We start from the raw sequence: 114,620 nt of genomic DNA on the forward strand, positions 1-114,620 counted from the left end.
CGCTTTCGATTTCAATCAGGGTTGCTCCGGCTTCATCTACGGGCTGGGTATCGCCAAAGGGCTGATCGAATCCGGGCAGTGCCGCAACGTACTATTGGTGACGGCTGAAACCTACAGTCGCTACATCAATCCGCAGGACAAGAGCGTGCGTACGCTGTTTGGTGATGCGGCAGCCGTGACGCTGCTCAGCGCAGCGGATGGCGGCCCGTTCCTCGATCGTTTCCGTTACGGCAGCGACGGCGCGGGCGCTGAGAATCTGATCGTGCCGATTGGCGGGGCGCGCCGACCGGCCGCGCACTCTGCGCAACCTGCCGAATACCGCGACGACAGTGGCAATGTACGAACCGATGCCAACCTGTACATGAACGGTCCGGCGATCTTCGAGTTTTCCATGACGCGCGTCCCGCAGCTGTTCGCGTCATTGTTCGACGAGGAACTCAGCCAGGCCGATATCGACCTGTTTGTGTTTCACCAAGCCAACCAGTTCATGCTCGACGCATTGCGTCGGCGCCTGAAACTGCCGGTGGAGAAATTCGTCAGCGAGTTCCAGCATTGCGGCAACACGGTATCGTGCACCATTCCTATCGCGCTGAAAGAGTCGATGGACAAAGGCGCGATCAGCGAAGGCACCACAATCGCCGCCGTAGGCTTCGGGGTCGGTTACTCCTGGGGCGCCTGTCTGATACGTTGGTAATGCCAGGCAAGGTTACGAAACACAGCGTCATGAAAAAGGGCTCCCGCAGGAGCCCTTTTTTATTGCTTAGCCAATCTGCCACGCGTCACGCCAGACTTGCAGGTGCTCGGTGTCGAGCATCCAGCGCTGCGCCACTTTCAGCCTGGATTCGTCGCCCTTGCGCGCGCAGGCCTCCAGGTCGGTGATGTGCGCTTCGATAGCGTCGATCCAGCTTGCCTTGTCATCGCTGACGCGGGTAACGGGCAGGTCGCAGTCATTCAGGAATTCACTGCAGATCACGGGGAAGCCGCACGCTGCGTGATGCAACAGTGCAGTCGGGCTCTTGCTGCGGTTGATCAGATGCGGCACGGCCGGAACCAGCGCCAGGTCCAGATCCAGACCCGCGAGCAGGCCGGGGAACAGCGAATCTTCGACCGGCGCATGCAGTTCATGGATGTACGGGCGCAGCCAGCGCGGGCAGGGGCCCATGATGACCCATTCGACCTTGTCGGCAAGCGCCTTGATGACGTTGGCGATCAGGAGCAGGTCAGCTATGTCCCCTGCGTTGCCCACCCAGCCAACCCGCGGCCTGGAGCCGACACCGCGACGGCTTTGCAGGCTGAGCCAGGTTTCCGGAGCGAGGCGTGTCTCGATGACGCGCACATCCGGATGAGCGTCGTGCAGCAGTTCGGCCAGTGCTTCGGTGGGAACGGTGACCCGGTCCACCCGCTGCAGACCCGAGCGCAACGACGCCTGGATCGCTTCGAAAGGCGCGGCGGTCTTATCGACGTCTGCGAATGCCGGGTATTGGTGAAGGTCGTAAACCACGAACGCCGTGGTGTGGTCTTTGATAGAGGCAATGGCTCTGACTTCGCTTTCGCTCAGCGGCTTCTGAAACACTGCGGTATCCGGGCTCAGCCGCGCGAACTCGGGCAGAAACAGCGGCTGGTGGCAGACCACGCTGTCGGCGATCGAGTGATCCGCCAAGGCTTGCGCCGCTTTGGCCAGACGATTACCGTCCGGCGAGCGATCGGCTGGCTGGACCAGCAGGACCGGCAAAGGTCGATGGCCAAGCGGACGCCAGCTCAACTCGGTGACCGGTTGCGTGACAAAAGCTCGGGCGGTCTGCAACGATAGATTCTTGTTGTAGGCCGGATCCCAGGCCATGAAATGCAGCCATTTGTACGAAAGGGCTCGACTCGCGAACTCATCGTTGACTGGCGCGCCCGCAGGATGGGCGCTGTTACGCGCCACGGTCACATGCGGCGTCCAGACCACAAGATGACCGCTTTCACGCGCTTTGAGGCACAGATCGACGTCAGCCAAATGGCTGTGGAACAGCTGTTCGTCGAGCCCCTGCAAGTCGGCAAACACAGATTGGCGCACCATCAGGCAGGCGCCACTGACAGCACTGAAATTCTGATCCGTCACCATGCGCTGCATATAGCCGCCCGGCGTACCCGCATCTTCGGACGAAATAGCCGTCGCCGTGCCGTCGAGGCCAAGGATCAGCCCGCCGTGCTGGTTTCCGGTTGCCCGGGAAACCAGCTTGCAGCCGACGACTCCGACTTCCGGACGCAGCGCATGGTTGAGCAGACCGTCCAGCCAGTCGCTGTGCAGGATCGCGCTATCGTTGGCCAGCATCAACAGATACTCGCCGCGCGCCTGCGTCGCCGACCGGTTGTACAGCGCGGACGAGCTGAGCGTCTGATCGTGACGCACTACGCGAATCTTGTCCGACTGCATCGATTCGACGTCCGCCAGCCACTGCAGCATCTCGGGCGTCTGGCTGTTGTTGTCGCAAATAAGGATTTCGTACTGCGGGTAGCCGGTGTTTTCCAGGATGCTTTCGACGCACGGCAACACCGTGTCGAGCTGATCCTGCACAGCCAGCAGAATCGACACCAGCGGCTGCGCGGCGTGGCCGTAGACGACACGGTACTGACCCGGTGCGGTCGACTGCAGCTCGCTATCCGGGTAGCCACGGACCTGAAGGTGGCGGCGTATGGTACTTGCCTCGTCGAAATTGTCGCGCGCCGTGGGCAGAGCCGCGACGGCCAACGGCTCTGACGAGTGCGCAAATTCGGTGAAGTGGTCGTCTTCGACCATTCGCAGGATCAGGTCCAGTTCAAGAGCGTCGGCATGGCGAGGATCGAAACCGCCAGTCTCCAGCACCGCCTGACGATTGAACAGCCAGTGGCGGCTGGACGCGGCAGGGCAGGACAGCAAGTAGTCGATGTTGAACTCGGGGCGCCAAGAGAGCGTCGCGCCATCCTGGGCATGCAGCTCGACCTCGTCGCCGAACACCGCGCAGGCATTCGGTGCTTCGATCAGTTTCATGACCGCGCTGATCAGCCCGCTCCGGGTGAACGTCGTGCCGGCATCGACCAGCAGCCACCAGGAGTGCTCGTTGTCCCGCATCAGCCCGTTGATTACCTCTGCGCGGTCGTGTGCAGTCGCCGCCAGCCAAGGCAACTGGGATTGGAGGGGGCTCAGCGCTTCGGCGTCGTAGTCGGCGAGGATGAACACCTTGAGTTTGTGCAGCAGCGTTTCTACTGATGCCAGGCTCTGCAGCGTGGTCAGCACCGCTTCCGGATTGTTGTCAAAGTCGCTTAGAACGATGGCCAGCGCAGGGCCGCCGTCGTTGCTTTCCAAGTGCTGACGCAGCAGTTCATGTTGAGCCGGGGACAGCGTGCGTTTGCCCAGCCACGTCGCCACTTCGGTGTTGCGCACGGTCGCTGCGGTTCGACGATCAAAGTAGGCGCGCAGATCAAAAACCTGGACATTGTTGCGTCTGGTCAGCGGAGCAATCCGGACCGTGCCGTTCAGCTCTGCTGGCCGCAGCCACTGGAACTCGCGGGTAAACCGGAAATAGTTCGCGTGGCCTTCGCGGGCCACTGACGGATTGGCGCGCAGAGCTTCGCTGCTCTGTTGATCAGACACGCGAAAGTACGACAGGGGCCTGGCGAGCATGGCCAGGTCGCCTTGACGCAGCAGCTTGAGGTACATCGCCATGTCGCCCAGTCCGCAGATCACCACGCCTCCGAGCGACATGATTTCGTCGCCGAACGCCAGCAGGTCAGCGCGGCGGCACATGACCGAGGTTGGCTCGCCGATGAAGTTGATCGGGTGCTGGGCAACGAAAGAAGCCACCTCGGGGCCATTGAGCACCACATTGCCGGAAAACGGATAGCGGGTTGCCAGGTTGTCCTGCAGCCATTGGCCTTCATCGTTGACCAGCTTGCGAGCGGCCGAGACCAGTTTCAGGTCGGGGCTGTCGTGCAGCACGTCGAACAGCAAGCGTACGCAGTCGGGCACAATCAGGTCGTCGTCGTACAGAAACTTGATGTACTCACCTTTGGCCTCGCGGACCCCGCGAGCGATGTTCAGCGCTTCGCCAAGCGCCTGGGGATTGCGCAGGTAACGGATCGGCCAGCGACTGCCAACGGCCAGCTTGTCGACGATGTGCTTGATCGACTCATCCTTGCAGTCGTCGCATACGACGATTTCAACGGCGTCGTGATTCTGGCGCAAGGCACTGGCCAGCGCTGCTTCGAAGAAGGCGGGTTTGTAGGCGGGGATGACAATACTGACCAAGCGTGAAGAGCTCATCAGAGTACCTTGTAAAAAAGCGAAGAAAATGGCCTGCCTTTGCGGCATGCCACTGCAAACGGGAGAGCGGCGTCGCTCATCACTTGCGGCCTATGTACAGAACCGACTGTTCGGTGATGCCATGCCGCTTGAACGTGCCGGCACCGAACGCACCGGTGCCTAGTGCGTCGACGTCAAAGCCGCCTGCTTCAAGGCGTTTGACGAAATCATGCTTGGCGTACATGCGCACATGATCGCCCTGGCCGAAGCGGGCCCAGCGCTCATCCTCGCTCTTTTCGTCCGGGTCCTCGTCAGTCTCGTCGATGGTCAGCAGAACAGGCACCATCAGGATCGCGCTACCGCCTTTGGCCAGGACGCGATACAGCTCCGCGATGGCCCGTGAGTCGTCGGTTACATGCTCAAGTACATGGGAACACACGATGAAATCGAAAGACTCGTCGGCGTAGATATTCATGTCCATGATGTCCACCACATCGTCCGCCAGCGGTGAAAACAGGTCGGCGGAGCGGTAGACAGCGTTGGGCAATTCGCGCAGGAACCGCGACAGCACAACCGCCGGAGCGATATCCAGAATGCGCAGCGGCTTGTCTTCCGGCCAGTTCATCAGCCGGGTCGCATAGAGCGCATAGAGCCGGTCGCGGTCCGAAGCCACGCACTCCGGGCAACTGTACTGACCGACGTTCAGGGTCTCGAAGTCGTCGACCGAATAGAACACATTCAGGCGATGGGCTATTTCCAGATGACCGCGGGCCAGTGGATAAAAGTTGGAAAAGCGGGAAGAGCAGACCGGGCAAGTTCGCATTCTATTTCTCGTTACTGGCGGCGACGATGACATCCATGACCCTGTCGAAGTCCTCGTCAGTGAGGCTGTCGAAAATGGGCAGGCAGAGAATCTGGCTGGACAGCTCGGAGGCCACGGCAAGGCGACCGGGCTTTGCCGAGTCCAGGCCCCGGTACATCGGAAAGGTGGAAATCAGCGGATAGAAGTAGCGGCGGACCAGAATGTCGCGCTCGCGAAACCGCGCATACAGCGCGTCGCGGCTCAGCGGAAAATCCGCTTTGATCAGCACCGGGAAGTACGAATAGTTGTGGCGGTCGGTGGCCTCCCAGATGATATCGATACCGGCCACCGACGCCAGCGCGTCGCGGTAGCGTGCGTCGATGCGCCTGCGCTTCTCCAGTGCCTGATCGATGTGCTGCAGCTGCAACAGGCCGAATGCCGCGTTGATCTCGCTCATCTTGCCGTTGATGCCAGGCGCGACCACCGTCACCTCATCGGCGAAGCCGAAGTTCTTCAGGTAGTCGATACGCTGCTTGGTCTTGGCGTCAGGGCTGACGATCGCGCCGCCCTCGAAGGTATTGAACACTTTGGTAGCGTGAAAGCTGAGTACCGACAGGTCGCCGTGGCGTAGCAGGCTCTGACCGCGGTGCTGCACGCCGAATGCGTGGGCTGCGTCATAGATCACCTTGAGGCCGTAGCGGTCCGCGATCTGCTGGATACGGTCGACATCACAGGGAATGCCGTAGCAATGCACCGGCATGATGGCCGTGGTCGCAGGCGTTATCGCCTCTTCTATGCGCTCCGGATCGAGGTTGTAGGTGTGAGGATCGATGTCGACGAAAACCGGCGTCAGGCCGTTCCACAGCAGTGAGTGAGCAGTTGCCACGAACGAGTAGGGCGTGGTGATGACTTCGCCTTTGACTCGCAGCGCCTGGATGGCGGTCATCAGGGCCAGCGTACCGTTGGAAAACAGCGAGAGGTGCTCGACGCCCAGATACCTCGCCAGTTGCGCTTCGAGCTGCTGATGGAACGGCCCGCCGTTGGTAAGCTGACTGCTTTCCCAGATCTGCTCAAGGTACGGGACGAAGTCCGCAAGCGGCGGCAGCAGAGGGCGCGTGACTGGGATCGTTTTGCTCATGGTTTCTCTCTGCTGCCTGTGGGGTCCGTACCGCAAGGTCATCCGTGCGACGCTTGAGCTCCAGCGGTGCCCTCGACATAAAAATGGCAGGCATGGAGTCCTGGAAGGGCAAAGCAAAAAGTCGGCCAACATCCATTTGGGTGGTTTTGCGCCCCGACCGGTCACGGATCGGCAAACTGTGAGGGATCACGCTTGAAATTCCGAACGCCCGGTGCGTATTTTGTACGCACTGCCGCGCTGCGGCCTGCCTGCTTACGAAGGATCGAACCATGACCAGCCTTGACCCTCATTTTCTTGCCCAGCGCTTGTCGGGCGTCGATCAGGTGGAGTGCGTGACGCCCGACCTCAACGGCGTGCCGCGCGGCAAGGTGATGACCGCAGAAGGGTTTCTCGAAGGTCGGCGTTTGCAGCTGGCGCGTGGGGTTCTGTTGCAATGCATCATGGGCGGATACCCGCCTTCACACTATTACGGCAGTGACGACGGCGACATCGCGATGGTCGTCGACCCCGAGCAGATTCATCGTCTGCCCTGGAGCGAACCGCCACGGGCCTTGGCAATCTGTGACGCTCAGGAACTGGACGGCGCGTTCTGCGGCCTGTCCACCCGCGCCCGGCTCAAGGCGGTGATCAAGCGCTATGCCGAGCGCGGTCTGGCGCCGGTGGTAGCGACCGAGCTTGAGTTCTTCGTGTTCGCGCCCAATCCCGATCCCTGTGTGCCTTTTTCGCCTCCGGTAGGTATCGACGGGCGAGCGGAGCAGGGATATTCGGCGTTCAGTATCAGTTCCAATAACGGCCTGCGACCGTTTTTCAACGAGGTGTACGCCGGCATGACCGCTCTGGGTCTGCCGCGCGATACCTTCATGCATGAGATGGGCGTCAGCCAGTTCGAGATCAATCTGTTGCATGGCGACGCGCTGCTGCTGGCCGACCAGACCCTGTTGTTCAAGCATCTGCTCAAGGAAGTTGCGCTCAAGCACGGCCTGAATGTGGTGTGCATGGCCAAGCCGCTGGCGCATACGCCGGGCAGTTCGATGCACATCCATCAAAGCGTGGTGGATACGGAGTCAGGCCAGAACGTATTCAGCGACGAGGCCGGCGAACCAACCGAGACCTTCCGTCATTTCATCGGCGGTCAGCAGGCCTGCATGGCGGATTTCACCGCGCTGTTCGCGCCCAACGTCAATTCCTACCAGCGCCTTTATCACCCGTTTGCCTCGCCCAACAACGCCTGCTGGTCGCTGGATAACCGCGCCGCCGGGCTGCGCATTCCGGCGAGCGCGCCAAATGCCCGGCGCGTCGAAAACCGGCTGCCCGGTGCCGATGCCAACCCGTATCTCGCCATTGCCGCCAGCCTGGCTGCGGGGCTTTACGGTATCGAGCGCGGTCTGGAACCCGGCGCTCCGATGCAGGGTGAGCTGGAAATCCCGGCCGATCTTGCCTTGCCTTCCACATTGCATGCCGCGCTGGATCGTCTGAAGCACAGCGAGGTGGCCAAGGAACTGTTCGGGCATGAGTTCATCGAAGGTTACATCGCGTCCAAGACCCTGGAACTGACCAGTTTCTTCGATGAAATCACTCCATGGGAGCGGCGCGTGTTGGCCACGCAGGTCTAGGCTCCGGTCCGCAATCCCATGAACCGCCGTTTTGGCCCTGCCCGGTTGGGCACGCCATATTTTTGGAAAGTCGATGCGCCAAATCTGGAAATCCTTTCGAGCGTTGTATTTCGCTTCGCTGATGATGCTGATCGGCTCTGGCTTATTGAGCACTTACCTGGCGCTGCGCCTGGCTGCCGACCAGGTCGACAGCTTGTGGGTGGGTGCCTTGATGGCCGCCAACTATTGCGGTCTGGTGCTGGGCGGGAAGATCGGCCACCGACTGATTGGCCGGGTCGGCCACATCAGGGCTTACGCCACCTGTGCCGGTATCGTCGGCGCGGCAGTGCTCGGCCATGGCCTGGTCAGCTGGCTGCCGGCGTGGCTGATTCTGCGGACCATCGTCGGGCTGGGCATGATGTGTCAGTACATGGTCATCGAAAGCTGGCTGAACGAGCAGGCGGCTGCCAACCAGCGCGGCATGGTGTTCAGCGGCTACATGATTGCGTCGTACCTTGGGCTGGTGCTCGGGCAGCTGGTGCTGGTGGTTCATCCGGGGCTTGGCCCGGAATTACTGATGCTGGTGGCGCTGTGTTTCGCGCTGTGTCTGGTGCCGGTCGCGCTGACGCGCAGCATCCACCCCGCGCCGTTGCATCCCGCACCGCTGGAACCAAGATTCTTCATGCAGCGCGTGCCGCAGTCGCTGACAGCGGTACTGGGCGCGGGGGTAATCATGGGCGCGTTCTACGGCCTGGCGCCAGTATACGCCGCCGATCAGGGGCTGACGACCAAGCAGGTCGGTTTGTTCATGGGCTGCTGCATTCTGGCGGGGTTTGTCGTGCAATGGCCGCTGGGCCTGCTCTCGGACCGCTACGACCGGGCCATCCTGATGCGGATTTTCGCTGCCGCGCTGGTCGTCGCGTCGCTGCCTCTGGCAGTGCTGCCCGACGTGCCGGTGATCATGCTGTTCGCAGTCGGCTTTCTGGCGTCGTTGATGCAGTTCTGTCTTTATCCGCTGGCGGTCGCTTTCGCCAATGACCATGTGGAGGCAGAGCGGCGTGTGTCGCTGACGGCCATGCTACTGATGACCTACGGCATCGGCGCCAGCATCGGTCCGCTGGTGGCGGGCGTTGTCATGAAGGCATTGGGCGGTCACCTGCTGTATGCATTCATCTGTGGCACCGGCGTCATTCTTGTCCTGTTGATCCGCCCGAAAGCTGTCACCCACGAGCACCAGGTCGAGAACGCGCCGCTGCACCACATTGCCATGCCTGACAGCATGTCCAGCTCACCTCTGGTGGTGGCGCTCGACCCGCGCGTCGATGAGCAGGTGGTACAGGACCAGATGCAGACGACCGTCGAGACGCACAGTGAAGAGGTCGATGAAATGGCGGTGGATGCGCCATTGGCCGAGCATGAGGAAGAGACAAGGCCAGCTTGAGAGCACGGCGTCGTACCTGTAGGAGCGCCTTGCCCGCGACTGCGTCTGCCGTGCTGCGGCCCTGTGGCAGCCAGCTTGCTGGCGATTGCTCTTGATCAGGCGGTGCAGAAGTATCGCTCGACCGACGCTATCGCCAGCAACCTGGCTCCCACAAGAACCGCAGCGTTGCACGAACTGTAGGAGCTGGCTTGCCTGCGATCTGCCGGGAACCGGCAGCAAGATGGTTCATGCGGTATAAACAGGGTCGCCAGGATTACTGCCGCTACGCGCCAGATCGTCGGATTGCCGCCCAGAGCAAGCAGATCGCCGCCCGGTCACTCCCACGCCCTGCGGGCAGAATCAAAAGCGGATTCGCGGGCACCAGGAGTTTCTGCCCAAGGGCGGTTTAGGGCTACCCCCCAAACATAGAATCTCCCACGGTCACGGACTGAACGCGACCGTCGTGTCTGCCCGCACAAGCCCGCTAATCAGAAATCGTCGTCTTTATCGAAACGGCGCGCTTCGCGTTGCAGCTGGTAGACGAAACGTTCGACCTGACGCTGTACCAGCCCGCTCATGTTGTGGAAGCGAATGCCGGCGAAGGTGGTGTTGAATCTTTCTTCGAAGTGCAGATGGCGGAGTTCGACCGGGGCGGTCATGGCGCCGAAAGGCAATTGAGCCACGAAACGTTCGTAGACCTGGCCCAGTTGCAGACGGTCCGAGACATCGCCTTCGAAACGCAGTTTGCAGCCGGTGGCGGAGATGTCCAGAAGCTTGCCGGACAGGGTGAACTTGACTCGGTCACCGCCGATCTCGACGTCAACCAGTTGCGCCAGTTTGAGGGCGGCGCGGAAGGCATTGCGGCGTTGATGGTAAACGACTTCGCGGGGGAGGGTGCCGCGATAGAGGCGCTGGCCGTCGATGTCGACGATGTCCATCGGCTCACTGCTTTCCCAGGCGATTCGTACACCGTCGTGAAAGCCTTCGACTCGAAAAGCTTCGCCGTTGGCCAGGAAACGTTCTCCGTCGCGGGGAATCATTTCGTCGAGAGCAAGCACGTTGCTGTCACGCTCGACTTCAACCAGGTAGCTCTGGAAGCGTTGGGAGCGCTCATGAAAGGTGATGATCAACGGATCGTGGCTTTCCATGAGCAACCGCAAGTTGGCGGCAATTTCCAAAGGTGTGTTCAGGACCTTTGGGGGCTGCGGAGCATCGTCCGCGCTTGAGCCATTCACTTTTTTCCATCTCCAGGCAAAATACTACGGCAACGCAACAACAGGCATTCTGCCACTACGCGAGAAACCTTGATACAGGAACTTACGCCTGACTGAGCGGACGAGGCTTCGCTCGGCCTGCGGTTGAGCCGCGGGCGTCATAGAGCGTCGGCGTATCGCCGCCGTTCAGGATTCGCAACTGGTGAGCAGTATTCACCTGTTGCAACTGGATCAGACTGCCATTCTGTTCGTTGATGGCCTGGCATTGCTCGATCAGCTCGCTCAGCTCATCGCTTGCCGCCAGCAGTTGTTCGCCTATATCCGACTGACTTGCCAGCAACTGAAGACCTTCGCGGTTCGCGGGCAGGCCGATACTGGCCAAGACCTGGCTGCGCTTGCGGCCTTGCTGTTCGAGCAGAATCACCAATGCGTGTTTCTGCGCCAGCACATGCTCCATCTCAAGCATGTCACGGCCATGCAGGACCACCGATTCGGCCTGCAGCAATTCGAGCAGGCGCCGGGCTGGAACCATGTCGTCGGTCATCATTTGAAGCAAAGTAGTGTCGTGCATCGCATGCTCTGGTTTTTCAAGCGTCCAGAAAGTCCAGCGCGAGCACAGGGCTAGCGTTGGGATTCAAAGTTAAGCATTTTGCTCGCAACACGCTTGCTGTCGACAACGTAGGTGCCGTCGGCAATCGCTTGTTTCAGCTCGGCTACGCGAGCGCTGTTGACGACTGGCAGATCGCCCAACTTTTCAGTGATGGTTTGCAACTTTTGAGCCTCACTGCTCAGGTGAACGGTCTCTCCGGTGCTTTTTACGTCTGCCGGGGTTTTGATGGTTGCTGGTGCATCAGTCTTGCCGGTTTCCTTGGTCGCACTGGTGCGCGACGTGCTACCGACGGACTGCGAATTGCTCAGGCGATTGAAGTCTAGGACCATGATGAAAAACCTCTAGGTGTTTGGACGCTTGCCTTGTTTTCGGCCACTCCCGAAATAACTTTAGGCACGAAATGATAAAGCGTCGCAAAGACGCCCGATCACCGTCGGACATACACCGCAGTCTAGAAAAATCGCACCTCGTGCGCCAGCACCATCGTCTTCACATAGAGACTTCCACCTGTCCAGGGCCGGTGATATTGGCTTTTATCACGCGGTTGGAGTTGAGGTTCTTCACCCGTATCTGTTCATTGAAAGCGCCGTCCGCCATGGCCTCGCCAGGCATGCGCACCGCCAGACTGCCGGTGCGCGCGATGATCACCACCTGATCGCCCTTGCGGACCATGGCCGGTTGTTCGAGCGCCACCGGCGTCAGGACCTGGTCGATGACCATTGGTCGGATAACCTTTTGGCCAACGGCTTGGTCGAGGGACGCCAAAAACCCCAGACCCAGCGTGCCAACATCACGTTCGCGCATCGCCACATCTTCAGCCATCACAATGGCGTCACGCTTGAGCGGACGTATTGCAGTGACCACATTTCGGTATAGCAAAACCTGTGCCGGAACGAACACGGACCACGGGGAAGAGCCTTCGCAGCGTACTTTGACCGAAACCCGACCGACCGGCCGGGGAGAATGCAGCTCAGCTGTCAAATCCTTGTCGCAGAATGCCATGCGTGTACGAGGGTCCAACTGCTTGACCTGAATTTCATAACGGCCTTCGATCTGGTTGCTGGCCAAATACTCTTCTACTGTGAACTCAAGAAACCCTTGAGTGACGCCGATAAGCTGTTCAGGCAGTGTGAAGTTCTCCGCACGGCTGAAACTGGTCGTGGTCGAAACACACAGCAACGCGATGGCGCACAGGGTTCTGCGGAGTGCTGATGCGATGTGTCGAAAAAATGTCGTAGTAGCGTTCATGACGTATACAGAGCAAGGCTCGTGCCGCTTACCAGATCTGGTGTGTGGAAAACGGTCGATTTAGGTAATGGGGGTCGGCATGGCAGGTGTAATGGATTCGGTGAACCAGCGAACTCAGCTGGTTGGACAGAATCGCCTGGAGCTGCTGTTGTTCCGTCTCGACGGCAAGCAGCTCTACGGGATCAACGTTTTCAAGGTTAAAGAAGTACTGCAGTGTCCCAAGCTGACCATCATGCCCAAGTCGAGCCCGATCGTGCGCGGCGTTGCGAATATTCGCGGCGGCACCATCCCGATCATGGACCTGGCGATGGCCACAGGCTCCAGAGGCATGATCTCGCTGGTGAACTCGTTCGTGATCATCACTGAGTACAACACCAAGGTTCAGGGTTTTCTGGTGCATTCGGTGGAACGCATCGTCAACATGAACTGGGAAGAGATTCATCCGCCACCCAAGGGAACCGGACGCGACCATTATCTGACCGCGGTGACGCGGGTCGATAACCAGCTGGTGGAAATCATCGACGTCGAGAAGATCCTCGCCGAGGTGGCGCCTATATCAGAAGAGGTGTCGCAAGGCGTGATCGACGAAGAGGTTCAGCACAAGGCCGTATCGTTGCGTGTACTGACAGTCGATGACTCGTCGGTGGCGCGCAAGCAGGTTAGCCGTTGTCTGGAAACCGTCGGTGTGGAAGTGGTGGCGTTGAACGACGGCCGACAGGCGCTGGAGTACCTGCGCAAGATGGCCGATGAGGGCAAGAAGCCCGAAGAAGAGTTTCTGATGATGATTTCCGACATTGAAATGCCGGAAATGGATGGCTATACCCTAACAGCTGCAATCCGGAATGATCCGCGCATGCAGAAATTGCACATCACCTTGCACACTTCGCTTTCCGGGGTGTTCAACCAGGCGATGGTAAAGAAAGTCGGTGCTGATGACTTCCTCGCAAAATTTCGACCCGATGACCTCGCGGCCAGGGTTGTAGCGCGGATCAAGGCGGCAGATATCAGCTAGGGGCTCCGCTCCTGGTGGTTCACATGATTTGAGAGGCGGCACCTTGTCTACGGGTAATTTGGATTTTGAGCAGTTCCGGGTCTTTCTGGAAAAAGCCTGTGGCATTTTGCTAGGGGAAAACAAGCAATACCTGGTTTCCAGCCGTCTCAACAAGCTGATGGAACAACAGAGCATCAAATCGCTTGGTGAGCTGGTCCAGCGTATTCAGACCCAGCCGCGCAGTGGTCTGCGTGAGCAGGTTGTCGACGCCATGACGACCAACGAAACCCTGTGGTTTCGCGATACCTATCCGTTCGAAGTCATGAAGAACAAGGTATTGCCTGAGTCGATCAAGGCCAGTCCGGGCCAGCGCCTGCGCATCTGGTCGGCCGCGTGCTCGTCGGGGCAGGAACCGTACTCATTGTCGATGACCATCGACGAATTCGAACGCAGCAATCCGGGCCAGTTGAAGGGCGGCGCACAGATTGTTGCCACCGACCTGTCCGGCGCGATGCTCAACAACTGCAAGACCGGTGAATACGACAGCCTGGCGATTGGCCGCGGTTTGTCACCTGACCGCCTGCAACGTTATTTCGATGTGAAAAGCCCGGGTCGCTGGGCAGTCAAGGCGCCGATCAAGAGCCGGGTCGAGTTCCGTTCGTTCAACCTGCTCGACAGCTACGCCAGCCTGGGCAAGTTCGACATCGTGTTCTGCCGCAACGTGCTGATCTACTTCTCCGCCGAAGTAAAGAAGGACATTCTGTTGCGCATCCACGGCACGCTCAAGCCGGGCGGCTACCTGTTCCTCGGCGCGTCGGAAGCCCTCAACGGTTTGCCGGATCACTACCAGATGGTCCAGTGCAGCCCAGGCATCATCTATAAGGCCAAATAACGGCCCGCACGGATGACAAAAAAAGAGACCTTCGGGTCTCTTTTTTTGCCTGCAAGCCCACAGTTCTGTCGGGCACACCGCTGTTAGTGGGAGGGAGCTTGCTCGCGACGGCAGCATCCTGGAGTTTGATCTCCTGCGGATGCATTGACCTCGTCGCCAGCAAGCTGCCTCCCACATAAACGCATGAGACGGTTGGGGCTCCCGCAGGGAGCGCAAGGCGCCAGCCATGCGCAGGCGGCAATGGCAAAAAAACGGCACCTGCCTTGCCGCTTTACGTCGATCCGGCGGAAATGTCTTGCCGCTTTTCTGGCATTGCCACTGTCGACCGGCCTGAAAGCCCCGTAAACACTGCGTATCACAAACTGGCACGCCGATTGCTATGTGAGTGATACGAAAGTCAGGTCAACCGGTAAAGGTTCCCGAAAATGAGCATCAGCTTCGATAAAGCGTTAGGCATACATGAAAAGGCCCTCGGGTTTCGGGCGCAGCGTGCAGAGGTGTTGGCCAACAACATTTCCAACGCCGACACCCCCAACTACAAGGCCCGCGATCTGGACTTCTCTTCGGTGCTGGCCGCCGAAAACGACAAGGCCCAGAACGGTCGTTTCGCTTTGAACATGACCAACACCCGTCATATCGAAGCTGAAGGCATGGGCAATCAGGATGGCAGCCTGCTGTATCGCACGCCGTCCCAGCCGTCCCTGGATCAGAACACGGTCGACTCGCAAGTCGAGCAGGCCAACTACACCGAGAACGCGATGGGCTTCCAGGCCAGTTTCACGCTGCTCAACAGCAAGTTCAAAGGGCTGGTTTCAGCTCTTCGCGGAGAATAATTCATGTCACTCGCCAATGTATTCAACATTGCCGGTAGCGCCATGAGTGCCCAGACCACGCGTCTGAACACCACGGCCAGTAACATCGCCAACGCCGAGACCGTGTCGTCGAGCATGGACGAGACGTACCGCGCCCGTCACCCGGTGTTCGCCACCGTGTTCGAAGGCCAGCAGTCCAATGGCGGTTCGCTGTTTCAGGAGCAGGGTCAGGCCGGCCAGGGTGTCCAGGTTACCGGGATCATCGAAGACAGCTCCAACCTCGAAGCGCGCTATGAGCCCAGTCATCCTTCGGCTGACAAGGACGGGTATGTCTACTACCCCAACGTCAACGTCGTGGAAGAAATGGCCGACATGATTTCCGCCAGTCGTTCGTTCCAGACCAACGTCGAAATCATGAACACCGCAAAGACCATGATGCAGAAGGTCCTGACCCTCGGTCAGTGATAAAGGACGAATCCAATGGCCGTTGAAAACGATGTATCGACGAGTTTCCTGAACAAGCTGCAGAACCCGACGCCGACGTCGACCGACTCGACCGGCACCCTGGGCAAAGATGCTTTTCTGCAGTTGCTCGTCACGCAGATGAAAAACCAGAACCCGCTGGACCCGCAGGACAACACGCAGTTCGTTGCCCAGCTGGCTCAGTTCAGCAGCTTGGAGAGCATGCAGAACCTGACATCGACTGTCGACTCGATTGCATCGAGCTACAAGTCGTCTCAGGCGCTGCAGGCTTCTTCGCTGGTCGGCCGCTCGGTGATTATCGATGCTGGCGCCACCTCGGTGGACACTGCCAAGGGCATGAACGGCACTGTCGTGGTTCCGGCGGCTTCGAGCATGACCACCGTCAAGGTGTATGACGCTCAAGCCAATCTGGTCAAGACCATCGACCTGGGTGCCAGCACTGGCGGCAAAGTCAATTTCGCCTGGGATGGCAAGGCCGACGACGGCACCGTGGCACCGGCAGGCAACTACAGCTTCCAGGCCAGCGGCACCATCGAAGGCAAGAACACCGGTCTTACCACGTATCTGCCGGCGACCGTCAGCAGCGTGACCCTGGGCGTCAATGGCGCCGAAACAACCTTGAACCTGGCCAGCGGCACTACCGTTGCGTTGTCCAAAGTACAAACCATCGGAATTTAGAGCCGGCTAAACGGCGAAGGAGTGTTACATGTCTTTCAATATCGGCCTTAGCGGGCTCTATGCAGCAAACAAAAGCCTCGACGTTACCGGCAACAACATTGCCAACGTAGCGACCACCGGCTTCAAATCGTCGCGTACAGAATTCGCTGACCAATATGCTCAATCGATCCGCGGCACCTCGGGCCAGACCCAGGTCGGCAGCGGCGTTTCGACCGCAGCGGTTGCCCAGCAGTTTTCCCAGGGCAACCTGACCACCGGTACCGCGAACAGCCTGGACCTTGCCATCAACGGCAACGGTTTCTTCATGCTCAGCAACAACGGCGAGAAGCTCTACACCCGTGCCGGTGCATTCCACACCGACAAGGAAGGCTACGTCGTCAACAGCGCCGGCATGAAGCTGCAAGGCTACAACGTCGACGCCAACGGCGACGTCGTGAATGGTGCGCTCAGTGATCTGCGCGTCGACTCCTCGAACCTGGAGCCCAAGTCGACCAACGCTATCACTAACGTCGCCAACCTGAACTCGACCACCGCGCTGCCGACGGTGGCCACGTTCGATCCGACCGACACCAAAAGCTACAACGTCAAGTACAGCACGCCTACCTATGATTCTCAGGGCAACGCGCACACGCTTGACCAGTACTTCGTGAAGACCGGCACCAATACCTGGTCCATGTATTCCCTGATGGACGGCCGCAGCATCAACGACCCGACTTCGACCGCGCCGGACAAGAACGATCTGACGTTCAACTCGTCGGGCGGCCTGGTGGTGACCGGTACCGGCGTACCGAGCAGCAGCGCCAACATCGCTTTCAACACTGACGGCACGTTCAGCGTCAGCAACTGGAAGCCAGGCGTTCAGGTCGGTAGCGGCACCACCACCAGCTGGGAAGAGAACGGCGCCAGCGGCGACACTATCAAACTGAACATGGCGGGCATTACTCAAACCGCTTCGGCTTCCGGCTTGATCACCCAGGATCAGAACGGTTATGCCACCGGCCAGCTGAGCGCCATGAGCGTGGACTCGACCGGCAACCTGTTTGCCACTTACACAAACGGCAAGTCGCAGGTGATCGGCCAGGTATCGCTCACCAACTTTGCCAACGTACAAGGTCTGGCTCAGGCTGGCGGCACCAACTGGCGTGAAACCTTCGCGTCGGGCGTTCCGGTCAGCGGCACACCTCAGTCCGGTACGCTGGGCAATATCACTGGCCAGGCGCTGGAAGATTCCAACGTGGACCTGACCATGGAACTTGTTAACCTGATCAAGGCGCAGAGCAACTACCAGGCAAACGCCAAGACCATTTCCACCCAGAGCACTATCATGCAGACCACCATTCAGATGACCTGATAATGGTTTGAATGAAGTTTGAAAAAAAGCCCGCATCGCTGCGGGCTTTTTTGTGCCTGCAGGAATGCGCATGCCTGCGAACAGCCTTGGCGGCGTGCCTTACGCAGCGCGTTGTATGGTCGCGGGCAAGCGCGCTCCTGCGAGCTTTTATGAGCCATTCTAAGTTCTGTAAATATATAGAACTGTCCCACTATATAACTAGAAAATTCCTACTTTGATAGATGCGAGAATCAAGTTCGTTATTGCAGGTCTTTCATTGCGATCGAGCAATGAATAGTGGCTGTGTATAACAACAATAATTATCGCATCCATGAAGTTGCCGGTAATCCGGCACGGGAGTTTTCATGTCATTCAACATTGCATTGGGTGGGCTGCGTGCCGCTCACAAGCGACTTGAAGTGGCGGGCAACAATATCGCCAACGTCGGGACGGTCGGGTTCAAGTCATCGCGGGCGGAGTTCGCCGCTCTGTACTCATCGTCGCGTCTGGGGAGCGGCAGGGACGCGGTAGGCGATGGCGTGCGCCTGGCCAACGTCAGCCAGAACTTCAATGCCGGGGAAGTATTCTCCAGCAACGGGCATCCACTGGACCTGCGCATTCAGGGCAACGGGTTTTTCGTGGTGAGTGATCGGGGCTCGGTGAGCTATACCCGAGCCGGCGCCTTCGTCAAGGACGCCCACGACTTCATCGTCGACAGCCATGGCAACCGGCTGCAAGGTTACGGCGCCAACGCGCAGGGTGAGATCATCGCCGGCTTGCGTACCGACCTGAAGATCGACACGTCCAACATGGCACCCAAGGCAACCAGCGAGCTCAAGCAGGTCCTTAATCTGGGCTCGACGACACCATCGCTTGCGACCTTGCCGCCGTTCAATGCTGCCGATCCCTCGACCTACACCAAAGTCATTACCCGTACGATCAAGGATGCGGGAGTGCCGGCCGTGCCTGCGGTAATCGATGCTGGCGGGACGGTCATCACTCCGGCCAGGCCCGCTGTTCCGCCTGCCGACCATGAGCTTAAACAGTATTTCGTCAAAACCGACGACGACCAGTGGAATGCCTATGTCACGGTCGACGGCGTCAGCCCGACCGATCCGGCTTCCGCCACGCCGCTGCAATGGTCCATGGCCAGACGTTCTGACGGAACCATGATGTATACCGGTGGCACCCAGCACATCAAGAAAATCTCTGACACCGAATTCAGCCTGACCTACTGGGTACCGGCGCAGCAAAAGGGGGGTGTATGGGGAGCCAGTCCTGCGGCGAGCGGCGGGGCGGTGTCGTTGCCGCTCAGCGAGGGCGGCGTCGATGGCATCGATGAGCGCGACCCGGTGCTGGACAGACCGGTGCCGCTGTTCCGGCCTTCGGAAACCGGGTCTTACAACAAGACGTTTTCCAGCAAGATTTTCGACTCCCAGGGCAACGAACACGAGCTCAAGCAGTATGTCGTCAAGGACGGGGTCAACAGCTGGCGGATGCATTTTCTGATCAATGACCGCAACCCGATGGATGCGCAGCGCACTGAACCGTACACCGCGAGTTTTCTGTTCAACGCCGATGGATCGGTCAGCTCCATGACTGGCGGGTCCGGACTGGAGTTGGATAACCAGACGCTGGTCCTCAAGGGCTGGACGCCGTCGCGACTGGTCGACGCCGGCAAGAGCACCGGCAGGTGGACCAACAATGGTGCGATTGCCAACCCTGAGGGTATCCGGATCGACATGAGCCAGCTTTCCCAGCACAACGCCGAAACCGCGCGCACTTCGTTGCAGGTGGACGGTTATTCGCCAGGATTGCTGTCAGGGATGAGTATCGATGGCAGCGGCACGATCCGGGCGAGTTTCAGCAACGGCCTGTACCGCAACATCGGTCAGGTGATGCTTGCCACTTTCGCCAACGAACAGGGCTTGCAGCCACAAAGCGAAACCCGCTGGACCGAGACCATCGATTCGGGGGCGGCCATCTATGATTCGCCTGGCGTCGGGAGTCTGGGGTCGATCATCGAACGCTCGCTGGAAGGCTCGAACGTCAAGCTGACGGAGGAACTGATTGAACTCATCCAGGCGCAGACCGCGTACCAGGCCAACTCCAAAGTGATCTCCACCGAAGGCACGCTGATGCAGACGATTATTCAGGCAACTTGAATACGTCGTTTGTGCCGGCCTCTTCGCCAGCAAGCTGGCTCCCACGCTTGCGGGACGCAGCCTGCTGGCGAAGGTAGCCCACTGAACGCTTGCCTGTGGGAGCCGGCTTGCTGGCGAGGAGGTATTTGGTGTGGCGTAAATCTGTCCAGTCAAATCGAGCAGTCGGACTTCACGAAGCTGCCATTCATTCTGGTCCAGCCCGGTCCCGGGCTGGTCTGGGCACAGACGATACGGTCGTCGCCTTGCCATTTGTAATAACGGGCAGGCGCGGCATGAGCGGTGACAATCAGAAAGCTGGCCAGCAAGGCCAGGGTGCAGCGGCGAAAACGCATGGTCAGATTCCAGTGTCCGGGAGCAAAGCCAGGCTGACACTCGCATGGCTTGCCAGCTACAAGCAATAGCCTTGCCAGCCACCAGATGCAGTTTTTTTGGCGTTGCGTCCGCCTGAGCAGGCAAGATGTGGCAGTCCGCCGCCGCGGCGTCTATCCATCACAGCTCAGGGCGCTGGCGAAGCCCCTGAAAACGCGGCTCCGCAGGCTGTTTGTATCGACTCTCACAAGTTGGTTCAATAATTGCTTAACCCCTTCCGAACAGCTACAGGCGGCAAGCGTCTGTCGGAGGAGGATTACTGTGGACAAGTTGCTTTACGTCGCAATGAGCGGTGCGTCTGAAAACGCCATGGCGCAAAAGGCTCACGCCAACAACCTGGCGAACGTTTCTACCAACGGCTTCATGCGCGACCTGCAGCAGGCCCGCTCCATGCCCGTGTTTGGCGAGGTCATGCCGTCGCGTGCCTATGCCATGACCGAGCGTCCGGGTACCGATTTTTCCGGCGGCGCAATGGTCGAGACCGGCCGTGAACTGGACATCGCCATCAAGGGCGAGGGCTGGATCGCGGTCCAGACCGCCGACGGTGGCGAGGCTTATACCCGCAGTTCCGGCATGAATATCGACGCGCTTGGCGTGTTGCGCGACGGCAGCGGTTTGCCGGTTATGGGCAACGGCGGTCCTATTGCCGTGCCGCCTCAGCAGCAGATCGAGATTGGCGCAGACGGCACCATCAGCATTCGCTCCTCCGGCGAGAGTCCGCAGGTAATGGCCCAGGTCGACCGCATCAAGCTGGTCAACCCTGATCTGAACACCATGGAAAAAGGCCCTGACGGCCTGATCCACACCAAGAGCGGGCAGCCGGCCCCTGCCGACGCCAACGTGCAGGTCGAGTCCGGTTTCCTGCAAGCGAGCAACGTCAATGCCGTCGAGGAAATGACCTCGGTGCTGAACCTGGCTCGTCAGTTCGAACTGCACGTCAAGATGATGAAGACCGCCGAAGAAGACGATCAGGCCATGGCTCGCGTCTTGCAGATTGGCTAACCATTGATAGCTTGCGCCGACAAACCGGCGCTTGAGGAGAAAAACGAATGCTTCCTGCACTGTACGTTGCCAAAACCGGTCTTGCCGCTCAAGACACCAACCTGACCACGATCTCCAACAACCTGGCGAACGTGTCGACCACGGGTTTCAAGAGCGACCGCGCCGAGTTTCAGGACCTGCTGTACCAGATCAAGCGTCAGCCGGGTGCCCAGTCCACCCAGGACAGCGAGTTGCCGTCGGGCCTGCAACTGGGTACCGGTGTGCGCATCGTCGGCACTCAGAAGAACTTCACTGCCGGTAGCCTGCAGACCACCAACAACCCGCTGGACATGGCCGTCAACGGTCGTGGTTTCTTCCAGATCACCCAGCCTGACGGCACCGTGGCCTACAGCCGCGACGGTACCTTCCACCTGGATGCCAACGGTCAGATCGTGACTGCCAACGGCTACGCGCTGGAGCCGGCCATTGTCGTTCCGCAAAACGCCCAGACTTTCACTGTGGGTCAGGACGGTACTGTATCGGTCACCTTGCCAGGTGCTGCGGCCACTCCGCAGATCATCGGCAACATCCAGACCGCCGACTTCATCAACCCGGCCGGCCTGCAGGCCATCGGTGGCAACCTGTATCTGGAAACCGGTTCAAGCGGCGCGCCGCAGATCGGCACTCCCGGCCTGAACGGCCTGGGTCCGACCCTGCAGAACACCCTGGAAAACTCCAACGTCAGCACCGTGGAAGAACTGGTCAACATGATCACTACCCAGCGCGCGTACGAGATGAACTCCAAAGTGATCTCGACTGCCGACCAGATGCTGCAGAACCTGACGCAAAACCTGTAAGGCCCTGATGTCTCTGCTCAATCCGAAGGGGCGCCTTGAACAGCGCCTGCTACACCGCGAGGTTTTAAGTGTCATGAAACGCCCAAGCATTCTGCGTTTTTCGGTATCGATCGTTTCCCTGTGCGGCATTGCCCTGCTCACCGGTTGCGTGGCGCCTTCCGCCAAGCCCAACGACCCTTACTACGCTCCGGTGTTGCCGCGCACGCCCATGTCGGCTGCTGCCAACAATGGCGCGATCTACCAGGCGGGTTTCGAGCAGAACCTCTACGGCGACCGCAAGGCGTTCCGTGTCGGCGACATCATTACGATCACCCTGTCCGAGCGGATGGCGGCCAGCAAGGCTTCGAGTTCCGATCTCAGCAAGGACAGCACCAACAGGATCGGCCTGACCTCGCTGTTCGGTTCGGGGCTGACCACCAATAACCCGATCGGCGGCGGGGACCTGAGTCTGAACGCTGGTTACTCCGGTAACCGCGAAAGCTCTGGCGACGCTCAGGCTGCGCAAAGCAACAGCCTGACCGGTTCGGTCACCGTGACCGTGGCCGACGTATTGCCCAACGGCATTCTGGCCGTGCGCGGCGAAAAATGGATGACGCTCAATACAGGCGACGAACTGGTACGCATTGCTGGCCTGATTCGTGCAGATGACATTGCAACTGACAATACTGTGTCGTCCACACGTATCGCCGACGCCCGCATCACCTATTCAGGGACCGGAGCGTTCGCCGATACCAGCCAGCCTGGCTGGTTCGACCGGTTCTTCCTCAGCCCGTTGTTCCCTTTCTGATCGCGGGATAGACATGACCAAGTTCAAGCAACTGATAGCCGCCACCTTGTTGTTGACTGCAGCGTTCGGCGCCCACGCCGAGCGTCTGAAGGATATCGCCAGCATTTCCGGCGTGCGGGCCAACCAATTGATCGGTTACGGCCTGGTGGTGGGGCTCAACGGCACGGGTGACCAGACCACCCAGACGCCGTTTACCCTGCAGACCTTCAACAACATGCTGTCCCAGTTCGGTATCAAGGTGCCGGCAGGGTCTGGCACTGTGCAGCTCAAGAACGTGGCGGCGGTTGCCGTGTATGCCGATCTGCCGGCGTTCGCCAAGCCTGGTCAGACGGTCGACATCACCGTTTCCTCGATCGGTAACTCCAAAAGCCTGCGCGGCGGTGCGCTGCTGATGACCCCGCTCAAAGGTGTCGACGGCAACGTTTACGCCATCGCTCAGGGGAACCTGGTCGTCGGCGGTTTTGACGCTGAAGGCCGTGACGGCTCGAAAATCACCGTCAACGTTCCGTCGTCCGGCCGGATTCCTGGCGGTGCTTCGGTCGAGCGCGCGGTGCCGAGTGGTTTCAACCAGGGCAACACGCTGACGCTGAACCTGAACCGTTCCGATTTCACTACCGCCAAACGTGTCGTCGACAAGATCAACGACATGCTTGGCCCAGGCGTTGCGCAAGCGCTGGACGGCGGTTCGGTGCGCGTGACCGCGCCTCTGGATCCGGGTCAGCGCGTCGACTATCTGTCGATTCTGGAAAACCTGGAAATCGATCCGGGCCAGACGGCGGCGAAGGTCATTATCAACTCGCGTACCGGCACTATCGTCATCGGCCAGAACGTCAAGGTATCGCCAGCGGCGGTTACCCACGGCAGCCTGACCGTGACTATCACCGAAGACCCGATTGTCAGCCAGCCAGGTCCGCTGTCCAACGGCCAGACCGCTGTCGTGCCGCGTTCGCGTGTCAACGCCGAGCAGGAAATGAAACCGATGTTCAAGTTCGGTCCCGGTACCACGCTTGACGAAATCGTGCGTGCGGTCAATCAGGTGGGCGCTGCGCCCGGTGACCTGATGGCGATTCTTGAAGCATTGAAACAGGCCGGCGCGCTGCAAGCCGACCTGATCGTGATCTGAGGAGTCGAGCATGGATATGCCCAAGGGCGGAATTTCCACAGCGGCGGATTCGGGTGCATACACCGATATCAACCGATTGTCTTCGCTGAAGCACGGCGACAAGGACAGCAAGGAAAACCTCAAGAAGGTTGCCCAGGAGTTCGAGTCGCTGTTTGTCAGCCAGATGCTGAAGGCTATGCGTTCGGCCAACGAAGTGCTGGCCAAGGACAACCCGATGAACACCGCGGCAACGCGGCAGTATCAGGACATGTATGACCAGCAGTTGGCGGTGACGCTCTCGACCCGCGCGAACGGCATCGGCCTGCAGGACGTGCTGATGCGCCAATTGTCGAAGGACAAGGGCATCAGCCACGCGCCTGCGGCCGAAACACCGGCTGCCCCGGCGGATGACGCAGCGGCCAAAACCGGTCTGGCGGGCAGCGTTTACCAGCGTCCGTTGTGGGCGACTCGTTCCGCGGCTGCCGATCAGGCGGCTGGCAGTGCGGCCGTCGACGGTCGCAACGACATGGCGGCGCTCAATGCGCGTCGTCTGTCGTTGCCAAGCAAGCTGACTGATCGTCTGCTGGCCGGCATCGTGCCGTCAGCTGCTACCCATGCTGCCAAGGCACCGGCCGTTGCGGCCAACGCACCGGGTGCAACGGTTGCCGCTACCGGCGGCAACGGCGACTGGACCATGGACCCGAACCTGGCGCCGGCGCCGGAGCGCGTGCGCTCCATGGCCCAGCCGCCGCTGGCACCGGCCAAGAAAGCCTTCGGCAACGCCGACCAGTTCGTGGCGACCATGTTGCCGCTGGCCAAGGAAGCGGCTGCGCGCATCGGCGTCGACCCGGTCATGCTGGTGGCTCAGGCCGCGCTGGAAACCGGCTGGGGCAAATCCATCATGCGTTCGCAAGACGGCAGCAGCAGCCACAACCTGTTCGGTATCAAGGCGATGGGCAGCTGGAAGGGCGCAGAAGCGCGCGCGATCACCAGCGAGTTCCGCGACGGCAAGATGGTCAAGGAGACGGCGGACTTCCGTTCCTACGATTCGTACGCCGACAGCTTCCACGACCTGGTCAGCCTGTTGCAGAACAACAATCGTTATAAAGAAGTGATCAATTCGGCCGATAAACCGGAACAGTTTGTAAAAGAGTTGCAGAAGGCCGGCTACGCCACTGACCCGGACTACGCCAGCAAAATCTCGCAGATCGCGAAGCAGATGAAGAGTTACGAGACCTACGCCGCCGCGGCGGGCTCTTCCACGACTTTATAAGGTTTTAATCATGTCGCTGATTTCAATTGGGCTTTCGGGCATTACCGCCAGTAATGCCGCGATCAACACCATCGGTAACAACACGGCCAACGTGGACACCGCTGGGTACTCGCGTCAGCAGGTAATGACCACGGCTTCGGCGCAGATCAACATCGGTCTGGGTGTCGGCTACATCGGCACCGGGACCACGCTGTCCGACGTGCGTCGTATCTACAACAGCTACCTCGACGCCCAATTGCAATCCGGCACCGCGCTGAAGGCCGATGCCGTCGCCTATTCCGGGCAGGCCAGCAAGACCGATACGCTGCTGTCCGACAGCACCTCCGGTGTTGCCGCGCAACTGACAAAGTTCTTCAACAACCTGCAGGGCATTGCGACCAACCCGACCCAGTCGGCTGAGCGCTCGGCGTTCCTGACCCAGGCTTCGGCTCTGGCAGCACGTTTCAACTCGGTGTCGGCGCAGCTGTCTTCGCAGAACGAGAACGTCAACGCCCAACTCACCACCTACACAGGTCAGGCGAACGAGCTGACGAGCACCATCGCCAGCCTCAACAAGCAGATCACCCAGGCGTCGGCCGGCAACACCAGCCCCAACAGCCTGCTCGACTCGCGCAATGAAGCCGTGCGCAAGCTCAACGAGCTGGTCGGTGTGAAAGTGGTCGAGAACAACGGCAACTACGACATCTACACCGGCACCGGCCAGTCGCTGGTCAGCGGCGCGACATCGTACAAGATGTCCGCGACGCCGAGCGCGGCTGACCCGCTGCAATACAGCGTGCAGATCGCTTACGGCCAGACTCAGACCGATGTGACCTCGGTCGTCACCGGCGGCTCGATCGGCGGCCTGCTGCGTTACCGCTCCGAAGTGCTGGTGCCTGCCACCAATGAACTGGGCCGCATGGCCATGGTCATGAACGACCAGATCAACACCCAGTTGAGCCAGGGTATCGACAGCAAGGGCAACTTCGGCACCGCGCTGTTCAACAACATCAACAGCGCCGAGCAGATCAGCCAGCGCAGTATTGGCAGCCTGACCAACAGCCTGGGCTCGGGCAACCTGAACGTGACCATCAAGGACACCACCAGGCTCGAAGCCAGCGATTACGAAGTCACCTTCAGTGACTCGGACAACTTCACCGTGCGCCGCCTGCCCAATGGCGAAAGCGTCGGCGTCGGCAAGCTGAGCGACAACCCGCCCAAGACCTTCGAAGGCTTCTCCATGAGCCTCAATGGCGCGGCAGTGACGGCCGGCGACAGTTTCAAAGTGACTCCGACGCGCAACGGCGCTTCGGGCATGTCCGTGGCTCTGACCGATCCCAAGGATATCGCCGCCGCCGCGCCGCTGACCGCCACGGCCGGTGCGAGCAACTCCGGTACCGGTGGCTTCACCCAGCCGGTGCTGACCACTAAGACCGATATCTACAACCCGACCAAGACGCTGGACCTGCGCAATGCGCTCAAGGATTCTACGCCGATGCGTCTGGTGATGGGCGCGGCCACCAACGGCGTGCAGAGCTATCAGCTGCTCGACTCGAAAGGCGCGGCGGTACTGGACAAGAATGGCAACGCCATCACCGGCAGCATCATTCAGGGCCAGAGCAACAACCTGAAACTCAGCGTGGGCTACACCGACACTTCCACCACGCCTAGCAGCACGGCCTCGTTCGATTTCGAGATGAGCATTTCCGGCACGCCGCAGGTTAATGACACGTTCTCGGTAGGCCTGACCGGCGCGGGTTCCTCGGACAACCGCAATGCCACGGCCGCCGTTGCCTTGCAGACCGCCAAGACCGTTGGCGTGACCAACGGCGGCGTGGGCACCAGCCTGTCCGGCACCTATGCCGACCTGACTTCGGCGGTCGGCACCCGTGCCGCCCAGGGCAAGAGCGATGTGACCGCCACGGAAGCCGTGGTGGCCCAGGCCAAGGCGGCTCGCGATTCGGTTTCCGGCGTGTCGCTGGACGAAGAAGCCGCCAACCTGATCAAGTATCAGCAGTACTACACCGCGTCGTCGCAGATCATCAAGGCGGCGCAGACCATTTTCAGCACGCTGATCAACAGCCTTTAAGGAGTCGTGAGCCATGCGTATTTCAACTTCCCAGTTCTACGAAGCCTCGACCGCCAACTATCAGCGTAACTACGCGAATGTCGTGAAGACCAGCCAGGAAGTTGCGAGCGAAACCAAGCTCAACACCGCCGCGGATGATCCTGTTGGTGCTGCGCGCGTCTTGCAACTGGCTCAGCAGAACTCGATGCTGACCCAGTACAAGTCGAACATCAGCACCATCAACACCAACGTCAACAACACTGAGACGGCGCTCAAGAGCATTCAGGATTCGATCCTGGCCGCCCGTGATCTGGTCCTCAAGGCCGGCAACGGTTCCTACACCGACAAGGACCGTATTTCCACGGCCGGTGAACTGCGGGAATTGCAGAAAAACATTCTGGGCCTGATGAACAGTCAGGATTCCAACGGCCAGTACATGTTCTCGGGCTCCAAGTCGTCGACCGCGCCTTATTCGATGAATGCCGATGGTACTTACAGCTATAACGGCGACCAGAATGCGCCGACCCTGGCGGTGGGTGACGGCCTGAAGCTGGCGGCCGGAACCACCGGGTTCGAGGCATTCGAACAGGCGCTCAATACGACGCGCACGTCTTCGACCCTGATATCTCCCGCAACCGACGACGGCAAGGTGACGCTGTCCGGTGGGCTGGTGCAATCGACCAACACCTACAATTCCAGTTATCAGAGCGGCGAGCCGTACTCGTTGACGTTCATCAGCGCCACCGAATTCCGCATCACCGACGGCGCTACGCCGCCCAACGATGTGACTGTCGATGCGTCCAACGCCGGCAAGATGGATTACACCACCTTTGCCGACCAGACCTTCACCTTCCGTGGCGTGGAGCTGAAGCTGAACCTGAACCTGGGCGACGCCGACAAGGCAACCCCCGCTGCGGCGAACACCGCGTTGACCGGCCGCAGCTACCAGCTGGCCTCGACGCCGGACAGCATCACTGTGGCGCGCAGCCCCGGCAACCCGTCCGCCACCACCGTCAGCGGCGCTGCGGTAGGCACTTCGGCAGCTGACAAGACCGCCTACAACAACGTATTCCCGACCACCGGCGCCGTGCTCAAGTATTCGAGCACCAACGGTTACGAGCTGTATGCCTCGCCGTACACCGCCGGTAACTCGCCGGTCGCTGCAGGTGTGGTGACCGGTTCAGTGGTCAAGGCTGCGGGCGTCGAGTTCACCATCGCCGGTGGCCCGCCTGCCGATGGCGACACGTTCCTGGTTCAGGGCGGCACGCACCAGACAGAGAACATCCTCAACACACTGACCAACATTATCAACGTGCTCAACACACCGACCGATGGCGATCTGGTCAAGACCCAGCAACTCAACGCGGCGCTGACGTCAGCGCTTGGCAACGTGTCGAGCAGTCTGGAGCAGGTGTCCACGGCTATTTCCGCCGGCGGTGCGCGCCAGGTGGCCGCTGGCGCGCAGGACACCACCAACGATCTGCTGATGGGCAATAACACCAACGAGTCCGACAGCTACGTCAAGGCCGACGTGATTGAGGCATCCACCCGCCTGCAACTGCAAAAAACCATGCTCGAAGCCTCGCAAATGGTGTTTACCCAGCTGTCCCGGTTGAACCTTTTCAGCCAGCTGTAGGCCTGACGCACAACGCAGGTTGTCTTTTTCTTAGCGGTGAGGGGAGCCATCCGACCGGCTGGTTTCCCGCCGGTCGTGAGTTCGTACTGTGAAATCAGCCCCCCTCGTCAGCATCGTCATCCCCGCGCTCAACCCCGGCTTCTTCCGCGTCGCGCTGCAAAGCGCGCTTGATCAGTCCTACGAAAATCTTGAAATCATCGTTTGCGACGACAGTCGCACCGCCGAAATCAAGACTATCTTCGACGAGACGGTGCCTGCCGACAGCGAAATCGCGCGCTACGTCGCTAACCCGCATCGCCTGGGTTTTCAGAACAATCTGCTGCAATGCCTGGAACTGGCACAGGGCGAGTACATCAAGTTTCTGTGCGATGACGACCGTCTGTACAGTTACTGCGTCGCGCGCCAGGCGCAGGTGCTGGATCAGCATGAAGATGCACGGCTGGTGGTAAGCCGTCGCTATCTGGTCGATGTGGATGACTATGTGCTGCCGGCCCGGATGGAGAACGTCGGGCTGGTGCCGTACGACGCCTTGTTCAAAGGCGAGGACATGCTGGCGATCTTCGAGAAGACGCCGCGCAATTACCTGGGTGGTTTCAGTGGCGCGCTGATGCGTCGCAGCGACGTACAGGACTATCTGCCGTCTCTGGCCCAGCCGGGGCAGGGGTTTGTCGCTTTGCTGGACTTCGCTCTGTTCATCTGCCTGATGCGTCGCGGCAATCTGGTCGCGCTCAACAGCGTCGACAGCACGGAGCGGATGCACCCTGGCCGTTTCAGCAGCCAGCCGGACATGTACCAGAAGGCGACCACCGAATGGGGCTGGCTCAACGAGATGCTCAAGGCGCGCAGCGGCGAGCAGGCTCCCGCTCAAGGCTGGGTGCGCTTTCTGCCGTTACGCAAGGTCGAGGGCCTGTCCCACGACTGGGACGAAGTCGGTCTGTACGGCGTCATGGCCAACCGGCAGGGCGTCATGCGCAGCAGGGTCGGCAGCGAAAGCGAGAGCTTTGCCGAGCTCTATGGGCAATGGTTGTCCTGCCGTCGCTTTGCCGCCTCCGAGCACAAGCTGATTGAAAAGCGCATTGCCAGTTGGGCATGGCAGCCACGGATCGTGCCGCTGATCATTGACCCTCAGGGCAATACCGAAGCCCTGCAGATCACCCTCGACAGTCTTGCCGAACAGAACTACGCCGCGCATTCGGTGGTGGTGATGACCACTGCCGCCAGAGTCGAGGACCCACAGGTCCTGCGCCTGCCGTTGCAAGACAATTGGGCCGCGCAGCTCAACGAAGCATTGCCGCTGCTCGAAGGTGCCGACTGGGTCTACCTGTTGCGCGCCGGCGATCGATTGACCCAGGCGGCGCTGCTGGTGCTGGCCGAGCATGTCGCGCAGGTGCGTGGCCTGCGCTGCGTGTACAGCGACGAGGGCGCGTTCGACGTAGAGAAATCCTACGAGCCGATCTTCAAGCCCGACTTCAATCTGGACTTGCTGCGTGCTTACCCCTACGTCGGGCGCGCGCTGGCGTTCGATCGCCAGCAGGTCATCGAGCTGGGCGGTTTCGACCCGCAATTCAAAGAGCTGGCGCCTCATGACGTGATCTGGCGTCTGTTGGAAACCGCCGGACCGCAGACCATCGAGCACATTGCCGAGGTTCAGGTCGAATCGCAGCTGTCGTTCGCCCAGTGGTTGTCGCTGCCGGACGTGGTCGAGCAGAACGCGCCGGTGGTGGCCGCTCACCTGCAACGCATCGGCCGGCCGCACATTATCCATCGGGACCAGCTGCCGCTGATCAATCGCGTCGAATACCTTCACGACAGTCAGCCGCTGGTGTCGATCATCATCAGCACCAAGGATCAACTGGCCGCGCTTGAGCGTTGCGTCGATAGCCTGCTGAGCAAGTCCAGCTATGTGAATTACGAAGTGCTGCTGGTCGACCGGGCCAGCGAGAGCCCCGAAGCCCGCGACTGGTTTGCCGCCATGGCGCAGCTCAACAGCGACAAGCTGCGCGTGCTCAGTGCACCTCAGCCGACCAACGAAGCCGCCACCCAGAACTTCGCCGCCGCACAGGCTCGTGGTGAGTATCTGGTGATGCTCAGCCCGCATGCGTTGATTCTGCAGGCCGACTGGCTGGAAGAATTGCTCAACCACGCCCAGCGTCCTGAAGTGGGCATCGTCGGGCCGCGCATTCTCAACGCCCAAGGCAGCGTGCTGTATGCAGGCATGGTGCTGGGCATGGAAGGCATCGCCGGCAAACCGTTCCTCAACACCAGCGCAGGCGCGGGCGGCTATATGCAGCGCATGCAGTTGACGCAGAACTGGAGCGTGGTCAGCGGCAACTGCCTGATGGTGCGCCGCGAGGTGTTCGAGTCTGTCGGTGAAATGGACGGCGCGACCTTCACTCAGGGTCTCCAGGATCTGGATCTGTGCATGCGCGCCGGTCGCGATGGCTGGCTGGTAGTGTGTACGCCGTATGCGTCGGTGGCCCTCGCCGAGCCGTCCGCAGCGCCGCGCTCCGCCGCTTCGCGCGAAGATCTGGACAACGAGCAGCTGGCGTTCTACCGCCGCTGGCTGCCGCAGATCGCACGCGATCCGGCGTACAACCCCAACCTGAGCCTCGGTGAAGCGAAAGCATTTCACCTTGACCCCGGCCTGCAGGCTGGATGGAACCCGTTCTGCACCCGGCACCTGCCGTCAATCCTCGGTATGGCGGTCAACTCCTCGGCGGTCGGTCACTATCGGCTCAGTCAGCCTTTGATCGAGCTGTCAGCCGCAGGGCGGATCATCGGGCGGATGACCTACGAGTCGCCATCGATTGTTGAAATCGAGCGCCAGTCGCCGGACGTGATCGTCTTCCAGGGCCGCTACACCGAGGCCAAGGTGCCGGATATCGTTCAGGTCAAGAACCTGTCGAGCGCCATGCGTATTTTCGAACTCGACGACTACATCGCCGACGTACCGGAGCGTAACGAACACCGCCGCAATATGCCGGATAACATCGCCGCCATGCTGCGCAAGGGCATCGGGCTGTGTGATCGGGTCGTGGTTTCGACGCACCCGCTGGCGCAGGCCTTGTCGAGCATGCACAGCGACATTCGCGTGGTGCCGAACATGCTCGCCCCGCACTTGTGGAGCAACCTCAAGAGCAAGCGCCGCAGTTCGTCCAAGCCGCGCATCGGCTGGGGCGGCGGCACCAGTCACCGCGGCGACCTGGAGCTGATTGTCGATGTGGTTCGCGAGCTGGCGGATGAAGTCGAGTGGGTGTTCTTCGGCATGTGCCCGGACCTGCTCAGGCCCTACATTCACGAATTCCACACGGCCGTGAGCCTGCAAACCTATCCGGCCAAGCTGGCGAGCCTGAACCTGGATCTGGCGTTGGCGCCGCTGGAATTCCATATTTTCAACGACTGCAAAAGCAACCTGCGACTGCTGGAATACGGTGCCTGTGGTTACCCGGTGATCTGCTCGGATACCGAGGCCTATCGCGGCCACTTGCCGGCGACCCGGATATACAGCAACAGCCCGCAGGAATGGCTGCAGGCGATTCGCATGCACCTGTCCGACCCCAATGCCAGCTATCGTATGGGGGATGAACTGCGTGAGGCGGTGCTGCGTGACTTCATGCTGCGCGGAGAAAACCTGCAGTACTGGGCCAATGGCTGGCTGCCGGATTGATCGAGTTGTAATTGAACGCGCTCCAGCGGATGCACCGCTGGAGCGGTCATGAATTTGCACCTGCTCCAACGCTGCTGCATCCATGCCGTAGGTTGAGCGTGCCAAGGTTTGCCAAGGAAAGACTATGCAAAACGCAATCGGGAACGTCGCTACGCCCATGAATCAGCGCCTGACCTTGGTGTTGCTGGCCCAGGATCAGCCGGACTTCCTGCGCCGCGCGTTGAAGTACTACAGCGACTTTCCATTCACCATCAGCGTTCTGGATACTTCGCCGCAAGCGGACAATGAAATCGCCAGCACCGCTGGCATCCATTACCTGCACCGCGCCGACCTGGTGGACGCCAGCCTCAGCGCGCGGATTGCCTTGGGTGTTGAGCAGGTCGAAACGCCGTTCGTGACGTATGCCGATGTCAGCAGTTTTCTGCTCAAGCCCGCGCTGCACGAGGCGCTGGGTTTTCTCGAAGACCATGACGAATACGGCGCTTGCCAGGGCTACAGCCTGAGCTATCAGGCGCACGTCGATCATGTCGACTACCTGCGTCGTGATCGCAAGGTCGCAGAAGATCATTCGGATGATCATTCGCTGCAACGTCTTGTCGGGTTCCTGGGCCAGAGCATTTCGCTGCTCAACGCCGTGACGCGTACCGCGTTGGCGCGACAGTGGTTCGCGTCCCTGCCGCAAGACACCGAGCTGCACTGGCAAGAGATCGGCCAGATGAGCTTTCTGGCAGTCTCAGCGAAACTGCGCATCCTGCAGCTTCCTTATGCGCTGCATCTGCTGGCCAGCGAAAACGAGCACGTACGTTATTGCTCGGCACTGCACGCGGCTCTGAGCCACAAGGACCCGAAAGCCACCGCGGGCCGTGAAGGCTTCGCCCAAAACTTGCTGACTGCGCTTGCCAACGTGCCGGGCGTTTCCGTCGATGAGGGCAGGGCGCAGATTCTTGCTGGCTTGCAGGCCATGGCTGAAAGTCTTGAAACCCAGCCGTTTCAAGGCAAGGAGACGCTGGTCAAGTCGCAGTGGAATGTCGCGTTCGAGCAATCGGAGCCGCGATTCGAGCCGCGACAGTTCGTGGAATTGCCTTTCTACAATCAGCCGCTGTTCGATGAGCTGGCAAAGATCGAGTTTCTGGTTCACGCGATGCCAGCCGGTCGTGTTCAGCTTCAGGAGCTGGAAGGCGCTTTGCTCAAGCAGGCCGAGCTGACCCGCGTGCAGTTGAATCCTGATGCCGACACGTACAAGAACCGGTTGTGGCAGGCGTATGGCATTTACGCGTTCAATCTGGGTGTCGTGCAGAGCCTGGCCGAAGAATTGAGCAAGTCCGCTGAAGACGAAGAAGAAACCCAGCGACTGGCAGGGTGGGCACAGCGCCTTCAGGCGGTTTCGTCCCAGGACAACGGCAAGCTGCTTGACGGTATGCCGTCCGGCCGGCTGCTCAACTGGCTCGACAGCCGTAACCCGAACGCGTTCGAGCTGAAAAAATACAGCGCCAGGCTGGCCAAACAGCCAGGTGGCTCGCAGATTGGCATCCTGTTGCTGGACCTGGAAGCTGATATTTTCAAGCTGCAGATCACCTTCGACAGCCTCATGAACAGCCACTACAAGGCGTTCAAGGTGGTGGTTTTCACCACCGGCGAGCTCCCGGCGGTCACTACGCTGCAGAACACCCTGCATTTCGTGAAGGTCACTGAAAACAATTACGTCGACCGGATCAATCAGGTGGTCAAGCAGTCTCCGAGCGACTGGCTGATGCTGGCGCACGCCGGCGAGCAGTTCACCAAGAGCGGCCTGTTGCTGGCCAGCCTCGAACTGGCCGATGCGCCGCAGTGCCGCGCAGTGGCCATCGACGAGATCCATCGTCAGGCCGATGGCACGCTGACGCCGTTGTTCCGCCCGGGTTTCAACCTTGACCTGCTGCAAAGTGTGCCTGCGCTGATGGCCCGGCACTGGTTGATCCGTCGCGAGCTGCTGGTGGAAGCGGGCGGCTACGCCAAGGAGTTCGACAAGGCGCTTGAATTTGACCTGTTGCTGCGTCTGATCGAGCAGGGCGGCATGAACGGTCTCGCTCACCTCAGCGAGCCGGTCGTGATCTGCGAAGCGCCACAGCTTGAGGTCAATGAAGCCGAACAAAAAGCATTGACGCGTCATCTTGGCCAGCGCGGCTATCAAGCGGAGGTCAATTCCGCGCTGCCTGGAACCTACAAGATCGACTACCGTCACACCAGCCGGCCGATGGTCTCGATTATCCTGCATAGCCAGGACAACCTCGCCGATCTGCAGCGCTGTCTGCAAAGCGTATTGCAGCGCACACGTTACGGGCGTTATGAAATTCTCATCGGCGACAACTGCAGCAGCTCTGCGGAACTGCTGCAATGGCTGGACCAGCAACAGCAGGCTTCGAGTCGCATTCGGGTGTTCAAGGCCGACTCGCGGATCAGTCCGGCTGCGTTGCGCAACTTGGTGAGTCGCGAAGCCAAGGGTGAGTACCTGATTCTGCTGGACGCCGAAAGCCAGATCGTCAACGTCGGCTGGATCGAATCAATGCTCAACCAGGCGCAGCGCCCTGAGGTGGGTGTGGTTGGCGTCAAGCTGATCGACCGTGAAGGCAGCGTGACTCAGGCCGGCCTGGTTCTGGGCTTCAACGGTAGTGTCGGGTCGGCGTTCGTCGGTGAGTCGAAGCGCTCGCGAGGCTATATGCATCGCCTGGTCGTCGAGCAGAATTGTTCAGCCGTGTCGGCGGCATGCCTGATGATCGGCAAAGAGTTGTTCGATGCAGTGGGCGGGCTGGACGAAGTTGCGTTCGGCGAGAGTCTGGCGGATGTGGATCTTTGCCTGAAGGCGGCTCAGAACGGTTACCTGACGGTCTGGACTCCGCATGTTCAAGTGGTGCACAGCGGGCTGGTACAGGCCGATGACGAAACGCGCCGCGCGCTGATCGACAAGTGGTCGGGCCGATTCGAGCAGGATGAGGCTTACAGCAAAAACTTCTCCCTCAGCGGCGCAGGTTTCACCCTCGTCGAGTTCTGAGCCTCACGCATCCGGCGGTCCGTCCCCTTGCAGGGGGCGGTTCGCGGGATTTGCCGCCGCATTGGCAGGTCACCCTCGACCAGCCTCATCCCGTCCCGAGAGCCAAACAAAACGCGCCCCGAGAGTGACCTGCGGGTCATAACGTGCATCTTCACTGTATCGTGCTGCGGGGATCGACGTTCGCCCGGCTTGCCTATTCAGGCCCAAGCCCTAGAAAATGTCCGCAAAACACCTCCATTCGGTAGCGCCCTGATCATTTTGGGACGAACATTGACCTGTTTACTAATCGGGAAGCCATGATGATTGGCATAAAAAGCATAGCGAGTTACGTGCCCACCGCAGGCGTGGATAACTACGCTCAGGGCGCCAAATTCGGCAAGGATGAAGAATTCATTCTCGGGAAGATTGGCTCCACCTTCCTGCCGCGCAAGGAAGACACCCAGGAAACCTCGGATCTGTGTGTTGAAGCCGCGAACGTGCTGTTTGCCAACAATCCCCAGCTCAAGCGTGAAGACATCGACGTGCTGATCGTCGTCACCCAGAACGGCGACGAGGAAGGCCTGCCGCACACCGCAGCCATCGTCCAGGACAAGCTGGGTCTGTCGACCAATGTGGCGGCCTTCGATATTTCTCTGGGTTGCTCGGGCTACGTCTATGGGATCTACGCGATCAAGGGCTTCATGGAAGCGGCGGGTCTGAAGAACGGCCTGCTGATCACGGCTGATCCGTACTCCAAGATCGTCGACCCTGAAGACCGCAACACCACCATGCTGTTCGGCGACGCCGCTACCGCTACCTGGATGGGCGAAGACGCTCCATGGCTGCTGGGCAAGGCGAAATTCGGCACCGACGGGTCCGGCGCGCCACATCTGAAGGTGAGCAACGGCGTGTTCTTCATGAACGGCCGACAGGTATTCAACTTCGCCCTGGTGAAGGTCCCGGCGCATTTGCACGAACTGCTCGGGGAGTCCGGTCTGCAGCCGGATGACATCGATGCGTTCTGCATCCACCAGGGCAGCGCCGCAATCGTCGACGCCGTCGCCCGACGCTTCGAAGACAAGCCGGAGAAGTTTCTCAAGGACATGGTCGAGACCGGCAACACGGTATCGTCCAGCATTCCGCTGCTGATCGAGAAGCACGTGCTTGGTTCTTCGTTCAAGCGTGTTGCGTTGAGCGGCTTCGGCGTCGGCCTGTCCTGGGGTTCGGCGATTATCTATCGGGCGTGAAGCAGCCCTGCGGGAGCTTGGGCGTAGGCGATACGCCGCTCTCCGGTGGGAGGGAGCCTGCTCGCGACAAGGCCGGTAAAGTCGCAGCAAATCTACGGGCCTGAACGCAGCCGTCGCCAGCAAGCTGCCTCCTGCAAATCTGCCTCGATGCCTGTAAGAGCGCGAAGGCCGGAACAGTCACAGCCTGTAGGGCCGCGAGCCGCACTGTCGCAGGCAAGCTCGCTCCTGCCCCGATTCCCGTTCCTGCTCTGATCTTTCCGGTTTTTCCCTCTATAAAGCACACGTTTTATTGACGCCATTCCTCGGTCGTTTTCGCGCCAAGCCCTTGATTTACAAGGGGTGGCAGTCTGCTAGCAAATTATTTAAAAAAAACGCTCAAGCAACCTGCCACCGCGACGATAACTATTACGAAGGTTCTCTAGGCACACCCGGCGATTGCAGGGGCCGGGAAGCCACGTAGTACCCAAACCAACGAGGAATTCATCATGGCTTTAACAGTAAACACCAACGTTGCATCCTTGAACGTTCAGAAGAACCTGAGCAAGGCGTCTGACGCTCTGTCGACTTCGATGACCCGCCTGTCTTCCGGCCTGAAAATCAACAGCGCCAAAGACGACGCCGCTGGCCTGCAGATCGCTACCCGCATCACTTCGCAGATCCGTGGTCAGACCATGGCTATCAAGAACGCCAACGACGGTATCTCGATCGCTCAGACCGCTGAAGGCGCTCTGCAAGAGTCGACCAACATTCTGCAGCGTATGCGTGAACTGGCTGTTCAGTCCCGTAACGATAGCAACAGCGAAAGCGATCGTACCGCTCTGAACAAAGAATTCACTCAGATGAGTGAAGAGCTGACCCGTATCGCCAACAGCACCAACCTGAACGGCAAGAACCTGATCGACGGTACTGCCAGCACCATGACTTTCCAGGTCGGTTCCAACACTGGCGAGTCCAACCAGATCACTCTGACCCTGAGCGCCAGCTTCGACGCTGACACCCTGGGCGTTGGTTCGGCAATCACCATCGGTGGTTCCGACAGCGCTGCTGCCGAGACTGCTTTCTCTGCTGCAATGGACGCGATCGACTCGGCTCTGTCGACCATCAACTCGACTCGTGCTGACCTCGGTGCTGCACAAAACCGTCTGACCAGCACCATCTCCAACCTGCAGAACATCAACGAAAACGCCAGTGCTGCACTGGGTCGCGTACAAGATACCGACTTCGCTGCTGAAACTGCACAGCTGACCAAGCAGCAGACCCTGCAACAGGCTTCCACCTCTGTTCTGGCTCAGGCTAACCAGCTGCCATCCGCTGTACTGAAGCTGCTTCAGTAATATCGGAATGAGTTTGGCGGGGGAGTGCTTAACGGTGCTCTCTCGCTTTTTTACTTTCAGAGGTGATGGTCATGGATATGAGTGTAAAGCTGAACGTTTCTTATCCGGCCGTTCCACCGGCCAGCGCTGCTCCGGCGGCGGAAAAGCCTGTTGATAAACCCTCCGAACAGCCCGTGGCTGCGTCGGCCGAAAGTAAAGGCTCGAAGCTCAAGGACGAAGCGGCTCAGGAAGAAGCGAAGGTGAAAGCTGCCGCTGAAGACATCCAGAAGTTCTTCCATTCGGTCCAGCGCAATCTGGAGTTCTCGATCGAGGAAGGGTCGGGTAGAGTCATCGTCAAGGTCATTGAAAGTGATTCCGGTGAAGTGGTCAGACAGATTCCAAACGCGGAAATCCTGAAACTGGCTGAAAGCCTCAGCGATGCGAACAGTGTGTTGTTCCGCGCCAAGGCCTGAACTGGCACACATCTTGTTGTAGGTTCAGCGATCCCTTGAAAGGGTCAAAAGACCGACAGCATTCTTGAAGGGAGATGCATCATGGCTAGTCCTATTACACCATCGACCGGTCTGGGTTCGGGCCTACAAATCGGCGCGATTGTCGACGCGCTCGTCTCTGCTGAAAAGACCCCCAAGCAAAACCAGATCACCAAATCGACTTCTGCCAACACGGCTTCGCTGTCGGCTGTCAGTCAGCTCAAGAGCGCGCTGGCGACTTTCAAGTCCACGCTTGACACGCTCAACAGCACCACGACGCCCGCGTTCCTGGGTTTCGCGGCCACTTCTTCCAATGACACTCTGGTCAAGGCCACTGCCACCAACTCGGCGGTGAATGGCACCTATTCCATTGTGGTCGACAAGCTGGCAACCGCCTCCAAGGTCGCCACGGCTGCAATCAGCCCCGCAAACGCAAGTGCTATTCCGAGTGGTGACTTGACCATCAGTCAAAATGGCACTAATTACAAAGTCGCGATCAGCGACGGCTCCACCCTTCAGCAAGTTCGCGACAAGATCAACAGCGATCTTCAAGGTAAAGGCGTCACTGCCAACATCATCACTGACCAGAGCGGTTCGCGGCTGGTGTTCAGTTCCACCACCACCGGCGCGGGCAGTGATATTTCGGTCAAGGGTAGCGGCGCCGTCGGCTCGATGCTGGATGTCGACGGCACGGCAGCGCTGAATTCAAGTGATCCGACATCCTCTGGCGCCATCTCCGGGCTGGCGGCTGACGCGGTCGTCAAGATCGACGGTCTGACTGTTACCAGCAAGACCAACAAGATCGATGGCGCGATTTCCGGCCTGACGCTGGATCTGATCGGGGCGAAGGAAGGTACGCCGACCACGGTCACCGTCGCGACCAACAGCGAAGGCTTGAAAACGTCTTTGCAATCGTTCGTCGACGCGTTCAACACGCTGGTGAGCCTGACCAAATCCCTGACCTCGGCAAGCTTGCAGGCGGACGGCACCTACAAGAACGCCGCGTTGACCGGCGACTCGATGCCGCGCGCAATCCTGTCGGCCATTCGCAACGAGATCGCCACCGCGACCTCCAGCAGCGGTCTGGGCAGCCTGGCGCAGCTGGGTATCAAAACCATCCAGAGTGACGGCAAGCTGGAATTCAATAGCTCCACGTTCACCACTGCACTCAATGACAAGAAACTGGGCAGCCAGATTCAGACATTGTTTACCGGTGAAACCGGGCTGCTGGCGCGGGTCGGTAAAGCCATCGAACCCTACACCAAGAGCGATGGAGTTCTCGCGCAGCGCACCACCAGCCTGAACAAGACCAGTACCCGCCTGGCGGCGGATCAGCAGGCGCTGGATCGTCGTATCGAAACGCTGACCACGACTCTGACCAAGAAGTACAACGCCATGGACCTGGTGGTTGCCCAGCTCAAGGCGACCGCTTCCAGTGTGACGTCGATCTTCGAAGCCATGAACGCTCAGAAAAATGCTTCGTAATTGAAGCAAGTGCCAAGAACCCGACTTTACGTCGGGTTTTTGCTTTTGGACTAAAGTATTTTGACTCCACGTCGATAGCGTGGGTATACGAATCCTGGAGTGACGACGAGGTCCCCTATGAATCCGATGTTAGCGTTGCGGCAGTATCAGAAGATTGGCTCACAGGCTCAGACCTCCGAAGCCAGCCCACACCGTCTGGTCCAGATGCTGATGGAAGGCGGTCTCGACCGCATCGCTCAGGCCAAAGGCGCTCTGGCGCGCGGTGATGTCGCCAACAAAGGCATCTTCATCAGCAAGGCCATTGCCATCGTCGGCGGCCTGCGCGAAGGTCTGGACCTCGATAACGCCACCGATGCGCTGCGCAATCAGGACAACCTTTATCACTACATGATGAAGCGCCTGGCCGAAGCCAATATCAAGAACGATCCGAAAATGCTCGACGAAGTTGCCGGTCTCTTGATTACGGTCAAGGAAGGCTGGGACGCGATCGGCGCCGTGCAATAGTTGCTGTACTGAGGAGGTCAAATCATGAGTGCTGCGCTCAAGCGTATCGAAGAAACCCGTCAAGCCCTGGTTGGAGCACTGGCCGAGCGTGACTGGGAAACCATCGGCAAACTTGACCTGGCTTGTCGTGAATGCGTGGACGCTGTAGTCAGCGAAGCGCCGGACGACGAGCCCGGCCTGCGCAGCAATCTTGAACAGCTGCTAGGGGTTTATCGACAACTGATTGACGTAGCGACCGGCGAACGCCAGGCTATCGTCGACGAGATGACTCAGTTGCAGAACGCAAAAAGCGCTTCCAAGGTTTATCATCTATTTGGCTAGCTTTTATTTGTCGTTTTAATTATCTTCTAATTGTCCGACAAAATGTTCGTCATTAATTTGACGATATGCGTTTTTTTGACTTAACTAGTGATGTTTACTATTTTCTGGCGTCTGAACCTTGATGGGATCGATGCCAAGCTGCCCCCACTTACGGGCATTGAGTTGACTAGGGAAGTTGCTATTGCATGTGGCGTGAAATCAAGATTCTGCTAATCGATGACGATAGCCAGCGCCGCCGGGATCTGGCGGTTATCCTGAATTTTCTAGGCGAAGAGAATCTGTCCTGCTCAAGCCAGGACTGGCAGCAGGTCGTCGGTTCTCTGGCGTCCACTCGCGACGTATTGTGCGTGCTGGTTGGCACCGTCAATGCGCCGGGTAGTCTGCAAGGGCTCCTTAAGACAGTGGCTGCATGGGATGAGTTCCTTCCTGTTTTGCTGATGGGTGAAAATTCTTCCATCGAGCTGCCTGAAGACATGCGCCGTCGGGTTCTGTCCTCGCTGGAAATGCCGCCCAGCTATAGCAAGCTGCTCGATTCCCTGCACCGTGCCCAGGTCTATCGCGAGATGTACGACCAGGCGCGTGAGCGTGGGCGGCACCGCGAACCGAATCTGTTCCGCAGTCTGGTTGGCACCAGTCGTGCCATTCAGCACGTGCGCCAGATGATGCAGCAGGTCGCCGATACCGATGCCAGTGTCTTGATCCTGGGCGAATCCGGTACCGGCAAGGAAGTCGTGGCACGCAATCTTCATTACCACTCCAAGCGACGCGACGCGCCGTTCGTGCCGGTCAACTGCGGTGCGATTCCGGCCGAGCTGCTGGAAAGCGAGCTGTTTGGTCACGAGAAGGGCGCCTTTACCGGCGCGATCACCAGTCGCGCCGGCCGTTTCGAACTGGCCAATGGCGGTACGCTGTTCCTGGACGAAATCGGCGACATGCCGTTGCCGATGCAGGTCAAACTGTTGCGGGTCCTTCAAGAGCGCAGTTTCGAGCGCGTGGGCAGTAACAAGACCCAGAGCATCGACGTGCGCATCATCGCGGCCACGCACAAGAATCTGGAAACCATGATCGAGGTCGGCAGCTTCCGCGAAGACCTTTATTACCGCTTGAACGTATTCCCGATTGAAATGGCACCACTGCGCGAGCGCGTGGAAGACATCCCGCTGTTGATGAACGAGCTGATTTCACGCATGGAGCATGAAAAGCGTGGCTCGATCCGTTTCAACTCGGCAGCGATCATGTCGCTGTGCCGGCACGGCTGGCCGGGCAACGTGCGGGAGCTGGCCAACCTGGTGGAGCGCATGGCGATCATGCACCCCTACGGTGTGATCGGCGTAGCCGAGCTGCCGAAGAAATTCCGTTACGTGGACGACGAAGACGAGCAGATGGTCGACAGCCTGCGCAGCGATCTGGAAGAGCGGGTCGCCATCAATGGCAATACACCGAACTTCGCGACCGGCGCAGTGTTGCCGCCCGAAGGCCTGGACCTTAAAGACTACCTCGGTGGTCTTGAGCAAGGCCTGATTCAGCAGGCACTGGACGACGCCAACGGCATCGTGGCTCGTGCAGCCGAGCGCTTGCGGATTCGTCGCACCACGCTGGTGGAGAAGATGCGCAAGTACGGTATGAGCCGTCGCGACGGTGATGATCAGGCAGATGATTGACGCTTTGTCTGACGGCTAAAAACTAAACCTCTGAATTTTCAGAGGTTTTTTTTCGGCACGAGGATTGCAAAGTCTCTCTCAACATACCGTTTAATGACGGTTCGCCTAGCGAGAGATGATCAATGTTCAATGCCGCCCAGAAGTCCTCAGACATGTTCAGCCCAGCGCAGTCGTCCCCTGAATTGCAAAGCCGCCATGGGCTTGAGCAGGCGTTCTCGCTGTTCAATCAGATGTCGACGCAGTTGACCGACTCCTACGGACTGCTGGAAGCGCGCGTCGTCGAACTCAAGGGCGAACTGGCGCAGGCCGGTGTTGAGCGCATGCAGGAACTGGCGGAAAAAGAGCGCCTGGCCAATCGTCTGCAAAACCTTCTGGATCTGCTGCCCGGCGGCGTTATCGTCATCGACGGCATGGGCGTGGTGCGCGAGGCGAACCCGGCCGCTATCGACCTGCTCGGGCAGCCGCTGTTGGGCATGCTCTGGCGTCACGTCATCAGTCGCTGCTTCGCTCCGCGCGAAGACGACGGGCATGAAGTCTCGCTCAAGGATGGTCGTCGTCTTTCCATTGCGACCCGTTCCCTGGACGCCGAGCCCGGCCAACTGGTGCTGCTTAATGACCTGACGGAAACACGTCGCCTTCAGGAGCAACTGGCGCGCCACGAGCGCCTGTCGTCGCTGGGGCGGATGGTTGCGTCTCTGGCCCACCAGATCCGTACTCCTCTGTCGGCGGCCATGATCTACGCCAGCCATTTGACCGAGCAGGCGCTGCCGGTGGAAACCCAGCAGCGTTTCGCCGCGCGGCTCAAAGAGCGTCTGCATGAGCTGGAGCATCAGGTTCGCGACATGCTGGTATTCGCCCGTGGCGAACTGCCGCTGACCGACCGGATCAGCGCCGGCGAGCTGTTCCAGGCATTCCAGCAGTCCGCGCAAACTCATCTTCAGGACGTGACTGTGCGTTGGCAGTGCGACAGCATCGACGGCCAGTTGCTGTGCAACCGTGACACGCTGGTTGGCGCGTTGCTCAACCTGGTTGAAAACGCCGTGCAGGCCAGCGCCGGTCGCACGCGCCTGAAAATCCACGCCTATGCCCGCGGCAATACCCTGCGTCTGTGCGTCAGCGACAATGGCAGCGGCATGGACGCGGCGGCTTTGGCGCGTATCGGCGAGCCTTTCTTCACCACCAAGACCACCGGCACCGGCCTGGGCCTGGCGGTCGTTACAGCGGTTACCCGTGCTCATCAAGGTCGGGTGCAGTATCGCTCCCGAATCGGGCGCGGCACTTGCGCAACGGTCTGCCTGCCGCTGATTCCTGCTTCCACTTCAGTGAGTGACAAGTGATGTCGATCAAGGTGCTGTTGGTCGAAGACGACCGGTCCTTGCGCGAAGCGCTGGGCGAAACGCTGGAGCTGGCCGGCTACGCCTACCATCCGGTCGGTTCCGCCGAAGAGGCGCTGGTTGTGGCAGAGCGTGAACCTTTCAGCCTGGTGATCAGTGACGTCAACATGCCCGGCATGGATGGTCATCAGCTGCTGGCAGTGCTGCGCAGCCGTTTCCCGCAACTGCCGGTGCTGCTGATGACGGCGCACGGCGCTGTCGAGCGGGCGGTGGACGCCATGCGTCAGGGCGCCGCCGATTATCTGGTCAAGCCGTTCGAGCCGGCTGCTCTGTTGACGCTGGTCGCTCGCCACGCGCTGGGCAAGCTCGGACCTGCCGAGAGCGACGGGCCGATTGCCGTCGAACCCGCCAGCATCCAGTTGCTGAACCTGGCCAGCCGCGTTGCACAAAGTGATTCAACGGTGCTCATATCTGGCGAGTCAGGCACCGGCAAGGAAGTTTTGGCGCGTTACATTCATCAAAAGTCGCCGCGTGCCGATAAGCCGTTCATAGCCATCAATTGCGCGGCAATCCCGGACAACATGCTGGAAGCCACGCTGTTTGGTCACGAGAAAGGTTCGTTCACCGGCGCCATCGCCGCCCAGCCCGGCAAGTTCGAGCAGGCCGATGGCGGAACGATCCTGCTCGACGAAATTTCGGAAATGCCCATGGGCCTGCAAGCCAAATTGCTGCGCGTGCTTCAGGAGCGCGAAGTGGAGCGGGTAGGGGCGCGCAAACCGATCAGTCTGGATATTCGAGTGTTGGCAACTACCAACCGTGATCTGGCCGGCGAAGTGGCGGCGGGTCGTTTCCGTGAGGATCTGTATTACCGGCTTTCGGTTTTTCCGCTGGCCTGGCAAGCGTTGCGTCAAAGGACTGCCGATATTCTGCCGCTGGCGGAGCGTTTGCTGGCCAAGCACGTCAATAAAATGAAGCACGCGCCTGTTCGGCTGTCGGCCCAGGCGCAGGCTTGTCTGGTCGGTTACTCCTGGCCGGGCAATGTACGTGAACTGGACAACGCCGTGCAGCGTGCATTGATCCTGCAGCAGGGCGGCGTGATCCAGGCCGAGGACTTCTGTCTGGCGGGCCCGATATCGGCAGCGCCGGTCGCGCCGCCGGCGACTTCTGTTGCCGCGCCCGCGCCTGCGCCGGTCAGCGCCGAGCCCGAGATGCCGGGCATGGCAGTCGAGTCTGCTGGCGCGCTGGGTGACGACCTGCGTCGTCGCGAGTTTCAAATGATCATCGACACCCTGCGCTCCGAGCGCGGGCGTCGCAAGGAGGCCGCGGAACGGCTGGGTATCAGCCCGCGGACCTTGCGCTACAAGCTTGCCCAGATGCGCGACGCCGGGATGGACGTCGAGGGCTATTTATTCGCGACCTGATTGCCCGTTGACCGACGGGTGATCAGGTCTCGGCTGTTCGGTTGTATGAGAAGTGAGGCAAAGCGCCGCAGGTCTGCGCATTGCCGCACCCCTGATTGCTGGCCCCAGAGCGCTGTTTTCCGGCAGGGATGCAAAATGAAGTCATGAGCGGCAAAAGCTTGCCGCATAGCTGGCACCCTTGTTGCTATGTCTTCTGTATCCGCTGAACCAGTGTCAAAAATTTGCGGGCCTTACGAGAGAAAATGTCCATGAGCCAAGGTGTTGAATTTAATCGCTTGATGTTGGATATGCGGGCCATGCAGATGGAAGCCATGGCCGCGCCCAAGCCCGTTTCCGGTGCTCAGGAAGTTGGTGCCAGCAGCTTTGCCGATCTGTTGGGCCAGGCCGTCAACAAGGTGGCCGATACCCAGCAGGCGTCGAGCCAGTTGGCCAGTGCGTTCGAGATGGGCAAGAGCGGTGTGGATCTGACAGACGTCATGATTTCGTCGCAGAAAGCCAGCGTCTCGTTTCAAGCCTTGACCCAGGTACGTAACAAACTGGTCCAGGCTTATCAAGACATCATGCAGATGCCGGTTTAAAGGACGTACTGAGTCATGGCCGAAGCTACAGCCGATCCGGTTCCCGCACGCACGGGCACTCCCGAGAAAAAACCATTGTTTGGTTTGGCATTTCTGGAAAATCTTTCCGAAATGACCATGCTGCGTCAGATCGGCCTGTTGGTGGGTCTGGCGGCGAGCGTGGCCATCGGCTTTGCCGTGGTGCTGTGGTCGCAACAGCCTGATTACCGTCCGCTGTATGGCAGCCTGGCCGGTATGGACAGCAAGCAGATCATGGACACCCTGACTGCCGCGAACATCAACTACACCGTGGAGCCGAACTCCGGCGCGCTGCTGGTGAAGGCCGATGACGTGCAGCGCGCGCGCATTCAGCTGGCCCAGGCCGGTGTGGTGCAGAACGACGCCAATATCGGTTTCGAGATTCTGGACAAGGACCAGGGCCTGGGTACCAGCCAGTTCATGGAAGCCACGCGTTATCGCCGTGGCCTCGAAGGTGAGCTGGCGCGTACCATTTCCTCCTTGAACAACGTCAAGGCGGCACGTGTGCACCTGGCGATCCCGAAGAGTTCGGTGTTCGTCCGTGACGATCGCAAACCAAGCGCCTCGGTTCTGGTCGAGCTGTATGCAGGCCGTTCGCTTGAGCCGAGCCAGGTTGTGGCAATTACCAATCTGGTAGCGACCAGCGTTCCCGAGCTGAGCAAGTCGCAGATCACTGTCGTCGACCAGAAAGGCAACCTGCTGTCGGATCAGGCGGAAAACTCCGAACTGACCATGGCTGGCAAGCAATTCGATTACAGCCGTCGCATGGAAGGCATGCTGACCCAGCGTGTGCAGAATATTCTGCAGCCGATCCTGGGCAATGACCGCTACAAGGCCGAAGTGTCTGCGGTCGTGGATTTCAGCGCCGTCGAGTCGACCGCGGAAAGCTTCAACCCCGACCAGCCTGCCTTGCGCAGTGAGCAGTCGGTCAACGAACAGCGTTCCAGCAGCCTGGGCCCGCAAGGCGTTCCGGGTGCGTTGAGCAATCAGCCGCCCGGTCCTGCGACCGCGCCGCAAACCACCGGTGGTGCCGCGGGCGCTGCTGCAGCCGCCATCGCGCCAGGCCAGCCGCTGCTCGATGCCAACGGTCAACAGATCATGGACCCGGCGACCGGCCAGCCTGCGCTGGCTCCGTACCCGGCCGACAAGCGCGTGCAGTCGACCAAGAACTTCGAGCTGGACCGTTCCATCAGCCACACCAAGCAGCAGCAGGGCCGTCTGACACGCCTGTCGGTAGCGGTGGTGGTCGACGACATGGTCAAGGTCGATCCTGCCAGCGGTGAAACAAGCCGTGCGCCGTGGAGCGCCGCTGATCTGGCCCGCTTCACCCGCCTGGTTCAGGATGCCGTCGGTTATGACGCCAGCCGTGGTGACAGCGTAAGCGTGATCAACGTGCCGTTCTCCAGCGAGCGCGCCGAATCGCTGCCGGAAATTCCGTTCTATTCGCAACCCTGGTTCTGGGACATTGTCAAACAGGCCGTGGGCGTGATCTTCATCCTGATTCTGGTCTTTGGTGTCCTGCGTCCGGTGTTGAACAACATCACCAGCGGCAAGAGCAAGGAACTGGCCGGTTTCGGCGATGGCGATCTGGGCGGTATGGGTGGCATGGGCGGTATGGACGGCGAACTGTCCAACGACCGCGTCAGCCTGGGCGGCCCGCAAAGTATCCTGCTGCCTAGCCCGACCGAGGGTTATGACGCACAGTTGAACGCAATCAAGAGTCTGGTGGCTGAAGACCCGGGTCGTGTGGCTCAGGTTGTAAAAGAGTGGATTAACACTGATGAATGATCGAGCCGTCGTAGCCAAACTGACCAAGGTCGAAAAGGCAGCCGTGCTGTTGCTGTCGCTGGGTGAGACCGATGCGGCCCAGGTGCTTCGGCACATGGGCCCCAAGGAAGTCCAGAAAGTGGGCGTGGCCATGGCTCAGATGCGCAATGTGCATCGTGAGCAGGTTGAAGAGGTCATGAGCGAGTTCGTCGAGATCGTCGGCGACCAGACCAGCCTTGGCGTCGGTTCCGATGGTTACATCCGCAAGATGCTGACCCAGGCGCTGGGCGAGGACAAGGCCAACGGCCTGATCGACCGCATTCTGCTGGGCGGCAACACCAGCGGCCTGGACAGCCTCAAGTGGATGGAGCCGCGCGCCGTGGCGGATGTGATCCGTTTCGAGCACCCGCAGATCCAGGCCATTGTCGTGGCGTATCTCGATGCCGACCAGGCCGGTGAAGTGCTGGGCCATTTTGACCACAAGGTGCGTCTGGACATCATCCTGCGCGTCTCGTCGCTCAATACCGTTCAGCCGGCAGCGCTCAAGGAACTGAACCAGATTCTGGAGAAACAGTTCTCCGGCAACGCCAACACGTCGCGGACCACGCTGGGTGGTATCAAACGTGCGGCGGATATCATGAACTTCCTCGACAGCTCCATCGAAGGCGCGCTCATGGACTCGATCCGCGAGGTCGACGAAGATCTGTCGACGCAGATCGAAGATCTCATGTTCGTCTTCAACAACCTGTCCGATGTGGACGACCGCGGTATCCAGGCGCTGTTGCGCGAAGTGTCTTCGGACGTGCTGGTACTCGCGCTCAAGGGTTCGGACGAGGCGATCAAGGAAAAAATCTTCAAGAACATGTCCAAGCGTGCCGCCGAACTGCTGCGCGACGACCTGGAAGCCAAGGGTCCGGTGCGTGTCAGCGATGTGGAAACCGCACAGAAAGAAATCCTCACCATTGCGCGTCGTATGGCCGAGGCCGGCGAGATCGTGCTCGGTGGCAAAGGTGGCGAGGAAATGATCTAAGGATTGCCCTGACTGATGTCCAGCACCAGCAAAGAACCACCCAGCGACCTGATCCGCGCCGAAGATGTCAGTGGTTTTGACATCTGGTCGCTGCCCAGTTTCGATCCGCAGCGCGAGCCTGAGCCGGAGCCCGAACCTGAGCCGGAGGCCGAGCCTGTCGAGATGGAAGAAGTTCCATTGGAAGAGGTGCAGCCTCTGACCCTGGAAGAGCTGGAAAGCATTCGCCAGGAAGCCTGGAACGAGGGGTTCGCGACCGGAGAGAAAGAAGGTTTTCACAGCACTCAGCTCAAGGTTCGTCAGGAGGCCGAAGTGGTCCTGGCGGCCAAGGTCGCAGGGCTCGAACAGCTGATGCAGAACCTGCTGGAACCGATTGCGAAGCAGGACACCCAGATCGAGAAAATGGTGGTTCATCTGGTCGAGCATATCGCCCGCCAGGTGATCCAGCGTGAACTGCAGACTGACTCCAGGCAGATTGGCAATGTCCTGCGCGACGCGCTCAAGCTGTTGCCGATGGGTGCCAATAATCTGCGCATTTTCATCAACCCTCAGGACTTCGCTCTGGTCAAAGCCATGCGCGAACGTTACGAGGAAGCCTGGAAGATTGTCGAAGACGACGACCTGCTGCCCGGCGGTTGCCGAATTGAAAACGAACACAGCCGCATCGATGCCAGCATCGAGACGCGTCTGTCGCTGGCGATCGCGAAAATGTACGACCAGTTGCATGACCAGGTCGCGCATCCGGCCGCGCCTGATCTGAATATCGAGATCAAAACCGACGCGCCCGCGCCTGCGGCACCGCAAGCCGCCGTCATCGTGCCCGACGTTGAACTCTCTGCTGCGGACGATCCCGATGCGCCTTGATCGCACCAGCCTGGGCAAGCGCCTGAGCGCCTACTCCGAGTCCATCAGCCTGCCGGCCCAGCCGGTGGTCGAAGGCCGTCTGCTGCGTATGGTCGGCCTGACGCTGGAGGCGGAAGGCTTGCGTGCCGCAATGGGCAGCCGTTGCGTGGTGATCAACGACGACAGCCATCATCCGGTGGAAGTCGAAGCTGAAGTCATGGGCTTTGCCGGTGGCCGGGTGTTTCTGATGCCGGTAGGCAGCGTGGCCGGTATCGCGCCGGGCGCGCGGGTCGTGCCGCTGGCCGATACCGGACGCCTGCCGATGGGCATGAGCATGCTGGGCCGGGTGCTGGACGGCGCTGGTCGGCCTCTGGATGGTCGCCCGCCGATCAAGGCCGAAGACTGGGTGCCGATGGACGGCCCGGCGATCAATCCACTCAAGCGTGATCCGATCAGCCAGCCGCTGGACGTCGGAATCCGCTGCATCAACGGTTTGTTGACGGTCGGTCGCGGTCAGCGTCTCGGGCTGTTCGCCGGTACTGGCGTCGGCAAGAGTGTGCTGTTGGGCATGATGACCCGCTTCACCGAGGCGGACATCATCGTGGTCGGCCTGATCGGCGAACGGGGCCGCGAGGTGAAGGAATTCATCGAGCACATTCTCGGTGAGGAAGGCTTGAAGCGCGCGGTCGTCGTTGCGTCTCCAGCGGACGATGCGCCACTGATGCGTCTGCGCGCCGCCATGTACTGCACACGCATCGCCGAATACTTTCGCGATCAGGGCAAGAACGTCCTGTTGCTGATGGACTCGCTCACGCGTTTCGCCCAGGCCCAGCGGGAAATCGCTCTGGCCATTGGCGAGCCACCGGCAACCAAGGGTTATCCGCCTTCGGTATTCGCCCGGCTGCCCAAGCTGGTCGAACGCGCAGGCAACGCCGAAGCAGGCGGAGGATCGATCACCGCGTTCTACACCGTATTGTCCGAGGGCGACGACCAGCAGGACCCGATTGCTGACTCGGCGCGGGGTGTGCTCGACGGACACATCGTGCTGTCGCGCCGCCTGGCCGAAGAGGGGCATTACCCGGCCATCGACATCGAAGCTTCGATCAGTCGAGTCATGCCCGCGGTGGTCAGTCCTGATCATATGGCCCGTGCCCAGCACTTCAAACAGTTGTGGTCGCGTTATCAGCAGACTCGCGATCTGATCAGCGTGGGCGCCTACGTCGCCGGCGGCGATCGCGAAACCGACATGGCCATCGCGCTGCAACCGGCGCTGGTGCGTTATCAACGCCAGGGGCTGCGTGACAACGAGAGCATGCAGTCCAGCGGCGAGGCGCTGGCGGCCGTTTTCGGTCCGGCGCCGGGCGGCTGATAACCCATGGCTCAGAGTCGAGCGGCGCGTCTGGCGCCGGTGGTCGAGATGGCCGAAGCCGCCGAGCGCAGCGCGGCGCAGCGTCTTGGTTATTTTCAGGGCCAGGTCAATCTGGCGCTGAACAAACTTCAGGAGCTGGACCAGTTCCGGCACGATTACCAGCAGCAGTGGCTGGCCAAGGGCAGCGGCGGCGTTTCGGGGCAATGGATGATGGGCTATCAACGCTTCCTCAGCCAGCTCGACACCGCCGTCGCTCAGCAGAACAAGAGCCTGGAATGGCACCAGTCCAACCTGGAAAAGGCCCGCACTGCCTGGCAACAGTGTTATGCCCGTGTCGAAGGGCTGCGCAAACTGGTTCAGCGTTACATCGATGAAGCCCGTCGTCTGGAAGACAAGCGTGAACAGAAGCTACTGGACGAACTGTCCCAGCGCCTGCCACGTCACCAGCCGGATTGATCGCAATCACGTCGCCGCAGTCTGGTCTACGCTCAGGGTGTCTCGGTGATGAAACTCTTCAGGAATTCGTATGACAGTCACGTCCGAGCTTTCTCCAGATGGTCAGCAGCTGACAATTTTCATCGAAGGGCGCTTCGATTTCGGAGCCCACCAGGATTTTCGGACGGCCTACCAGGACCAGCCCGGGACGTTGAACTACGTTGTCGATTTGCGCGGCACGCAATATCTGGACAGCTCCGCATTGGGCATGCTGTTGCTGCTGCGTGACCATGCCGGCGGAGATTCAGCGCGGGTGCGGCTTATCAACTGCACGCCCGATGTGGTCAAGATTCTTACCATTTCCAATTTCTCGAAGCTGTTCCAGCTGAGCTGAGCCTTTGCAGACCGTCTCGAAAGGCCTGTGCATTCTGATCGCCGAGGACAGCCCCAGCGACCGTATGCTGCTGTCGAGCATCATCGGGCGTCAGGGCCATCGGGTCCTGAGTGCCGCCACCGGTATTGAAGCGGTGGCCATGTTCGAAACCGAGCGTCCGCAGCTGGTGCTGATGGACGCGATGATGCCGATCATGGACGGTTTTGAGGCCGCGCGGCGGATCAAGAAAATGTCCGGCGAGTCGCTGGTACCGATCATCTTCCTGACCTCGCTGACCGAGGGCGAGGCCCTGGCATACTGCCTTGAGGCCGGCGGCGACGACTTTATCTCCAAGCCCTATAACCCGGTGGTGCTGGCGGCCAAGATCAACGCGATGAACCGCCTGCGGTTGTTGCAGGAAACCGTCCTGCAGCAGCGCGACCAGATCGCCCGTCACCACGAATACCTGCTGCACGAGCAGCGCGTCGCCAAGGCGGTGTTCGACCAGGTCGCGCATTCCGGCTGTCTGAATGCGTCAAATATCCGTTACCTGCAATCACCTTACGCGCTGTTCAATGGCGACCTGATGCTGGCGGCGTACACGCCAGCTGGCCAGATGCACGTATTGCTAGGTGACTTCACCGGCCACGGCTTGCCGGCGGCGGTGGGCGCCATGCCCTTGGCGGAAGTGTTCTACGGCATGACGGCCAAAGGTTACGGGCTGCCGGAAATCCTTCGCGAGATGAATGCCAAGCTCAAACGCATTCTGCCGGTCGACATGTTCTGCTGCGCGACGCTGCTGTGTGTCAACACTCGGCAGCAGCAGGTCGAGGTGTGGAGTGGCGGTTTGCCGGAAGGCTATCTGCTGCGCGGGCGGACAGGTGAGTTCACGCCGCTGGCCTCTCACCATCTGCCTTTGGGGGTGCTCAGCGTCGAAACGTTCGACACGCGCACCGAGGTGCATCCGCTGGCACCCGGCGACCGGATCTTTCTGCTGTCCGATGGCGTGCTGGATACCGCCAACAGCGCCGATGACTTGTTCGGCGTACAGCGTCTGCGCGAAGTGCTGGCGCTCAACCGCGAGCCGGAGCTGCTGATCCAGGAAATTCTTCAGGCGCTCAACGACTTCGGCGGCAAGGCCCGCGACGACGTGAGCATGCTGGAAATCACTGCCGACGAGGCGGCGATTCCCGTGCCGCCGCCACTGATCTATTCGGACAGCGGCGCCTCCAGCCCGCTGGACTGGTCGGCCAGTTTCGAACTGCGCGCCTCGACGCTGCGGCGCTTCAACCCGCTGCCGTATATCGTCCAGCTTTTGCTGGAGGTCCACGGTCTGCGGGCGCGCAGCGGCGCCCTGCACAGCGTGCTCGCCGAGTTGTACAGCAACGCGCTGGAGCATGGTGTGCTTGGTCTGGATTCATCGCTCAAACATGATGCCACCGGATTTGCCAGCTACTATCAGCAGCGTGCGGATGGCCTCGCCGAGCTGCAAAGCGGCTTTGTCCGGGTTCACGTCAGCGTCGAGCCGACAGAGCAGGGCGGTCGGCTCATCATCCGGGTAGAGGACAGCGGCCAGGGCTTTGACGCACAGAAAGTGTTGATGACCCCGCCGAGCGTCGACAGTCTGTATGGACGCGGCGTCAGGCTGGTCTGCGAACTGGGTGAACAGGCGCGCTGGAGCGCCGACGGCAGGGTCGCCTGCGTGGAGTTTTCATGGGACGGGGTGTCATAATCGTCCGGCAAATCTTGGTCAAGGAGCGAACAAGTGTCGAAACATCTGGATAGCAGCGTATTGAGTGCCTTGCAGGACGTCATGGAAGATGAGTATCCGACGCTGCTGGACGTTTTCATCAAGGATTCGGAACAGCGTGTGGCGCAGTTGCGTCAGGTATTCGACGCCCCCGAGCCCGATCTCCAGGCCTTGAGCCTCAACGCCCACAGTTTCAAAGGCAGCAGCAGCAACATGGGCGCCCTGCAACTTTCCGACTTGTGTCGCCGGCTCGAAGAGCAGGCTCGCAGGGAGCAGCGCGATGGTCTGGAAGAGCTGGTCGAGCAGATCACCAGAGAATACCTGACAGTGCGCAGATTGTTTGCCGCTGAAAGGCAGCTGTTCATCGAGCAGTCCTACCGATAAAGCGTCCACTGGCTACAGTTGGCCCGTATCTTGCTGGTAACCGGGTAATCAGCTGCTTTTTGCGGAGTCCGAAATGCCCCTTGCCACCAACATTTTTCTTCAGGCCAACACCACTGTGACGTCAAAGTCCGGTGCGGCCAACTCTGCGCTGAAGTCAGCCGACACCGGCAAGGACGGGGCTTCCAGTTTCTCCAACGTGCTGGACAAGCAGGCCCGCGACAAGGTCGCCAATAACAACGACGCGCCGGTCAAGCAGACGCGCGACAAGGCTGCGCCCGAAAAGGACAAGCCGGTCGCCGGCAAAGACAAGGCGGATAACGACCAATCGACTGCCGGTTCGCAGTCGGATGTTGCCGAAAGCGGCAAGGCCTTGCCTGCCGACGGTACAGGGTCCGCGACCGACCAGCAGAACAATGAGCAGCAGCCCGCGGCTGACGAAAGCCTCGTGGCGACGGTGGTGGATGCGTCCACGCTGGATGGCCTCGACCCTGCGCTGCAGGCCGCTGCCACTCAGGCGCCGACCACGCCGGTTGTGACCGGTGCGCCTGCTGACGACACGTCGGCCGCTGCTGTTGCCGCGCTGGCGATGACATCGGCTGCGCCGGTGGCTGCCGAGGAGTCGTTCGACCCTGATGCAGATCCGCTCAAGGATCTGCCGGCCGTGCAGCTGGCGCTGGAAAGCGCCAACGCCAAGACGCATTTCACCCCTCACAACAATCAGGCTGCCAATAATGTGCCTGCCGAACCTGAAGCAGACGCCGGTCAGAACCTCGCCAATAACCTGGCGGCGCTGACCGATCAGCAGGCGGCGGATGAAAGCAGCACCGAGAGCAGCGACAAATCCTTTTCCGGTCTGATTGGCGATGGTCTGAAGGATGTGAAGAGCGCGGCGGGTGATACCCGGGTCGACAACTTTGCCGAACGTCTGGCTTCGCTGAGTCAGGCGGCCCAACCGGCACGCCCCGCGACTGCATCGGCTCCGGTGCTGAGCCAGCCCCTGGCCATGCACCAGAGCGGCTGGAGTGAAGGCATCGTCGAACGCGTGATGTATTTGTCGAGCCAGAATCTGAAGTCAGCCGAGATCAAGCTTGAACCCGCCGAACTCGGCCGTCTGGACATCCGCGTCAATATGGCGCCGGATCAACAGACTCAAGTGACATTCATGAGTGCGCACATGGGCGTACGCGAAGCGCTGGAAAGCCAGATGTCGCGCCTGCGTGAATCGTTCACTCAGCAGGGGCTTGGCCAGGTCGACGTCAACGTTGCCGATCAGTCGCAGCAGCAGGCACAGCAGCAGGCTCAGGAACAGGCCAATCGCGCCCAGCGCGGCGGACGTGGTTCGGGCGTGTCGGGCAGTGACAGCGGCGACGACAGCGCCATCGCCGACGCCGCCGCGCCCGTCAGCCAACCGGCTGCGCGCGTGATCGGTACCAGCGAGATCGATTACTACGCCTGATAGACGATGCATGGCCCCTTCGCGGACAACCCACTGGTCTGTGGGAGCGGACTTGTCCGCGAAGGCGTCCGCGAAACCGACGCATATGCTGTGGCTGCATGAAGCGCTTCGCGGACAAGTCCGCTACTACAATGGTCGAATCGATTCACCATTAGTCACTCCCATTCGCCACCCTCGCTCAACTCTGGCATAACACTTGCTCAACACCTGTCATGTATTGAAGATCCCCCTCAATAGCGACGGATTATTGGCATGGCGAAGAGCGACGAACTGAAAGACCCCGCACCCAAAGGAAAACTCAAGGTAATCATCATAGCGGTCGTGGCCTTGCTGCTGGCGGTCGGTCTTTCCGTGGGTGCCACCTGGTTCATCATGCACAAGCCCGAAAGCGCGCCGGACCCCGCAGCGGCTGCCGCGGCGGCGAACGTCAAGCCTGTGGCAGTGTTCGAACCTCTGACTCCGGCGTTCGTGGTCAACTTCAACGCCAATGGTCGTCAGCGCTACATGCAGGTCAGCATCACCATGCTGTCGCGTAACGCAGCCGACATGGAAGCGTTGAAAGCGCATATGCCGGTGATCCGCAATAATCTGGTGATGCTGTTTGCCGGGATTCCTTTCGAATCCCTGGCGTCGCCGGTCGGGCAGGAAATGCTGCGCCAGAAAGCTACCGCCAGCATCCAGGAAGTCGCCCAGAAAGAACTCGGCAAGACTGTGATCGAGCAGTTGCTGTTCACTAACTTCGTATTGCAGTAGGACCCCGACATGGCCGTGCAAGACCTGCTGTCCCAGGACGAAATCGACGCGCTGTTGCATGGCGTTGACGATGGTATGGTCCAGACCGAGAGCGCCGCTGAACCCGGCAGCGTCAAGAGTTACGACCTGACCAGCCAGGACCGGATCGTCCGCGGTCGCATGCCGACCCTGGAAATGATCAACGAGCGTTTCGCCCGCTATACCCGCATCAGCATGTTCAACCTGCTGCGCCGTTCTGCGGACGTGGCGGTGGGCGGCGTGCAGGTCATGAAGTTTGGTGAGTACGTGCACTCGCTGTACGTGCCCACCAGCCTCAACCTTGCCAAGATCAAGCCGCTGCGCGGTACGGCGCTGTTCATCCTCGACGCCAAACTGGTGTTCAAGCTGGTGGACAACTTCTTCGGCGGTGACGGCCGTCACGCCAAGATCGAAGGCCGTGAGTTCACGCCGACTGAGCTGCGCGTGGTGCGAATGGTGCTGGATCAGGCCTTCATCGACCTGAAGGAAGCCTGGCAGGCGATCATGGAAGTGAACTTCGAGTACATCAACTCCGAAGTAAACCCGGCCATGGCCAACATCGTCGGTCCGAGCGAGGCGGTGGTGATTTCCACTTTCCATATCGAACTCGACGGCGGTGGCGGCGATCTGCACGTGACCATGCCGTATTCGATGATCGAACCGATTCGCGAAATGCTTGACGCCGGTTTCCAGTCGGACCTGGACGACCAGGACGAACGCTGGATCAACGCGCTCAAGGAAGACGTACTCGATGTGGCGGTGCCGCTGACCACGACTGTCGCCCAGCGTCAGTTGCCGTTGCGCGACATCCTGCACATGCGTCCGGGCGATGTGATCCCTGTCGAGCTTCCCGAATCGCTGATCATGCGGGCCAACGGCGTGCCTTCGTTCAAGGTCAAGCTGGGCTCGCACAAGGGCAATCTTGCCCTGCAAGTTATCGAACCCATAGAGCGGCGCTGACTCCAAAGAGTCTGCACCGGTAATAGTTGCGTAATTGAATCATTGTTCGCAGAGGACAACCGATGGCTGATGAAAACGAAATGACGTCTGCAGAAGATCAGGCGTTGGCTGATGAGTGGGCTGCGGCCCTGGGTGAGGCGGGCGAAGGCGGTCAGGCTGACATCGACGCGCTGCTCGCGGCGGACGCCGGCAGTTCCAATCGCATGGCGATGGAAGAGTTCGGCAGTGTGCCCAAGACACCTGGCGCGGTGAAGCTCGACGGCCCGAATCTGGACGTGATCCTTGATATCCCGGTGTCCATTTCCATGGAAGTGGGCAGCACCGACATCAACATCCGCAACCTGCTGCAACTCAACCAGGGCTCGGTGATCGAGCTCGACCGTCTGGCCGGCGAACCTCTGGATGTGCTGGTCAACGGCACCCTGATTGCCCATGGCGAAGTGGTCGTGGTCAACGAAAAATTCGGGATTCGCCTGACGGACGTCATCAGCCCGAGCGAACGTATCAAGAAGTTGCGCTAAGTGATGCGGTTCCTGGCTGTTCTGTCGTTCTCGGTGGCGCTGGCGCTTGCGCCTGATCTGGCCTGGGCTGCCGAACCGGTAGCGCAAGTGGCGGCGCCTCCGGTGGCCAACACCGGTACTGGCATGGGTGGGCAACTGTTCCAGCTGCTGCTTGGGCTGCTGCTGGTGGTCGGCCTGATTTTCGTGCTTGCCTGGGTCATGCGTCGTGTTCAGCGCGTGGGGCCCAACAGCGGGCAGGTCATCGAGCTGATCAGTTCGCGTGCGCTCGGGCCGCGTGACCGGCTGATGCTGGTTCAGGTAGGTAACGAGCAGATTCTGCTCGGCATCACGCCGGGCCGGATCACGCCGCTGCATGTCCTCAAGGAGCCGGTACAAGTGCCGGCTCGCGAGCAGGTGACACCGGAATTCGCTCAACATCTCCTCAAGCTGATGGGCAAGGATAAGGACAAGAAGTAATGGGTGCCTTGCGTTTCCTGACAGGCTTGCTGCTGTTCGCGGCCGCGCCATACGTGTTTGCGGCTGACCCGTTGTCGATCCCGGCGATCACGTTGTCCAACGGGGCCGACGGCCAGCAGGAGTATTCGGTCAGCCTGCAGATCCTGCTGATCATGACGGCGCTTAGCTTCATCCCCGCGTTCGTCATGCTCATGACCAGCTTCACCCGGATCATCATCGTGTTCTCGATCCTGCGTCAGGCCCTGGGCCTGCAGCAGACTCCGTCGAACCAGATCCTGACCGGCATGGCGCTGTTTCTGACCATGTTCATCATGGCGCCGGTCTTCGACCGGGTTAATCAGGATGCCTTGCAGCCTTATCTGGCCGAGCAGCTCAGCGCTCAGGATGCGGTGGCGCGGGCGCAGGTCCCGCTCAAGGACTTCATGCTGGCACAGACCCGTACCAGCGACCTTGAGCTGTTCATGCGTCTGTCCAAGCGCACCGACATTGCGACTCCGGATGCCGCGCCGCTGACGATTCTGGTTCCGGCCTTCGTCATCTCAGAGCTCAAGACTGCGTTCCAGATCGGCTTCATGATCTTCATTCCGTTCCTGATCATCGATCTGGTGGTCGCGAGCGTGCTGATGGCCATGGGTATGATGATGCTGTCGCCGCTGATCATTTCCCTGCCGTTCAAGATCATGCTGTTCGTGCTGGTGGATGGCTGGGCGCTGATCGTCGGCACCCTCGCTGGCAGTTTTGGTGGTGTATGAGTCGTACTGACGAGAGGGCTGCGCAATGACGCCGGAAGTAGCGGTCGACCTGTTTCGGGAAGCGCTGTGGCTGACTACGGTGCTGGTCGCCATTCTTGTGGTGCCCAGCCTGATCTGCGGCCTGCTGGTGGCCATGTTTCAGGCGGCGACACAGATCAACGAACAGACCCTGAGTTTCCTGCCGCGTCTGATCGTCATGTTATTGACCTTGATCGTGGTCGGTCCCTGGCTGCTGAAAATCTTCATGGAATACATCCTGTCGCTGTACGGCAGTATTCCGACGCTGATCGGCTGATCACCCATGCAGCCGATGCTTGCTCTGACCGACACGCAGATCAGTACCTGGGTCGCGAGCTTCATGCTGCCCCTGTTCCGGATCGTCGCGGTACTGATGACCATGCCGATTTTCGGTACGACGCTGGTGCCCAGACGAATCCGCCTGTATTTCGCCGTGGCGATTACCGTAGTGATTGCGCCGATCCTGCCGCCCATGCCCGCGGTCGAGGCGCTTGATCTGAGCGCGCTGCTGTTGATCGGCGAGCAGATCATCATCGGTGCGGGAATGGGCCTGTCATTGCAGCTGTTCTTTCAGATATTCGTGATTGCCGGGCAGATCATTGCCACCCAGATGGGTATGGGCTTCGCCTCGATGGTCGACCCCACCAACGGCGTGTCGTCGGCGGTCATCGGGCAGTTTTTCACCATGCTGGTCACGTTGCTGTTTCTGGCCATGAACGGGCATCTGGTGGTACTCGACATTCTGGTCGAGAGTTTCAACTCGATGCCGGTGGGCAGCGGCCTGCTGGTCAATAACTTCTGGCAGCTGGCGACCGGTCTGGGCGCGGTGATGAGTTCTGGCCTGCGTCTGGTACTGCCGGCGATCACGGCGCTGTTGATCATCAACATCGCGTTTGGCGTCATGACCCGCGCGGCGCCGCAGCTCAATATCTTTTCCATCGGCTTCCCGCTGACTCTGGTACTGGGCATGGTCATCCTCTGGATGTCGATGGCCGACATTCTCAATCAATATCAACCGATGGCGTCCGAGGCATTGCAGGCTCTGCGCGATCTGGTGAGGGCCCGCTGAATGGCCGAGAACGAGAATGGCCAGGACAAAACGGAAGACCCCACGGAGAAAAAGATCCGGGACTCCCGGGCCGAAGGGCAGATTGCCCGCTCCAAGGAACTGACGACACTGGTGGTAATGCTGATGGGCGCCGGCGGCCTGCTGGTGTTCGGCAGCGGCATCGCGCAGATGATGGTCGCGCTGATGCGCAACAATTTCACCATCACCCGCGAAACCATCATGGACACCACGTTCATGGGCAAGATGCTGCTCAGTTCCGGCGAGCATGCTCTGGTCGTGGTTCTGCCGTTTCTCATCGCGATGCTGGTAGCCGCCGTGGTGGGGCCGATCATGCTCGGCGGCTGGTTGTTTGCCACCAAGTCGCTGATGCCCAAATTCAGCCGGATGAACCCCGCCGCGGGCCTCAAGCGGATGTTTTCGCCTAACGCCCTGGTGGAACTGCTCAAATCCTTCGCCAAGTTTCTGATCATTCTGGCCGTGGCACTGGTGGTGCTGGCCAAGGAACGTAACGACCTGGTTTCCATCGCCCATGAGCCGCTGGAGCAGGCGATCATTCACAGCCTGCTGGTGGTGGGCTGGAGCAGCTTCTGGATGGCCTGTGGCCTGTTTTTCATTGCGGCGGCGGATGTGCCGTTCCAGCTTTATCAGGCGCACAAGAAACTGTTGATGACCAAGCAGGAAGTGCGCGACGAGTACAAGAACAGCGAGGGCAGCCCCGAGGTCAAGCAGCGCATTCGTCAGCTGCAGCGGGAAATGTCTCATCGACGCATGATGGCGGCGATTCCCGAAGCCGACGTCATCATCACCAACCCGACTCACTTTGCCGTGGCGATCAAGTACGACCCTGAGCAGGGCGGGGCGCCGATGCTGCTGGCCAAGGGTACTGATCTGGTTGCGCTGAAGATCCGCGAAATCGGAGCGCACAATCAGATACTGATTCTGGAATCCGCCGCGCTGGCCCGCTCGATTTACTACAGCACCGAGCTGGACCAGGAAATTCCCGCCGGGCTGTACCTGGCGGTGGCGCAGGTTCTGGCGTACGTCTATCAGATCCGCCAGTTCCATGCCGGCCGCGCCAAACGCCCCGACCCACTGGGCGACGTGCCCATTCCATCGGATCTGTGGCGGGATCCGGAGTGATGTAGCGCGCCGCGCCAAATATCATGTAGGAGCGCGCTTGCCCGCGACGGGGCCGGTACAGCCGCCACGTTTGCATCGGCCCATTCGCGGACAAGTCCGCTCCCACAGGTCCGATCCCACAGGTCCGCTTCGATCGGGTAGGAGCGCGCTCGCCCGCGACCTGCCAGGTACATCCGCTACATTTGCATTGCCTGGAACGCCCATTCGCGGACAAGTCCGCTCCCACAGGTCCGCTGCGCTCCTGTAAACCACTGCCACACCTGCCTTTGCAAAAGTTGGACAGCTTTTTGCAACAGGTCAAATCAGGATGCCTTCGGCGTCAAAGTTTTGATTTAGTGCGCAGGGTGAAGAATCAGTGGAACGTTCTCAGATAATCAGTGGCGCACGCAGCAACCTGGCTGGTTTGGGCCGCGGGCAACTTGGCGTGCCGTTGTTGCTGTTGGTGATGATGGCAATGATGATGTTGCCCATCCCGCCGTTCCTGCTGGACGTGTTCTTCACCTTCAACATCGCTCTGTCGATCGTGGTGCTGCTGGTCTGCGTCTACGCGCTGCGCCCTCTGGATTTCTCGGTATTCCCCACCATCCTGCTGGTGGCCACGCTTCTGCGTCTGGCGCTTAACGTCGCGTCCACCCGCGTGGTCATGCTTCACGGTCAGGACGGCCACGCCGCTGCCGGTAAGGTGATTCAGGCCTTCGGTGAGGTGGTGATCGGCGGTAACTACGTGGTCGGTATCGTAGTGTTCGCGATCCTGATGATCATCAACTTCGTGGTAATCACCAAAGGTGCCGGGCGTATCTCCGAGGTGAGCGCGCGCTTTACCCTCGACGCGATGCCCGGCAAACAGATGGCCATCGACGCCGACCTCAACGCCGGCCTGATCGATCAGCCCGAAGCCAAGCGCCGTCGTGCCGAAGTTGCCCAGGAGGCCGAGTTCTACGGTTCCATGGACGGTGCGAGCAAATTCGTTCGCGGCGACGCCATTGCCGGTCTGCTGATTCTGTTCATCAACCTCATCGGCGGTGTGCTGGTCGGTATCTTCCAGCACAGCATGAGCTTCGCCGACGCGGGTCGTGTCTACACCTTGCTGACCATCGGTGACGGTTTGGTGGCGCAATTGCCATCACTGCTGCTGTCCACCGCCGCCGCCATCATGGTGACCCGTGCTTCCGGTTCGGAAGAAATGGGCAAGATGATCAATCGCCAGATGTTCACGTCGTACAAGGCGCTCGCCGTGTCCGCCGCGATCATGGTGGTGATGGGTCTGGTTCCCGGCATGCCGCACTTCGCGTTCATCAGCCTGGGCCTGGTGGCTGGCGGGGCCGCTTACCTGCTGTGGAAGAAAGAGAATCGTGTGCAGGTCGAAGCACTGGCTGAAGTGCAGCGTCAGCAGGATCTGCTGCCGTCACCGACCCGTGCGCAGGAAACCAAGGAACTGGGCTGGGATGACGTTACCCCGATCGATATCATCGGCCTGGAAGTCGGCTATCGCCTGATTCCGCTGGTGGATCGCAATCAGGGTGGTCAGCTGTTGGCGCGGATCAAGGGCGTGCGCAAGAAGCTCTCTCAGGAACTGGGTTTTCTGATGCCGACCGTTCACATCCGCGACAACCTCGATCTGGCGCCAAGCGCCTATCGGTTGACGCTGATGGGTGTGATCCTGGCCGAAGCCGAGATCTATCCGGATCGCGAACTGGCGATCAACCCGGGCCAGGTGTTCGGTACGCTGAACGGTATTACCGCCAGAGACCCGGCGTTCGGCCTGGAAGCGGTATGGATCGAGATCAGCCAGCGCAGTCAGGCGCAGTCACTCGGTTATACCGTAGTCGACGCCAGCACCGTGGTCGCGACGCACCTCAACCAGATCTTGTACAAACACTCCCATGAACTGATCGGCCATGAAGAAGTCCAGCAATTGATGCAACTGCTGGCTAAAAGCTCGCCGAAGCTCGCTGAAGAGCTGGTGCCTGGGGTGCTGTCGCTGTCCGCCTTGCTCAATGTTTTGCAGGCGCTGCTCGCCGAGCACGTACCGGTTCGGGATATTCGCAGCATTGCAGAAGCTATCGCCAACAACGCCGGCAAGAGTCAAGATACCGCCGCTCTGGTGGCAGCGGTTCGCGTCGGTTTGAGCCGCGCAATCGTCCAAAGCATTGTAGGCATTGAGCCTGAGCTGCCAGTTATCACCCTGGAACCAAGGTTGGAACAGATATTGCTCAATAGTTTGCAGAAGGCTGGTCAGGGTCAAGAAGAAGGCGTTCTTCTCGAACCAAGCATGGCTGAAAAGCTCCAGCGTTCGTTGATCGAGGCCGCCCAGCGTCAAGAGATGCAAGGGCAGCCGGTAATTCTCCTGGTAGCAGGCCCGATTCGGGCGATGCTGTCACGATTTGGACGATTGGCTGTACCGAACATGCATGTTCTGGCGTATCAGGAAATTCCTGATAACAAGCAAGTCACCATCGTAGCGACTGTCGGGCCTAACGGCTGAGGTAAAGAGTCATGCAAGTTAAGCGATTTTTCGCCGCCGATATGCGTCAAGCCATGAAGCTGGTTCGTGATGAACTGGGCGCCGAGGCGGCCATCATCGGTAACCGGCGCATTGCTGGCGGCGTCGAGCTGACTGCCGCTCTCGATTACAAGCTGTCCGCACTGGCGCCACGCGTGCCGAACATGGAGCTGGAGGACGAGCTGCGCAAGACTCAGTCGCGCATCGTCTCCGCTCAGGCCGAGCTTAACAACCGCAGTGACAGCGATGCGTCGATCAATCTGCAGTTGTTCTCGGGCAAGCCGCTCTCCGGCCCCGACACACATATCGAGCCGACGCTCGAAGAACCGCCGCGTCCTTACACGTACGCGCCGCCGGCTGCTGCCGCAGAACCGGCCAGCGGTCAGCGTGCCTACGAGTCGATGCGCGCTGAATTGAATGGCCTGCGCGAGCTGCTGGAAGTCCAGCTCGGCTCCCTGGCCTGGACCCAGCTGCAGGGCAGTCGTCCGCAGCAGGCCAACCTCTGGCGTCGCCTGCAACGCGTCGGCCTGTCCGGCCCGCTGTCGCGTGACCTGCTGGCGATGGTTCCTGACACCGATGAACCGCGTCAGGCCTGGCGGATGCTGCTGGCTCACCTGGCTCGCATGATTGCTGTACCTGAAGTCGAGCCGCTGGAAGAGGGCGGTGTGATCGCTCTGGTGGGTCCTGCCGGTATGGGCAAGACCACCACCCTGGCGAAGCTGGCCGCCCGTTACGTGCTGAAATACGGCGCGCAGAACATCGCGCTGGTCAGCATGGACAGCTTCCGCATCGGCGCCCAGGAACAGCTGAAGACGCTCGGTCGCATTCTGAATGTGCCGGTGACCCATCTGGATCCTGGCCAGTCGCTGGCTCAGGCGCTGGAGCCTCTGGTTCGCAAGCGCGTGGTGTTGATCGACACCGCCGGCTTGCAGGCCAGCGATCCTGCGCTGCGTCTGCAACTGGAGAGCCTGGCGGGTCGTGGCATCAAGGCGCGTAATTACCTGGTGCTGGCGACAACCAGCCAGAAGCAGGTTCTGACCGCCGCGTATCACAGTTACAAGCGTTGTGGCCTGGCCGGATGCATTCTGACCAAGCTTGATGAAACCGCGAGTCTTGGCGAAGTGTTGAGCCTTGCGATCAGCCATGAGTTGCCCGTGGCGTATCTGACTGACGGGCCGCGCATTCCTGACGATGTACATCTGCCGCGTCGTCACCAGTTGGTGAGCCGTGCAGTGAGTGTGCAGATGCAGGACGAACCGAGTGAAGAAGCGATGGCTGATATGTTTGCCGACCTCTATCACAACCCCGGCAAGAGAGTGGGTTAAGTGATGGTTAATACTGGAATGTCCCTGCATCAATGGTCTGCCAGGCATCGTTCGGTTTCGAGCGTGCAGCCCGTAATGTGGCTTCGGTCTACGCAAGACAAGGTAAAGAGATAACATGGGCAGCATGCATCCCGTTCAGGTCATCGCGGTGACCGGTGGCAAAGGTGGCGTAGGCAAGACGAACGTGTCGGTGAACCTTTCACTGGCTTTGGCCGAGCTCGGTCGGCGTGTGATGCTGCTGGATGCCGATCTGGGTCTGGCCAACGTCGACGTCCTGCTGGGCCTGACGCCCAAGCGCACGCTCGCCGATGTCATGGAAGGGCGTTGCGAGCTGCGCGACGTGCTCCTGCAGGGGCCGGGCGGGGTACGTATCGTGCCTGCCGCTTCCGGCACCCAGAGCATGGTGCATCTGTCGCCCGCGCAGCATGCCGGCCTGATCCAGGCGTTCAGCGAGATTGGCGACAATCTCGACGTGCTGGTGATCGATACGGCCGCCGGGATCGGCGAGTCGGTGGTCAGTTTCGTACGCGCGGCTCAGGAAGTATTGCTGGTGGTCTGCGATGAGCCGACCTCCATCACCGATGCGTACGCGCTGATCAAATTGCTTAACCGCGACTACGGCATGAACCGTTTCAGGGTGCTGGCCAACATGGCGCAGAGCCCGCAGGAAGGTCGCAACCTGTTCGCCAAACTGACCAAGGTCACGGACCGTTTCCTGGACGTGGCCCTGCAGTATGTCGGTGCGGTGCCTTACGATGAGTGCGTGCGCAAGGCTGTGCAGAAACAGCGCGCTGTCTATGAGGCGTTCCCGCGTTCCAAGTGTGCATTGGCCTTCAAGGCCATCGCCCAGAAAGTAGATACCTGGCCGCTGCCGGCCAATCCACGAGGTCATCTTGAGTTCTTCGTCGAGCGACTTGTTCACCAGACCAGCGCAGGGCCTGTCCAATGACAGCGAGCGGGTACCAAATGTATAGCAAGGCTTCCAGAAATTCGCAGTACGAGCTGATCGAGCGCTATGCGCCCCTGGTCAAGCGTATCGCCTATCACTTGCTGGCGCGCCTGCCGGCCAGCGTTCAGGTCGAAGATCTGATCCAGGCCGGTATGATCGGCCTGCTGGAAGTGTCCACTAAATACGACTCCACCAAGGGTGCGAGTTTCGAGACTTACGCCGGGATCCGGATTCGCGGTGCGATGCTCGACGAAGTGCGAAAAGGTGACTGGGCGCCTCGCTCGGTGCACCGCAATACGCGCATGGTCAGTGACGCAATTCGTGCAATTGAATCGAAAACCGGCCGTGACGCTAAAGATCACGAAGTTGCTGCCGAACTCCAGTTGAGTCTCGACGACTACTACGGGATTTTGAACGACACCCTGGGCAGCCGACTGTTCAGTTTCGACGACTTGCTTCAGGACGGCGAACATGAAGGGCTGCACGAGGACGGCGCGAGCGGTTCGCTCGAACCGTCGCGCGATCTGGAAGACGAGCGCTTCCAGGCCGCGTTGGCCGAAGCAATCGCCAACCTGCCGGAGCGCGAGCGTCTGGTGTTGGCGCTGTACTACGACGAAGAGCTGAATCTCAAGGAAATCGGTGAGGTCCTTGGAGTCAGTGAATCGCGGGTCAGTCAGTTACACAGCCAGTGCGCAGCTCGTTTGCGAGGGCGTTTGGGAGAGTGGCGAGCGCGTTGACAGATGGCGGCATCCGCAAGGGTGCCGATGTCTGCATCCCGGCTGTGCAGAGCGTTACGTGGTTACAGGGACGGATCGGCAAGCGGCCTTTCGGGTACACACCTGATGGCCGCTTGCAGTATGTGCCTGTTGGTTTGCCAAGCCCGTCGTGTTTCGTACAGCCGGGGGTGTGCTGTGCCAGTATTGAGTAAACAGCGTGTTCAGGTGCTGAACGCGTCAAAGACTGCTTGGAGGTCGAATTGGACAAGAACATGAAAATCCTCATCGTTGATGACTTCTCAACGATGCGGCGGATCATCAAGAACCTGTTGCGTGACCTTGGGTTCACCAACACTTCGGAAGCGGATGACGGTATTACCGCGCTGCCGATGCTGCAAAGCGGCGCCTTTGACTTTCTGGTGACCGACTGGAACATGCCGGGCATGTCCGGTATCGATCTGTTGCGCCAGGTCCGTCAGGACGAGCGCCTCAAGAGTCTTCCCGTGCTGATGGTAACCGCCGAAGCCAAGCGTGAGCAGATCATCGAGGCCGCTCAGGCCGGTGTGAATGGTTACGTGGTCAAGCCGTTCACAGCCCAGGTGCTGCAAGAGAAGATCGAAAAGATCTTTGAACGCGTCAATAGCTGATGCATGCCGCGAGGGCGCTATGGAGAACAGAGATTCATTGGGTGACTTCGAGTCGACCCTGAAGAAACACGCACAAGAGCTCGTCAGCAGCCTGGAAAAAGGTCGGTTCGGCGACGCTGTGCAACTTATCCATGAGCTGAACCAGACCCGTGATCGCGGCCTGTACCAGGAAGTCGGCAAACTGACCCGCGAGCTGCACAGCGCGATCGTCAATTTTCAGATTGACCCGCACATGCCGCAAGCTGAAGAAGTATCGCAGATCACGGACGCTACCGAGCGCCTGTCGTATGTGGTGCGACTGACCGAGGGCGCGGCCAACCGCACCATGGACCTGGTGGAACAGAGCACGCCGTTGATGAACGGCCTGAGCTCGGATGCCAAGGCCTTGAGCGCGGACTGGGGACGTTTCATGCGCCGTGAAATCGGTGCCGAAGAGTTTCGTGATCTGGCCAAGCGGGTCGACGGTTTCCTGACGCGTAGCGAAAAGGAAACCCACGCTGTCGCGGCGCACCTCAACGACATTCTGCTGGCCCAGGATTATCAGGATCTTACCGGCCAGGTGATCAAGCGCGTCACGCAGCTGGTCACGGAAGTGGAGGGCAACCTGCTCAAGCTGGTGTTGATGGCCAGTCACGTCGACCGCTTTGCGGGAATCGAACATGACTCGGCGGCGATGCTTGCAGAAAAAGATCCTAAAAAACATCTCACCCAGGGTGAAGGTCCGCAGATTCATGCCGATAAACGTGAAGACGTCGTATCCGGTCAGGATGATGTAGACGATCTGCTATCGAGCCTCGGCTTCTAGGTCTGTTGACGGTTAATTTTAGGGAGCACCCCATGAGCTTCGGCGCCGATGAAGAAATCCTTCAGGATTTTCTGGTAGAGGCCGGCGAGATTCTGGAGCAGTTGTCGGAGCAATTGGTCGAGCTGGAAAGCCGACCGGATGATGCCGACCTGCTCAATGCAATTTTTCGCGGTTTTCACACTGTAAAAGGGGGCGCCGGCTTCCTCCAGCTCCATGAGCTGGTGGAGTGCTGCCACATCGCCGAAAACGTGTTCGACATCCTGCGCAAGGGTGAGCGACGCGTCGACTCCGAGTTGATGGACGTAGTCCTGGAAGCTCTGGACACCGTCAACAGCATGTTTGGTCAGGTTCGTGAACGAACCGAAATCACACCGGCTACTCCGGAACTGCTGGCGGCGCTGTCGCGTCTGGCGGAGCCTGAATCGGCAGAGCCGCAGGCCGCCGAGCCTGCGCCCGTGGTCGAGGCGGCACCGGTGGCGGTTGCAGAACCGGCCAGTGACGACATTACCGACACCGAATTCGAACAACTGCTCGATTCGCTACAGGGCGCCAAGTCCGCAGCTATCGCGCCGGCCGCACAAGTACCGGCGGCAGCACCTGCCCCAGGCGACGAAATCACCGATTCGGAATTCGAGTCGCTGCTCGATCAGCTGCATGGCAAGGGCAAGTTCGCGCCTGAAGTCGCTGCTGGTCCGGCACCGGCCGCCGCGCCTGCCGCTGGCAAGCCGGTCGCCGGCGACGAGATCACCGATGACGAATTTGAAGCGTTGCTTGATCAGTTGCATGGCAAGGGCTCGTTTGACGGCAGCGTAGCCGCCAGCGCCCCGGCCGCGAAACCGGCGGCGCCCGCAGCTGCGAAGGCTGCGCCGGCGTCCGACGAGATCACCGATCACGAATTTGAAAGCCTGCTGGACGAACTGCACGGCAAGGGCAAGTTCGAGCCTGCCGCGGTTGCCGGCGCTGCTGCGCCTGCACCCGCTGCGGCAGCACCGGCCGCAACAGCCGTGGCCAAGCCTGCGCCGGCTCCAGCCGCCAAGGCCGAACCCGCGCCTGCGCCAGCCAGGGCCGCCGCGCCGGCACCAGCCCGTGCGCCAGCCGCAACTGGCGAGAAACCGGTGGTTTCGGAAGCGGAAACCACTGTGCGGGTCGACACCGCGCGCCTGGACGAGATCATGAACATGGTCGGCGAACTGGTGCTGGTGCGTAACCGCCTGGTTCGCCTGGGTCTCAACAGCGGCGATGAAGCCATGTCCAAGGCTGTTTCCAACCTGGATGTGGTCACCGCCGATTTGCAGACTGCGGTCATGAAAACCCGCATGCAGCCCATCAAGAAGGTCTTCGGTCGATTCCCGCGGCTCGTTCGCGACCTGGCTCGCCAGCTTAAGAAGGAAATCAACCTGGAGCTGGTCGGAGAAGAAACCGACCTGGACAAGAACCTCGTCGAGGCCTTGGCCGACCCGTTGGTCCACTTGGTGCGCAACGCGGTCGACCACGGCATCGAGACTCCGGAAGAGCGCGAGGCCACGGGCAAGTCCCGCGGCGGGCGTGTCGTGCTGTCCGCCGAGCAGGAAGGCGACCATATCCTGTTGTCCATCTCCGACGACGGCAAAGGCATGGACCCTCACGTTCTGCGTTCGATTGCCGTCAAGCGTGGCGTGATGGACAAGGATGCAGCCGACCGCCTGAGCGACAGCGAGTGCTACAACCTGATCTTCGCACCGGGTTTCTCGACCAAGACCGAGATTTCCGATGTGTCCGGTCGTGGCGTGGGCATGGACGTGGTGAAAACCAAGATCTCCCAGCTCAACGGCTCGATCAACATCTACTCCACCAAGGGCCAGGGCTCGAAAATCGTCATCAAGGTCCCGTTGACCCTGGCGATCATGCCGACCCTGATGGTGATGCTGGGCAACCAGGCATTTGCCTTCCCGCTGGTGAACGTCAACGAGATCTTCCACCTCGACCTGTCGACTACCAACGTCGTCGATGGTCAGGAAGTGGTGATCGTGCGTGACAAGGCTCTGCCGCTGTTCTACCTCAAGCGCTGGCTGGTCAGCTCCGCTGCGCATGAAGAGCAGCGCGAAGGCCACGTCGTCATCCTGTCCGTGGGTACTCAGCGTATCGGCTTCGTGGTCGATCAGCTGGTGGGCCAGGAAGAAGTGGTCATCAAACCGCTGGGCAAGATGCTGCAAGGTACACCGGGCATGTCCGGCGCCACCATCACCGGTGACGGCCGCATCGCTCTGATTCTCGATGTACCCAGCATGCTCAAGCGTTACGCCGCCCGGCGTATTTGATTCTGGGGCAGCGGGCAGCCTGGCTGCCCGCGGCGCCTATTGGAGTGTTTATGGCAGTCAAGGTCCTGGTGGTGGATGATTCCGGTTTCTTCCGGCGCCGCGTCACGGAAATTCTTTCTTCGGACCCCAACATCCAGGTCGTCGGTACGGCGACCAATGGCAAGGAAGCGATCGAGCAGGCTCTGGCGTTGAAGCCGGATGTGATCACCATGGACTACGAAATGCCGATGATGGATGGCATTACGGCAGTCCGCCACATCATGCAGAAAATCCCGACTCCGGTCCTGATGTTCTCCTCGCTGACCCACGAAGGCGCGCGCGTCACACTCGATGCGCTGGACGCCGGCGCGGTGGATTTCCTGCCCAAGAATTTTGAAGACATCTCGCGCAACCCGCAGAAGGTCAAGCAACTGCTGTGCGAGAAGATTCTGAGCATTTCGCGCAGCAATCGCCGCTTCAGTGGTTTTGGCGCAAGCCAGCCCGCGCCTGCGCCCGCGCCGGTTACCCCGGCCGCGGCGCCTGTTGCGGGCCGCGCGCCTGCGCCAGCACCTGCGCGCAGTGTGCCGTCGCGCACGCCCGCCGCAGCAGCTCCGGCGCACGCGCACAGTCATTCCCATGCTCCGGCACATACATCGGCCGCGCCCAAGCGCAAGCCGTACAAGCTGGTCGCTATCGGCACGTCCACCGGTGGCCCGGTGGCGCTGCAACGGGTGTTGACCCAGCTGCCTGCCGGTTTTCCGACACCGCTGGTGCTGATCCAGCACATGCCCGCGGCGTTCACCAAGGCCTTCGCCGAGCGCCTGGACAAACTGTGCAAGATCAGCGTCAAAGAGGCCGAAGACGGCGACGTGCTGCGTCCCGGTCTCGCACTGCTGGCGCCGGGTGGCAAGCAGATGATGGTCGATGGTCGTGGCACGGTGAAGATTCTGCCGGGCGACGAGCGTTTGAATTACAAGCCTTGCGTGGACATCACCTTCGGCTCGGCGGCCAAGTCGTATGGCGACAAAGTGCTGGCGGTCGTGCTGACCGGCATGGGCGCCGACGGACGTGAGGGCGCGCGCCTGCTCAAGCAAGGCGGCAGTACCGTGTGGGCGCAGGACGAAGCAAGCTGTGTGATTTATGGCATGCCGATGGCTGTCGTGAAGGCGGATCTGGCAGATGCGATCTATAGCCTGGACGATGTCGGTCGGCATCTGGTCGAGGCGTGTATCTGATGGATGTTCTGAGTCTTATTGGTCTGATCCTGGCATTCGTCGCGATCATTGGCGGTAACTTTCTCGAAGGCGGACACCTGAGTGCGCTGGTCAACGGTCCGGCGGCGCTGATCGTGATCGGCGGTACGCTGGGCGCGTCGCTGTTGCAGGCGCCGATGAGCGCGTTCATGCGCGCCATGAAGATCGTTGGCTGGATTCTGTTCCCGCCGCGCATTGATCTGGCGAGCGGCGTCGACCGGGTGATCGGCTGGAGCATGACCGCCCGCAAGGAAGGCTTGCTGGGCCTGGAAAGCATCGCTGACAGCGAGCCGGACAACTACGCCCGCAAGGGCCTGCAGCTGCTGGTCGATGGTGCCGAGCCCGAGGCGATTCGCAGCATCCTGGAAGTGGATTTCATCACTCAGGAAACACGTGACCTTCAGGCCGCCAAGGTGTTCGAGAGCATGGGCGGTTATGCGCCGACCGTGGGCATCATCGGTGCGGTAATGGGCCTGATCCATGTGATGGGCAATCTGGCCGATCCGAGTCAGCTGGGCAGCGGCATCGCCGTCGCCTTCGTGGCCACCATCTATGGCGTCGCCACGGCCAACCTGATCCTGTTGCCAGTCGCCAACAAGCTCAAGGCAATCGTGCATCGCCAGTCACGTTATCGGGAAATGCTTCTCGAAGGCCTGCTGTCCATCGCCGAGGGTGAAAACCCGCGCTCCATCGAACTCAAGCTGCAAGGCTTTATGGAGTAACAGGTCATGGCTCGCCGTCGTCAGCCCGAAGAGCACGAAAATCATGAGCGTTGGCTGGTATCCTATGCCGACTTCATCACCTTGCTGTTCGCCTTTTTTGTGGTGATGTACTCGATCTCGTCGATCAACGAAGGCAAGTACAAGATCCTGTCTCAGGCGCTGGTCGGCGTGTTCAACGACGCCGAGCGCAGCATGAAACCGATCCCCATCGGCGAGCAGCGGCCCGTTTCGGTCAAGCCCGCCGAACCGCTGATCAAGGACAGCGAACAGACCGACGCCGGTATCGCCCAGAGCTCGCCCGATGCCTTGCAAAGCATCGCCGACGATGTGCGCGATGCATTCGGCGATCTGATCAAATCCGACCAGATGACCGTTCGCGGCAACGAACTGTGGATCGAGATCGAACTTAACTCCAGCCTGTTGTTTGGCAGTGGCGACGCCATGCCCAGCGACCAGGCATTCAACATCATCGAAAAGGTCGCCGGCATCGTCAAACGCTTCGACAACCCGATTCATGTCGAAGGTTTCACGGACAACCAGCCGATCAGCACCGCGCAGTACCCGACCAACTGGGAACTGTCTTCGGCCCGCTCGTCCAGCATCGTGCGCATGCTTGCGATGGATGGCGTGAATCCGGCGCGGCTGGCTTCGGTCGGCTACGGCGAGTTCCAGCCGATCGCGACCAACGCCACGGCGGCGGGGCGCGCCAAGAACCGGCGGGTGGTGCTGGTCATCTCGCGCAATCTTGAAGTGCGGCGCAGTCTGACCAGCAATGGCTCGGCCAATGTGCAGCCTGACGCGGCGTTGCGGCGTGCTGGCACACAAACTGCACCAGCACCAGCAAAACCGCCGGTGCGTACCAACGCTGTCAATTCCCCGGCACCCGCTCCTTAGTCGAAATCCTGGTATGGACGTCGTTGTGCGCAAGGAAAAACATCAATGAGAGTCTGGGCAGTCGCCAACCAGAAGGGCGGGGTCGGCAAGACCACTACGACCATCGCTCTGGCAGGCCTGCTGGCCGACGCCGGCAAGCGCGTGATCGTCGTCGATCTCGACCCGCACGGCTCGATGACCAGCTACTTCGGCCATAACCCCGACGAGCTGGAGCACAGTGCGTTCGATCTGTTCCTGCACAAAGGCGCGGTGCCTGATGGTCTGCCGGGCCAGTTGCTGCTGCCGACGACCGACAAACGCATTTCGCTGATTCCTTCGAGCACCGCGCTGGCGACCCTTGAGCGTCAGTCGCCTGGCCAGAGCGGTCTCGGCCTGGTGGTCGCCAAGAGTCTTGCACAGCTGTGGCAGGATTTTGACTATGCGCTGATCGACAGCCCGCCGCTGCTGGGCGTGCTGATGGTCAATGCCTTGGCGGCCAGCCAGCAGCTGGTGGTTCCGGTGCAGACCGAGTTTTTGGCCGTCAAAGGTCTGGAGCGTATGGTCAATACGCTGACCATGATCAACCGTTCCCGCAAGACGCCGTTGCCTTACACCATTGTCCCGACGCTGTTCGATCGCCGTACCCAGGCGTCGATGGGGACTCTGAAGCTATTGCGTGATTCTTTTCCAGAGCATGTCTGGCAAGCGTACGTGCCGGTGGATACGCGTCTTCGCGATGCCAGCCGCGCGGGCCTGACGCCGTCGCAGAACGACTCCAGGAGCCGCGGCGTCATCGCTTATCGCGCGTTGCTCAAGCACCTGCTCGCCGAGCAGCTTTCCGCTCAGGTGGCCTGACGTGCGGGCGTATTCTTTGTCCGCGGTCCGCTCAAGTCAGACCTCGATGCGGCCGATAACTTCATCAGGCGGCATTAGCTGCATCAATTCTCGGGTCCTGTCATGAACCGCTCCATAGAAGTTGCAACACGACCCAAGCTGGCATTGCAGTCCTATCTGGATGCCTTGCTTCAGGACGCTACCGCGGAGCTGAACGAGCCTTCTGTCAGCGTCGACGAATTTCAGGCCGCCGTGCTCGAAGAGCAAGCGCTCGATGCGCGCTTGCAGGCGCTGGCCAAACCGGTCGCAGTTGCCGCGCCTGTGCAAGTGGCTGCACCGGCTCCGGTCGCTACGCCGGCTCCAGCGCTGACACCTGCGCCTGTGATGACGCCGACAGTTGAACTGGTCGAGCCGGTCGCCGAGCTGAGCACGCTGGCTAGCCAACGCACGCCGACTCCGCCGCCTGCTCGCGAAGGGCGACCGGCGTGGGCCGACGAGCCGTTCGAGTGTCTGTTGTTCGATGTGGCAGGCCTCACGCTGGCGGTGCCGCTGATCTGCCTGGGTTCGATCTACCCGCTGGCCGGCCACGAGCTGACGCCGCTGTTCGGTCAGCCGGACTGGTTTCTCGGGATCCTGCCTTGCCAGGCGGGCAACCTGAAAGTGCTGGATACCGCGCGATGGGTCATGCCTGATCGCTACCGCGATGATTTTCGCCAGGGACTGCAGTATGTGATTTCGGTTCAAGGGTACGAGTGGGGGCTGGCGGTGCATCAGGTCAGCCGCTCGCTGCGCCTGGACCCCAACGAGATCAAATGGCGCAGCCACCGAGGGCAGCGCCCTTGGCTGGCAGGCACGGTGATTGAACACATGTGCGCGCTGCTGGATGTAGCAGAGTTGGCCGAGCTGATAGCCAGTGGCGCGGTCAAGCAGTTGAACAAGTCGAAATAATCATGGGCGAGCGCCGCGCGCGCCGTCCGCAGAGAACACACGTGAGGGGTTAGGGTATGAATAAGTCGTCTGCACAGGGTTCCGAAGATCCTATCCTGCAATGGGTCACCTTCCGCCTGGACAACGAGTCCTACGGCATCAATGTGATGCAGGTTCAGGAAGTGCTGCGCTACACCGAGATCGCTCCGGTGCCGGGCGCGCCGAGCTATGTGCTGGGTATCATTAACCTGCGCGGCAACGTCGTGACCGTGATCGACACCCGTCAGCGTTTCGGCCTGGCTCCGGTCGAAGTCAGCGACAACACCCGTATCGTTATCATCGAGGCCGACAAGCAAGTGGTCGGAATCCTGGTCGACAGCGTCGCGGAAGTGGTCTACTTGCGTCAGTCCGAAGTCGAAACCGCGCCTAACGTGGGTAACGACGAATCGGCCAAGTTCATTCAGGGCGTGTGCAACAAGAACGGCGAGCTGTTGATCCTGGTCGAGCTGGACAAGATGATGTCCGAAGAAGAGTGGTCCGAGCTGGAGAATATCTGATTGATTTTTGAGGTAGCCGTTGTATTGCTGGGCATTCTCTGGGTCGTGACCCTGGGAATGTTCCTGTCCCATGTCAAGCGTCAGCGCAAGCTCGACGCCGAGCGCGACGAGGCCAATGTTCAGCGCGATCAGCGCATTCGCGACCTGGCCAGGCGTCTGGACCATTACCAGAACGGCACGGTGCGCATGGGTGAAGACCTGCACGAATTGCGCGCGATTGTCGCGCCGTTGCCGGACAAACTGACCGCACTGGAACAGCGCGATCCCTCCACGCTGTCCTTCGCCCAGGCCGCGCGCCTGGTCGGCATGGGCGCCAGTGTCGAAGAGCTCACCCAGTCCTGCGGCCTGACCCAGGCCGAAGCACAACTGATGAGCAAGATGCACGGCAACCATCCCCGGTAAGCCGGTCCCACCTTCGCATCTGCTGCCGCCGCGCAGCAGATCGCCGGATGGCCTCTTCGCCAGCAAGCTGGCTCCCACAGTAACCGCGTCATGCACGGACCCTGTGGGAGCGGACTTGTCCGCGAATATATCAAGGTGTCAATCCGACCTCTTCGCCAGCAAGCTGCCTCCCACAATAACCGAGTTGTGCACGGCCCTGTGGGAGGGAGCTTGCTCGCGATCTGGCGCGTAGCGGCAGCAAAAATAGTCAGCCTTACCCCTGTAAATGCAGACAGTCTTCTGGGAGGCTCGGGCTGCTCAGCCTCGTGGCGTTATATCCCTTTCCACCGGCGGCGCGTCCGGGTCCTGGCCTGCGGGGAATTTGCCTTTGAGGTGCCAGGCGAAGGCGATGATTTCCGCGATGGTCCGGTACAGGGGCTCGGGAATGCTGTCGCCCAGCTCCATGCGCGCCAGCAACTTCACCAGTTCGGCATTTTCATAGATCGGCACTTCGTATTCGCGCGCAATCGCCAGAATGGCTTCGGCCAGTTGATCGTCGCCCTTGGCGCTCAGTGTCGGCGCCTGCTGGCCGTCGTAAGTCAGAGCGATCGCCTGGCGCGGTGTATGGTCGGGTTGGTTCATCAGGCGCTCTCGTCGATCCAGCGTTGTTCGAGTGTGGTTCGCGGCCCCTGCGGTGGTGTGCCGTGGCTGCATGCCAGTTCGCCTACCGCCAGGCCGCAGGCCACCAGTCTTTCCCGCAGATGACCCAACTCCTGGGCGATCAGGACTGCGCTGTCCGGGCGTTCGGCCCACAGCTGGCTCGACAGTGTGCCGCGCAGCAGCTGTGCCTGTACCTGCAAGGGTCCTAGCGGCTCCAGATCGAACGCCAGTTCGATCTTCCAGATTTTTTCCCGATTCTCGCCGGCGTCAGTGGCGTCCCGTTCTTCACCATGGCCGTGCTGGTCGGGCTTATCTTCACGCTGCACCTTGACCTGCAGCGGCACGATGTCGTGGGCGTTGCGCATCGGAATCTCGGTCTGCCAGGTCGTCACTTGCGTGCCGTCGGCGTTGGTCCGCGTCTGCTCAAGGCCGCCAAGCTGATGGCTCTGTAACCGGGAAACGGCCGCTGCGGCCAGCTTCAGCAGCAGCTCCAGATCGTCTTCTTTGTCGCCACCGGCGACGTTACGCGCCGGCAACGGGAATGTGCCGGGCGGTGTGCGGGCGGCGACCATTCCAAGCGTGCCCAGCGCATTGCGAAGCATTCCCGGCATGGCGCGGGCCAGGGTGTTGGACGCCGCGGCGGCACTGTAGGAAGCGTTGTCCGGCAGCCCGGGCAGGATCTGTGCGATCAGGCGCATCAGATTGGCCTTGAGGTCCGGGGCCTGCATCGGGTCCAGCCCGGCCAGCAATTTGGCCTCCAGAAACAGGCCGCTGGCGTTGAAGGCCTGTGCCACGCCCGCAGGGCTGGTCATCTGCCGAATGTCGGGAATGCTCGCCAGCAGTTGTTCGACGCTGGCTTGCAGCGGGGCGCCTATTGCCGGATTAGTGCGTGGCAGGTTCTGCAATGCAGCCAACAGAGTATCCAGCGAGCCCTGACGATTCTGTTGCGTGGTGAGTTGCTGCGCGACGGCCAGTTGGTCGAGACGGCCGGGCAGGGCGACGAAATTCAGCGCCTGGTTGCCCTGCACCTGAGCGCTGAGCAGACTGCCGACCGTAAGCGGCTGCGGACTGTCGATCACCAGGCTGGTGCCGGCCTGCGCCGTGTTCAGCAGCATGACGATGGAGCGGTACAGCGCCGGCGGTGCGCTCTGGCCGGCCAGCTGGCTGACCGCCTGGGCGACGATCTGGCTGGTCATGACTTTGCCTTGCAGCAGCGTACCGACCGGCAGCTGCCGGGTATCGATGCTGGTTACCGAGTTTTTCAACGCGCTATTGATCTGCTGCAGGGTCAGCGTCAGCTCGTTGGGCGATGCTTGCGCCACTTGCAGGCTGGTGCCAGGCGTGAAGGGCAGGGCGCTGGTGACCGGCAGGCTGGTCTGAGTGCCATTGGCGCTGATCAGCCTGAGCAGCAGTTGGAAGTTCTGGTCGACCTGCTTGAGGGTCACCACTTCGGCGTCCACGGTTTCTCCCTGCGGGATCAGGTTCTGTGACGCCTGCAAAAGCGTCAGGACCTGCGCCTGGGTGATGCCCGCACGCAGCTGGGCCGTGGAGGGCACTGCCGGGGGTACGCTGGTGATGTCACCTGTCATGGGGTCTGAGCCTGCGCAAGTTGCCCGCCAATAAGAGGGCATACATGTATAATGCTGGCCATTTTGCAGTGGCCGGTAGCAACGAAGTTGCACCAATGTAACGGCCGTTTCAATCCTGACTTGAACCGCCCACTGCTTCGTGCATGCGGCTGCGGGCGTCACCCGTGGCGTCAACGCAGTTCTGGAAACCCTGATGACCTGTGCGACACCTCTTCTGGAAGCCACTGCCCTGTGTTGTGAACGGGATTGGCGACTGCTGTTCGAGCATCTGGATCTTCGCCTCGGCGCAGGCGAAATGGTGCAGATCAGCGGCCCCAATGGCAGCGGCAAGACCAGTCTGCTCCGGCTGCTGGCCGGGCTGATGCAGCCGACGGCGGGTGAGGTGCGTCTCAATGGCTTGCCGCTGAACCGGCAACGCGCCGAGCTGGCGCGCAATCTGTTGTGGATCGGGCATGCGGCGGGTATCAAGGATCTGCTGACGCCGGTGGAAAATCTTTCCTGGCTGTGTGCGCTGCATCGGCCGGTGCAAGAGGCCCGGATCGACACGGCACTGGCCGCGGTCGGTCTGCGTGGTTTCGAGGATGCGCCGTGTCACACGTTATCGGCCGGACAGCAGCGACGTGTCGCCCTGGCGCGTCTGTACCTGCCAGGCCCGCCGATCTGGATTCTCGACGAACCCTTCACCGCGCTCGACAAGCAAGGCGCGGCGCAGCTCGAAGCGCACCTTGCCGCGCATTGTGATCAGGGCGGAATGATTGTGCTGACCACGCACCACAACATGACGCAACTGCCTTCGCGCTATCGCGAGCTTGATCTGGGACAGTGGTCGGTATGAGCAACGTCTTTACTCTGCTGCTTGTCCGCGAAGCGCGACTGCTGGTCCGCCGTCCGGCGGAGCTGGCCAATCCACTGGTTTTTTTCGCTATCGTGATTGCATTGTTCCCTCTGGCAGTCGGGCCGGAGACTCAGTTATTGCAGACCCTGTCGCCCGGTCTGGTGTGGGTAGCGGCGCTACTGGCGGTGCTGCTTTCGCTGGACGGGCTGTTTCGCAGCGATTTCGAAGACGGCTCGCTGGAACAGTGGGTCCTTTCGCCGCACCCGCTGCCTGTTCTGGTTCTGGCCAAGGTGCTGGCACACTGGGCATTCTCCGGCCTTGCGCTGGTGCTGCTCGCGCCGCTGCTGGGCCTGATGCTCGGCTTGCCAGGGCGTTGTCTGCCGGTGCTGCTGATTTCACTGCTGCTGGGCACGCCGGTGCTGAGCCTGCTGGGTGCGGTCGGCGCCGCGCTCACCGTGGGCCTGAAGCGGGGCGGTCTGTTGCTGGCGCTGTTGATTCTGCCGCTGTACATCCCGGTGCTGATTCTGGGCAGCGGCGCGCTGCAAGCGGCACTGCAAGGCATGCCGACGGCCGGGTATCTGCTCTGGCTCGGCAGCCTCACCGCCCTGGCGGTCACCCTGACACCCTTTGCCATAGCGGCTGGCCTGAAGATCAGCGTCGGCGAATAATTGAGGTTGCGGACCGGGCTCGCCCGCTTTCGTGCAAACCCTGGATGCACCGTGATGAGAAGCAACGTGAGTAAAAGCAGCATCAGCTGGGCCTGGTTTCACAAGCTCGGCTCGCCCAAATGGTTCTATGCGACCAGCGCGCGCCTGTTGCCGTGGCTGGTTGTTCTCGCCGCGCTGTCGCTCGGCGTTGGTGTGGTCTGGGGGCTGGCATTCGCGCCGCCGGACTATCAGCAGGGCAACAGCTTCCGGATCATCTACATCCATGTTCCCGCCGCGATGCTGGCGCAATCCTGCTACGTCATGCTCGCGGTGTGCGGGGTGGTCGGGCTGGTGTGGAAGATGAAACTGGCCGACGTGGCGCTGCAATGCGCGGCGCCGATAGGCGCATGGATGACCGCGCTGGCGCTGGTCACCGGCGCGATCTGGGGCAAGCCGACCTGGGGCGCGTGGTGGGTGTGGGATGCACGGCTTACTTCCATGCTGATTCTGCTGTTCCTGTATTTCGGCCTGATTGCGCTGGGCAACGCCATCAGCAATCGCGACAGCGCCGCCAAGGCATGCGCGGTGCTTGCGATCGTCGGGGTGGTGAACATTCCGATCATCAAATATTCGGTGGAGTGGTGGAATACCCTGCACCAGGGCGCGACGTTCAGCCTGACTGAAAAACCCGCCATGCCTGCCGACATGTGGCTGCCGCTGCTGTTTACCACGCTGGGGTTCTACTGCTTTTTCGGCGCGGTGCTGTTGCTGCGCATGCGCCTGGAAGTGCTCAGGCGCGAGTCCCGTACCCAATGGGTCAAGGCCGAGTTGCTGTGCAGCGTCGGCAGGGGCATGGACCGAGGAGAGTAACCGGTGAGTTTCGAGTCATTCAGTGATTTCCTGGCGATGGGCCGTCATGGCCTGTTCGTCTGGTCGGCCTACGGCATCGCGCTGCTGGTGCTGGTCGTCAACGTGGCGTCGCCGCTTCTGGCGCGTCGGCGTTATCTGCAACAAGAGGCGCGCCGTCTGCGCCGGGAGAGCTCAACGTGAATCCTGCGCGCAAAAAGCGCTTGCTGATCATTCTCGCCATCATCGCAGGCGTGGGCATTGCCCTTGCGCTGGCGTTGAGTGCCCTGAAGGAAAATATCAACCTGTTCTATACGCCGAGCCAGATCGCCAACGGCGAAGCGCCGCTGGATACCCGAATCCGTGCCGGCGGAATGGTTGCCACGGGCTCGCTGATGCGCTCTGCCGATTCGCTGGATGTGCGCTTCGTGGTTACCGATTTCAGTAAATCGGTGACCATCACCTATCGCGGTATCCTTCCCGATCTTTTCCGCGAAGGACAGGGCATCGTCGCCCTGGGCAAGCTCAACGCCGACGGCGTGGTGGTGGCGGACGAAGTGCTCGCCAAGCACGACGAGAAGTACATGCCGCCTGAGGTCACCAAGGCGCTGAAGGAAAGCGGGCAAGCGGCTCCGGCTCCGGCACCCACACCATCGAAGCAGGGCTGACCATGATTCCTGAACTCGGCCATCTGGCCATGATCCTGGCGCTGTGTTTCGCGGTCGTGCAGGCCATCATCCCGCTGATCGGCGCGTGGCGCGGCGACCGGCTGTGGATGAGCCTGGGACAGCCCGCCGCCTGGGGGCAGTTCTTCTTCCTGCTGTTCGCGTTCGGCTGTCTGACCCAAGGGTTCATGAGCGACGACTTTTCCGTTGCTTATGTGGCCGAGAACTCCAACAGCGCGCTGCCCTGGTATTACAAGTTCAGCGCGGTCTGGGGCGCGCACGAAGGCTCATTGCTGCTCTGGGCTCTGATCCTCGGAGGCTGGACGTTCGCCGTATCGGTCTGTTCCCGGCAGTTGCCACAGGTCATGCTCGCCCGGGTGCTGGCGGTGATGGGCATGATCAGCATGGGCTTTCTGTCGTTCCTGATCCTAACGTCAAACCCTTTCGCGCGGATCCTGCCGCAGGTTCCGGCAAACGGTCGCGACCTCAATCCGCTGTTGCAGGACATCGGCCTGATCGTGCATCCGCCGATGCTGTACATGGGTTACGTCGGGTTTTCGGTGGCGTTCGCCTTTGCCATCGCCGCGCTGATGGGCGGCCGACTGGACGCGGCATGGGCGCGCTGGTCGCGTCCATGGACCATCGTCGCCTGGGCGTTCCTGGGCATCGGCATCACGCTCGGTTCCTGGTGGGCCTACTACGAGCTGGGCTGGGGCGGCTGGTGGTTCTGGGACCCGGTCGAAAACGCCTCATTCATGCCATGGCTGGTCGGCACCGCGCTGATCCATTCGCTGGCGGTGACTGAAAAGCGCGGGGTGTTCAAGAGCTGGACCGTACTGCTGGCCATAGCGACATTTTCGCTGAGCCTGCTGGGGACCTTCCTGGTGCGCTCCGGCGTGCTGACTTCCGTGCATGCGTTCGCCTCTGACCCTGCGCGTGGCGTGTTCATCCTCGCCTTCCTGCTGGTTGTGGTCGGCGGTTCACTGACGTTATTCGCGATTCGCGCGCCGGTGGTCAAGAGCCACGCCGGTTTCGGCTGGTGGTCGCGGGAAACCCTGCTGCTGGGCAATAACCTGATTCTGGTGGTTGCGGCGTCGATGATTTTGCTTGGCACACTGTATCCGCTGGTTCTTGATGCGCTGAGCGGCGCCAAGATGTCGGTGGGTCCGCCGTACTTCAATGCTCTGTTCGTACCGTTGATGGCGCTGTTGATGGTGGTGATGGCGATCGGTGTACTGGTGCGCTGGAAAGAGACGCCATTCAAATGGCTGCTGGGCATGCTCACCCCGGTGCTGCTGGGCAGCGTGGCGCTGGCGGTAGCGGTCGGTCTGATCATGGGTGATTTCAATTGGGCAGTGCTGGCGGCAGTGATGCTGGCGGCCTGGGTGCTGCTGGCCGGAGTTCGCGACTTGCTGGACAAGACTCGCCACAAAGGTCTGTTCAATGGACTGCGCGGTCTGACCCGCAGTTACTGGGGCATGCAGCTGGCGCATATCGGCATTGCGGTCTGCGCACTAGGCGTGGTGCTCTCCAGCCAGTACAGCGCCGAACGCGACTTGCGTCTGGCGCCGGGCGAGTCCACTGAGCTGGGCGGATACCGGTTTGTCTTCGAAGGGGCGCGGCACTATCAAGGGCCGAACTTCACTTCCGATCGTGGCACCGTGCGTGTTCTGCGCGACGGCCAGCTGCTGAGCATTCTGCATCCGGAAAAACGCCTGTACAGCGTGCAGCAGTCCATGATGACCGAGGCCGGTATCGATGCCGGTTTCACCCGCGACCTGTACGTCGCTTTGGGTGAGCCGCTGGGCGATGGCGCCTGGGCGGTGCGCGTGCATGTGAAACCGTTCGTGCGCTGGATCTGGTTCGGTGGTCTGCTGACCGGTCTTGGCGGCGCACTCGCCGCGCTGGACCGGCGCTACAGGGCGAAGGCCGAGCGCCGGGCGCGCGAGTCACTTTCGGTGTCGGGAGCAGCGGTATGAAGCGTTGGATCATGGCATTGCCGCTGGTGATTTTTCTCGGCGTGGCGCTGTTTCTGTATCGAGGCCTTTACCTGGACCCGGCGGAACTGCCGTCGGCGCTGATCGACAAGCCGTTCCCGGAGTTCTCGCTGCGTGAAGTACAGAGCGAAAAACTGCTGACCCGCGCCGATCTGCTGGGCAAGCCGGCGCTGGTAAACGTCTGGGCCACCTGGTGCGTCGCCTGTCGGGTCGAGCACCCGATGTTGAACAAGCTGGCCGGTCAGGGCGTGCTGATTTATGGCGTCAACTACAAGGACGTCAACGCCGACGCCATGAAGTGGCTCAAGGATTTCCATGACCCGTATGCGCTCGACATTCGTGATGAGGAAGGCTCGCTGGGCCTGAACCTGGGCGTGTACGGCGCGCCGGAAACGTTCCTGATCGACCGAAAAGGCATCATTCGTCACAAATACGTTGGGGTGATTGACGAGACGGTCTGGCGGGAAAAACTCGCCGGGCTTTATCAGGCGCTCGTGGATGAAGCGCCATGAAGCGCTGGATGTTTGCCATGGTGCTGGGCCTGGGTTTGAACGTGACCGCTCAGGCCGCCATCGACGCCTACCAGTTTCGTGACGAGGCTGAACGGGCGCGTTACAGCGAACTGACCCGCGAGCTGCGCTGCCCCAAATGCCAGAACCAGGACATCGCCGATTCCAACGCACCGATTGCCGCCGACCTGCGCAAGGAGATCTACCGCATGCTCGGCGAGGGGCGCAGCAATCAGCAAATCATCGACTTCATGGTCGATCGGTACGGCGAATTTGTGCGCTACAAGCCGCAACTGACGTCCCGGACCTGGCTGCTGTGGTTCGGCCCGGCCGTGCTGTTGATCGGTGGGCTGGTGGTGATCGGCGTGATCGTCGGCCGCCGTCGTGGCGGGCGCCGCGAGCAGGTCGATGCGCTTTCAGACGAGGAGCGTCAGCGCCTCGCCCAATTGTTGGAAAAGAGCCGAGAATGATCGATTTCTGGATGGCCGTTGGCCTGCTGTTGCTGGTGGCCTTGAGTTTCCTGCTGATCCCGGTCCTGCGGGCGCAGCGCGCAGGTGTCAGACAACGTCGTGAAGCGCTGCCGGAGGTCGACCGTGAAGCGGTCAATGTCGCGCTTTATCAGGAACGACTGGCAGAGCTGCAAAGCCAATGCGAAGCAGGTGTGCTGACTGCGGCGCAACTGGAAAGCGGTCGGGCCGAAGCGGCTCGTGAACTGCTGGCCGACACCGAAGGCACCGGCCCGGCGCGCGCTGTGCGGTCAGTTGCTTCGGGGCCAGGCAAGGCGCTGCCGCTGCTGGCTGCTGTGCTGGTGCCGCTGGTCGCGCTCGGTGCCTATCTGCAACTGGGGGCCAGTGACAAGGTTGAGTTGACCCGCGAATTCGCCCAGCCGCCTACGTCGCTGGCAGACGTCACGCAGCGTCTGGAGCGCACCGTCAAGGCTCAGCCGGAATCGGTGCAGAGCTGGTATTTTCTGGCGCGCAGCTACATGTCTCAAGAACGGCCGCAGGACGCGGCGCGCAGCTTCGAGCGCGCGGTGGCGCTGGCCGGTCGCGAACCTGAACTGCTCGGGCAGTGGGCTCAGGCGCTGTATTTCGCTGGCGGCAAGTCGTTCACCCCGCAGGTGCAGGCATTGACCGACGAAGCCTTGAAGGCCGACCCCAATGAAGTCACCAGCCTGGGGCTGCTCGGCATCGCCGCTTTCGAAAGCCAGCGCTATCAGGCCGCCGTCGATTACTGGACGCGCTTGCTGACCGCGCTGCCGGCGCAGGATCAATCGCGTGCGGCGCTGGAAGGCGGTATTGCCCGAGCGCGGGAAAAACTTGCGGGCGGCGGCCAGTCGGTGGCCAAAGCCGTGGGGCAGGCAGGGATCAGGTTGCGCGTCGAACTGGCACCGTCGATCAAGGCCAGCGTTCAACCCGGCGACAGCGTATTCATCTTCGCGCGCGCCGTGGGAGGTCCGCCCGCGCCGCTGGCGGTCAAGCGCGTGACCGTAGCCGACCTGCCAGTGGAGGTCGGGCTGAGCGATGCCGACGCAATGATGCCGCAACTGAAACTGTCGAACTTTGCGCAAGTCCAACTCAGTGCGCGGATATCCCGCGCAGGGCAGCCAACCACCGGCGAGTGGATTGGCCGCAGCCAGCCTCTCGCCAGCAGCGTGACCGCGCGGCAGACGCTGATCATCGATAGTCCAGACAATTAGAGAACCTGCTTATGTATCGCACCGCTCGCGTCACCTTGTTGGGAATGGTCCTGGGCTTGAGTGCCTGTGCGGTGCAGCCTCCGGATTCAGGCACCCAGGGGCCGCGCAGTCAGGAACCGATCCAGTCGCTGCCCGGCACCCAGCAGCCTGGCGCGCCGCGTCCTGGCACTCCGGCTAAAAAGCCTGCCCAGGCGCCCGCCAAGGCGCCGTCCAGCGGGCCGAAAACCTCTGCCAGCTTCGCACCGCCGCCCGGTGGTGCCAGTCATTGGGATGCGCGGATGGGCGTGTATGTGATGGAAGGTCAACCCAACACCTTCTATCGCCAGCGCACCTACTACAAGTGGAACGGCGGCTGGAGCTGGGCGACCAGCCTGGACGGGCCGTGGGAAGCGACCGATTCCAGCGGTGTACCGGCAGGGCTGGGGCGCAAGTTCGGGCAGTGATTTTCCTGTAAACCAAAACGGCGACCCTAGGTCGCCGTTTGGTTTTTTACCCCTGTCGTAGGAGCGCGCTTGCCCGCGACGGCGTAAGCACAGCCGCCACATATGCATCGCCTGAAAATCCGCTGTCGCGGGCAAGCGCGCTCCTACAGCGCGGAGCTACTTGGCTGGATAAATCTGATCGAACACCCCGCCGTCGACGAAGTGGGTCTTCTGCACGGTGCGCCAGTCGCCGAAGGTTTTTTCTACCGAGAGGAAGTCGACTTTCGGGAAGCGGTCCTTGTACTTGGCCAGCACCTCGGGATTACGTGGACGCAGGTAATTGTTCGCCGCGATTTCCTGGCCTTCGGGAGACCAGAGGTACTTCAAATAGCTTTCAGCCAGGGCGCGGGACTGCTTCTTGTCGACCACCTTATCCACCAGACTGACCGGCGGCTCGGCTTCGGCAGAGACTGTCGGATAGACCACCTCGAATTGATCGCGACCGAACTCGCGGGCGATCATTTCCGCCTCGTTCTCGAACGTCACCAGCACGTCGCCGATCTGGTTGGTCATGAAGGTGGTGGTCGCGCCACGACCGCCGGTGTCCAGCACAGGCACATGGGCAAACAGCGAACCTACAAACTTGCGCGCAGCCGCTTCATCGCCACCGTTCTTCAGCGTGTAGCCCCAGGCGGACAGGTAGGTATAGCGGCCGTTGCCTGAAGTCTTGGGGTTGGGCACGATCACTTCAACGCCGTCCTTGATCAGATCCGGCCAGTCCTTCAGCGCCTTGGGATTGCCCTTGCGCACAATGAACACTGTCGCCGAGGTGAACGGCGCACTGTTGTTCGGCAGCCGGCTGACCCAGTCTTTCGGTATCAGCTCACCGTTATCGGCCAAGGCATTGATGTCTGTTGCCATGTTCATGGTGATGACGTCGGCCGGCAGGCCATCGATGACCGAGCGCGCCTGCTTGCTCGAACCGCCGAAAGACATCTGCACCGCGAGGTCTTCGTTATGCTCGGCTTTCCAGTGCTTCTGGAACGCGCTGTTGTAGTCCTTGTAGAAGTCGCGCATGACATCGTAGGAAACGTTGAGCAGGGTCGGGGCGGCCTGGGCGGCACTGGCGAAAGCCAGGCCTGCGGCCAGTAACGAGGCGGCGAAAAGTTTGTTCACTGCTAAGTCCTTGTTGTGTCGGAATCATCGAATTGATGGCGCATTGCCGCGACTATAGCCGCAGACGTTCGGCCGTCTAAAGATCAAAAACATCTTTGCTTATAGCTTGTTATCCAGCCTGGGAAACAGGGCATTGCCGCATCGCGAGCAGAATGCGGCGCCGTGCTCGTGATGTTTCTTGGCGCAGACCGGGCAATCGTGTTTCAGCTGCTCGCCACGCATGGCATTGGCGAGTTCGGCGGTAAAGATACCGGTGGGCACGGCAATGATCGAATAGCCGGTGATCATCACCAGCGACGAGAGCATCTGGCCCATCCATGTTCTAGGCACGATATCGCCGTAGCCTACCGTGGTCAGGGTGACGATAGCCCAATAGATTCCCTTGGGAATGCTGGTGAAGCCATGCTGCGGGCCTTCGATCACGTACATCAGCGTGCCGAACACCGTGACCAGCGTCGATACCGTGACCAGAAACACGATGATTTTCTGCTTGCTGCCGCGCAACGCCGCCAGCAGGTAGTTGGCCTGACGCAGGTAGGTGCCGAGCTTGAGCACCCTGAAGATCCGCAGCATGCGGATGATTCGTACGATCAGCAGGTACTGGGCGTCGCTGTAATAGATCGCCAGCACGCCGGGCACAATCGCCAGCAAGTCGACCAGCCCATAGAAGCTGAACGCGTATTTTACGGGACGGGGCGAGCAGTACAGGCGCAGCAGGTACTCGACGGCGAAGATCAGCGTGAAGCCCCATTCGAAAATCGTGAACACCGTCGAGTACTCGCGATGCAGGCTTTCGATACTGTCGATGATAGTGACCAGCAGACTGAGCAGGATGATGACCAGCAAAGTCTTGTCGAAGCGGCGTCCTGCAGGAGTGTCGGTCTCGAAAATGATGGTGTGCAACCGCTGACGGCGGCTGAGAGAAGTGTCCATGGTACGTCCCGAGTTGAAGATCGGGTGAGCCTAGGAGCAATGGGCCTTGCAGCGCAAGTGCTGCCAACCTGTGGGCGCGCGCCGGGACGAGACCGGTAAGGGCGCGCTGCATCCCTCGCCGTCGCGGGCCAGCGCGCTCCTGGCGTGCGATGGAGTTACTTGCTGGCCACATCCTCCTTCTCCCAACCCCCGCCCAGCGCCAGGAACAGGTCGACCTGGCCGATGGCGACCTGAGTGTTGGCCGCGGCCAGTTGCGCGCGGACGTCGGTGTAGGTGCGGGTCGCTTGCAGATCGGCCAGGAATGAAGCGCGACCGGCCTGATAGAAACGGTGGGTCTGTTCGGCGGCTTCGCGGGCCGATTCTTCTGCTTCCTTCAGCGCATCGCGGCGATCAAGCAGGGCGGTGTATTGCGCGAGCCCGGTCTGGGTTTCGCGAATGGCATTGAGCACCACGCCATCGAAACGCGCCAGCGCGGCCTGGGTCGAGGCCTCGGCCTGATGGATGCGTGCCCGCGAGCCATTGGACGGAACGGTCCAGTTCAGCAGCGGGCCGAAGCCCCAACGGTTGGCGGCCGGCTTGCCGAGGTTCTCGATCATGCCCACCGTGCCGATGCTCGCGCCGATGCTGATGTCAGGATAAAGCTCGCCGGTGGCCACGCCGATCCGCGCCGTGGCAGCTGCGAGTTGGCGTTCGGCCTGACGCACGTCCGGGCGACGCTTGAGCAACGCCGCGCCGTCGCCGACCGGCATGACCTGGGCGATATGCGGCAGCTCGTTGCAGGTGCTGACGCCGGCTGGCAGTTGATCGAGGGGCTTGGCCAGCAGCATCGACAGGCGAAACAGCGCCGCCTGGCGCTGGGCCTCGTAGCGCGGCAGTTCGGCGCGCAATGACTTGAATTGAGTCTGCGACCGCGTGACCTGTGTTTCGTCGCCGCGCCCGGCATCGCGCAGGCGCTGATTGAGCGTCACGCTCTGCTGCTGAAGGTCCAGCGATTCGCGCGCGATGTCCAGTTCTTCATTGGCGGCGCACACCTGTGTGTAGGCGCGCACGACATCGGCGACCACGGTGATGCGCGCGGTATCCGCGGCGGCCTGAGTGGCATCAACGTTGGCCTGCGCCGCTTCGATGCCGCGTTGCAGGGTGCCGAACAGGTCGAACTGGTAGGAAGTGGTCAGCCCGACATCACCGACGTTGGCTACCGGCACCTTGTCCGCCAGCAGAAAGGCCTCGCCCGATTCCTGCAAGCGTTGCGCACCCACCTTGGCGCCGCTGGTAAATCCGCCGGCGGCTTGCGCTTCCGAGGTCTGGTAACGCGCACGTTGCAGGTTGGCGGCGGCGATCCGCAGATCAGTATTGGAAGCCAGCGCCTGACGCACCAGCTCGTCGACACCAGAGTCTTGATACAGCCGCCACCAGCGGGCGGGAACCGGCGCCGACACGGTGTTCACCGACTGGCCGGCCAGCTCGCCTTGCAAATCGGCTCGGTTGATGGCGCCGTCCGCGGGCAATTGATAATCGGGACCGACCATCTGGCAGGCGGACAACAGCAGGCCCAGGCCAGCGGTCGCCAAACGCAACGCGTGGTTCATTGCACCGCCTCCTGACGGTCATCGATGATCGAGACCGTCGCCGTGCGCCCGGCGATCATGCGAAAGTCGGCAGGCACCTGATCGAATGCGATTCGCACTGGAATCCTCTGCGCCAGCCGCACCCAACTGAACGCCGGATTGACGTTGGGCAACAGGTTGGAGCCGCTGGTGCGGTCCCGGTCTTCGATGCCCGCGACGATGCTCACCACGTGTCCGGTCAGTCGCGCGTTGTCGCCGATCACCCGGATATCCACGCCCTGGCCGATGTGGATACCGTCCAGTTTGGTTTCCTCGAAGTAACCGTCGATATGGAAAGACGCGGCGTCCACTACCGACAACACCGGGTGCCCGGCCGTGACAAACTCGTGGGAGCGGGGCGCGCGGTCGTTGAGGTAGCCATCAACCGGGCTGCGAATCACGGAGCGATCGAGATTCAATTGGGCAGCGTCGACGGCGACCTTCGCTTCATTAAGCGCCGACAGCGCCCGGGCTTCCCGGGACTGGCTTTCCTCCAGTTGCTCGCGAGCCACCAGGTTGCCCAGGCCGCGATTGCGCCTGTTCTCGCGCCGCGCCTGCTCCCAGCTTTCCTGACGTTCCGCGACTGTGGCCTGCGCCTGGCGCAGGGCCAGGCGGAAACGATCCTGATCGATGGTGAACAGCACCTGTCCCTTTTTCACGGGCTGGTTGTCGGTCACCTCGACTTTCTGGATCAGGCCGGACACGTCCGGCGCAATCTGTACGATGTCGGCGCGAATATGCCCATCGCGGGTCCAGGGCGCGTACATGTAGTACATCACCATGCGCCAGACAACGACGGCGGCCAGCGCCGCCACAAGCAGGGTCAGGACCACGCGGCCCAGGGTCAGTATCGGTTTTTTCATGTCATCAGGTATCGACTGAGAGAATCCACGGCGCCCAGCAGCAAGGCGTAGAGACCTACGTTGAACAAAGCCCGGTGCCAGACCAGGCGATAAAAATGGGCGCGCGACAGAACGGCATGCACGCCGAGAAACAGCAGGTAGGCGATGCCCATCAGTGCCAGAAAGGTGGGGATGAAGATCCCGCTGATGTCCAGATCACCAATCATAAGATGGCTCCGTCGATGCCATGGGGCGGTTGTTCGATGACCTCGCCAGCCGCGCTGACCATTTCCACACCGGGAAGCAGCGCCAGGCGCAGGCCGCTCAGGGCGTGCAACAGATGGACGCGCGCCGGATCTTCGCCCATGTCCTGAGCGGTGAGTGCGCGGCGGGCGCGGTCCATGGTCATCAGCAAACCTTTAGGGGCCGGGCCGCGTTCGCCGTCTTTAAGGCAGGTGCGGAAGTAACTGCCGACCTCACCGACCACCTGACGCAGCAGCGCCTGGGCAGCAGGCGTCGCCCGCGGCGTGTAGGCCAGCAGATCCAGCATGTTCAAGGCCACCCGCAGTTCGCGCAGCGCAATATTGGTGTCCTGCGCGGTGATCGTCAGGCGCGGCAGCTGCTGCATCAGGCGGTCGAGCATCTGCACGCCCATGCGCCGATGCTCGGCCAGGGTCGCGGTGTCGCTGAGGCTGGCGATGTCGCGCCAACTGAAACGCGTGAGGCGCTTGGCCGCCAGTTCGACGCCGAACGGGCGGAACACCAGCGTCCAGATAAAGGCAAACAACAGCCCGGCCGGGCCTGCGAGATTGGAGTTGAGGAAGTTCAGGAAATCCGCGTCGTAAGCGCTCTGGATGCTGATGAAAGACGACGTGTTGACGATGGTCAGCAGCGTGCCGAGGAAGAACCGCGGCTGCACGGTCAGGGTGCCGACGCAGATGAATGGTACGGCAAACGCCAGCACCAGCATCGGGAAGTCATGCAGGTTGGGCAGCACCACAAACAGATACAGGCTGGCGAATACCACCGACAGCATGGTCCAGAAAAAGAACCGGTAGATCTGTGGAGCGGGGTCGTCCATGGCCGCGAAGAAACTGCACGATACAGCGGCCAGCGCCACTGCACTTGCACCGTCTTTCCAGCCCAGCAAAATCCACAGCACCGACGCCACGATGATAGCCAGCACGGTTGAGATCACCGAATAGAGCATCAGGCCACGGTCCAGAAAAGGCGTGAGCCGGCCCAGCCGCCAGTGCCGGTAGACGGCACGCCACTGCGACTGGTCGTCGGTCTTGATGGCGTACTGCAGGGTTCGGCAATCGAGCCACAGGTCGATCCATTCACCCAGACGGAACAGCGCGTTGGACAGCAGCAACTGATCGCGGTCGTCGAGCTGCGTCGCATCCGGCTGCAAGCGCTCCATGTCGCGGTGCAACTGCTGCCATTTTTCCAGCTGCGGACCAGTGGCCGTGCTTTCCAGCCATTCGCGAGCCTGCACCAGAACCGGCGAAAGGCTGGCGAGCAGCGCGGGCGTGCGCCGCTCCAGTGCCCACAGCGCATCGTCCAGAGCGTCAATGACCGGCAGCAGATGGATCATGCGACCGCGCAGTTCCTGAGCGTTGCGTACGGTCTGCCGGCGCGCGCCTTCATGGCTGAGCTGGCCGATCATCATTTCCAGCGAATTGAAACTGGCGACCATCGAATTGCGCAGCGCGCCGACTTCCTCGGCTTCGAACGTACGGCCCAGAAAGCGCTCGCTGTACGTCGCGGCATCGTTGAACCATTTTTCCGTGGTGGCCTGGAATACCGGCGCCAGACGCCGCGGCCAGAACATGGCGCCGACCACCGCCGCGCAGATGATCCCCAGGAAGATCTCTTCGGTACGCGACACGGCAATCTCGAAGACGGCCTGCGGATTGTCCACCACCGGCAGCGAAATCAGCGGCATGGTGTAGCCGGCGAGCATCAGTGCGTAACTGTTGGCGGTGCGCAGATGCAGCGACAGAAACAGTAGAGTGCCGGTCCACAACCCGATCACCACGGCGAGCAGCAATGGCGTCTGCACGAACATCGGCACCAGCAGCACCGATGCCGCCGCGCCGGCCAGGGTGCCGACCGCCCGATATAGCGCTTTGGAGCTGGTCGGACCGACAAACGGGCTGGAGACGATATACACCGTGGCCATCGCCCAATAAGGACGCGGCATTTCCATGATCAGGGCGATGTACAACGCAAGCATCGAAGCGCCGAACGTGCGCGCGCCATAGAACCAGTCACGTGCGGGCGGCACGCCGTCGAAAAAGCCTTTGATGGCCAGATTCCGTAGCGCAAAACGACTCATGACTGCGGCTCCGGATCGGCCTGCGAAACCGCATTGAACGCCTGAAACACCCGCAAGGTGGCTTCGAGGTCGGCCTGGTCGATGTCTTTCAGCGCGTGCGCACGCAGGCGTGTCAGTTCCGCTTCGATGGAGCCTGCCAGCGAGCGACCGTGTTCAGTCAGGCTCAGCGCTTTGGCACGCCGGTCGCTCGGGTCTTCAGTGCGGCAGACGATCCCTGCGGCGCAGAGCTGATCGAGCAGGCGCACCAGTGTCGGGCTTTCCATGCCGGCCGCCTGGGCCACTTTGACCTGATGCACACCGTCGCCCAAGCGCGCGATGGCCAGCAGCGGACCGGCGCAGGCTTCGGAAATACCGTAATTCACCAGCGTCGCCTGGCAGCTGCGCCGCCATTGGCGGGATGCGGCAACCATTGCGCTGCTGATGGACTGGTGAAGTGAGGCAAGGGACATGAAATGACCGGAAATCAGACTGGTAATTTAGTTTGCAGGCACATTGTTAGGTCCAACATTAATAGCTTGCTAACTATAATATCCTGTAACAAAGTAGTTGAGTCAAATGAAATGTGCTGGGGAGGGGATGGGAAGGGCACGGTCGTCTGCCACTGCGGGCGTGACTGACGACAGCAGCATCAAGGGGCTGAATGACACTGTCAGGCCTGAAAAGTGCGATTCAGGATGTAATATTTTTCTACCGTTCGTCGCCTTCTTCTCACCAATATTTCGTTGCTGAGCCGATTAGAGCCAAAAACATGACGCCACTCGTTTGGCATGTAACGCAGATGAATCACTGTGTGCAGAAAGCTGCCCACAGTTGGGATCCAACAGGGTGTGATATTGGAATGATGGCCTTTCCAGTCAAACGACTGTTTGTTGACGGCAAAGCGCCACTGCTCGCGATTAAAGATTAAACACCGGGGCCGATAGCCAGAGCGAATCCGGCGGGTGTTGAAATGCCCGTTGCAGAGCCATCCTGTCGGTGCGGTTGCGCACCTTGCGAGCTACCCAATGATCGACCTCGCCATGTGGAACCTGTCCGTTCCAGTCGGAACACCAGCTGCCACCATTACTACCCCGCAACTGATCAACGGATACCAGGATGGTTACTTCCGATCAGGCAACACACTGTTCTTCTGGGCACCGGTTACTGGGTCCACTACGGACAATGCCAAGTATCCCCGCACCGAATTGCGTGAAACCAAAGCCGACGGTCGCCAGTACAACTGGACCTACCCGCAGGCAGACAACTTTCTGCGCGCGGCGCTGACGGTCAATCAGGTGCCGTCAACCGGCAAGATCGTTATCGGCCAGATCCACTGCGCCCAGAGCACCGAGCCGCTGCTCAAGGTCGAGTACCAGTACAAGGAAAAGCTCAAGACCGGCAACATCGTGGCCAAGCTGCGTCGCAGCCCGGACGCGGAAATCGAGGTGATCACCATCGCCCAGCGCGTGCCGCTCAACGAGCGTTTCAGCTACAGCATCCACCTGACCCCGGCCGGCAACCTGACGGTCAACGCCTACGATTCGGCGTGGAACGTGAAGCTCGATTCGGCCTGGAGCACCAAGCTGCTGTACTTCAAGGCAGGCGTGTACACCCAGGACAACACCGGTTACCCCACCGAAGGCGGCGCGGCAACCTTCTACAAGCTGACCATCGCTCACGACAAGAAGGCTTGAATCCGGGTTCGGCGGCGCGAGGAATCACGCCAGGCTACCGCCTGCAACGCCTGTTTGCTGCCGCTGCGCGCCAGATCGTCGGATTGCCGCCCACACAAGCTGGCTCCCGCAGGATCGCGGCGCACTTCAGTACCCTGTGGGAGCCAGCTTGCTGGCGAGGAGGGCGGCATGGACACCAGGCAAAGCTCGGTTGAAACCTCAGGTCAGTTCAGACCCAGCTTGCCGCGCAGGGTCGACAGGTCTTCGGCCAGGGTGTTGACCGGGCCGACCAGCGCCTTGCGGTCGTTTTCCTTGACCTTGTCGTAAGTCTGAAAGCCACCGTCCGGGGTTTTGTAGCGGGCGAGGATCTTTTCCACGGTGGCAAAGTTCTTGTCGACCTTGCTGGTGAACGCCTTGTCCTGCGTTTCGATGTGGGGGCGGAACAGATCGACGATCTTCTTCGCGCCGTCGATGTTGCCCTGGAAGTCATACAGGTCAGTGTGGCTGTAACGGTCTTCCTCACCGGAGACCTTGGTCGCCGCGACTTCCTCAAGCAGCGCCGCAGCGCCACCGACTACTTTCTCCGGCGGGAACGTCAGCTCGGCCACGCGCTTTTCCAGGTCCTCGACGTCGGCCATCAGCTTGTCAGCGATGGGGCCCTGGTCTTTGGTGGTGTTCTTGGCGAACAGTGCGTATTCCAGACGATGGAAGCCGGTGAAATCGTCGGCTTCGACGCCTTGCTCATGGTCATCCTCGCGCGAGTCGATGGATGCATCCAGATCGCTGAACAGCTCGGCAATCGGCTCGACCGACTCGTAGAAAACGCGGGTCGGCGCGTACAGCTTTTTAGCGGCGGCGATGTCGCCTTTCTTCACTGCATCGGTGAACTGCCGGGTGTGGCTGACCAGCTCTTCGATGTTCTCGGTCACGTAGATCTTGTAGTCCGAAACCGGGCCGACCAGGTCCAGTGGCGCTGTAGCGGCAAAGGCGGCAAACGGCGTCTGAAGCAGGCCAAGGGTCAACAGCAAAGCCAGAGGTGTCTTTTTCATGGTTGTGTTCCGGGTCATGAGGTTGAAAGTCAGGCGGTTTGGGCAGGCGATGCAGCGGCCAGCAAAGAGCGGCCAAGAAAATCTTTGTCGTCGGTCACGCCGGGCAGGGTGAAGAAATAACCGCCACCAACCGGCTTGAGGTATTCCTCCAGCGGCTCGCCGTTGAGGCGGTTCTGCACGGTGATGAAGCCTTTTTCGAGATCAGCCTGGTAACAGATGAACAGCAGGCCCATGTCCAGCTGGCCGTTCTTGTTGACCCCGTTGGAGTAGTTGAACGGACGGCGCAGGATCAGGTTGCGCTGGCTTTCCGGCGTACGCGGGTTGGCCAGACGGATGTGCGAATCCAGCCGCGTCTTCTTGCCCTCCGGGTCGGCGGCATAGTTGGGCACGTCGGTTTCCAGCTTGCCGTCCATGGGCGCACCGCTGTTCTTGGCGCGGCCGAAGATCGCCTCCTGCTCCTGCAAAGGCGTGCGGTCCCAGCGCTCGACGAAATTACGGATGATGCGCACTGCCTGATAGCTGCCGTTAGCGGCCCAGGCCGGTTCGTCGCTGCCCGGCTGAACCCAGACCAGCTCATTCATGGCTTTCTGGTCGTTGGAATCGGGGTTGGCCGAGCCGTCGCGAAAGCCCAGGAAGTTGCGCGCGCTTTCCGGTGGCTGGCCGGGCTTTTTCGGCGCTTGCGGCGGTACGGTGCCTTCCTGTTTCCAGCGCACCAGCAGCAGATCGGGCAGGTTCTTGACGATGTCACGCAAGGCGTGAATGTTGCTGTCCGGAGTGTTGGCGCAGAACTGAATGCTCAGGTCGCCATGGCAACTGGCGGCATCCAGCGCATCGTTGGGAAACCCGACCATGCGGCTCAGCCGTTTCGGCTTGACGTCGCTCAGCCCGAAGCGTTCGTCGAACAGCGACTCGCCCACTGAAACGGTGATCGTCAGGTTATCCGGAGTAACGACCGGCCCGAGAATGCCGGAGTCCAGCGGCGGCAGTTTCGGGTCGACCTCGGGCACCGGGCCGCCGGTCATCAAAAAGGCGATGCGCTCGTTGAGCGTGCGGAACAGGCGTTCGAGGTCTTCACGGTCGGCAGCCAGTACATCGAACGCGACCAGCATGCCCGCGGTCGGGCGCGGGTTGACGATGCCGCTCTGGTGCACGCCATGGAAGGCATTGCGATCTTCGGTCTTTTCGCTGTTCGGCGCTTCGGTGACCTGGGCCGGGGCTGCGGCCATCACGTTGTTGCTCAGGCTGCTGCCCGCCAGCGCGGCACCGGCGACGCCCAGCCCCATCAGCACGCGGCGGCGCTGGATGGACTGCGGGGCGTTGTTGTTGTCTGGGTTCTTCATCTTGGTGCTTTGCTCCAGTGGATCAGAGGCTCGAAAGGCCAAGTGCCGGGTCGACGCCCTCAAGCGCATCGGCCAGGGACCGGGCCTTGTCGGCAATCTGCTGGCGCTGTGCGGCCTGAACCTGATCGTAAGGGCGGTAGCCGTTGTCAGTGTTCAGGGCATCGAGGGCAGTGGTGAGGTCGGCAGTCGCTGCATCGATCTTTTGCAGCAGGTCGCCCGCGCTTTTACTCAGCAATGGACGAAGCAGGTCGATGACTTTGCGTGCGCCTTCCAGGTTGGCGGCGAAGCCGTTCAGGTCGCTATGGCTGTAGCGCTCTTCTTCGCCGTTACTGCGCACGTCTGCGAGGCTGCGCAGGTTGCGGATCACAATGCCGGTCAGTTGCTCGGGTGCCAGCGATTGCGCCAGCAGTTGCTGCTGGAGCTGGGTGACGTCAGTCACAAGGCGCTGTGCCACTGGCGCGAGGCCGTCGACGCTGCGCTGGTCGAACAGCGCGTACTCGATGCGATGGAAACCGCTGAACCCTGGGTCCTGTTCGCGCTTCTCGTAATAATCGGCGCGGGCGTTGATGGCGTTGTCCAGCTCGGCCATGCGCTGCGCGGCGGGCGCGATGCGCTGGTAGACCGCGCGGGCGGGCGCGTACGCCGCCTGAGCCGCGCTCAGATCACCGGCTTCGATGGCATGCTGCAACGCGCTGGTCGACTTGATCAGCGCCGAGCCTTGCAGGCTCAGGTAGACGCGGTATTCGGAAAGCGGGCCGATGAACGCGGTCATCGATGGACGGGCCTTGGCCCTGGCGTCGGATTCCGCGGTCGGCGTGACGTGCAGTGTGCCACGCGGGTTGCTCAGCAGGCCGCAGGTGATGGTGTAGTCGCCGGGCGCCAGGTTGGCGTTGATTACCTGACTCAGGCCCGGAGCGATATTTTCCCGCTCTTCGACCACCAGCACGCCGTCGAGAATTTCCCATTCGACCGCACGTTCCGAACGGTTGACGATGCGGAAAGCGTTCCTGCCCGCCGGAACGGTCAGCGCGTTGGGCTCGCAATTGTGGCCGTGAATATTGACCACGGTTTCCGAGCCGGCATTGGCGGCACGCTTGGTGGCCGCTACCTGCGAGGCGTAATAGAACAGACCGCCGGCGGCGATCATCAGGATCACGGAACCGGCCACTGCCAATCGCAAGGCGCGGGGAGGTCTGGCGGATGCGCCAGGCCCGGAGGATGGGTTCGACATGGGGCCCTTATTCGTTTGTGGCGGAAGATGGGTGCGGCGCGACCGGCGTGCCGGCCGTCGGGGCATACGGTTTGAAGAACAGCACCAGTGCCCCGATCAGGTAAATGAGGTAAGCGCTCAGGGTGCTGACGGTTGGAGCGTCCTGATAGCCGAACATGCCGGCCAGCACCGAACCGGTCGGGCCGTCCATTGGCAAGGTTGCGCTGATGTCAAAAACCACGTCCTGCAGGTGATTCCACAGGCCGGCTTCATGGAGCGCCTGCACCGAGTTGGCGAGGATGCCCGCGGCAACCACCAGAATGAACAATCCGGTCCAGCGGAAGAACAGGCCCAGATTCAGGCGCATGCTGCCGCTGTACAGCGCCACGCCAAGCGCGACTGCCAGCAACAGGCCGAGCAAGGCACCCAATGGCGCGCCGGAACCTTCGCTCTGCTGGAACACCGCGAGCAGGAAGAAAACCGTTTCCAGGCCTTCGCGGGCGACGGCGAAAAACACCATGGCGATCAGTGCGTAGGTCTGGTTTTTCGAGCCGCCGAGCGCAGCGTCGAGGGAGTCATGCAAGGCATGTTTGATCGAACGCGCGACTTTGCGCATCCAGAACACCATGGAGCTGAGGATCCCGACCGCGATCAGGCCGACAATGCCTTCGAACAGTTCCTGTTGCTTCTGCGGAAACTCGGCGCTCATCAATTCCAGACCGCCGCCGACGAACAGCGACAGGGCAGCAGCCAGGAACACGCCGATCCAGACGGCAGGCATCCATTCGCCACGGCCAGTCTGTTTGAGGTAGCTGGCGATGATGCCAACGATAAGCGCGGCTTCGATGCCTTCGCGCAGCATGATCAGGAAAGGAACGAGCATGGTTCACCGGGGTAAGACGGGAGGTGACAATATGTTTCGCAACGGAAACACCGCGTAACATAATGATACTCATTCTTGAATGCGGGTAGTTGTTTTTTTGGAGAAATTGATTTTCTGAAATTTGTTCAGCTTCGGTTCAGCCGAGTTATCCGCGAAGATGCAGGCCCAAACGACAGATTTGCACCCGCCATTCGCGGACAAGTCCGCTCCCACTATTCAGTACCCGCCACCTGACATCAGGCCTTTACCTGGCCGAGCAGCACCCCATCTCGCTCAAAATCCGGTACGCCAGCTTCACGCGTTCTGCGTTCGGGTAGTTCTTGTTGGCGAGTATCACAATGCCCAGCCGTTGCTCCGGGAGGAACGCTACGTAACCACCGAAGCCGTTGGTCGAGCCGGTTTTGTTGACCCAGACGTTGCGTTGCGCTCCGGCCGGCTTCAGAGCCACCACCGGATGGGTGTCCAGCACCATGCTGGCGCTGTTGCCCTTGAGCAGATCGTCCAGCTGGACTGGCTGGTTGTACTGTTCCCAGATCAGATCTTGCGTCATGGCGCCGACTTCGAAATAGCCGGTTCGGGTGTCTTCGAGGGCTCGTCCGAGCAGTGGCTCGACATCGGCCGCGCCCAGGTTGGCCTCGACAAAACGCAGCAGGTCCCGGCTCGCCGACTTTACTCCGTAGGCTTTTGCCGCCAGAACGCCAGGATTGAGGCGCACCGGCGCGCCGGTCTTGTCATAGCCTTGCGCATAGGTCGAGAGTCTGTCGCCCGGTACGTCGAGCCAGGTATTGCTCATCCCCAGCGCCGGAAACAGTCGCCGCTCCATGGCCTGCTCGAACGGCAGCTTCAGGCTCTTCGCAGCGATCATGCCCAACAACCCGATGCTCGGATTGGCGTAGCTGCGATGAGTACCCGGCAGGTATTGCGGTTGCCAGGCCTTGAACCAGGCGATGAGTTCGTCGTTATCGCGCACGGTCTCGGGCAGTTGCAGCGGGAAGCCGCCCGCGGTGTGAGTCGCCAGATGGTAGACCGGCAGCTTGCCGAGGCGACTGTCTTGCAACTGCGGCAGGTAACTCTGGATGTTGGCGGTCAGCGACAGTTGGCCCTGAGCCTGCGCCCAAGTGGCCAGGCTGGCAGTGAGGGTCTTGCTGATCGAGCCCAGCTCGAACAGCGTGTCGGCGGTGACGGGCTGTCCCGTCGCTCGGGATGCCACGCCGAAATTGTAGAAGCGTTGTCTGCCGTGCTCAGTGATGGCGATGGACATCCCGGGAATGTCGTTTTGCTGCATCACCGCCTGCGCCGCTTCCTGCACCGTGGCTTCCAGTCCCGAATCGCTGGCGGCGGATACGTCAGTGGCCAGCGCGACGCCGCTGGTCAGCCAGGCACAGGTGAACAGTGTGGTACTCATGATGCGGCGCATTCGGCAGCCCTCTTGTTGTTGAGGGCCGAACCTTAGCAGGGGCTGAAAAAGCCTCAATAAACATTTCTTCTCAATGTGTTGCCTGCGGTTAAACGAGGTTCGGCAGGTCGGATCAAGAGTCGGACTGTGGCCGCTCGCCTCGCATTTGCGTACCATGCCCGCTTTTTTACAGCTCCGCTTTTCCCGTTTCCGCGAGCCTAGGCTGGCGGGACGCAGTCAGGTAGTCCATGAAATCGAACCGTATACGCGCCGACGTCCTCGCCGGCCTCACTTCATCCTTTGCGTTGGTGCCCGAGTGCATCGCTTTTGCGTTGGTGGCCCATCTCAATCCGCTGATGGGGCTGTACGGTGCGTTCATCATCTGCACCTTGACCGCATTGTTTGGCGGCCGGCCAGGCATGGTGTCCGGTGCGGCCGGCTCGATGGCGGTGGTGATCGTCGCGCTGGTGGTGCAGCAAGGCGTGCAATACCTGCTGGCGACCGTGCTGCTGGGCGGGCTTTTGATGATTCTCTTCGGACTGTTGCGTCTGGGGAAACTGGTACGTCTGGTGCCTTATCCGGTGATGCTGGGCTTCGTCAACGGCCTGGCCATCGTGATTGCGATGGCCCAGCTCGAACACTTCAAGACGGGCGAAACCTGGCTGAGCGGCACGCCGCTGTATGTCATGCTCGGGCTGGTCGCGGTGACCATGGCCATCGTTTACCTGCTGCCACGTCTGACCAAGGCCATTCCGCCAGCGCTGGTCGCGATTCTGAGCGTCGGCGTCGCGGTTTACCTGTTCGGGCTGCCGACGCGCACGCTGGGCGACATGGCGCACATCGCCGGTGGCTTCCCGACGCTGGCCTTGCCGGACGTGCCGTGGAACTTCGAGACGCTGCGAATCATCGCGCCTTATGCCGTGTTGATGGCGCTGGTCGGCCTGCTGGAAACGCTGCTGACCCTCAACCTCACCGACGAAATAACCGAGAGCCGGGGCTTTCCGGACCGTGAATGTGTGGCGCTGGGCGCCGCCAACATTGCTTCCGGCATGTTCGGCGGCATGGGCGGCTGCGCAATGATTGGCCAGACCGTGATCAACCTGAGTTCCGGCGGGCGCGGGCGGTTGTCCGGCGTGGTGGCCGGGGTCATGATCCTGATGTTCGTGCTGTTCCTGTCGCCGCTGATCGAGCGTATCCCGCTCGCCGCGCTGGTCGGTGTGATGTTCGTCGTCGCCCAACAGACCTTTGCCTGGGCATCGCTGCGCGTGCTGCGCAAGGTCCCGGTCAGCGATGTGCTGGCGATCGTCGCGGTGACGGTCGTGACAGTGCTCACCGATCTGGCGACCGCCGTGCTGTTCGGCATCGTCATCGCGGCGATCAACTTCGCCTGGCAGCAGGCCCGCGAGCTGTATGCCGACAGCCATATCGAAGCCGACGGCAGCAAGCTGTATCACCTGCATGGCACGCTGTTTTTCGCCTCCACCACGCCGTTTCTAGATCAGTTCGACCCGGCGCAGGACCCCGAGCATGTGACGCTGGACTGCCGTCACCTGAGCTTTGTCGACTACTCGGCCATCGCCGCGCTCAAGACATTGCGCGAGCGCTACGCCAAGGCCGGCAAGCATCTGCGCGTGGTGCATCTGTCCGAGCGCTGCAGGCGGTTGCTCAAGCGCGCCGGCGTGCAGCACGGCTGACCAGCGCTATCGTGTGGCGTCGGGCTTGTATAGGCTGGCGCTCAACCAAGTCAAAAAGGTATGCACTCGATGCCCGCTCTGTCTCCTCTCGATGCTTACGAACGCGCACTGCAGCGGGGTTTTCAGCCGGACGCCGCGCAATTGCAGGCCGCCCGGCAGCTGCAAAGCTGTTTCGAGGCGCTGAGCGGGCAGGGCGGCGGCGCAAGGAATGCAGCCGTCAAAGGTGTATATCTGTGGGGGCCGGTCGGGCGCGGCAAGACCTGGCTGATGGACCGTTTCTTCGAGAGCCTGAGCGTGCCTGCGCGCCGCCAGCACTTTCATCACTTCATGCGCTGGGTCCATAAGCGCATGTTCGAGCTGATCGGCACGCCGCACCCACTGGCCACGGTTGCTCGCGAGCTGGCGCGAGAGGTTCGCGTGATGTGCTTCGATGAGCTGTTCGTTACCGACATCGGCGACGCGGTGATTCTCGGCGGCCTGTTGCAGGTGATGTTCGAAGAGGGCGTGGTTCTGGTCTGCACCTCCAACCAGCCGCCCGATCAGCTGTACAGCCATGGTCACAACCGCGAGCGCTTCATGCCGGCCATCGCCGCGATTCAGCGTTTCATGAACGTGGTCCCGGTGGACGGCGGCGAGGATCACCGGCTGCATCCAGGGCAACTGCTTCAGCGTTACTGGGTCAGCGAGGCGGGTGCGCCGAGCGCGCTGGCGGGCATCTTCACGGCGCTGAGCGAGGGCCAACCGGTCCACGACAGCCAGGTGATGCTCGGCTATCGCAGTATCAATGTCGTCCAGCATGCGGACACCGTGGTCTGGTGCCGCTACCGCGATTTGTGCGAGCAGCCCTTGGCGGCGATGGATTTCATTGCACTCTGTGATCGCTTCTCGGCCATTCTGCTCAGCGAAGTACCGGCGTTGAGCGCCGCGCAACGCGAGGCGAAGATCGCCCGCGGGACCGAGGATGCGGTGGAGCAGGTGGCGGCGGGCGACCGCGAATTACCGCAGCTTTCGCCCCACGATGACGGCGTGCGGCGCTTCATTGCTCTGGTGGACGAATGCTATGACCGGCGAATTCCGCTGTTCATCGAGGCACAGACGCCGATGGCCGAGCTGTACACCGAAGGCTATCTGTCCTTCGCCTTCCGCCGCACGCTCAGCCGGCTTCAGGAAATGCAACTGGCGCGCTTCACCGAGCGCTGAGTTCAGGTCGCATCGCGACGGCGCTGGGCAAGCATGTGCTGGGCGCCTTCGATGATCAGCACGACCACTGCCAGCCAGATCGGCACGTAGGTCAGCCATTCATCGCGGCTGATGCTTTCGCCCAGCAGCAACGCAACGCCCACCAGCAGCACCGGCTCGACATAGCTGAGCAGCCCGAACAGGCTGAACGGCAGCAGGCGGCTGGCAATGATGTAACTGACCAGTGCCGAGGCGCTGATCACGCCCAGCAACGGGATCAACCCGTACAGTGCCGGTGTCTGCTGGATGGCCAGCGGGTCGCCCTGAGCAATGAACCAGACACCGACGGGCAGCATGAACGCCATGTCGAACCACAAGCCGCCGAGGTGATCGGTGCCCAGCCTGCGTCGCAGCACGAAATACACCGGGTAGCCCAGCGCGACCACCAGCGTCTCCCAGGAAAAACTCCCCAGCCGCCACAGCTCGTGGCCCACGCCCACCAATGCGAACGAGGCAGCGACCTTTTGCAGCCATGACAGGTGCTCGCCGTAGACAATGCGCCCGGTCAGGATCATGGTCAGCGGCAGCAGAAAATAGCCCAGCGACACCTCAAGGCTCCGCCCGTGCAAGGGCGCCCACATGAACATCAGCAGCTGCATGCCCAGCAGCAATGAGGACAACAACAGGCCGAACAGCAGCGTTGGCCGTTGCCTGAGCTTCGCGGCCAGGCCGCGCACCAGCTTCCAGTCGCCGCTCACGAGCATGAACAACGTGGCGAACGGCACCGTCAGCAGCATGCGCCAGCCGAATATCTCCTCGCCGGTGAGCGGTTTCATCAGCGACGTATAGAAATACATCACCCCGAACAGCGTGGAGGCGAGGACCGAGAGCATGACACCTTTGTACACAACGGCCTCTTTTGGGTAGTCCGGGTAATGAGCTGCACCGTAATGGGGCGAGTGGCGGATATTCTAGGGCGCTTTGCAGGAAATATCTTGATCGTTTGCGATCGCGAGCAAGAGAGACAGTGCGTGGGAGGCAGCTTGCTGGCGATTGCAGGCTTTCAGGCACAGGTGCAGGGTCAGCAAGAGTGCAGTCGCGAGCAAGCTCCCTCCCACAATAGATCTGCATGCGCTGAAAATGTCGAGGCAGGCCTGCTGGCAGGAACCCCACACAGTAATGCGATGTTGATTGCCTGTGGGAGGCAGCTTGCTGGCGAGGCAGTCTTCGGCATGGACACATCAGCCGTTTGGAACGCCGGTCAGCTTTGCTAGTCTCTCAGGCTTGCCCGCACGATTCTGTCGGGCGTGGACAAGGAGGAAGGATGACCAGTTTCAGCACCGCGGCCCAGGACACCAAGGCTCTGCAGGAGCAGCGCTCCACCCGCATTGCGTTTTTTATCGCAGGATTCAGCATCGCCTCATGGGCGCCGATGGTGCCGTATGCCAAGGCGCGAGTCGGGCTGGATGAGGCCACGCTGGGGATGCTATTGCTGTGTCTGGGCGTGGGTTCGATCCTTTCAATGCCCATGGCCGGCGCGCTGGCCGCGCGCTATGGCTGCCGGCGCCTGCTGGCGGTGTGCACCGTGATCATCTGTCTCTGTCTGCCTTTGCTGGCGACGGTCTCAAGTCTGCCGCTGCTGGTCGCAATCCTGTTCGTGTTCGGCGCGGGCATGGGCGGTGTGGACTGCACCGCCAACGTGCAGGCGGTGATCGTCGAGCGCGCCAGTGGCAAGACCATGATGTCCGGTTTTCACGGGCTGTTCAGTCTCGGCGGGATTGTCGGCGCGGCCGGGGTCAGCGGCTTGCTCAGTCTAGGCATGTCGCCGTTCGTGGCCATGCTGGTCGTGGTCGCGCTGACGCTGCTGGCACTGATGAAGGCCATGCCCAATCTGCTGCCTTACGGCAGCCCGTCAGACGGCCCGGCATTCGCCATTCCCCACGGCGTGGTGCTGTTCATCGGCCTGCTGTGCTTCACCGTGTTTCTCGCCGAAGGTGCGATGCTCGACTGGAGCGCGGTGTTCCTGACCTCATTGCGCGGCGTGGAGGCTTCCTATGCGGGGCTGGGCTACGCGGTATTTGCGGTGACCATGACGCTGGGCCGTCTGTTTGGCGACGCCATCGTGCATCGGGTGGGGTCCAACCGCGTGATCATTCTGGGCGGTCTATGCGCGGCGAGCGGTCTGGCCATTGCCACGCTGGTGCCGGCCTGGGAAGCAGCCCTGCTGGGCTACGCACTGGTTGGCGCGGGATGTTCGAATATCGTGCCGGTCTGCTACAGCGCTGTCGGGCGGCAGAAGACCATGCCCGAGAGCGTTGCAATCCCGGCGATCACTACGGTGGGTTACGCCGGGATTCTGATCGGGCCAGCGGCGATTGGCTTCATCGCCCATGTCAGCAGCCTGGAGCTGGCGTTCCTGATCGTCGCCGTGATGCTGCTGGGGGTAGCGATCAGTGGCAGCAAGCTCAAGACCTGATGACTACAGCCTGCGCGCCATGCCCGAAACGCGGATCGAACTGCCGGTCTGATTGGGTATTTCGGCGCGCAGGCGCGACGGGCTACCCATGTCTTCACCCTGCAGAATGTCGATGACACCGCCGTGAGGCCAGCCGAGATCGCGCAGGTAACCGGCAAAGGCCGCGGTCGCCGCGCCAGTCGCCGGGTCTTCGTACACACCGCCAAACGCAAACGGGTTGCGAGTGTGGAAGAACTGCTCGGTTTCGGCGTAGACCAGCAGAATCGTCGCCCAGCCTTCACGCACCATCAGTTCCCGACCGGCTTGCTGGTCGTATTGCATGGCCTTGAGCGTGGCCCGGCTGTTCAGCGCCAGTACCAGATGCCCGGCACCGCCGTTTATAGCCGCGGGCGGGATGCGGTCGTCCAGATCGCTTCGGCTGTAGCCAAACAGGTTCAAGGCCTCATCCAGTAACGCCTCGCTGACCACTGCACTACTGGTCGGCGGCGATTGCAGGGCCGCAGAAGTCAAGGCGCCCTGCGCGTGGCCCTCGACCGTGATCTGCGCGTGGTTGAGCGTGAGGTTGAACACGCCGTCGCCTTGCTGGCTGGCCAATGCCGCGCCCAGGGCGATGGTGGCATGACCGCAGAACGGCACCTCGGCCAAGGGCGAGAAGTAGCGGACCCGCCAGCCATTGTCGAGAGGCGCGGCGAAGGCGGTTTCGGAAAAGCCTACTTCAGCGGCGATGCGTTGCATGCTGTCCTCATCGGGAAGCGCATCGCCAATCCAGACGCCCGCCGGGTTGCCGCCATGCTCGCCATCACTGAAGGCCGCCAGTTTGAGGATTTCGGTTGCCATGTCTACGGCTCCTTGCCGTTGTTGGGAGGAGGCCAGTGTGCTGCAAAACCGCTCCGATAATCCAACCTCAAAGCGGTTGAAAATGCCGGGCTATTCGGCCAACGCGCCCTCGGGAAGAGTGGCGTCGAATTCGGCGACCACTTCCCGGGTCAGGCTGACGATGTCTTCCACCAGTTCCATGCCCGCACCGGTTCGCCAGCTGGCGACGATGTCCATGATATGCGGCACGGGGACGCCTTCGACCAGCGTCAGCACCCCTTGCGCCAGTTCACCGCGCACCAGTGCGGCGGGCATCGCGCCTATGCCGAAACCGTCGCGCACCAGGCGGGTAATCGCGGAGGCCGAGTTCACGCAGTTGATGCGCGTGGTGATCAGGTTGGCCGAGTGCATCATATTGAGGATGTCTTGATGGGGCCGCGAATTACGGGAAAAGGTAACGATGCGTTGTTCGGCCAGTTCTTCCAGTGACGCGTAGGGCCGGTCATAGACTGAGCCGGTCGGCACCACCCAGTGCATCGGGTAGCGGGTCAGCACGGTATTGCGCACGGTATCGAAGCGCAGCATGTCGGTCTGGAAGATGATGTCCTGGTAGCCCTTTTCCAGCTGCGAGCACAGGTTGGCGGCGGTGTCGGCGGTCAGCTCGATCTCCAGCGCCGGGTAACATTTCATCAATCGTGTTACCAGCGGACTGAGCCAGGTGTGTATCACCGTATCCATTGCGCCAATGCGGATGCGCCCGCGCACCTGGCTCGGATCCCGAATCGCCGCCTTCATGCTCTGCATGGTGTCCATGATGTGCTCGGCATATTCGAGCACCCGCGCGCCCTCGGTGGTCAGCGATACCCCTCTGGAATCACGCACGAACAGGCGCACGCCCATTTCATCTTCCAGCGTGGCGATCCTGCTGGAAATGGACGCCTGGGTGCTGAACAGCTTTTCCGCCGTGAGCCGGAAGCTTTTCAGTCGCGCCACCCAGACGAAGGTTTCGAGAAACTTGAGGTTCACCGTGTTGGTTCCTTGAGCACTTGGAAGGCTGGTCGCCGCCGGGCCGGAGTCAAGCGCAGCGGCCAGCGACAGCCCGATGAAATTGCAGTTTGTATGCCAGCGACAGTACAAAAATTCTTATGAGGCATAACGGTTTTTTCCCGTTGGACGTCAGCCATAAAGCTACCGAAAGATGGATCGTGAACGAGAAAGGCACCCTGTCGATGCGAGCGTCCTCGCGTAGCACGGCCAGCAAGCCTTCGAGGCACCGGAATGCAGACCGGGCCCTGACAATAACAATGCGCTCTGCCAACAGCGATCGAACCCGCTGTGCGCTCATGGAGTCCTTTCAATGAGCCAGTCACACCCGCCGCTCCGGTAGCGTGATCCCTGCGTTGAATTTGACAGAACTTTTTCCATCGATTCAGGCAACGAGACTTTTTCTATGCAAACCGCCATCAACCTCTGGCCGCTGCTGGGCGTGCTGGTCATCATCATCGGCTTCGTGCTGCGCTTCAACCCGATGCTGGTAGTCGCGCTGGCCGCCGTCGCCACCGGCCTTGCGGCCAGCATGCCGCTTGAAACCCTGCTTGCCACGATCGGCACCGGTTTCATCAAAACCCGCACCTTGCCGCTCATCATTCTGCTGCCGCTCGCGGTCATCGGGCTGCTGGAGCGGCATGGCCTGCGTCTGCATGCGCAGAACTGGATCGCTCGCTTTACCGGCGCTACCGTCGGGCGCTTGCTGATCGCCTACCTGTTTGTTCGCGAGTCCACCGCAGCCCTTGGGCTGACGAGCCTGGGCGGGCACCCGCAGATGGTGCGTCCGCTGCTGGCGCCGATGGCCGAGGGTGCCGCCGAGGCGCGCTTCGGCAAGCTGCCTGAAGCGGTGCGCACGCGACTGCTGGCGCTGTGCGCGGCGACTGACAACGTCGGGCTGTTCTTTGGAGAGGACATCTTCGTCGCGTTCGGCGCCATCGCTCTGATGCACACTTTCCTGCTGGGCTCGGGGCTGGATGTGGAGCCGATTCACATCGCGCTGTGGGGGATTCCGACGGCGATCTGTGCCTTCTTCATTCACTCCTTTCGCCTGCATCGTTTTGATCGCCAGCTGGCTCGCGAGCTGCCGGCTCAGGCAGCTCAGGCAGCTCAGGCAGTCGACGCGACGCCATCCACGACGCAGGAGCGTGCGCAATGATCATTTCGATTCAGTACCTGTACTGGCTGGCTGGCGTGATCCTGGCTATCACCTCGTTCATGACCCTCACCGACCGCAGCAACCCCAAACGCTGGAGTACCGGCTTGTTCTGGGGCCTGTTTGCGATTGCCTTTCTGGTCGGCGAGCGCATTCCACCGGCAGCGGTGGGCGTCGGCGTGCTGGTAATGGCGTTGATCGCGGGGTTCGGCGGCGTCGGTTTTGGCAAACATGAGGAAATGCCTGACAAGGCGCGGCGTGCCAGCGCCGGTCGGCTCGGCAACAAGCTGTTCATTCCCGCGTTGGCCATCCCGCTGGTCACGGTGTTCGGCGCAATGTTTCTCAAGGGCATTCGCTTCGGCGACGTTGCACTGCTGGACCCGGCCAACACCACGTTCGTTTCTCTGGGGCTTGGCTGCCTGATCGCCCTCGGCCTGGCTTGCTGGTTGACCCGCGACACGCCAGTGCAGGCCATGCGCGAGTCGCGGCGGCTGACCGAAGCGCTGGGCTGGGCGCTGGTGCTGCCACAAATGCTGGCGATGCTCGGGCTGATGTTCAACGACGCGGGCGTGGGCAAGGCCGTCGCGCATCTGGCGACCTCTTACATCAATATGGACTTCAGGCTCGTGGCGGTCATGGTGTATGTGCTGGGCATGGCAATGTTCACCATCATCATGGGCAACGGTTTTGCGGCGTTCCCGGTCATGACCGGCGGCATCGGCGTACCGGTGCTGGTGGGTGTCTATGGCGCCAACCCTGCCGTGATGGCCGCCATCGGCATGTTCTCCGGCTATTGCGGAACCCTCATGACGCCCATGGCGGCGAACTACAACATCGTCCCCGCGGCCTTGCTGGAGTTGCCGGACAAGTACGCGGTCATCAAGGCGCAGATCCCGACCGCGCTGGCGCTGCTGGTGGTCAACATCCTGCTGTTGTACGTGCTGATGTAAGTGCGGTGAAGCGGGTGCCTGCCGAGGCACCCGTTTCACTGCATAGGCGGTGCCTGAAACTCTCCCCGGCTCAGGCCGTTCACGTCGTTGCCCATGCTGTCGCGCAGGTTCAGGTCTGCGCCTTTGGCGGCCAGTGCCTGGAGAATTTCCGTGCGTTTGAACAGCGCGGCGTACATCGAGGCGGTCTGGCCGGCATTGTTGGCAAGGTCGGGCGCGCAGTCGGCCTGGACCAGACGTCTGGCAATGGCCAGCTCGCCCTTGAAGATTGCCCCCATCAACGCCGTATTACCGCGATTGTCCTTGGCGCATGGGTCGGCTCCGGCATCGATCAGCCGGTCAACGGCATCCTGATGACCGTGGTATGCCGCAAGTATCAGGCCGGTGTAGCCTTTTTCATCTTTGAGGTTGAGGTCGTAGTGAGCCTGAATGAAGGTGTCGAGCATCGCAAGGTTGCCTTCGCGCGATGCATCGAAGAACAGGCGGCGTAGTTCCTGCGCGGTCTGCTGCGGGTCCGGGGTGGGGGCGTCGGCGGAGCGCGCGGGCTGGATGATGGCTGTTGCCAGCAACAGTGCGTAGATCAGGCTTCTCATCGGCATTCTCCTGGACAGACACCGCCCCGGCGCTGCACCACCGGGGCGGGTCGGTCGTATCAGTCCTTGAGGTTCGCGGCCAGGGCCTTGACCTTGGCCAGATCGCCCTTGGCTACTTCAGCCACACGGGTACCGTAGGACGGATCGGCCTTGTACAGGAACGAGAGGATGATGTGCTTGCTCTCGGTGTCGGTATCGGCCAACGACTCGCCGAAGCTCTGAATCAGATCCTTCTGCTCTTTGGCGGTGTACGAACGGTACAGATCGCCGGCCTGCTTGAAGTTCTGCTCGCGAGTGATCTTCGCCTGCTGAGTGCTGCCACTGAGCGGCGCGACGCTGTAGCGAGCAGCCTCGGTGCTCGGGCGAGGGTTCAGTCGGCTCGGCTCGTAGTTCACGCCGCTGGTGGTGTGGCCGGTGTTCGACGCGCCGTCCTGGTTGCCATTGTTGACCGCAACTTTAGGCTGGTTGACCGGCAGACTCATGCCGTTCGCGCCCAGGCGATACATCTGGGTATCGGCATAGGAAAACACGCGACCCTGCAACAGACGGTCTTCCGAAGGTTCGATGCCCGGTACCAGGTTGGCAGGCGCCATGGCGACCTGTTCGGTCTCCTGAAAGAAGTTGTCGACGTTCTTGTTCAGCACCATCTGGCCGATCTTCTTCTCAGGCACATCCGGCCAGATCTTGGTGGCGTCCAGCGGATCGAACTCAAAGCGTGCCAGCTCTTCAGGCTTGAGCACCTGGACATACAGATCCCATTTCGGGAAGTCGCCTTTCTTGATAGCGCTGACCAGATCATTGGTCATGTGGCTGTAGTCCTTGCCCTGAACCTTGGCGACTTCAGCCGGATCGAGGTTCTTGATGCCTTGCAGCGATTTCCAGTGGAACTTGGCGTAATGCACCTGGCCTTTGGCGTTGACCAGCTTGTAGGCGTGCACGCTGTTGCCGTCCATGAAGCGATAGCCGGCTGGCGTACCTTCGTTGGAATACAGCTGGGTCAGAGTGCGGGTGGCTTCCGGCACATGGGAGAAGAAATCGAAGCGGCGCGAATCGTCGTCCAGGTTGCTGCGCGGGTCCGGCTTGAACGCGTGAACCATGTCCGGGAACTTGATGGCGTCGCGGATGAAGAACGTCGGAAAGTTGTTGCCGACCAGGTCCCAGTTACCATCGGCAGTGTAGAACTTGGTCGCGAAGCCGCGCGGATCGCGAAGCGTTTCAGGCGAGTGGTTGCCGTGGACGACGGCCGAGAAACGCACGAACACCGGCGTGACTTCACCAGCGCGGAAAACCGTGGCCTTGCTGAGGTCGCTGATGTCGGTCGAGGCCGTGAACTGGCCGCGAACACCGGTGCCGCGGGCATGAACCACGCGCTCCGGAATGCGCTCGCGGTCGAAGCGCTGCAGCTTTTGCAGCAACTGCACGTCTTGCAGCAGCACCGGGCCCTGGGCGCCGGCGGTTTGCGAATTCTGGTTGTCGCCAACCGCCGCGCCGTTGTCACGGGTCAGCGTGTCGGCGGCGTAGGCGGTGGGCAGGGTCATGACGCCGACAGCGGTCAAACGCACCAGCTGGCTGGAGAAGTTCGATAACGGCATAGGGGGTGTTTCCTCACGTCTTATTAGTAGGCGGCGCTATCCTAGGCGTGAACTATTGGAGAACTTAATTATAAAAACGCATGGTGCTGATAAATAAATATGCCGCGGGTCAGCGGCAGCGCGAGTGCCGTTAAGTTCCGCAAGGCCATGAAAGTTATCGGGATTTTATATTTCCAGATGTTAGGGATGGTTAATAAGCAATTTTTACCGACGACTTACCGCCAATGGCAGTGCCGAACGAGACTGCCCCGAATGTTGCGCAGATCGCGTTATCATTGGCGCTCTTCACGCCACACCGGAGCCGTATTCGATGCCTACCCTCATGCTGCTGCAAACGCCGCCACCCGAGTTCATTCGCAGCCAGATTCAGCAGATGGTCGTCGATTACGTGACCGACGTCAGCGCGGTAGCGATCACGGCGGATAACCCTCTTTATCAGCTTTACCAGTATGGCGTCGGTTACGAGGTCCACCTGTATCTGAATGCAATGGACGGTTCCCGTGGAATGCCCGTGGAACTGATCGTGGCCCTCGACGACGACGACCCCGAAATTGTCCTGGGCTTCCTGCTGTACCTGCCCGTCAGCGACGATCCGCAGGCTTGCACGCTGGCCTATATGGCTGTGCTGGGAAGTCACCGCAGACAGGGCATCGCGCGCTCGATGCTCGGCAAGGCGCTGGCCCGCTATCCCCATGCCGAACTGTCCTGCGTGGCAGGCAAGGCGCCCTGGTTCGAGGCGATGGGGTTCCAGGTATTGAACGCGCGTGGCCCGCATGTGGTCATGAATACCAGAGATCACAGCACCAGTGGATTGCTGGCCGTACTCGACGTCGCGCCCATTTACCAGTCGGTAGAAGTGCGGCAGATTCATGCGTACCTGCTCAAGCAACACGGCGACGAAGCGATGGTCGAAGCTGAGCGCGAACGTGACCGGCAACTCGACCGGATGGCGCTGCAGGCGCGTGAATTCGCGGCGGGGCGTCTGAATCCGACCCGCCACTGAACACTGTGCGAGCACTCGTTTGCCGATCCGGCTTTGATCGATGGCGTACGAAAAGGCGTTGCACAGCGTGGGGAAAAATCGCGCATGATGTGCGTATTCAGCTATAGGGAGTAATTCATGCGCGTCCTGTTACCGCGTTTGCGTCTGGCCTCATTGTCGTTTGGCCTGTTGGTCGCCACCTCCGCCGTGGCGAACGAAGAAGCGCAGCTGGTCGAGTCGATCAACGCCTACCGCAGTCAGGTCCAGCGTTGCGGCGGGCAGGTGTCCATGGAACTGCCGCCGCTGGTGAACGATGCGCGGCTGGTGCTGCCGGCCAGCGGCAGCGGCGACCTGCAACAGGCGATGTCCCGTGCTTCGTATCCGATGGTCACCGTGCAGGCCATCAGCCTGTCCGGGCCACGCGATGCACAATCGGCCATGAAGGCCGTGCAGGAAAGCTTCTGTCAGGTTGTGCTGGACCCGCAGTTCATTGACATCGGGGTCAGTCGCGAAGGGCGCGACTGGCGTATCGTGCTGGCACGTTCTCTATTGGCGGCGCGCCTTGGCGATTCGCAGACCGAGGGGCAGCGGCTTTTGGAAATGATCAACACCGCGCGCACTCAGCCGCGCCAATGCGGCACGCAGTCTTTCGGCGCGGCCACGCCGCTGAGCTGGAATGCGACCCTGGCGACCGCCGCTGCTACCCATTCCCGGGCAATGGCCAACAACAATTACTTTGATCACAAGGACCGGGACGGTCGCACGCCGGGTGACCGGGCCGAGCTGGCGGGTTATGTCGGTCAGCAGACCGGGGAAAACATCGCGGCAGGGCAGGACAAGGCTCGCAAGGTGGTTGACGGCTGGCTCGCCAGCCCCGGCCATTGCGCCAATCTGATGAATCCGGATTTCAAAGAGTTGGGCGCTGCTTACGCCACCGATCCCAAGAGCGATGCCGGGATCTACTGGACGGCGATGTTCGGCACGCCGTGAGAGTGTCAGGTGTGCCGAACTCGCCGGTTATCTGCGGATCGATCAGAAGCGGAACGCCTGACGCCCGATCAGCAGCCACTGGCCTTTCTGTTTCTGCCAGATCTGGAAGTTCTCGATCTCGGTGGGAACAACCTTGCCGCTGTTCACGGCTTGAGCCGAGAAGTGGTTGCGGACCAGGGCCGTATCGCCGGACATGATGATCTTCTGATTAAGCATCTTCAGCTCATTGAACGCACTCTTGCCGGTTTCGATATCGGCGATGAACGCTTGCTTGTCCTGGATGTTGCCGCTGGAGTGGCCGTAGGACAGATTGTCGGCGGTCAGTGCCTTTAGCTGCGCTATATCCTTGTGCCACATGGCCTGCGTGAGTTTGTCGACCGCGGCGGCAACTTCGGTTTCATCCGAAGGTGCAGCAACCACATAGCCGGTGAACAGGCACAGAAAGCCGACGAGGAGGGTGAGTCTCTTCATGAACATATCCTTTGTTGTATTTATTGGATGCCGAGAACAGCTGTCGCGACGGAATTCATCCGTCGTCGTACAACTGCCTTGATTCTGCCTGTGGGCTGGAAGTGTTACAAGCTGTAAGGGCAACCTTGTGGTCTGAAGCGCGCCCGCACGAACATCGCCCGGTCGCGCTTACGGAAGCTCCAGACTAGAACGTCACGCTGGCGCTCAGGCGCGCGGTACGCGGCTCGCCGACATTGACTTGCAACTGGCTGCCGGTGCTGGACGGGTAGTACTGCTTGTCGAACAGGTTGTCGACGTTCAGCTGCAGGCGAGTCTTGTAGCCCGCCATGGGCACATCCCAACGCAGGAAGGCATCGGCTACGGTGTAGCTGCTCATGTAATAGCTGTTGGCGTTGTCGCCAGCGCGCTCGCCTATGTAACGAGCGCCCGCGCCCGCATGCCAGTTCCCCAGGTCCGCCGGGATCTGCAAACGGTGGCTCAGATACAGGCTCGCGGTGTGTCTGGGCGCCTGGGTCAGGCGGTTACCTTCGTTTTCCGGGTCATCAAGAATTTCGGTGTCGGTGTAGGCGTAAGTCCCGATCATGTCCCAGCGCTCGGCGATACGGCCGCTGATGTCCAATTCCAGCCCGCGTGAGCCGACTTTACCGGCGGCCTCACTGAGGCTGAGTTCACCCACCGTGGTGGTGGTCACGACGTTCTTCTTCTCGATGTCGAACAGCGCCATGTTCAGATTCAGCCCCGACGTGATGGCGTACTTGGCGCCCAGCTCATAGCTGCGGCCTTCT

At 60.9% G+C, this 114,620-nt stretch carries 108 protein-coding genes (2 of these 108 running past the window's edge); 79 read left to right on the top strand and 29 right to left on the bottom strand.

Features of this window, described 5'->3' with window-relative positions:
* Positions 1–694 carry the 3' portion of a ketoacyl-ACP synthase III gene (locus J3P77_RS07190; protein ID WP_434680684.1) on the top strand. The gene continues 323 nt to the left of window position 1, outside the view, so the window shows 694 of its 1,017 coding nt (coding positions 324–1,017); its start codon lies off the left edge, out of view; the stop codon is at positions 692–694.
* Between the two features lie 66 nt (positions 695–760).
* Here J3P77_RS07190 and J3P77_RS07195 read toward each other — a convergent pair whose 3' ends face one another.
* The 3 genes from J3P77_RS07195 to vioA form a co-directional block, all read right to left on the bottom strand.
* Positions 761–4,285, bottom strand: a complete 3,525-nt coding sequence (locus tag J3P77_RS07195; RefSeq protein ID WP_434680685.1) for a glycosyltransferase — start codon at positions 4,283–4,285, stop codon at positions 761–763.
* Positions 4,286–4,364: 79 nt separating this feature from the next.
* The gene (locus tag J3P77_RS07200) at positions 4,365–5,087 is read right to left on the bottom strand and encodes a methyltransferase domain-containing protein (protein ID WP_434680687.1); all 723 of its coding nucleotides are present in this window, start codon (positions 5,085–5,087) and stop codon (positions 4,365–4,367) included.
* Position 5,088: 1 nt separating this feature from the next.
* Positions 5,089–6,204, bottom strand: a complete 1,116-nt coding sequence (gene vioA / locus J3P77_RS07205) for a dTDP-4-amino-4,6-dideoxy-D-glucose aminotransferase VioA (protein WP_434680689.1) — start codon at positions 6,202–6,204, stop codon at positions 5,089–5,091.
* Positions 6,205–6,575: 371 nt separating this feature from the next.
* Here vioA and J3P77_RS07210 point away from each other — a divergent pair, with 371 nt between their 5' ends.
* Positions 6,576–7,817, top strand: a complete 1,242-nt coding sequence (locus J3P77_RS07210; protein ID WP_434681916.1) for a glutamine synthetase family protein — start codon at positions 6,576–6,578, stop codon at positions 7,815–7,817.
* Between the two features lie 73 nt (positions 7,818–7,890).
* Complete coding sequence (locus tag J3P77_RS07215) at positions 7,891–9,237, top strand: MFS transporter (protein WP_434680690.1); 1,347 nt, start codon at positions 7,891–7,893, stop codon at positions 9,235–9,237.
* 467 nt (positions 9,238–9,704) lie between these two features.
* On the opposite strand, the gene J3P77_RS07220 is transcribed toward J3P77_RS07215, so the two are convergent.
* The 4 genes from J3P77_RS07220 to flgA all read right to left on the bottom strand — a co-directional run bounded on the left by J3P77_RS07220 (position 9,705) and on the right by flgA (position 12,288).
* Complete coding sequence (locus J3P77_RS07220) at positions 9,705–10,451, bottom strand: flagellar brake protein (RefSeq protein ID WP_434680692.1); 747 nt, start codon at positions 10,449–10,451, stop codon at positions 9,705–9,707.
* An 82-nt stretch (positions 10,452–10,533) separates the two neighbouring features.
* Positions 10,534–11,001, bottom strand: a complete 468-nt coding sequence (locus J3P77_RS07225) for a flagella synthesis protein FlgN (RefSeq protein ID WP_434680694.1) — start codon at positions 10,999–11,001, stop codon at positions 10,534–10,536.
* 50 nt (positions 11,002–11,051) lie between these two features.
* On the bottom strand, positions 11,052–11,369 hold the full coding sequence (gene flgM, locus J3P77_RS07230) for a flagellar biosynthesis anti-sigma factor FlgM (protein ID WP_434680695.1): 318 nt from the start codon (positions 11,367–11,369) through the stop codon (positions 11,052–11,054).
* Between the two features lie 160 nt (positions 11,370–11,529).
* Positions 11,530–12,288, bottom strand: coding sequence for a flagellar basal body P-ring formation chaperone FlgA (flgA, locus tag J3P77_RS07235; protein WP_434680696.1), 759 nt, complete (start codon positions 12,286–12,288; stop codon positions 11,530–11,532).
* Between the two features lie 79 nt (positions 12,289–12,367).
* On the opposite strand from flgA, the gene J3P77_RS07240 reads away from it, so the two are divergent.
* From J3P77_RS07240 to J3P77_RS07270, 7 genes are all read left to right on the top strand, one after another.
* Positions 12,368–13,300, top strand: coding sequence for a chemotaxis protein CheV (locus J3P77_RS07240; RefSeq protein ID WP_434680697.1), 933 nt, complete (start codon positions 12,368–12,370; stop codon positions 13,298–13,300).
* A gap of 43 nt (positions 13,301–13,343) precedes the next feature.
* The gene (gene cheR / locus J3P77_RS07245; protein WP_434680698.1) at positions 13,344–14,171 is read left to right on the top strand and encodes a protein-glutamate O-methyltransferase CheR; all 828 of its coding nucleotides are present in this window, start codon (positions 13,344–13,346) and stop codon (positions 14,169–14,171) included.
* A gap of 425 nt (positions 14,172–14,596) precedes the next feature.
* Entirely contained in the window at positions 14,597–15,004 is a 408-nt protein-coding gene (gene flgB, locus J3P77_RS07250) for a flagellar basal body rod protein FlgB (RefSeq protein WP_434680699.1), read from the top strand.
* 3 nt (positions 15,005–15,007) lie between these two features.
* On the top strand, positions 15,008–15,448 hold the full coding sequence (gene flgC / locus J3P77_RS07255; protein ID WP_434680700.1) for a flagellar basal body rod protein FlgC: 441 nt from the start codon (positions 15,008–15,010) through the stop codon (positions 15,446–15,448).
* A 15-nt stretch (positions 15,449–15,463) separates the two neighbouring features.
* On the top strand, positions 15,464–16,144 hold the full coding sequence (locus J3P77_RS07260) for a flagellar hook assembly protein FlgD (RefSeq protein WP_434680701.1): 681 nt from the start codon (positions 15,464–15,466) through the stop codon (positions 16,142–16,144).
* 28 nt (positions 16,145–16,172) lie between these two features.
* The gene (gene flgE, locus J3P77_RS07265; RefSeq protein ID WP_434680702.1) at positions 16,173–17,495 is read left to right on the top strand and encodes a flagellar hook protein FlgE; all 1,323 of its coding nucleotides are present in this window, start codon (positions 16,173–16,175) and stop codon (positions 17,493–17,495) included.
* A gap of 344 nt (positions 17,496–17,839) precedes the next feature.
* Positions 17,840–19,639 carry a flagellar hook-basal body complex protein gene (locus J3P77_RS07270; RefSeq protein ID WP_434680703.1) on the top strand — a complete coding sequence of 600 codons (1,800 nt, stop codon included), beginning with the start codon at positions 17,840–17,842 and terminating at the stop codon, positions 19,637–19,639.
* Between the two features lie 149 nt (positions 19,640–19,788).
* On the opposite strand, the gene J3P77_RS07275 is transcribed toward J3P77_RS07270, so the two are convergent.
* Positions 19,789–19,971, bottom strand: a complete 183-nt coding sequence (locus tag J3P77_RS07275; RefSeq protein WP_434680704.1) for a hypothetical protein — start codon at positions 19,969–19,971, stop codon at positions 19,789–19,791.
* 298 nt (positions 19,972–20,269) lie between these two features.
* Between J3P77_RS07275 and J3P77_RS07280 the strand changes: the two genes are divergently transcribed.
* The 50 genes from J3P77_RS07280 to J3P77_RS07525 all read left to right on the top strand — a co-directional run bounded on the left by J3P77_RS07280 (position 20,270) and on the right by J3P77_RS07525 (position 75,618).
* Positions 20,270–21,010 (top strand): flagellar basal body rod protein FlgF, encoded by a 741-nt coding sequence (locus J3P77_RS07280; protein ID WP_434680705.1) that lies wholly within the window; start codon positions 20,270–20,272, stop codon positions 21,008–21,010.
* Between the two features lie 47 nt (positions 21,011–21,057).
* The gene (gene flgG / locus J3P77_RS07285) at positions 21,058–21,846 is read left to right on the top strand and encodes a flagellar basal-body rod protein FlgG (RefSeq protein WP_434680707.1); all 789 of its coding nucleotides are present in this window, start codon (positions 21,058–21,060) and stop codon (positions 21,844–21,846) included.
* 73 nt (positions 21,847–21,919) lie between these two features.
* On the top strand, positions 21,920–22,633 hold the full coding sequence (flgH, locus tag J3P77_RS07290) for a flagellar basal body L-ring protein FlgH (RefSeq protein ID WP_434680708.1): 714 nt from the start codon (positions 21,920–21,922) through the stop codon (positions 22,631–22,633).
* A gap of 13 nt (positions 22,634–22,646) precedes the next feature.
* Positions 22,647–23,756 carry a flagellar basal body P-ring protein FlgI gene (locus J3P77_RS07295; RefSeq protein ID WP_434680709.1) on the top strand — a complete coding sequence of 370 codons (1,110 nt, stop codon included), beginning with the start codon at positions 22,647–22,649 and terminating at the stop codon, positions 23,754–23,756.
* 10 nt (positions 23,757–23,766) lie between these two features.
* On the top strand, positions 23,767–25,008 hold the full coding sequence (flgJ, locus tag J3P77_RS07300; protein ID WP_434680711.1) for a flagellar assembly peptidoglycan hydrolase FlgJ: 1,242 nt from the start codon (positions 23,767–23,769) through the stop codon (positions 25,006–25,008).
* A 10-nt stretch (positions 25,009–25,018) separates the two neighbouring features.
* Entirely contained in the window at positions 25,019–27,076 is a 2,058-nt protein-coding gene (flgK, locus tag J3P77_RS07305) for a flagellar hook-associated protein FlgK (RefSeq protein WP_434680713.1), read from the top strand.
* Positions 27,077–27,089: 13 nt separating this feature from the next.
* Positions 27,090–28,691, top strand: coding sequence for a flagellar hook-associated protein 3 (locus tag J3P77_RS07310; RefSeq protein WP_434680715.1), 1,602 nt, complete (start codon positions 27,090–27,092; stop codon positions 28,689–28,691).
* 88 nt (positions 28,692–28,779) lie between these two features.
* Positions 28,780–32,358, top strand: a complete 3,579-nt coding sequence (locus tag J3P77_RS07315) for a glycosyltransferase (RefSeq protein ID WP_434680717.1) — start codon at positions 28,780–28,782, stop codon at positions 32,356–32,358.
* Positions 32,359–32,482: 124 nt separating this feature from the next.
* Positions 32,483–35,386, top strand: coding sequence for a glycosyltransferase family 2 protein (locus J3P77_RS07320; RefSeq protein WP_434680719.1), 2,904 nt, complete (start codon positions 32,483–32,485; stop codon positions 35,384–35,386).
* A gap of 299 nt (positions 35,387–35,685) precedes the next feature.
* Positions 35,686–36,612 carry a ketoacyl-ACP synthase III gene (locus J3P77_RS07325; protein ID WP_434680721.1) on the top strand — a complete coding sequence of 309 codons (927 nt, stop codon included), beginning with the start codon at positions 35,686–35,688 and terminating at the stop codon, positions 36,610–36,612.
* Positions 36,613–37,097: 485 nt separating this feature from the next.
* On the top strand, positions 37,098–37,946 hold the full coding sequence (locus tag J3P77_RS07330) for a flagellin domain-containing protein (protein ID WP_434680722.1): 849 nt from the start codon (positions 37,098–37,100) through the stop codon (positions 37,944–37,946).
* A 71-nt stretch (positions 37,947–38,017) separates the two neighbouring features.
* The gene (locus J3P77_RS07335) at positions 38,018–38,398 is read left to right on the top strand and encodes a flagellar protein FlaG (protein WP_434680724.1); all 381 of its coding nucleotides are present in this window, start codon (positions 38,018–38,020) and stop codon (positions 38,396–38,398) included.
* 81 nt (positions 38,399–38,479) lie between these two features.
* Positions 38,480–39,901: a flagellar filament capping protein FliD gene (gene fliD / locus J3P77_RS07340; RefSeq protein WP_434680726.1), complete on the top strand. Its 1,422-nt coding sequence runs from the start codon at positions 38,480–38,482 to the stop codon at positions 39,899–39,901.
* A 117-nt stretch (positions 39,902–40,018) separates the two neighbouring features.
* Complete coding sequence (gene fliS / locus J3P77_RS07345; protein WP_434680728.1) at positions 40,019–40,405, top strand: flagellar export chaperone FliS; 387 nt, start codon at positions 40,019–40,021, stop codon at positions 40,403–40,405.
* A 24-nt stretch (positions 40,406–40,429) separates the two neighbouring features.
* Positions 40,430–40,726, top strand: a complete 297-nt coding sequence (fliT, locus tag J3P77_RS07350) for a flagellar protein FliT (protein WP_434680730.1) — start codon at positions 40,430–40,432, stop codon at positions 40,724–40,726.
* 185 nt (positions 40,727–40,911) lie between these two features.
* Complete coding sequence (gene fleQ, locus J3P77_RS07355) at positions 40,912–42,387, top strand: transcriptional regulator FleQ (RefSeq protein ID WP_434680732.1); 1,476 nt, start codon at positions 40,912–40,914, stop codon at positions 42,385–42,387.
* Positions 42,388–42,509: 122 nt separating this feature from the next.
* Complete coding sequence (locus tag J3P77_RS07360) at positions 42,510–43,724, top strand: sensor histidine kinase (RefSeq protein ID WP_434680734.1); 1,215 nt, start codon at positions 42,510–42,512, stop codon at positions 43,722–43,724.
* Positions 43,724–45,142: a sigma-54-dependent transcriptional regulator gene (locus tag J3P77_RS07365; RefSeq protein ID WP_434680737.1), complete on the top strand. Its 1,419-nt coding sequence runs from the start codon at positions 43,724–43,726 to the stop codon at positions 45,140–45,142. Before J3P77_RS07360 ends, J3P77_RS07365 begins: the two co-directional genes overlap by 1 nt.
* 248 nt (positions 45,143–45,390) lie before the next feature.
* Positions 45,391–45,720: a flagellar hook-basal body complex protein FliE gene (gene fliE / locus J3P77_RS07370; protein WP_434680739.1), complete on the top strand. Its 330-nt coding sequence runs from the start codon at positions 45,391–45,393 to the stop codon at positions 45,718–45,720.
* A 15-nt stretch (positions 45,721–45,735) separates the two neighbouring features.
* The gene (gene fliF, locus J3P77_RS07375; protein ID WP_434680741.1) at positions 45,736–47,526 is read left to right on the top strand and encodes a flagellar basal-body MS-ring/collar protein FliF; all 1,791 of its coding nucleotides are present in this window, start codon (positions 45,736–45,738) and stop codon (positions 47,524–47,526) included.
* Positions 47,519–48,535, top strand: coding sequence for a flagellar motor switch protein FliG (fliG, locus tag J3P77_RS07380; RefSeq protein ID WP_434680743.1), 1,017 nt, complete (start codon positions 47,519–47,521; stop codon positions 48,533–48,535). The genes fliF and fliG overlap by 8 nt, the downstream gene beginning before the upstream one ends.
* Positions 48,536–48,550: 15 nt before the next feature.
* Positions 48,551–49,396: a flagellar assembly protein FliH gene (gene fliH / locus J3P77_RS07385; RefSeq protein ID WP_434680744.1), complete on the top strand. Its 846-nt coding sequence runs from the start codon at positions 48,551–48,553 to the stop codon at positions 49,394–49,396.
* Positions 49,386–50,744 (top strand): flagellar protein export ATPase FliI, encoded by a 1,359-nt coding sequence (gene fliI, locus J3P77_RS07390; protein ID WP_434680746.1) that lies wholly within the window; start codon positions 49,386–49,388, stop codon positions 50,742–50,744. The genes fliH and fliI overlap by 11 nt, the downstream gene beginning before the upstream one ends.
* Before the next feature lie 6 nt (positions 50,745–50,750).
* Positions 50,751–51,200, top strand: a complete 450-nt coding sequence (gene fliJ, locus J3P77_RS07395) for a flagellar export protein FliJ (protein WP_434680748.1) — start codon at positions 50,751–50,753, stop codon at positions 51,198–51,200.
* A gap of 70 nt (positions 51,201–51,270) precedes the next feature.
* Entirely contained in the window at positions 51,271–51,573 is a 303-nt protein-coding gene (locus J3P77_RS07400; protein ID WP_434680749.1) for an STAS domain-containing protein, read from the top strand.
* A 64-nt stretch (positions 51,574–51,637) separates the two neighbouring features.
* A complete protein-coding gene (locus J3P77_RS07405) occupies positions 51,638–53,284 on the top strand; it encodes a SpoIIE family protein phosphatase (RefSeq protein ID WP_434681917.1) in 1,647 nt (548 codons plus the stop codon).
* Between the two features lie 33 nt (positions 53,285–53,317).
* Complete coding sequence (locus tag J3P77_RS07410; RefSeq protein ID WP_434680751.1) at positions 53,318–53,686, top strand: Hpt domain-containing protein; 369 nt, start codon at positions 53,318–53,320, stop codon at positions 53,684–53,686.
* A 73-nt stretch (positions 53,687–53,759) separates the two neighbouring features.
* On the top strand, positions 53,760–55,142 hold the full coding sequence (locus J3P77_RS07415) for a flagellar hook-length control protein FliK (RefSeq protein WP_434680753.1): 1,383 nt from the start codon (positions 53,760–53,762) through the stop codon (positions 55,140–55,142).
* Between the two features lie 252 nt (positions 55,143–55,394).
* On the top strand, positions 55,395–55,895 hold the full coding sequence (gene fliL, locus J3P77_RS07420; protein WP_434680755.1) for a flagellar basal body-associated protein FliL: 501 nt from the start codon (positions 55,395–55,397) through the stop codon (positions 55,893–55,895).
* Between the two features lie 9 nt (positions 55,896–55,904).
* On the top strand, positions 55,905–56,873 hold the full coding sequence (gene fliM / locus J3P77_RS07425) for a flagellar motor switch protein FliM (protein WP_434680757.1): 969 nt from the start codon (positions 55,905–55,907) through the stop codon (positions 56,871–56,873).
* A gap of 62 nt (positions 56,874–56,935) precedes the next feature.
* A complete protein-coding gene (fliN, locus tag J3P77_RS07430; protein WP_434680760.1) occupies positions 56,936–57,394 on the top strand; it encodes a flagellar motor switch protein FliN in 459 nt (152 codons plus the stop codon).
* Positions 57,395–57,397: 3 nt separating this feature from the next.
* Positions 57,398–57,850: a flagellar biosynthetic protein FliO gene (gene fliO, locus J3P77_RS07435; RefSeq protein WP_434680761.1), complete on the top strand. Its 453-nt coding sequence runs from the start codon at positions 57,398–57,400 to the stop codon at positions 57,848–57,850.
* Positions 57,850–58,602 (top strand): flagellar type III secretion system pore protein FliP, encoded by a 753-nt coding sequence (gene fliP, locus J3P77_RS07440; protein WP_434680763.1) that lies wholly within the window; start codon positions 57,850–57,852, stop codon positions 58,600–58,602. The genes fliO and fliP overlap by 1 nt, the downstream gene beginning before the upstream one ends.
* A 25-nt stretch (positions 58,603–58,627) precedes the next feature.
* On the top strand, positions 58,628–58,897 hold the full coding sequence (fliQ, locus tag J3P77_RS07445) for a flagellar biosynthesis protein FliQ (RefSeq protein ID WP_025260882.1): 270 nt from the start codon (positions 58,628–58,630) through the stop codon (positions 58,895–58,897).
* A gap of 6 nt (positions 58,898–58,903) precedes the next feature.
* On the top strand, positions 58,904–59,689 hold the full coding sequence (gene fliR / locus J3P77_RS07450; protein WP_434680766.1) for a flagellar biosynthetic protein FliR: 786 nt from the start codon (positions 58,904–58,906) through the stop codon (positions 59,687–59,689).
* On the top strand, positions 59,690–60,829 hold the full coding sequence (gene flhB, locus J3P77_RS07455) for a flagellar biosynthesis protein FlhB (RefSeq protein WP_434680769.1): 1,140 nt from the start codon (positions 59,690–59,692) through the stop codon (positions 60,827–60,829).
* A gap of 355 nt (positions 60,830–61,184) precedes the next feature.
* On the top strand, positions 61,185–63,314 hold the full coding sequence (gene flhA / locus J3P77_RS07460; RefSeq protein WP_434680771.1) for a flagellar biosynthesis protein FlhA: 2,130 nt from the start codon (positions 61,185–61,187) through the stop codon (positions 63,312–63,314).
* Positions 63,315–63,325: 11 nt separating this feature from the next.
* The gene (gene flhF, locus J3P77_RS07465; RefSeq protein ID WP_434680773.1) at positions 63,326–64,657 is read left to right on the top strand and encodes a flagellar biosynthesis protein FlhF; all 1,332 of its coding nucleotides are present in this window, start codon (positions 63,326–63,328) and stop codon (positions 64,655–64,657) included.
* Positions 64,658–64,772: 115 nt separating this feature from the next.
* Positions 64,773–65,606 (top strand): flagellar synthesis regulator FleN, encoded by an 834-nt coding sequence (gene fleN, locus J3P77_RS07470; RefSeq protein ID WP_003343974.1) that lies wholly within the window; start codon positions 64,773–64,775, stop codon positions 65,604–65,606.
* Positions 65,603–66,343 (top strand): RNA polymerase sigma factor FliA, encoded by a 741-nt coding sequence (gene fliA, locus J3P77_RS07475; RefSeq protein WP_434680776.1) that lies wholly within the window; start codon positions 65,603–65,605, stop codon positions 66,341–66,343. Before fleN ends, fliA begins: the two co-directional genes overlap by 4 nt.
* Before the next feature lie 251 nt (positions 66,344–66,594).
* Positions 66,595–66,969, top strand: coding sequence for a chemotaxis response regulator CheY (locus tag J3P77_RS07480; protein ID WP_434680778.1), 375 nt, complete (start codon positions 66,595–66,597; stop codon positions 66,967–66,969).
* A 19-nt stretch (positions 66,970–66,988) separates the two neighbouring features.
* Positions 66,989–67,774 carry a protein phosphatase CheZ gene (locus tag J3P77_RS07485; protein ID WP_434680780.1) on the top strand — a complete coding sequence of 262 codons (786 nt, stop codon included), beginning with the start codon at positions 66,989–66,991 and terminating at the stop codon, positions 67,772–67,774.
* A gap of 32 nt (positions 67,775–67,806) precedes the next feature.
* Positions 67,807–70,071 carry a chemotaxis protein CheA gene (locus J3P77_RS07490; protein WP_434680782.1) on the top strand — a complete coding sequence of 755 codons (2,265 nt, stop codon included), beginning with the start codon at positions 67,807–67,809 and terminating at the stop codon, positions 70,069–70,071.
* Between the two features lie 50 nt (positions 70,072–70,121).
* Positions 70,122–71,285, top strand: a complete 1,164-nt coding sequence (locus J3P77_RS07495) for a protein-glutamate methylesterase/protein-glutamine glutaminase (protein WP_434680784.1) — start codon at positions 70,122–70,124, stop codon at positions 71,283–71,285.
* Complete coding sequence (locus J3P77_RS07500; protein WP_434680785.1) at positions 71,285–72,025, top strand: flagellar motor protein; 741 nt, start codon at positions 71,285–71,287, stop codon at positions 72,023–72,025. The genes J3P77_RS07495 and J3P77_RS07500 overlap by 1 nt, the downstream gene beginning before the upstream one ends.
* A gap of 6 nt (positions 72,026–72,031) precedes the next feature.
* Positions 72,032–72,919: a flagellar motor protein MotD gene (motD, locus tag J3P77_RS07505; RefSeq protein ID WP_434680786.1), complete on the top strand. Its 888-nt coding sequence runs from the start codon at positions 72,032–72,034 to the stop codon at positions 72,917–72,919.
* Positions 72,920–72,964: 45 nt separating this feature from the next.
* Positions 72,965–73,753 carry a ParA family protein gene (locus J3P77_RS07510; RefSeq protein WP_434680787.1) on the top strand — a complete coding sequence of 263 codons (789 nt, stop codon included), beginning with the start codon at positions 72,965–72,967 and terminating at the stop codon, positions 73,751–73,753.
* A gap of 102 nt (positions 73,754–73,855) precedes the next feature.
* A complete protein-coding gene (locus J3P77_RS07515) occupies positions 73,856–74,680 on the top strand; it encodes a CheW domain-containing protein (RefSeq protein WP_434680788.1) in 825 nt (274 codons plus the stop codon).
* Positions 74,681–74,736: 56 nt separating this feature from the next.
* Entirely contained in the window at positions 74,737–75,216 is a 480-nt protein-coding gene (locus J3P77_RS07520; RefSeq protein WP_003370201.1) for a chemotaxis protein CheW, read from the top strand.
* Positions 75,217–75,618, top strand: coding sequence for a DUF2802 domain-containing protein (locus J3P77_RS07525; protein WP_434680789.1), 402 nt, complete (start codon positions 75,217–75,219; stop codon positions 75,616–75,618).
* A 297-nt stretch (positions 75,619–75,915) separates the two neighbouring features.
* On the opposite strand, the gene J3P77_RS07530 is transcribed toward J3P77_RS07525, so the two are convergent.
* The gene (locus J3P77_RS07530) at positions 75,916–76,239 is read right to left on the bottom strand and encodes an EscU/YscU/HrcU family type III secretion system export apparatus switch protein (RefSeq protein ID WP_434680790.1); all 324 of its coding nucleotides are present in this window, start codon (positions 76,237–76,239) and stop codon (positions 75,916–75,918) included.
* Positions 76,239–77,846, bottom strand: coding sequence for a flagellar hook-length control protein FliK (locus J3P77_RS07535; RefSeq protein WP_434680791.1), 1,608 nt, complete (start codon positions 77,844–77,846; stop codon positions 76,239–76,241). Before J3P77_RS07535 ends, J3P77_RS07530 begins: the two co-directional genes overlap by 1 nt.
* A 193-nt stretch (positions 77,847–78,039) precedes the next feature.
* Here J3P77_RS07535 and ccmA point away from each other — a divergent pair, with 193 nt between their 5' ends.
* Genes ccmA through J3P77_RS07585 form a run of 10 tightly spaced genes read left to right on the top strand, consistent with a single transcriptional unit; the run spans position 78,040 to position 85,487 of the window.
* On the top strand, positions 78,040–78,681 hold the full coding sequence (gene ccmA, locus J3P77_RS07540; RefSeq protein WP_434680793.1) for a cytochrome c biogenesis heme-transporting ATPase CcmA: 642 nt from the start codon (positions 78,040–78,042) through the stop codon (positions 78,679–78,681).
* On the top strand, positions 78,678–79,349 hold the full coding sequence (gene ccmB, locus J3P77_RS07545; RefSeq protein WP_434680795.1) for a heme exporter protein CcmB: 672 nt from the start codon (positions 78,678–78,680) through the stop codon (positions 79,347–79,349). The genes ccmA and ccmB overlap by 4 nt, the downstream gene beginning before the upstream one ends.
* A gap of 54 nt (positions 79,350–79,403) precedes the next feature.
* The gene (locus J3P77_RS07550; protein WP_434680798.1) at positions 79,404–80,198 is read left to right on the top strand and encodes a heme ABC transporter permease; all 795 of its coding nucleotides are present in this window, start codon (positions 79,404–79,406) and stop codon (positions 80,196–80,198) included.
* 3 nt (positions 80,199–80,201) lie between these two features.
* Entirely contained in the window at positions 80,202–80,378 is a 177-nt protein-coding gene (ccmD, locus tag J3P77_RS07555; RefSeq protein WP_434680799.1) for a heme exporter protein CcmD, read from the top strand.
* Complete coding sequence (gene ccmE / locus J3P77_RS07560) at positions 80,375–80,842, top strand: cytochrome c maturation protein CcmE (protein WP_434680800.1); 468 nt, start codon at positions 80,375–80,377, stop codon at positions 80,840–80,842. Before ccmD ends, ccmE begins: the two co-directional genes overlap by 4 nt.
* Before the next feature lie 2 nt (positions 80,843–80,844).
* Positions 80,845–82,818, top strand: coding sequence for a heme lyase CcmF/NrfE family subunit (locus J3P77_RS07565; protein WP_434680802.1), 1,974 nt, complete (start codon positions 80,845–80,847; stop codon positions 82,816–82,818).
* Complete coding sequence (locus J3P77_RS07570) at positions 82,815–83,348, top strand: DsbE family thiol:disulfide interchange protein (protein WP_434680803.1); 534 nt, start codon at positions 82,815–82,817, stop codon at positions 83,346–83,348. Before J3P77_RS07565 ends, J3P77_RS07570 begins: the two co-directional genes overlap by 4 nt.
* Positions 83,345–83,815, top strand: a complete 471-nt coding sequence (locus J3P77_RS07575) for a cytochrome c-type biogenesis protein (RefSeq protein WP_434680804.1) — start codon at positions 83,345–83,347, stop codon at positions 83,813–83,815. Before J3P77_RS07570 ends, J3P77_RS07575 begins: the two co-directional genes overlap by 4 nt.
* The gene (ccmI, locus tag J3P77_RS07580) at positions 83,812–85,044 is read left to right on the top strand and encodes a c-type cytochrome biogenesis protein CcmI (protein ID WP_434680805.1); all 1,233 of its coding nucleotides are present in this window, start codon (positions 83,812–83,814) and stop codon (positions 85,042–85,044) included. Before J3P77_RS07575 ends, ccmI begins: the two co-directional genes overlap by 4 nt.
* Positions 85,045–85,055: 11 nt before the next feature.
* Positions 85,056–85,487: a hypothetical protein gene (locus J3P77_RS07585; RefSeq protein ID WP_434680806.1), complete on the top strand. Its 432-nt coding sequence runs from the start codon at positions 85,056–85,058 to the stop codon at positions 85,485–85,487.
* 156 nt (positions 85,488–85,643) lie between these two features.
* Here the strand turns inward: J3P77_RS07585 and J3P77_RS07590 are convergent, their stop codons facing one another.
* From J3P77_RS07590 to J3P77_RS07620, 7 genes are all read right to left on the bottom strand, one after another.
* Positions 85,644–86,642, bottom strand: coding sequence for a sulfate ABC transporter substrate-binding protein (locus J3P77_RS07590; RefSeq protein WP_434680807.1), 999 nt, complete (start codon positions 86,640–86,642; stop codon positions 85,644–85,646).
* 99 nt (positions 86,643–86,741) lie between these two features.
* Positions 86,742–87,575 carry an ion transporter gene (locus J3P77_RS07595; protein WP_434680809.1) on the bottom strand — a complete coding sequence of 278 codons (834 nt, stop codon included), beginning with the start codon at positions 87,573–87,575 and terminating at the stop codon, positions 86,742–86,744.
* 155 nt (positions 87,576–87,730) lie between these two features.
* Positions 87,731–89,164, bottom strand: a complete 1,434-nt coding sequence (locus J3P77_RS07600) for an efflux transporter outer membrane subunit (protein ID WP_434680811.1) — start codon at positions 89,162–89,164, stop codon at positions 87,731–87,733.
* Positions 89,161–90,045 carry an efflux RND transporter periplasmic adaptor subunit gene (locus J3P77_RS07605; RefSeq protein WP_434680812.1) on the bottom strand — a complete coding sequence of 295 codons (885 nt, stop codon included), beginning with the start codon at positions 90,043–90,045 and terminating at the stop codon, positions 89,161–89,163. Before J3P77_RS07605 ends, J3P77_RS07600 begins: the two co-directional genes overlap by 4 nt.
* Positions 90,042–90,251: a DUF1656 domain-containing protein gene (locus tag J3P77_RS07610; RefSeq protein WP_434680814.1), complete on the bottom strand. Its 210-nt coding sequence runs from the start codon at positions 90,249–90,251 to the stop codon at positions 90,042–90,044. Before J3P77_RS07610 ends, J3P77_RS07605 begins: the two co-directional genes overlap by 4 nt.
* Positions 90,248–92,335, bottom strand: a complete 2,088-nt coding sequence (locus J3P77_RS07615; protein WP_434681918.1) for an FUSC family protein — start codon at positions 92,333–92,335, stop codon at positions 90,248–90,250. Before J3P77_RS07615 ends, J3P77_RS07610 begins: the two co-directional genes overlap by 4 nt.
* Before the next feature lie 26 nt (positions 92,336–92,361).
* Entirely contained in the window at positions 92,362–92,814 is a 453-nt protein-coding gene (locus tag J3P77_RS07620) for a MarR family winged helix-turn-helix transcriptional regulator (RefSeq protein ID WP_434680815.1), read from the bottom strand.
* Positions 92,815–93,005: 191 nt separating this feature from the next.
* Here J3P77_RS07620 and J3P77_RS07625 point away from each other — a divergent pair, with 191 nt between their 5' ends.
* Both J3P77_RS07625 and J3P77_RS07630 read left to right on the top strand, forming a co-directional pair.
* Positions 93,006–93,272 (top strand): hypothetical protein, encoded by a 267-nt coding sequence (locus tag J3P77_RS07625; RefSeq protein ID WP_434680816.1) that lies wholly within the window; start codon positions 93,006–93,008, stop codon positions 93,270–93,272.
* Between the two features lie 97 nt (positions 93,273–93,369).
* Positions 93,370–94,038: a polysaccharide lyase family 7 protein gene (locus J3P77_RS07630; RefSeq protein ID WP_434680818.1), complete on the top strand. Its 669-nt coding sequence runs from the start codon at positions 93,370–93,372 to the stop codon at positions 94,036–94,038.
* A gap of 203 nt (positions 94,039–94,241) precedes the next feature.
* Here the strand turns inward: J3P77_RS07630 and efeO (J3P77_RS07635) are convergent, their stop codons facing one another.
* The 5 genes from efeO (J3P77_RS07635) to ampC all read right to left on the bottom strand — a co-directional run bounded on the left by efeO (J3P77_RS07635) (position 94,242) and on the right by ampC (position 99,904).
* Complete coding sequence (efeO, locus tag J3P77_RS07635) at positions 94,242–95,066, bottom strand: iron uptake system protein EfeO (RefSeq protein WP_434680820.1); 825 nt, start codon at positions 95,064–95,066, stop codon at positions 94,242–94,244.
* Positions 95,067–95,095: 29 nt separating this feature from the next.
* Positions 95,096–96,406: an iron uptake transporter deferrochelatase/peroxidase subunit gene (gene efeB, locus J3P77_RS07640; RefSeq protein ID WP_434680822.1), complete on the bottom strand. Its 1,311-nt coding sequence runs from the start codon at positions 96,404–96,406 to the stop codon at positions 95,096–95,098.
* A gap of 22 nt (positions 96,407–96,428) precedes the next feature.
* Complete coding sequence (efeO, locus tag J3P77_RS07645; RefSeq protein WP_434680824.1) at positions 96,429–97,637, bottom strand: iron uptake system protein EfeO; 1,209 nt, start codon at positions 97,635–97,637, stop codon at positions 96,429–96,431.
* Between the two features lie 7 nt (positions 97,638–97,644).
* Positions 97,645–98,499: an iron uptake transporter permease EfeU gene (gene efeU / locus J3P77_RS07650; protein WP_434680826.1), complete on the bottom strand. Its 855-nt coding sequence runs from the start codon at positions 98,497–98,499 to the stop codon at positions 97,645–97,647.
* A gap of 244 nt (positions 98,500–98,743) precedes the next feature.
* Positions 98,744–99,904 (bottom strand): class C beta-lactamase, encoded by a 1,161-nt coding sequence (ampC, locus tag J3P77_RS07655; protein ID WP_434680828.1) that lies wholly within the window; start codon positions 99,902–99,904, stop codon positions 98,744–98,746.
* A 239-nt stretch (positions 99,905–100,143) separates the two neighbouring features.
* Between ampC and J3P77_RS07660 the strand changes: the two genes are divergently transcribed.
* Together J3P77_RS07660 and zapE are read left to right on the top strand one after the other, a co-directional pair.
* Entirely contained in the window at positions 100,144–101,589 is a 1,446-nt protein-coding gene (locus J3P77_RS07660) for a SulP family inorganic anion transporter (RefSeq protein ID WP_434680830.1), read from the top strand.
* 69 nt (positions 101,590–101,658) lie between these two features.
* Positions 101,659–102,789 carry a cell division protein ZapE gene (gene zapE / locus J3P77_RS07665; RefSeq protein WP_434680832.1) on the top strand — a complete coding sequence of 377 codons (1,131 nt, stop codon included), beginning with the start codon at positions 101,659–101,661 and terminating at the stop codon, positions 102,787–102,789.
* Between the two features lie 2 nt (positions 102,790–102,791).
* Here zapE and rarD read toward each other — a convergent pair whose 3' ends face one another.
* A complete protein-coding gene (gene rarD, locus J3P77_RS07670) occupies positions 102,792–103,676 on the bottom strand; it encodes an EamA family transporter RarD (protein ID WP_434680834.1) in 885 nt (294 codons plus the stop codon).
* 416 nt (positions 103,677–104,092) lie between these two features.
* On the opposite strand from rarD, the gene J3P77_RS07675 reads away from it, so the two are divergent.
* Positions 104,093–105,244 (top strand): MFS transporter, encoded by a 1,152-nt coding sequence (locus tag J3P77_RS07675; protein WP_434680836.1) that lies wholly within the window; start codon positions 104,093–104,095, stop codon positions 105,242–105,244.
* A gap of 3 nt (positions 105,245–105,247) precedes the next feature.
* On the opposite strand, the gene J3P77_RS07680 is transcribed toward J3P77_RS07675, so the two are convergent.
* Together J3P77_RS07680 and J3P77_RS07685 are read right to left on the bottom strand one after the other, a co-directional pair.
* Positions 105,248–106,081, bottom strand: a complete 834-nt coding sequence (locus J3P77_RS07680; protein ID WP_434680838.1) for a PhzF family phenazine biosynthesis protein — start codon at positions 106,079–106,081, stop codon at positions 105,248–105,250.
* A 90-nt stretch (positions 106,082–106,171) separates the two neighbouring features.
* Positions 106,172–107,086 (bottom strand): LysR family transcriptional regulator, encoded by a 915-nt coding sequence (locus tag J3P77_RS07685; RefSeq protein ID WP_434680840.1) that lies wholly within the window; start codon positions 107,084–107,086, stop codon positions 106,172–106,174.
* 424 nt (positions 107,087–107,510) lie between these two features.
* On the opposite strand from J3P77_RS07685, the gene J3P77_RS07690 reads away from it, so the two are divergent.
* Both J3P77_RS07690 and J3P77_RS07695 read left to right on the top strand, forming a co-directional pair.
* Positions 107,511–108,263, top strand: a complete 753-nt coding sequence (locus tag J3P77_RS07690) for a DUF969 domain-containing protein (protein ID WP_434680842.1) — start codon at positions 107,511–107,513, stop codon at positions 108,261–108,263.
* A complete protein-coding gene (locus J3P77_RS07695; RefSeq protein WP_434680844.1) occupies positions 108,260–109,210 on the top strand; it encodes a DUF979 domain-containing protein in 951 nt (316 codons plus the stop codon). Before J3P77_RS07690 ends, J3P77_RS07695 begins: the two co-directional genes overlap by 4 nt.
* Positions 109,211–109,245: 35 nt before the next feature.
* On the opposite strand, the gene J3P77_RS07700 is transcribed toward J3P77_RS07695, so the two are convergent.
* Together J3P77_RS07700 and katB are read right to left on the bottom strand one after the other, a co-directional pair.
* Positions 109,246–109,800, bottom strand: a complete 555-nt coding sequence (locus tag J3P77_RS07700) for an ankyrin repeat domain-containing protein (RefSeq protein ID WP_434680846.1) — start codon at positions 109,798–109,800, stop codon at positions 109,246–109,248.
* A 59-nt stretch (positions 109,801–109,859) separates the two neighbouring features.
* On the bottom strand, positions 109,860–111,338 hold the full coding sequence (gene katB / locus J3P77_RS07705; protein WP_434681920.1) for a catalase KatB: 1,479 nt from the start codon (positions 111,336–111,338) through the stop codon (positions 109,860–109,862).
* Positions 111,339–111,702: 364 nt separating this feature from the next.
* Between katB and J3P77_RS07710 the strand changes: the two genes are divergently transcribed.
* Together J3P77_RS07710 and J3P77_RS07715 are read left to right on the top strand one after the other, a co-directional pair.
* Positions 111,703–112,395 (top strand): GNAT family N-acetyltransferase, encoded by a 693-nt coding sequence (locus J3P77_RS07710; protein WP_434680848.1) that lies wholly within the window; start codon positions 111,703–111,705, stop codon positions 112,393–112,395.
* Between the two features lie 117 nt (positions 112,396–112,512).
* On the top strand, positions 112,513–113,364 hold the full coding sequence (locus J3P77_RS07715; RefSeq protein WP_434680850.1) for a CAP domain-containing protein: 852 nt from the start codon (positions 112,513–112,515) through the stop codon (positions 113,362–113,364).
* Positions 113,365–113,406: 42 nt separating this feature from the next.
* On the opposite strand, the gene J3P77_RS07720 is transcribed toward J3P77_RS07715, so the two are convergent.
* Both J3P77_RS07720 and J3P77_RS07725 read right to left on the bottom strand, forming a co-directional pair.
* A complete protein-coding gene (locus tag J3P77_RS07720) occupies positions 113,407–113,835 on the bottom strand; it encodes a nuclear transport factor 2 family protein (protein WP_434680852.1) in 429 nt (142 codons plus the stop codon).
* Between the two features lie 184 nt (positions 113,836–114,019).
* Positions 114,020–114,620, bottom strand: partial view of a TonB-dependent siderophore receptor gene (locus J3P77_RS07725; RefSeq protein WP_434681922.1) — the end only. It continues 1,457 nt past the right edge of the window; 601 of the gene's 2,058 nt are visible here — the last part of the coding sequence; the start codon falls outside the window, past its right edge; the stop codon is at positions 114,020–114,022.

It is taken from the genome of Pseudomonas sp. R1-18, assembly GCF_051132095.1.
Classification (GTDB): domain Bacteria; phylum Pseudomonadota; class Gammaproteobacteria; order Pseudomonadales; family Pseudomonadaceae; genus Aquipseudomonas.

Bases quoted from the DNA above. Each gene is read 5' to 3' on its own strand.
- J3P77_RS07405 (WP_434681917.1), top strand. From the start codon at position 51,638: ATGCTGCTGTCGAGCATCATCGGGCGTCAGGGCCATCGGGTCCTGAGT.
- J3P77_RS07275 (WP_434680704.1), bottom strand. From the start codon at position 19,971: ATGCGTTTTCGCCGCTGCACCCTGGCCTTGCTGGCCAGCTTTCTGATT.
- J3P77_RS07565 (WP_434680802.1), top strand. From the start codon at position 80,845: ATGATTCCTGAACTCGGCCATCTGGCCATGATCCTGGCGCTGTGTTTC.
- efeB (WP_434680822.1), bottom strand. From the start codon at position 96,406: ATGAAGAACCCAGACAACAACAACGCCCCGCAGTCCATCCAGCGCCGC.
- flgG (WP_434680707.1), top strand. From the start codon at position 21,058: ATGCTTCCTGCACTGTACGTTGCCAAAACCGGTCTTGCCGCTCAAGAC.
- J3P77_RS07695 (WP_434680844.1), top strand. From the start codon at position 108,260: ATGATCATTTCGATTCAGTACCTGTACTGGCTGGCTGGCGTGATCCTG.
- J3P77_RS07335 (WP_434680724.1), top strand. From the start codon at position 38,018: ATGGATATGAGTGTAAAGCTGAACGTTTCTTATCCGGCCGTTCCACCG.
- J3P77_RS07520 (WP_003370201.1), top strand. From the start codon at position 74,737: ATGAATAAGTCGTCTGCACAGGGTTCCGAAGATCCTATCCTGCAATGG.
- motD (WP_434680786.1), top strand. From the start codon at position 72,032: ATGGCTCGCCGTCGTCAGCCCGAAGAGCACGAAAATCATGAGCGTTGG.
- J3P77_RS07330 (WP_434680722.1), top strand. From the start codon at position 37,098: ATGGCTTTAACAGTAAACACCAACGTTGCATCCTTGAACGTTCAGAAG.
- ampC (WP_434680828.1), bottom strand. From the start codon at position 99,904: ATGAGTACCACACTGTTCACCTGTGCCTGGCTGACCAGCGGCGTCGCG.
- efeO (WP_434680820.1), bottom strand. From the start codon at position 95,066: ATGAAAAAGACACCTCTGGCTTTGCTGTTGACCCTTGGCCTGCTTCAG.
- J3P77_RS07620 (WP_434680815.1), bottom strand. From the start codon at position 92,814: ATGTCCCTTGCCTCACTTCACCAGTCCATCAGCAGCGCAATGGTTGCC.
- zapE (WP_434680832.1), top strand. From the start codon at position 101,659: ATGCCCGCTCTGTCTCCTCTCGATGCTTACGAACGCGCACTGCAGCGG.
- J3P77_RS07700 (WP_434680846.1), bottom strand. From the start codon at position 109,800: ATGAGAAGCCTGATCTACGCACTGTTGCTGGCAACAGCCATCATCCAG.
- flgE (WP_434680702.1), top strand. From the start codon at position 16,173: ATGTCTTTCAATATCGGCCTTAGCGGGCTCTATGCAGCAAACAAAAGC.
- flgJ (WP_434680711.1), top strand. From the start codon at position 23,767: ATGGATATGCCCAAGGGCGGAATTTCCACAGCGGCGGATTCGGGTGCA.
- flgH (WP_434680708.1), top strand. From the start codon at position 21,920: ATGAAACGCCCAAGCATTCTGCGTTTTTCGGTATCGATCGTTTCCCTG.
- ccmB (WP_434680795.1), top strand. From the start codon at position 78,678: ATGAGCAACGTCTTTACTCTGCTGCTTGTCCGCGAAGCGCGACTGCTG.
- J3P77_RS07320 (WP_434680719.1), top strand. From the start codon at position 32,483: ATGCAAAACGCAATCGGGAACGTCGCTACGCCCATGAATCAGCGCCTG.
- J3P77_RS07510 (WP_434680787.1), top strand. From the start codon at position 72,965: ATGAGAGTCTGGGCAGTCGCCAACCAGAAGGGCGGGGTCGGCAAGACC.
- flhB (WP_434680769.1), top strand. From the start codon at position 59,690: ATGGCCGAGAACGAGAATGGCCAGGACAAAACGGAAGACCCCACGGAG.
- J3P77_RS07480 (WP_434680778.1), top strand. From the start codon at position 66,595: ATGAAAATCCTCATCGTTGATGACTTCTCAACGATGCGGCGGATCATC.
- J3P77_RS07710 (WP_434680848.1), top strand. From the start codon at position 111,703: ATGCCTACCCTCATGCTGCTGCAAACGCCGCCACCCGAGTTCATTCGC.
- J3P77_RS07630 (WP_434680818.1), top strand. From the start codon at position 93,370: ATGATCGACCTCGCCATGTGGAACCTGTCCGTTCCAGTCGGAACACCA.
- fleN (WP_003343974.1), top strand. From the start codon at position 64,773: ATGGGCAGCATGCATCCCGTTCAGGTCATCGCGGTGACCGGTGGCAAA.
- fliE (WP_434680739.1), top strand. From the start codon at position 45,391: ATGAGCCAAGGTGTTGAATTTAATCGCTTGATGTTGGATATGCGGGCC.
- fliG (WP_434680743.1), top strand. From the start codon at position 47,519: ATGAATGATCGAGCCGTCGTAGCCAAACTGACCAAGGTCGAAAAGGCA.
- J3P77_RS07225 (WP_434680694.1), bottom strand. From the start codon at position 11,001: ATGCACGACACTACTTTGCTTCAAATGATGACCGACGACATGGTTCCA.
- J3P77_RS07690 (WP_434680842.1), top strand. From the start codon at position 107,511: ATGCAAACCGCCATCAACCTCTGGCCGCTGCTGGGCGTGCTGGTCATC.
- J3P77_RS07660 (WP_434680830.1), top strand. From the start codon at position 100,144: ATGAAATCGAACCGTATACGCGCCGACGTCCTCGCCGGCCTCACTTCA.
- J3P77_RS07365 (WP_434680737.1), top strand. From the start codon at position 43,724: ATGTCGATCAAGGTGCTGTTGGTCGAAGACGACCGGTCCTTGCGCGAA.
- J3P77_RS07500 (WP_434680785.1), top strand. From the start codon at position 71,285: ATGGATGTTCTGAGTCTTATTGGTCTGATCCTGGCATTCGTCGCGATC.
- flhF (WP_434680773.1), top strand. From the start codon at position 63,326: ATGCAAGTTAAGCGATTTTTCGCCGCCGATATGCGTCAAGCCATGAAG.
- J3P77_RS07515 (WP_434680788.1), top strand. From the start codon at position 73,856: ATGAACCGCTCCATAGAAGTTGCAACACGACCCAAGCTGGCATTGCAG.
- J3P77_RS07485 (WP_434680780.1), top strand. From the start codon at position 66,989: ATGGAGAACAGAGATTCATTGGGTGACTTCGAGTCGACCCTGAAGAAA.
- fliI (WP_434680746.1), top strand. From the start codon at position 49,386: ATGCGCCTTGATCGCACCAGCCTGGGCAAGCGCCTGAGCGCCTACTCC.
- J3P77_RS07600 (WP_434680811.1), bottom strand. From the start codon at position 89,164: ATGAACCACGCGTTGCGTTTGGCGACCGCTGGCCTGGGCCTGCTGTTG.
- J3P77_RS07215 (WP_434680690.1), top strand. From the start codon at position 7,891: ATGCGCCAAATCTGGAAATCCTTTCGAGCGTTGTATTTCGCTTCGCTG.
- fliP (WP_434680763.1), top strand. From the start codon at position 57,850: ATGGGTGCCTTGCGTTTCCTGACAGGCTTGCTGCTGTTCGCGGCCGCG.
- fleQ (WP_434680732.1), top strand. From the start codon at position 40,912: ATGTGGCGTGAAATCAAGATTCTGCTAATCGATGACGATAGCCAGCGC.
- J3P77_RS07495 (WP_434680784.1), top strand. From the start codon at position 70,122: ATGGCAGTCAAGGTCCTGGTGGTGGATGATTCCGGTTTCTTCCGGCGC.
- vioA (WP_434680689.1), bottom strand. From the start codon at position 6,204: ATGAGCAAAACGATCCCAGTCACGCGCCCTCTGCTGCCGCCGCTTGCG.
- J3P77_RS07210 (WP_434681916.1), top strand. From the start codon at position 6,576: ATGACCGCAGAAGGGTTTCTCGAAGGTCGGCGTTTGCAGCTGGCGCGT.
- J3P77_RS07400 (WP_434680749.1), top strand. From the start codon at position 51,271: ATGACAGTCACGTCCGAGCTTTCTCCAGATGGTCAGCAGCTGACAATT.
- efeU (WP_434680826.1), bottom strand. From the start codon at position 98,499: ATGCTCGTTCCTTTCCTGATCATGCTGCGCGAAGGCATCGAAGCCGCG.
- flgC (WP_434680700.1), top strand. From the start codon at position 15,008: ATGTCACTCGCCAATGTATTCAACATTGCCGGTAGCGCCATGAGTGCC.
- flgA (WP_434680696.1), bottom strand. From the start codon at position 12,288: ATGAACGCTACTACGACATTTTTTCGACACATCGCATCAGCACTCCGC.
- J3P77_RS07595 (WP_434680809.1), bottom strand. From the start codon at position 87,575: ATGGACACTTCTCTCAGCCGCCGTCAGCGGTTGCACACCATCATTTTC.
- J3P77_RS07415 (WP_434680753.1), top strand. From the start codon at position 53,760: ATGCCCCTTGCCACCAACATTTTTCTTCAGGCCAACACCACTGTGACG.
- flgM (WP_434680695.1), bottom strand. From the start codon at position 11,369: ATGGTCCTAGACTTCAATCGCCTGAGCAATTCGCAGTCCGTCGGTAGC.
- J3P77_RS07625 (WP_434680816.1), top strand. From the start codon at position 93,006: ATGACACTGTCAGGCCTGAAAAGTGCGATTCAGGATGTAATATTTTTC.
- J3P77_RS07325 (WP_434680721.1), top strand. From the start codon at position 35,686: ATGATTGGCATAAAAAGCATAGCGAGTTACGTGCCCACCGCAGGCGTG.
- J3P77_RS07675 (WP_434680836.1), top strand. From the start codon at position 104,093: ATGACCAGTTTCAGCACCGCGGCCCAGGACACCAAGGCTCTGCAGGAG.
- J3P77_RS07720 (WP_434680852.1), bottom strand. From the start codon at position 113,835: ATGAAGAGACTCACCCTCCTCGTCGGCTTTCTGTGCCTGTTCACCGGC.
- J3P77_RS07715 (WP_434680850.1), top strand. From the start codon at position 112,513: ATGCGCGTCCTGTTACCGCGTTTGCGTCTGGCCTCATTGTCGTTTGGC.
- ccmA (WP_434680793.1), top strand. From the start codon at position 78,040: ATGACCTGTGCGACACCTCTTCTGGAAGCCACTGCCCTGTGTTGTGAA.
- J3P77_RS07550 (WP_434680798.1), top strand. From the start codon at position 79,404: ATGAGAAGCAACGTGAGTAAAAGCAGCATCAGCTGGGCCTGGTTTCAC.
- ccmI (WP_434680805.1), top strand. From the start codon at position 83,812: ATGATCGATTTCTGGATGGCCGTTGGCCTGCTGTTGCTGGTGGCCTTG.
- flgB (WP_434680699.1), top strand. From the start codon at position 14,597: ATGAGCATCAGCTTCGATAAAGCGTTAGGCATACATGAAAAGGCCCTC.
- fliJ (WP_434680748.1), top strand. From the start codon at position 50,751: ATGGCTCAGAGTCGAGCGGCGCGTCTGGCGCCGGTGGTCGAGATGGCC.
- fliR (WP_434680766.1), top strand. From the start codon at position 58,904: ATGCAGCCGATGCTTGCTCTGACCGACACGCAGATCAGTACCTGGGTC.
- J3P77_RS07270 (WP_434680703.1), top strand. From the start codon at position 17,840: ATGTCATTCAACATTGCATTGGGTGGGCTGCGTGCCGCTCACAAGCGA.
- J3P77_RS07295 (WP_434680709.1), top strand. From the start codon at position 22,647: ATGACCAAGTTCAAGCAACTGATAGCCGCCACCTTGTTGTTGACTGCA.
- fliH (WP_434680744.1), top strand. From the start codon at position 48,551: ATGTCCAGCACCAGCAAAGAACCACCCAGCGACCTGATCCGCGCCGAA.
- J3P77_RS07570 (WP_434680803.1), top strand. From the start codon at position 82,815: ATGAAGCGTTGGATCATGGCATTGCCGCTGGTGATTTTTCTCGGCGTG.
- J3P77_RS07310 (WP_434680715.1), top strand. From the start codon at position 27,090: ATGCGTATTTCAACTTCCCAGTTCTACGAAGCCTCGACCGCCAACTAT.
- J3P77_RS07610 (WP_434680814.1), bottom strand. From the start codon at position 90,251: ATGATTGGTGATCTGGACATCAGCGGGATCTTCATCCCCACCTTTCTG.
- J3P77_RS07360 (WP_434680734.1), top strand. From the start codon at position 42,510: ATGTTCAATGCCGCCCAGAAGTCCTCAGACATGTTCAGCCCAGCGCAG.
- J3P77_RS07680 (WP_434680838.1), bottom strand. From the start codon at position 106,081: ATGGCAACCGAAATCCTCAAACTGGCGGCCTTCAGTGATGGCGAGCAT.
- flgK (WP_434680713.1), top strand. From the start codon at position 25,019: ATGTCGCTGATTTCAATTGGGCTTTCGGGCATTACCGCCAGTAATGCC.
- J3P77_RS07490 (WP_434680782.1), top strand. From the start codon at position 67,807: ATGAGCTTCGGCGCCGATGAAGAAATCCTTCAGGATTTTCTGGTAGAG.
- J3P77_RS07195 (WP_434680685.1), bottom strand. From the start codon at position 4,285: ATGAGCTCTTCACGCTTGGTCAGTATTGTCATCCCCGCCTACAAACCC.
- J3P77_RS07240 (WP_434680697.1), top strand. From the start codon at position 12,368: ATGGCAGGTGTAATGGATTCGGTGAACCAGCGAACTCAGCTGGTTGGA.
- J3P77_RS07575 (WP_434680804.1), top strand. From the start codon at position 83,345: ATGAAGCGCTGGATGTTTGCCATGGTGCTGGGCCTGGGTTTGAACGTG.
- J3P77_RS07535 (WP_434680791.1), bottom strand. From the start codon at position 77,846: ATGACAGGTGACATCACCAGCGTACCCCCGGCAGTGCCCTCCACGGCC.
- fliQ (WP_025260882.1), top strand. From the start codon at position 58,628: ATGACGCCGGAAGTAGCGGTCGACCTGTTTCGGGAAGCGCTGTGGCTG.
- J3P77_RS07585 (WP_434680806.1), top strand. From the start codon at position 85,056: ATGTATCGCACCGCTCGCGTCACCTTGTTGGGAATGGTCCTGGGCTTG.
- fliS (WP_434680728.1), top strand. From the start codon at position 40,019: ATGAATCCGATGTTAGCGTTGCGGCAGTATCAGAAGATTGGCTCACAG.
- efeO (WP_434680824.1), bottom strand. From the start codon at position 97,637: ATGTCGAACCCATCCTCCGGGCCTGGCGCATCCGCCAGACCTCCCCGC.
- J3P77_RS07605 (WP_434680812.1), bottom strand. From the start codon at position 90,045: ATGAAAAAACCGATACTGACCCTGGGCCGCGTGGTCCTGACCCTGCTT.
- fliF (WP_434680741.1), top strand. From the start codon at position 45,736: ATGGCCGAAGCTACAGCCGATCCGGTTCCCGCACGCACGGGCACTCCC.
- fliA (WP_434680776.1), top strand. From the start codon at position 65,603: ATGACAGCGAGCGGGTACCAAATGTATAGCAAGGCTTCCAGAAATTCG.
- fliO (WP_434680761.1), top strand. From the start codon at position 57,398: ATGCGGTTCCTGGCTGTTCTGTCGTTCTCGGTGGCGCTGGCGCTTGCG.
- fliD (WP_434680726.1), top strand. From the start codon at position 38,480: ATGGCTAGTCCTATTACACCATCGACCGGTCTGGGTTCGGGCCTACAA.
- J3P77_RS07200 (WP_434680687.1), bottom strand. From the start codon at position 5,087: ATGCGAACTTGCCCGGTCTGCTCTTCCCGCTTTTCCAACTTTTATCCA.
- katB (WP_434681920.1), bottom strand. From the start codon at position 111,338: ATGACCCTGCCCACCGCCTACGCCGCCGACACGCTGACCCGTGACAAC.
- J3P77_RS07260 (WP_434680701.1), top strand. From the start codon at position 15,464: ATGGCCGTTGAAAACGATGTATCGACGAGTTTCCTGAACAAGCTGCAG.
- fliL (WP_434680755.1), top strand. From the start codon at position 55,395: ATGGCGAAGAGCGACGAACTGAAAGACCCCGCACCCAAAGGAAAACTC.
- fliN (WP_434680760.1), top strand. From the start codon at position 56,936: ATGGCTGATGAAAACGAAATGACGTCTGCAGAAGATCAGGCGTTGGCT.
- fliT (WP_434680730.1), top strand. From the start codon at position 40,430: ATGAGTGCTGCGCTCAAGCGTATCGAAGAAACCCGTCAAGCCCTGGTT.
- fliM (WP_434680757.1), top strand. From the start codon at position 55,905: ATGGCCGTGCAAGACCTGCTGTCCCAGGACGAAATCGACGCGCTGTTG.
- J3P77_RS07530 (WP_434680790.1), bottom strand. From the start codon at position 76,239: ATGAACCAACCCGACCATACACCGCGCCAGGCGATCGCTCTGACTTAC.